Annotated in this window: 91 protein-coding genes and 1 pseudogene (2 of these 92 only partly in view); 62 read left to right on the top strand and 30 right to left on the bottom strand. The window is 67.3% G+C overall.

The features are described 5' to 3' along the window. Nucleotides 1–248 carry the 3' end of a dethiobiotin synthase gene (gene bioD / locus A9K58_RS11020; protein WP_065199400.1) on the top strand. It extends 436 nt beyond the left edge of the window, so the window shows 248 of its 684 coding nt (coding positions 437–684); its start codon lies beyond the left edge, outside the window; its stop codon occupies nt 246–248. A gap of 34 nt (nt 249–282) precedes the next feature. Here bioD and A9K58_RS11015 read toward each other — a convergent pair whose 3' ends face one another. The 4 genes from A9K58_RS11015 to msrB form a co-directional block, all read right to left on the bottom strand. Further along, nucleotides 283–1734 (bottom strand): aminotransferase-like domain-containing protein, encoded by a 1452-nt coding sequence (locus A9K58_RS11015; protein WP_065199399.1) that lies wholly within the window; start codon nt 1732–1734, stop codon nt 283–285. A gap of 206 nt (nt 1735–1940) precedes the next feature. Continuing rightward, entirely contained in the window at nt 1941–2678 is a 738-nt protein-coding gene (gene msrA / locus A9K58_RS11010) for a peptide-methionine (S)-S-oxide reductase MsrA (RefSeq protein WP_065199398.1), read from the bottom strand. A 14-nt stretch (nt 2679–2692) separates the two neighbouring features. Continuing rightward, a complete protein-coding gene (locus A9K58_RS11005) occupies nt 2693–4462 on the bottom strand; it encodes a cytochrome c biogenesis protein DipZ (protein ID WP_065199397.1) in 1770 nt (589 codons plus the stop codon). Nucleotides 4463–4464: 2 nt separating this feature from the next. Next, nucleotides 4465–5040 carry a peptide-methionine (R)-S-oxide reductase MsrB gene (gene msrB / locus A9K58_RS11000; protein WP_065199396.1) on the bottom strand — a complete coding sequence of 192 codons (576 nt, stop codon included), beginning with the start codon at nt 5038–5040 and terminating at the stop codon, nt 4465–4467. 142 nt (nt 5041–5182) lie between these two features. Here msrB and A9K58_RS10995 point away from each other — a divergent pair, with 142 nt between their 5' ends. Next, on the top strand, nt 5183–5902 hold the full coding sequence (locus A9K58_RS10995; RefSeq protein ID WP_065199395.1) for a response regulator transcription factor: 720 nt from the start codon (nt 5183–5185) through the stop codon (nt 5900–5902). Then, nucleotides 5899–7368 (top strand): sensor histidine kinase, encoded by a 1470-nt coding sequence (locus A9K58_RS10990; protein WP_065199394.1) that lies wholly within the window; start codon nt 5899–5901, stop codon nt 7366–7368. The genes A9K58_RS10995 and A9K58_RS10990 overlap by 4 nt, the downstream gene beginning before the upstream one ends. A 126-nt stretch (nt 7369–7494) precedes the next feature. Here A9K58_RS10990 and A9K58_RS10985 read toward each other — a convergent pair whose 3' ends face one another. Together A9K58_RS10985 and queD are read right to left on the bottom strand one after the other, a co-directional pair. Then, a complete protein-coding gene (locus A9K58_RS10985) occupies nt 7495–7848 on the bottom strand; it encodes a phasin family protein (protein WP_065199393.1) in 354 nt (117 codons plus the stop codon). Nucleotides 7849–7965: 117 nt separating this feature from the next. After that, nucleotides 7966–8328, bottom strand: a complete 363-nt coding sequence (gene queD, locus A9K58_RS10980) for a 6-carboxytetrahydropterin synthase QueD (protein WP_065199392.1) — start codon at nt 8326–8328, stop codon at nt 7966–7968. Nucleotides 8329–8518: 190 nt separating this feature from the next. Between queD and A9K58_RS10975 the strand changes: the two genes are divergently transcribed. Together A9K58_RS10975 and A9K58_RS10970 are read left to right on the top strand one after the other, a co-directional pair. Further along, nucleotides 8519–11158, top strand: coding sequence for a TonB-dependent receptor plug domain-containing protein (locus A9K58_RS10975; protein ID WP_065199391.1), 2640 nt, complete (start codon nt 8519–8521; stop codon nt 11156–11158). Nucleotides 11159–11232: 74 nt separating this feature from the next. After that, nucleotides 11233–13827, top strand: coding sequence for a M14 metallopeptidase family protein (locus A9K58_RS10970; RefSeq protein WP_065199390.1), 2595 nt, complete (start codon nt 11233–11235; stop codon nt 13825–13827). Nucleotides 13828–14366: 539 nt separating this feature from the next. Here A9K58_RS10970 and A9K58_RS10965 read toward each other — a convergent pair. Continuing rightward, nucleotides 14367–15785, bottom strand: coding sequence for a DEAD/DEAH box helicase (locus tag A9K58_RS10965; protein ID WP_065199389.1), 1419 nt, complete (start codon nt 15783–15785; stop codon nt 14367–14369). Between the two features lie 640 nt (nt 15786–16425). On the opposite strand from A9K58_RS10965, the gene A9K58_RS10960 reads away from it, so the two are divergent. Together A9K58_RS10960 and maiA are read left to right on the top strand one after the other, a co-directional pair. After that, entirely contained in the window at nt 16426–17415 is a 990-nt protein-coding gene (locus A9K58_RS10960) for a fumarylacetoacetate hydrolase family protein (protein ID WP_065199388.1), read from the top strand. A 14-nt stretch (nt 17416–17429) separates the two neighbouring features. Then, complete coding sequence (maiA, locus tag A9K58_RS10955) at nt 17430–18098, top strand: maleylacetoacetate isomerase (protein WP_065199387.1); 669 nt, start codon at nt 17430–17432, stop codon at nt 18096–18098. A gap of 42 nt (nt 18099–18140) precedes the next feature. Here the strand turns inward: maiA and A9K58_RS10950 are convergent, their stop codons facing one another. Then, nucleotides 18141–19268: a PilT/PilU family type 4a pilus ATPase gene (locus tag A9K58_RS10950; protein ID WP_065199386.1), complete on the bottom strand. Its 1128-nt coding sequence runs from the start codon at nt 19266–19268 to the stop codon at nt 18141–18143. Nucleotides 19269–19389: 121 nt separating this feature from the next. Between A9K58_RS10950 and A9K58_RS10945 the strand changes: the two genes are divergently transcribed. The 11 genes from A9K58_RS10945 to A9K58_RS10895 all read left to right on the top strand — a co-directional run bounded on the left by A9K58_RS10945 (nt 19390) and on the right by A9K58_RS10895 (nt 30602). Then, nucleotides 19390–19755, top strand: coding sequence for a DUF4398 domain-containing protein (locus A9K58_RS10945; RefSeq protein ID WP_065199385.1), 366 nt, complete (start codon nt 19390–19392; stop codon nt 19753–19755). Next, complete coding sequence (locus A9K58_RS10940; RefSeq protein ID WP_081284033.1) at nt 19752–20636, top strand: OmpA family protein; 885 nt, start codon at nt 19752–19754, stop codon at nt 20634–20636. Before A9K58_RS10945 ends, A9K58_RS10940 begins: the two co-directional genes overlap by 4 nt. Before the next feature lie 323 nt (nt 20637–20959). Next, nucleotides 20960–21196: an HP1242/YdcH family protein gene (locus A9K58_RS10935; RefSeq protein ID WP_005407964.1), complete on the top strand. Its 237-nt coding sequence runs from the start codon at nt 20960–20962 to the stop codon at nt 21194–21196. Nucleotides 21197–21494: 298 nt separating this feature from the next. Next, nucleotides 21495–22865 carry a pyridoxal-phosphate dependent enzyme gene (locus A9K58_RS10930; protein ID WP_065199384.1) on the top strand — a complete coding sequence of 457 codons (1371 nt, stop codon included), beginning with the start codon at nt 21495–21497 and terminating at the stop codon, nt 22863–22865. Between the two features lie 124 nt (nt 22866–22989). Further along, nucleotides 22990–24171, top strand: a complete 1182-nt coding sequence (locus tag A9K58_RS10925; RefSeq protein WP_065199383.1) for a cystathionine gamma-synthase — start codon at nt 22990–22992, stop codon at nt 24169–24171. Nucleotides 24172–24221: 50 nt separating this feature from the next. Next, entirely contained in the window at nt 24222–25019 is a 798-nt protein-coding gene (locus tag A9K58_RS10920; protein ID WP_231109303.1) for an FkbM family methyltransferase, read from the top strand. Then, a complete protein-coding gene (locus tag A9K58_RS10915; RefSeq protein WP_231109302.1) occupies nt 25019–26131 on the top strand; it encodes an NAD-dependent epimerase/dehydratase family protein in 1113 nt (370 codons plus the stop codon). Before A9K58_RS10920 ends, A9K58_RS10915 begins: the two co-directional genes overlap by 1 nt. Further along, nucleotides 26128–28068, top strand: coding sequence for a glycosyltransferase (locus A9K58_RS19905; protein WP_231109301.1), 1941 nt, complete (start codon nt 26128–26130; stop codon nt 28066–28068). Before A9K58_RS10915 ends, A9K58_RS19905 begins: the two co-directional genes overlap by 4 nt. A 19-nt stretch (nt 28069–28087) precedes the next feature. After that, nucleotides 28088–28378 (top strand): hypothetical protein, encoded by a 291-nt coding sequence (locus A9K58_RS10905; protein WP_065199381.1) that lies wholly within the window; start codon nt 28088–28090, stop codon nt 28376–28378. After that, entirely contained in the window at nt 28378–29532 is a 1155-nt protein-coding gene (locus A9K58_RS10900; protein WP_231109300.1) for a glycosyltransferase family 2 protein, read from the top strand. The genes A9K58_RS10905 and A9K58_RS10900 overlap by 1 nt, the downstream gene beginning before the upstream one ends. 5 nt (nt 29533–29537) lie before the next feature. After that, nucleotides 29538–30602 carry an acyltransferase family protein gene (locus tag A9K58_RS10895; RefSeq protein ID WP_065199379.1) on the top strand — a complete coding sequence of 355 codons (1065 nt, stop codon included), beginning with the start codon at nt 29538–29540 and terminating at the stop codon, nt 30600–30602. Nucleotides 30603–30661: 59 nt separating this feature from the next. Here the strand turns inward: A9K58_RS10895 and A9K58_RS10890 are convergent, their stop codons facing one another. From A9K58_RS10890 to A9K58_RS10870, 5 genes are all read right to left on the bottom strand, one after another. Further along, the gene (locus A9K58_RS10890) at nt 30662–33574 is read right to left on the bottom strand and encodes an FkbM family methyltransferase (protein ID WP_065199378.1); all 2913 of its coding nucleotides are present in this window, start codon (nt 33572–33574) and stop codon (nt 30662–30664) included. Next, a complete protein-coding gene (locus tag A9K58_RS10885; RefSeq protein WP_065199377.1) occupies nt 33571–34884 on the bottom strand; it encodes an ABC transporter ATP-binding protein in 1314 nt (437 codons plus the stop codon). Before A9K58_RS10885 ends, A9K58_RS10890 begins: the two co-directional genes overlap by 4 nt. Continuing rightward, on the bottom strand, nt 34874–35692 hold the full coding sequence (locus A9K58_RS10880) for an ABC transporter permease (protein ID WP_065199376.1): 819 nt from the start codon (nt 35690–35692) through the stop codon (nt 34874–34876). Before A9K58_RS10880 ends, A9K58_RS10885 begins: the two co-directional genes overlap by 11 nt. 218 nt (nt 35693–35910) lie before the next feature. Continuing rightward, entirely contained in the window at nt 35911–36849 is a 939-nt protein-coding gene (locus tag A9K58_RS10875) for an electron transfer flavoprotein subunit alpha/FixB family protein (RefSeq protein WP_065199375.1), read from the bottom strand. Then, nucleotides 36849–37595 (bottom strand): electron transfer flavoprotein subunit beta/FixA family protein, encoded by a 747-nt coding sequence (locus A9K58_RS10870; protein WP_065199374.1) that lies wholly within the window; start codon nt 37593–37595, stop codon nt 36849–36851. Before A9K58_RS10870 ends, A9K58_RS10875 begins: the two co-directional genes overlap by 1 nt. A gap of 261 nt (nt 37596–37856) precedes the next feature. Between A9K58_RS10870 and rfbB the strand changes: the two genes are divergently transcribed. Genes rfbB through rfbD form a run of 4 tightly spaced genes read left to right on the top strand, consistent with a single transcriptional unit; the run spans nt 37857 to nt 41258 of the window. Beyond that, nucleotides 37857–38912 (top strand): dTDP-glucose 4,6-dehydratase, encoded by a 1056-nt coding sequence (rfbB, locus tag A9K58_RS10865; RefSeq protein ID WP_065199373.1) that lies wholly within the window; start codon nt 37857–37859, stop codon nt 38910–38912. A 14-nt stretch (nt 38913–38926) separates the two neighbouring features. Then, complete coding sequence (rfbA, locus tag A9K58_RS10860) at nt 38927–39814, top strand: glucose-1-phosphate thymidylyltransferase RfbA (protein ID WP_065199372.1); 888 nt, start codon at nt 38927–38929, stop codon at nt 39812–39814. Beyond that, nucleotides 39811–40368: a dTDP-4-dehydrorhamnose 3,5-epimerase gene (gene rfbC / locus A9K58_RS10855; RefSeq protein ID WP_065199371.1), complete on the top strand. Its 558-nt coding sequence runs from the start codon at nt 39811–39813 to the stop codon at nt 40366–40368. The genes rfbA and rfbC overlap by 4 nt, the downstream gene beginning before the upstream one ends. After that, nucleotides 40365–41258 carry a dTDP-4-dehydrorhamnose reductase gene (gene rfbD / locus A9K58_RS10850; RefSeq protein WP_065199370.1) on the top strand — a complete coding sequence of 298 codons (894 nt, stop codon included), beginning with the start codon at nt 40365–40367 and terminating at the stop codon, nt 41256–41258. Before rfbC ends, rfbD begins: the two co-directional genes overlap by 4 nt. Before the next feature lie 118 nt (nt 41259–41376). Here the strand turns inward: rfbD and A9K58_RS10845 are convergent, their stop codons facing one another. The 3 genes from A9K58_RS10845 to A9K58_RS10835 form a co-directional block, all read right to left on the bottom strand. Continuing rightward, nucleotides 41377–42780 (bottom strand): mannose-1-phosphate guanylyltransferase/mannose-6-phosphate isomerase, encoded by a 1404-nt coding sequence (locus tag A9K58_RS10845; RefSeq protein ID WP_065199369.1) that lies wholly within the window; start codon nt 42778–42780, stop codon nt 41377–41379. Between the two features lie 12 nt (nt 42781–42792). Beyond that, entirely contained in the window at nt 42793–44139 is a 1347-nt protein-coding gene (locus tag A9K58_RS10840) for a phosphohexomutase domain-containing protein (protein WP_065199368.1), read from the bottom strand. Between the two features lie 96 nt (nt 44140–44235). Beyond that, entirely contained in the window at nt 44236–46524 is a 2289-nt protein-coding gene (locus tag A9K58_RS10835) for a DEAD/DEAH box helicase (protein WP_231109299.1), read from the bottom strand. 370 nt (nt 46525–46894) lie between these two features. On the opposite strand from A9K58_RS10835, the gene A9K58_RS10830 reads away from it, so the two are divergent. After that, the gene (locus A9K58_RS10830; RefSeq protein ID WP_065199367.1) at nt 46895–47626 is read left to right on the top strand and encodes a CoA transferase subunit A; all 732 of its coding nucleotides are present in this window, start codon (nt 46895–46897) and stop codon (nt 47624–47626) included. A gap of 1 nt (nt 47627) precedes the next feature. Beyond that, nucleotides 47628–48260, top strand: a complete 633-nt coding sequence (locus A9K58_RS10825) for a CoA transferase subunit B (protein WP_065199366.1) — start codon at nt 47628–47630, stop codon at nt 48258–48260. A 37-nt stretch (nt 48261–48297) separates the two neighbouring features. Here A9K58_RS10825 and A9K58_RS10820 read toward each other — a convergent pair whose 3' ends face one another. Then, nucleotides 48298–50355, bottom strand: a complete 2058-nt coding sequence (locus tag A9K58_RS10820) for a glycoside hydrolase family 99-like domain-containing protein (protein WP_065199365.1) — start codon at nt 50353–50355, stop codon at nt 48298–48300. Nucleotides 50356–50473: 118 nt separating this feature from the next. Between A9K58_RS10820 and A9K58_RS10815 the strand changes: the two genes are divergently transcribed. Continuing rightward, a complete protein-coding gene (locus A9K58_RS10815) occupies nt 50474–51064 on the top strand; it encodes an alpha-ketoglutarate-dependent dioxygenase AlkB family protein (protein ID WP_065199364.1) in 591 nt (196 codons plus the stop codon). Between the two features lie 54 nt (nt 51065–51118). Here A9K58_RS10815 and A9K58_RS10810 read toward each other — a convergent pair whose 3' ends face one another. The 4 genes from A9K58_RS10810 to A9K58_RS10795 are packed head-to-tail and all read right to left on the bottom strand — an operon-like array spanning nt 51119 to nt 54637. Beyond that, on the bottom strand, nt 51119–51760 hold the full coding sequence (locus A9K58_RS10810; RefSeq protein ID WP_065199363.1) for an ABC-type transport auxiliary lipoprotein family protein: 642 nt from the start codon (nt 51758–51760) through the stop codon (nt 51119–51121). Continuing rightward, nucleotides 51757–52683 carry an MlaD family protein gene (locus tag A9K58_RS10805; RefSeq protein ID WP_065199362.1) on the bottom strand — a complete coding sequence of 309 codons (927 nt, stop codon included), beginning with the start codon at nt 52681–52683 and terminating at the stop codon, nt 51757–51759. Before A9K58_RS10805 ends, A9K58_RS10810 begins: the two co-directional genes overlap by 4 nt. 3 nt (nt 52684–52686) lie before the next feature. Continuing rightward, nucleotides 52687–53514 carry an ABC transporter ATP-binding protein gene (locus A9K58_RS10800; protein WP_065199361.1) on the bottom strand — a complete coding sequence of 276 codons (828 nt, stop codon included), beginning with the start codon at nt 53512–53514 and terminating at the stop codon, nt 52687–52689. A gap of 1 nt (nt 53515) precedes the next feature. Next, a complete protein-coding gene (locus A9K58_RS10795; RefSeq protein ID WP_065199360.1) occupies nt 53516–54637 on the bottom strand; it encodes an MlaE family ABC transporter permease in 1122 nt (373 codons plus the stop codon). Nucleotides 54638–54729: 92 nt separating this feature from the next. Here A9K58_RS10795 and A9K58_RS10790 point away from each other — a divergent pair, with 92 nt between their 5' ends. Next, a complete protein-coding gene (locus tag A9K58_RS10790; protein ID WP_065199359.1) occupies nt 54730–55989 on the top strand; it encodes a threonine/serine exporter family protein in 1260 nt (419 codons plus the stop codon). A gap of 97 nt (nt 55990–56086) precedes the next feature. Here A9K58_RS10790 and A9K58_RS10785 read toward each other — a convergent pair whose 3' ends face one another. From A9K58_RS10785 to A9K58_RS10775, 3 genes are all read right to left on the bottom strand, one after another. Further along, a complete protein-coding gene (locus A9K58_RS10785) occupies nt 56087–56470 on the bottom strand; it encodes an H-NS histone family protein (RefSeq protein WP_065199358.1) in 384 nt (127 codons plus the stop codon). Between the two features lie 221 nt (nt 56471–56691). Next, nucleotides 56692–58383 carry a proline--tRNA ligase gene (locus A9K58_RS10780; RefSeq protein ID WP_065199357.1) on the bottom strand — a complete coding sequence of 564 codons (1692 nt, stop codon included), beginning with the start codon at nt 58381–58383 and terminating at the stop codon, nt 56692–56694. A gap of 587 nt (nt 58384–58970) precedes the next feature. After that, nucleotides 58971–59345, bottom strand: a complete 375-nt coding sequence (locus tag A9K58_RS10775; protein WP_065199450.1) for a DUF4124 domain-containing protein — start codon at nt 59343–59345, stop codon at nt 58971–58973. A gap of 80 nt (nt 59346–59425) precedes the next feature. Between A9K58_RS10775 and pssA the strand changes: the two genes are divergently transcribed. From pssA to rimI, 3 genes are read left to right on the top strand one after another with little or no spacing between them, the layout of a single operon-like run. Continuing rightward, nucleotides 59426–60202 (top strand): CDP-diacylglycerol--serine O-phosphatidyltransferase, encoded by a 777-nt coding sequence (gene pssA / locus A9K58_RS10770; protein WP_065199356.1) that lies wholly within the window; start codon nt 59426–59428, stop codon nt 60200–60202. After that, nucleotides 60199–60681 (top strand): hypothetical protein, encoded by a 483-nt coding sequence (locus A9K58_RS10765; protein ID WP_065199355.1) that lies wholly within the window; start codon nt 60199–60201, stop codon nt 60679–60681. The genes pssA and A9K58_RS10765 overlap by 4 nt, the downstream gene beginning before the upstream one ends. Then, a complete protein-coding gene (rimI, locus tag A9K58_RS10760) occupies nt 60678–61175 on the top strand; it encodes a ribosomal protein S18-alanine N-acetyltransferase (protein ID WP_065199354.1) in 498 nt (165 codons plus the stop codon). The genes A9K58_RS10765 and rimI overlap by 4 nt, the downstream gene beginning before the upstream one ends. Nucleotides 61176–61192: 17 nt before the next feature. Here rimI and A9K58_RS10755 read toward each other — a convergent pair whose 3' ends face one another. The 4 genes from A9K58_RS10755 to A9K58_RS10740 all read right to left on the bottom strand — a co-directional run bounded on the left by A9K58_RS10755 (nt 61193) and on the right by A9K58_RS10740 (nt 67023). Further along, entirely contained in the window at nt 61193–62014 is an 822-nt protein-coding gene (locus A9K58_RS10755; protein WP_065199353.1) for an EamA family transporter, read from the bottom strand. Nucleotides 62015–62135: 121 nt separating this feature from the next. Then, nucleotides 62136–64964 carry a valine--tRNA ligase gene (locus A9K58_RS10750; protein WP_065199352.1) on the bottom strand — a complete coding sequence of 943 codons (2829 nt, stop codon included), beginning with the start codon at nt 64962–64964 and terminating at the stop codon, nt 62136–62138. A 72-nt stretch (nt 64965–65036) separates the two neighbouring features. Continuing rightward, nucleotides 65037–65462 (bottom strand): DNA polymerase III subunit chi, encoded by a 426-nt coding sequence (locus A9K58_RS10745; RefSeq protein ID WP_065199351.1) that lies wholly within the window; start codon nt 65460–65462, stop codon nt 65037–65039. Between the two features lie 82 nt (nt 65463–65544). Beyond that, the gene (locus A9K58_RS10740) at nt 65545–67023 is read right to left on the bottom strand and encodes a leucyl aminopeptidase (protein WP_065199350.1); all 1479 of its coding nucleotides are present in this window, start codon (nt 67021–67023) and stop codon (nt 65545–65547) included. A gap of 104 nt (nt 67024–67127) precedes the next feature. On the opposite strand from A9K58_RS10740, the gene lptF reads away from it, so the two are divergent. Both lptF and lptG read left to right on the top strand, forming a co-directional pair. After that, complete coding sequence (gene lptF / locus A9K58_RS10735; RefSeq protein ID WP_065199349.1) at nt 67128–68210, top strand: LPS export ABC transporter permease LptF; 1083 nt, start codon at nt 67128–67130, stop codon at nt 68208–68210. After that, nucleotides 68207–69313 (top strand): LPS export ABC transporter permease LptG, encoded by a 1107-nt coding sequence (gene lptG, locus A9K58_RS10730; protein ID WP_065199348.1) that lies wholly within the window; start codon nt 68207–68209, stop codon nt 69311–69313. The genes lptF and lptG overlap by 4 nt, the downstream gene beginning before the upstream one ends. A 189-nt stretch (nt 69314–69502) precedes the next feature. On the opposite strand, the gene A9K58_RS10725 is transcribed toward lptG, so the two are convergent. Beyond that, nucleotides 69503–69994, bottom strand: a complete 492-nt coding sequence (locus A9K58_RS10725; protein ID WP_065199347.1) for an RDD family protein — start codon at nt 69992–69994, stop codon at nt 69503–69505. A gap of 56 nt (nt 69995–70050) precedes the next feature. On the opposite strand from A9K58_RS10725, the gene xerD reads away from it, so the two are divergent. Next, nucleotides 70051–71028, top strand: a complete 978-nt coding sequence (gene xerD, locus A9K58_RS10720) for a site-specific tyrosine recombinase XerD (protein ID WP_065199346.1) — start codon at nt 70051–70053, stop codon at nt 71026–71028. Nucleotides 71029–71116: 88 nt separating this feature from the next. Beyond that, complete coding sequence (locus A9K58_RS10715; RefSeq protein WP_065199345.1) at nt 71117–71893, top strand: DsbC family protein; 777 nt, start codon at nt 71117–71119, stop codon at nt 71891–71893. Nucleotides 71894–72014: 121 nt separating this feature from the next. Here the strand turns inward: A9K58_RS10715 and A9K58_RS10710 are convergent, their stop codons facing one another. Then, nucleotides 72015–74111: a glycosyl hydrolase family 18 protein gene (locus A9K58_RS10710; RefSeq protein ID WP_065199344.1), complete on the bottom strand. Its 2097-nt coding sequence runs from the start codon at nt 74109–74111 to the stop codon at nt 72015–72017. Between the two features lie 895 nt (nt 74112–75006). On the opposite strand from A9K58_RS10710, the gene purL reads away from it, so the two are divergent. The 29 genes and pseudogenes from purL to bcsC all read left to right on the top strand — a co-directional run. Further along, nucleotides 75007–78891 carry a phosphoribosylformylglycinamidine synthase gene (gene purL, locus A9K58_RS10705; RefSeq protein ID WP_155760477.1) on the top strand — a complete coding sequence of 1295 codons (3885 nt, stop codon included), beginning with the start codon at nt 75007–75009 and terminating at the stop codon, nt 78889–78891. Between the two features lie 438 nt (nt 78892–79329). Continuing rightward, nucleotides 79330–86865 carry an ESPR-type extended signal peptide-containing protein gene (locus A9K58_RS10700; RefSeq protein ID WP_065199342.1) on the top strand — a complete coding sequence of 2512 codons (7536 nt, stop codon included), beginning with the start codon at nt 79330–79332 and terminating at the stop codon, nt 86863–86865. 157 nt (nt 86866–87022) lie between these two features. Continuing rightward, the gene (locus tag A9K58_RS10695; RefSeq protein WP_065199341.1) at nt 87023–88876 is read left to right on the top strand and encodes a S8 family peptidase; all 1854 of its coding nucleotides are present in this window, start codon (nt 87023–87025) and stop codon (nt 88874–88876) included. Between the two features lie 136 nt (nt 88877–89012). Next, nucleotides 89013–90734 carry a type II secretion system ATPase GspE gene (gene gspE, locus A9K58_RS10690; protein ID WP_065199340.1) on the top strand — a complete coding sequence of 574 codons (1722 nt, stop codon included), beginning with the start codon at nt 89013–89015 and terminating at the stop codon, nt 90732–90734. Between the two features lie 27 nt (nt 90735–90761). Beyond that, nucleotides 90762–91982, top strand: coding sequence for a type II secretion system protein XpsF (xpsF, locus tag A9K58_RS10685; RefSeq protein ID WP_065199339.1), 1221 nt, complete (start codon nt 90762–90764; stop codon nt 91980–91982). Nucleotides 91983–92031: 49 nt separating this feature from the next. Then, on the top strand, nt 92032–92475 hold the full coding sequence (gspG, locus tag A9K58_RS10680) for a type II secretion system major pseudopilin GspG (RefSeq protein ID WP_004154150.1): 444 nt from the start codon (nt 92032–92034) through the stop codon (nt 92473–92475). A 6-nt stretch (nt 92476–92481) separates the two neighbouring features. Further along, complete coding sequence (gene xpsH, locus A9K58_RS10675; protein ID WP_065199338.1) at nt 92482–92976, top strand: type II secretion system protein XpsH; 495 nt, start codon at nt 92482–92484, stop codon at nt 92974–92976. Continuing rightward, on the top strand, nt 92973–93392 hold the full coding sequence (gene xpsI / locus A9K58_RS10670) for a type II secretion system protein XpsI (protein ID WP_065199337.1): 420 nt from the start codon (nt 92973–92975) through the stop codon (nt 93390–93392). Before xpsH ends, xpsI begins: the two co-directional genes overlap by 4 nt. After that, complete coding sequence (locus tag A9K58_RS10665) at nt 93389–94021, top strand: type II secretion system protein J (protein WP_065199336.1); 633 nt, start codon at nt 93389–93391, stop codon at nt 94019–94021. The genes xpsI and A9K58_RS10665 overlap by 4 nt, the downstream gene beginning before the upstream one ends. Next, nucleotides 94018–94881 (top strand): type II secretion system minor pseudopilin, encoded by an 864-nt coding sequence (locus A9K58_RS10660; RefSeq protein ID WP_065199335.1) that lies wholly within the window; start codon nt 94018–94020, stop codon nt 94879–94881. The genes A9K58_RS10665 and A9K58_RS10660 overlap by 4 nt, the downstream gene beginning before the upstream one ends. Further along, complete coding sequence (locus A9K58_RS10655; protein ID WP_065199334.1) at nt 94878–96017, top strand: PilN domain-containing protein; 1140 nt, start codon at nt 94878–94880, stop codon at nt 96015–96017. The genes A9K58_RS10660 and A9K58_RS10655 overlap by 4 nt, the downstream gene beginning before the upstream one ends. Beyond that, complete coding sequence (gene gspM / locus A9K58_RS10650; RefSeq protein WP_065199333.1) at nt 95998–96699, top strand: type II secretion system protein GspM; 702 nt, start codon at nt 95998–96000, stop codon at nt 96697–96699. The genes A9K58_RS10655 and gspM overlap by 20 nt, the downstream gene beginning before the upstream one ends. Beyond that, nucleotides 96689–97471, top strand: a complete 783-nt coding sequence (locus A9K58_RS10645; protein WP_065199332.1) for a general secretion pathway protein GspN — start codon at nt 96689–96691, stop codon at nt 97469–97471. The genes gspM and A9K58_RS10645 overlap by 11 nt, the downstream gene beginning before the upstream one ends. A gap of 9 nt (nt 97472–97480) precedes the next feature. After that, nucleotides 97481–99681 (top strand): annotated as a pseudogene (gene gspD, locus A9K58_RS10640) (type II secretion system secretin GspD). 100 nt (nt 99682–99781) lie between these two features. Next, nucleotides 99782–100633: a glycosyltransferase family 2 protein gene (locus A9K58_RS10635; RefSeq protein ID WP_065199331.1), complete on the top strand. Its 852-nt coding sequence runs from the start codon at nt 99782–99784 to the stop codon at nt 100631–100633. Continuing rightward, nucleotides 100630–101469 carry a glycosyltransferase family 2 protein gene (locus A9K58_RS10630; RefSeq protein WP_065199330.1) on the top strand — a complete coding sequence of 280 codons (840 nt, stop codon included), beginning with the start codon at nt 100630–100632 and terminating at the stop codon, nt 101467–101469. The genes A9K58_RS10635 and A9K58_RS10630 overlap by 4 nt, the downstream gene beginning before the upstream one ends. A 138-nt stretch (nt 101470–101607) precedes the next feature. Further along, entirely contained in the window at nt 101608–102789 is a 1182-nt protein-coding gene (gene pncB, locus A9K58_RS10625) for a nicotinate phosphoribosyltransferase (RefSeq protein ID WP_065199329.1), read from the top strand. A 233-nt stretch (nt 102790–103022) separates the two neighbouring features. Continuing rightward, nucleotides 103023–103205 carry a hypothetical protein gene (locus A9K58_RS10620; RefSeq protein ID WP_065199328.1) on the top strand — a complete coding sequence of 61 codons (183 nt, stop codon included), beginning with the start codon at nt 103023–103025 and terminating at the stop codon, nt 103203–103205. Nucleotides 103206–103222: 17 nt separating this feature from the next. Continuing rightward, entirely contained in the window at nt 103223–103396 is a 174-nt protein-coding gene (locus A9K58_RS19500; protein ID WP_155760476.1) for a hypothetical protein, read from the top strand. Between the two features lie 124 nt (nt 103397–103520). Further along, nucleotides 103521–104927: a cellulose biosynthesis protein BcsE gene (bcsE, locus tag A9K58_RS10615; RefSeq protein ID WP_155760475.1), complete on the top strand. Its 1407-nt coding sequence runs from the start codon at nt 103521–103523 to the stop codon at nt 104925–104927. Beyond that, a complete protein-coding gene (locus A9K58_RS20080; protein ID WP_269194771.1) occupies nt 104924–105058 on the top strand; it encodes a hypothetical protein in 135 nt (44 codons plus the stop codon). The genes bcsE and A9K58_RS20080 overlap by 4 nt, the downstream gene beginning before the upstream one ends. Further along, on the top strand, nt 105055–105234 hold the full coding sequence (bcsF, locus tag A9K58_RS19715; RefSeq protein WP_065199326.1) for a cellulose biosynthesis protein BcsF: 180 nt from the start codon (nt 105055–105057) through the stop codon (nt 105232–105234). The genes A9K58_RS20080 and bcsF overlap by 4 nt, the downstream gene beginning before the upstream one ends. Further along, on the top strand, nt 105231–106862 hold the full coding sequence (gene bcsG, locus A9K58_RS10605; RefSeq protein WP_065199325.1) for a cellulose biosynthesis protein BcsG: 1632 nt from the start codon (nt 105231–105233) through the stop codon (nt 106860–106862). Before bcsF ends, bcsG begins: the two co-directional genes overlap by 4 nt. 37 nt (nt 106863–106899) lie before the next feature. Further along, nucleotides 106900–107040: a cellulose biosynthesis protein BcsR gene (gene bcsR, locus A9K58_RS19125; protein WP_081284030.1), complete on the top strand. Its 141-nt coding sequence runs from the start codon at nt 106900–106902 to the stop codon at nt 107038–107040. Continuing rightward, a complete protein-coding gene (gene bcsQ, locus A9K58_RS10600) occupies nt 107037–107795 on the top strand; it encodes a cellulose biosynthesis protein BcsQ (RefSeq protein ID WP_081284029.1) in 759 nt (252 codons plus the stop codon). Before bcsR ends, bcsQ begins: the two co-directional genes overlap by 4 nt. Then, nucleotides 107792–109420, top strand: coding sequence for a glycosyltransferase (locus A9K58_RS19900; RefSeq protein ID WP_231109298.1), 1629 nt, complete (start codon nt 107792–107794; stop codon nt 109418–109420). The genes bcsQ and A9K58_RS19900 overlap by 4 nt, the downstream gene beginning before the upstream one ends. Further along, complete coding sequence (locus tag A9K58_RS19895; RefSeq protein WP_231109297.1) at nt 109411–110415, top strand: PilZ domain-containing protein; 1005 nt, start codon at nt 109411–109413, stop codon at nt 110413–110415. The genes A9K58_RS19900 and A9K58_RS19895 overlap by 10 nt, the downstream gene beginning before the upstream one ends. Continuing rightward, nucleotides 110412–112769, top strand: a complete 2358-nt coding sequence (gene bcsB / locus A9K58_RS10590; protein WP_065199324.1) for a cellulose biosynthesis cyclic di-GMP-binding regulatory protein BcsB — start codon at nt 110412–110414, stop codon at nt 112767–112769. The genes A9K58_RS19895 and bcsB overlap by 4 nt, the downstream gene beginning before the upstream one ends. Next, nucleotides 112769–115343: the 5' portion of a cellulose synthase complex outer membrane protein BcsC gene (bcsC, locus tag A9K58_RS10585; RefSeq protein WP_065199323.1), read on the top strand. It continues 1007 nt past the right edge of the window; only the first 2575 of its 3582 coding nucleotides appear in the window; the start codon lies at nt 112769–112771; its stop codon lies beyond the right edge, outside the window. The genes bcsB and bcsC overlap by 1 nt, the downstream gene beginning before the upstream one ends.

Below are 115343 nucleotides of genomic sequence, written 5' to 3'. Positions count from 1 at the left end.
TGCCGGTGGTGCTGGTGGTGGGGATGCGGCTGGGCTGCGTCAACCATGCGCGCTTGACCGCACAATCGCTGCATGCCAGCGGCGTGGAGTGCCTGGGCTGGATCGGCAACCACATCGACCCGGGGATGCTGCGCCAGGACGAGAACATCGCCACGCTGCAGCAGCGCCTGCCGATGCCGTGCTTGGGACGACTGCCCCACCTTCCGGGAGCGGAGGGCGAGGGGCTGGCGGCGCACCTGTGCGATTGATCTGCTGCCTGTAGAGCCGAGTCCATGCCCGGCTCTACAGACGCGAGCGCGCCACCAGTTCCCGCGCGATGGCACCCAACCGCTCCACCGCACCGATGAAGCGGGCATCCAGCGTCTGGCAGCAGGACAGCCGCAGGCAGTGGCGATAGCGCGCGCCACGCGAATACACCTGGCCGGGCATGAACACGATGTCCTCCAGCAGTGCACGCTCGAACAGCTCGCGGGTATCCACGCCCGGCAGTTCCAGCCACAGCAGGAATCCGCCCTGTGGTTCAGTGGCGCGGGTGCCAGCCGGGAAGTGCTCGGCCACCAGCTGGCGCAGCCGCCCCACCTGTTCGCGATACAACCGGCGCATGCGATGCAGGTGGTGCTCGTAGCTGCCTGCTTCCAGGTAGGCCGCGACCGCGTCGCCGAGCAGTTGCGGTTCGCCACCGGTCGACTGGAACTTCAGCAGCGCGATGCGCTCGGCGAAACGGCCGCCATCCAGCCAGCCGATGCGGTAATCCGGGGCCAGCGTCTTGGAAAAACCACCGACCACCATCACCCAGCCCTCGCGATCGAAGGCTTTCAGCAGCGGCGCTGGCGGTTCGCAGTACTGCAGCTCCGCATAGACTGCATCTTCGATCAGTGGCAGCTGGCGTGCGTTGACCAGTTCGGCCAGGCGCTGCTTGGCCGTGGTCGGCATGGTGCAGCCCAGCGGATTGTGCACGGTTGGCATCACCACCAGCGCGGCCAGCGTCGTATGCTCCAGCAGCCCATCCAGCGCGTCGACATCCAGGCCGTGTTGCGGGTGGGTGGGCAGTTCGATGGCCTGCAGGCCGAGATTGGCCAGCAAGGGGTACAGATTGAAGTAGGACGGTGCCTCGATGCCGACCGCGTCGCCGGGCTGGGTCACGGCACGCAGCGCCAGCTGCAGCGCTTCCATTGCACCGTGGGTCAGCAGCAGGCGGTCGCTGCGGGTATGCAGGCCCAGGCGCGGGCCGCGCCGCACGATCTGCGCCAGCAGCCGCGCCGAGCCATTCGGGCGCGCGTACGTCTCCACCGTCTGCTGGCCATGGCGCAGGACCTGCGCGGTGTGCCTGGCCAGCTGCGCGCCGGGATAGAACTGGCGGCCACGCGGGCCGGCGAAGGCCAGGTCGACCACGCCGGGACGGCGCTGCGCCTCCAGCACCCGCGCCATCAGCACCTGCTGCAGCGGTGCGGTCGGCGCCGAGGGCACATCACGCAGCGAACGTTCCGGCACGGACAGCCGCGGTGCCACCTCGAAGCCGGCCTTGGGCCGCGGAATGACCAGGCCGGCGTCTTCCAGCTGGCGGTAGGCGGCAATCACGGTGTTCAGGCTGAGCCGGCGCTGTGAGGCCATCTGCCGCAGCGAGGGCAGGCGGCTGCCGACCGGAAGGCGCCCGCCATGGATCGCTTCGGCCAGTTCATCGGACAGCCGCTGGTAGCGGGGAGGGATCATCGTGCCGTGGTCATCTGTATCCATCGAACATCCCGTCATCTGGTTCTGTACCCGTGATGACGGTGAGCCTAGCATGTCATTGTCGGCCAGGCCTGATCGGAGCGTGGCCGGTAATTTCCAAACGCACGGCTGGATGGCCGTGCGTCTTTTTTTGTGTAGAGCCGAGCCCATGCTCGGCTGCTGTTGGCGGAAGAGCAGCCGAGCGTGGGCTTGGCTCTACATGAGCGTCGTTACCGCATCGGCACCAGCACTGCATCGCGCCGGTACAGCGCCGGGAACTGCCTGCCGAGCGCGGCCAGCTTCGGTGCGTCGTAGTAGCGGATGTAGGCTGCCTGCGGGTAGTTCGTCATATAGTTCTGGTGGTAGCTCTCGGCCGGGTAGAAGCGCTGGCCGCTGACCAGCTGGGTGACGATCGGCGCGCGGTAGCTGCCGGCCTGGCCGAGCTGGGCCATATAGGCACGACTGGCCGCCTGCTGGCGGGCGTCATCAGTGAAGATCGCCGAGCGGTACTGGCTGCCGTGGTCCGGCCCCTGCCGATTGAGCTGGGTCGGGTCGTGCACCACCGAGAAGAACACCTGCATCAGCTGCCCATAGCTGACCTGGCGTGGGTCGTAATCGATCTTCACCGCCTCGGCATGGCCGGTGTGGCCGCCGCTGACCCGCTCATAGCGTGCATCGGCGGCGCTGCCCCCGATGTAGCCGGACACCGCGTTGCTTACACCTTTGACGTGCTGGAACACGCCCTGCACGCCCCAGAAGCAACCGCCGGCGAACACCACGCTGGCGTGGGGCGCGTCATCGCGGAAGGCCGCGTCGCCTGTGGGTACCGGCAGTGGCTGGGCCTGCGCGCTGGCCTCGACCGGTGCCGCGACCGCGCTGTGGTCGGCCAGCAGCACGCCGGCGATCAATGCCGTGGCCACCAGGCCGGCCACACCGGCGGCGATGCCCTGTTCAAAAGAGAGTTTCATCAGGTCCTCCCGGTTCAACCGAAGGTGAAGGCATAGGCCTGCACGCCCGCATCGAGGAATTCGATCTCGAAACGATGCGGGCCGACCGCGCCGCGCTGGCGTACCAGCTGGTACAGGCGGTGTTCGTCGACCACGCCGCTGCCATCGGCACCGACATCGCTGCCGGCATCGGCGGCGGGCAGCGGCCTGCCGTCCAGCCACACGCGGAAGCGCACCGGCTTTCCTTCCTGGCCCGGCGCCAGCACCAGATGCAGGTCGCGTGCGTGGAACTGGAACGCGATGCGGCCCCTCGCCCGCTGCAGCTGCGCGGCTTCATCGGTGACGGTCCAGCGCCCGGACAGTCCCCATTGGTTCAACGCCAGGGACGCCGGCAACGTGTAGTCGAACGCAATGTCATGGCGTTGCCCGCCGGGCGAGGCGAACTGCTCGGCGCGGGCGTGGCCCAGGTAGGTTTCCGGCGAGCGCAGGTTGCCCATGTCGGCCTGCACCGCCACGCCTTTGAGGTCGGCGGCAGCGGGATCGGCCGGCGGCGGCAGGTGCGTCTGGCCGGCTTCGGCCAGCAGGCGGCGGATCACCTGTTCCGAGCGCGCGTAGTTGCCTTCGCCAAACTGGTGGCCGCGGATGTTGCCCTGTGCATCGACGAAGTACTGCGCCGGCCAGTAGCGATTGTTGAACGCGCGCCAGATCGTGTACTGGCTGTCCAGCGCCACCGGATACTCGACCTCCAGCTGCTGCACCGCTTTCATCACGTTGCGCGGGTCACGCTCGAAGGCGAACTCCGGCGTGTGCACGCCGACCACCACCAGGCCGTAGTCGCGGTAGCGGCGCTCCCATTCGTGCACGAATGGCATCGCGCGCAGGCAGTTGATGCAGGAGTAGGTCCAGAAATCGACCAGCACCACCTTGCCGCGCAACTGCTGGGCAGTCAGTGGCGGGCTGTTGAGCCAGCCGGTGGCGCCATCCAGCGCGGGCAGAGTGCCTTCCACCGGCAGCGGCGCATCGGCCCCGGCATTGGCACCGGCCATCATCATCATCGGCGGTGCTGCCGGCTGCGCGCCGGGAACCGCATCCAGCAGGCCCTGCTCGATGCGCGCGGTGCTGACCGTCGAAAGACGGGTCAGCAGGCCGGTATCCCAGCCCAGGCCGATCGCCGCCACCGCCAGCAAGGCGGCCACGCCCAGCACCTTGCGCAGCACATCGCCGAGGCCAAGCCGGGCCTGCAGTGCACGGAACACGCGGCCGCCGACCCATACCGCCAGCGCCAGCGCGGTGATCGCGCCCAGCGCATAGGCCAGCAGCAGTGCGCTGGTGCCGGCGCTGGCGCCATTCAATGCCGCGCCGGTCAGCACCAGGCCGAGGATCGGTCCGGCGCAGGGCGCCCACAGCAGGCCGGTGGCAACGCCGATCAACAGTGACGTCCAGGCACCGCCACGTCCGGCTGCATCAGCGGCATCGGCGCGTGCGCTCAGGCGCGCGCCCATGCGCTGGAACGGTGCCAGCAGGTGATCGGCCAGTCGTGGCCACAGCAGTGCCAATGCGAACAACGCGATCAGCACCAGCGCGATCCAGCGGCCGACCTGGTTGGCCTGCGCGACCCATTGGCTGCCCACCGCGGCCAGGCTGGCGACCACGGTGAAGGTGAGTGCCATGCCCAGCAGCAGCGGCGCCGTGCTGCGCAGGAACGGACGGTCGGCGCGTGCGAACACGAACGGCAGCACCGGCAGGATGCAGGGGCTGAGCAGGGTCAGCGCACCGCCGAGGTAGGCAAGCAGCAGCAACAGCATCATCAGGCTCCGGGAACAGGGGAAGAATCGATGGGCACGCGCCAACCGCCCGCCGTGCCGCCATCGCCGGCACCGGGAATGAACACCAGGGCGACGCCGTTCATGCAGTAGCGCAGCCCGGTCGGGCGCGGACCATCGTTGAACACATGGCCGAGGTGGCCACCGCAGCGACGGCAGTGCACCTCCACCCGCAGCATCCCGAAGGTGACGTCACGGTCCTCGCCGACCGCATCGTGCAACGGTGCCCAGAAGCTGGGCCAGCCGGTGCCGCTCTCGAATTTGGTGGACGAGGAGAACAGCGGCAGCGCACAGCCGGCGCAGGCGAAGGTGCCCTGCCGGTGTTCCTTGTTGAGCGGGCTGCTCCACGGCCGTTCGGTGCCCTGCCGACGCAGCACCTCGTACTGCGCGGGGCTCAATCGCTGGCGCCATTGCGCATCGCTGTACATCACCTCGAACTGTCGCGGGCGACGCGCTTGGGCAGCGGCCGGGGCAGCACGGCTGCATGCCCCCAGGCCAAACAGGCCGGCGGCAGTGGCGACACCGCCCAGGCCCAGCAGGTGGCGGCGGGTGAGGGGCATGGGCGACTCCGGGAAGGGACGACGCGGCCATGCTGCGCCCGCCCCGGTCAACGAATCCTCACGCAGGATTCAATTTTTCGTGAGGTATCGGCGGCCATCCCGCGCCACAATGCAGGCAGCCCCCTGGCCCTCCGAACCGCCGATGTCGACCAAACGCGTCCTGATCGTTGAAGACGATGCCCATATCGCCGACCTGCTGCGCATGCACCTGGGCGACGAGGGCTACGATGTCGCCCACGCAGCCAGCGGCGACGGCGGCCTGCGCCTGCTGGAACAGGACGGTCCATGGGATGCCCTGGTGCTCGACGTGATGCTGCCCGGCGTCGACGGCCTGCAGGTATGCCAGCGTGCGCGTGCGATGGCGCGCTACGTGCCCATCATCATCATCAGTGCGCGTGGCAGCGAGACCCAGCGCATCGTCGGGCTGGAACTGGGCGCGGACGACTACCTGGCAAAACCCTTCTCGATGCCCGAGCTGGTGGCACGTGTGCGTGCCCTGCTGCGCCGTGCGGAGGCGATGGCCCAGAGCGCGCGCATCGATGCCGGCGCGATCGAGCTGGGCGGACTGCGGCTGGACCCGATCGCGCGCACCGCCTCGGTGGACGGCAACGCGCTGGAACTGACGCCCCGCGAATTCGACCTGCTGTTGTTCTTTGCCCGCCATCCCGGCCAGGTATTCGCGCGCATGGAGCTGCTCAACCAGGTCTGGGGCTACCAGCACGACGGCTACGAACACACGGTCAACACCCACATCAACCGCCTGCGCAGCAAGATCGAAGCCGACCCGGCCAACCCGCGGCGACTGCTGACGGTGTGGGGACGTGGCTACAAGCTGGTGGATCCCGCTGGGGCGGCATCGTGACCCGGCCGAACCTGTGGCAGAAGCTGGCAGCGGTGATCGCTGCGCTGATGCTGATGTGCTGCATGGCGCTTCTGGCGCTGCAGATGCGCGCCAACACGCGCCACGAGCAGGAGGTGGTGCAGCGGCTGTCGTTGGGTCTGGCCGAGCATATCGCGCAGCGCAGCGAACTGATGGATACCAGTGGCATGCGCGACGCGGCGGTACGCGCGTTGTTCGGCCAGTTGATGGCAGTCAATCCCAGCGTCGAGGTCTACCTGCTGGATGATCAGGGACGCATCCTCGGCCACGATGCGCCCAGTGGCCACCTGGTGCGCAACCGCGTTGACGTGGCGCCGCTGCGCGAACTGCTGGCCGGTGCACCGCTGCCAATCCTCGGCGACGACCCGCGCAGCCGTGATGGCCGCAAGGTGTTCAGCGTCGCGCCGCTGGTCGTGCAGGGTCGCCAGGCGGGCTACGTGTACGTGGTACTGGTCGGCGAGCACCGGCAGATGCTGGCCGACGATCTTGCGGCCAGCAACCAGTGGGACACCACGCTGTGGTCGGTGGTGCTGGTGGGGGGCCTCGGGCTGCTGGCCGGGCTGGTGGCGTTCTACTGGGTGACGCGCCCGCTGCGGCGGCTGACCCGGCGCATCCAGGCCTTCGACATCGACGCGCCCACGCCGCTGCCACCGCCGGCGCCGCTGCGCCCGGGCGAGCGCGACGAGCTGGTGATCCTTGAACATGCGCACGCGCAGATGGCGCAACGGCTGGGCGAGCAGTGGCAGCAGCTGCGCCAGCAGGACCTGCAGCGGCGCGAACTGGTGGCCAACATTTCGCACGACCTGCGCACGCCGTTGTCGTCGCTGCATGGCTACCTGGAAACGTTGGCACTCAAGGACGCCACGCTGTCACCGGACGAGCGCCGCCGCTATCTCGGCATCGCGCTGGCACAGAGTGCCAAGGTCGGCCGGCTGGCGCGCGCGCTGTTCGAACTGGCACGGCTCGAGCACGGCGAAGTGCGTTTGGAGTGGGAGGTCTTCGCGCTGCCGGAACTGCTGCAGGATGTCCTGCAGAAGTTCGAGCTCGGAGCGCAGGCGCGCGGCCAGCATCTGCACGCGGAGTTTCCGCCTGGCCTGCCGCTGGTGCGGGCCGATCTGGGGCTGGTCGAGCGCGTGCTGACCAATCTGCTCGACAACGCGCTGCGGCATGCGCCCCAGGGTGGCCGGATCGAGGTGCACCTGCGGGCGACCCCCGACAGCGTGGAGGTGAGCGTGGCCGATGACGGCCCCGGGGTGCCGCCTGCGCTGCGCACGCAGCTGTTCCAGGCGCCCGCCGCCCTTGGCGCCCGCCGTGGCGAGAACGGAGGCCTGGGCCTGCTGATCGTGCAGCGTATCGTGCAGCTGCATGGCCGCCACATCGAGCTGCGAGACAGTGACCAGGGGGCGTTGTTCGTGTTCGGCCTGCCGCGCGCGGTACCGGCGACCTAGCAGGCTGGCCCGCCTTCGGTGCGGAAGAAGCCGGGCATCAGGCAAAAAAAGACCCGGCAGAGGGAGGGATCTGCCGGGTCCGGATTGCATGGGGGGAGGGACCCACGCAATGAGCGTTGCGCCGCGTCAGTGGCTGTGCCCGTTCGCGTCCGCAGTTGATTGGTTGCAGCCCTGTACCAGTTCGGACCAGGCCTTGCCGGCCTGCAGGCCAAGCCCGACCACATCCTGCTGCGCCTGGCCCAGCCGCTGCAGGTTGTCCTGCCACAGCTGCGCGCCCCTGGAGAGCGTCCCGGCCGTATCCTCGCCGCGGGCCAGTTCACCCAGCCAGCCGCCGGTCGCGGTCAGGTTGCGCTCCATCGCCTTCAGCTGCACCCCGAACATGCTCTCTGCGTTCTCCAATGCCAGCCGGTTCGCGCGCGTTGCCGCGGCGGCGAGCTGGCGGGTGGCATCACTGAAGCGATCGCTGAAGGCGGCGGCCATGGGGCGTCATGGGAGTGGCTTGATGCATTGCAGCATACGCCGTTGATGCGGCAATGCAACAAAAAAATCGAAGGCGCCCCAGGCGCCTTCGAAAAACCTTACAGATCAACGGGTTGATCAGGCGCCGGGGCCGCGGTAGCGGCAGCCCGAGGTACAGGTTTCGTGCACCGTGATCTCGCTCAGCGCGGGCAGGCCGGGCTTGAGTTCGTTCCAGATCCATACCGCGAGGTTTTCGCTGGTCGGATTTTCCAGGCCCGGGATGTCGTTGAGGTAGTGGTGGTCCAGCCGCTCGTAGATCGGCTGGAAGGCCGCCTTCACGTCGCCGAAATCCATGATCCAACCGGTCTGTGCGCCGGGCTCGCCCTCGACTTTCAGTTCCACCCGGAACGAGTGGCCGTGCAGGCGCGCGCACTTGTGCCCGGGCGGCACGTTGGGGAGACGATGCGCCGCCTCCAGCATGAAGACTTTGAAGATTTCCATGGCGCGATTGTACGCCGCAGGCCAGTAAGCAGCTTGCGCGGATGTGGCTCTTCCGCAGATGCACTATTTCCATCCGGATGAAGAGATGATAGTTTCTCTTATATCCGTATGAAGAGATGTTATTGGCCGGTTCCGGCCAGGCATGGATTACTGCGGAACTTCGCCGTCCCCACCACCTCCCCACATCGTCATGCCCAAGCACACCCTGCTCGTGGCGGCCCTGGCCGCCGCTCTGGCCGCGCCTTTGCCCGCCGCTGCCGAAACCTCGACCGACGCCAGCGGCGAAGCCAGCACCCTGGCGGCCGTGCGCGTCACCGGTTCCAACATCAAGCGCGTTGACACCGAGGCCTCCAACCCGGTGCAGGTGATCGCCCGCCAGCAACTGGAGCAGACCGGCAAGGCCACCGTGGCCGACGTGCTGCGGTCGATCTCGGCCAATACCGGCAATGCCAACAACGAGACCACCAACAACGGCTGGGCGTCCGGCTCGGCCGGCATCGGCCTGCGCGGGTTGTCGCAGAAGAACACGCTGGTGCTGCTCAATGGCCGTCGCCTGGCCAACTACGGCTTTCCCGCCGGTGGCCTGTCCGACACCTTCGTCGATCTCAATGCCTTGCCGCTGGTTGCGGTGGAACGCATTGAGGTGCTCAAGGACGGTGCCTCGGCGGTGTACGGTTCGGACGCTGTAGCGGGGGTGGTCAACATCATCACCCGGCAGAACTTCGAAGGCGCCGAGATCGGCGGCAGCTTCGGTGGCGCCGACCAGGGCGGCCTGCACGAGCAGAACCTGAAGTTCGTCGGCGGCCTCGGCGATCTCGATACCGATGGCTACAACATCCTCTTCAGCCTGCAGGGCTACAACCGCGAACGCCTGGACCAGGACGAACGCAACCTGACCCGCAGTGGCATCTACACCGACAAGCCCGGTGGCCGCTGGAACGGCTGGTCGGCCAAGGGCGCGCGCTACCTGGTCAACGGCGTGTCGGTACCGATGCTCGATGCCAACGGCAACTGCCCGACCGGCACCACCCGTGTCGCCAGCGCGCCGATCGATGGCATGGCCGGCGATACCTGCGGCTACAACCAGGCGCCGTTCACCACGCTGATTCCTTCGACCAAGCGCTACCAGGCCTACGCCAACGGCACCTTCCGCCTGGGCGACAACGTCGAAGCTTTCGGCGAGGTGCTGTACAGCCAGATCAAGAGCGCCGCGTGGTTCGGCAGCAGCCCGTTCTTCACCCTGGAGAGCGGCCGCTTCGCACTGAATGCAGACAGCGGCCTGGCCGAGCCTGTGTCGTCGCTGCTGCCGGCCAGCAATCCGTACAACCCCTATGGCCGCGCGATCCCGATCGAATACACCTTCTTCGACCTCGGCGGCACCATCAAGACCAACCGTTCAACCGCCTACCGCGGTGTATTCGGGCTGCGCGGCACCACTGCGAACTGGGACTGGGAAGTCGCCGCGTTCGGTGCGCGCAGCAGCGAGCGCGAAACTGTGTCCGGCGGTTTCGCCAACCGCTGGGCGTTGGCCGATGCGTTGGCTACGGGCAGCTACAACCTGCTCGACCCGGCGGCGACGCCACAATCGGTGCGTGATGCGATCAACATCGCCACGCTGCGCCCGGCCGAATCCAAGCTGCAGGGCATCGATGCGAAGATCTCCGGCAGCCTGGGCCACACCTGGGCCGGCGAGATCGGCTTCGCTGCCGGAGCCGAGTGGCGCCGCGAGAAGCTCGACTCCAACAACCCGTGGCAGATCGATGCTGGCCTGCAGGTGCGCCCGGCCATCGCTGAAGTGCACGGCGAGCGCCAGGTCAGTGCAGCCTACGCCGAAGTGAACGTGCCGCTGGCCTCGACCCTGGAACTGTCCGCCGCCGCGCGCGCGGACCATTACGACGATTTCGGTGACGCGTTCTCGCCGAAGATCGGCCTGCGCTGGCAACCGCTCGACGTCCTGCTGGTGCGCGCCTCGGCGTCCAAGGGCTTCCGCGCGCCGTCGTTGTCGGAGAACTCCAACAGCACCAGCATCGCCTATGGCAGCGTGGTCGATCCGCGGGATCCGGACGTCCCGGGCTCGCGGCAGAACCCGACCTTCTTCACCGTCGGCAACAACGCGTTGAAGCCCGAGCGCACCAAGAGCGTGAACTTCGGCGTGGTGATGTCGCCGTGGGCAAACACCAACCTGAGCGTGGACTACTACCGCATCCAGCTGGACAACCTCGTCGGTACCAACAACACCCAGACCCTGGTCAACGACAACGTGGCCGGCGCCGTGCAGCGCGATGAGCGCGGCAAGCTGCAGGCGGTCTACAACCGCTACCAGAACCTGAGCGAGCTGAAGACCTCGGGCATCGATGTCGAACTGCGCCAGCGCATCCCGACCGCTGCGCTGGGCGACTTCACCCTGTCCTCGGCCTACACCCACGTGCGTGATTACCGTCGCCCGACCGTGGTCGGGGGCCCGCTGGTCGACTACGCCGGCAGCAACCTGGGCGCGACCCTGCCCAAGGACAAGGCCACCACCACGCTGGACTGGAAACTTGGCGATTTCAATGCGGCCGTGACCTGGTACTACACCAGCAGTTACCGCCAGGAAGCCAGCACCGCCGCCAAGGCCGTGCAGCAGCGCGTCGGCAGCTACAGCCAGTACGACCTGTACCTGGCCTACACCGGCATCGACAAGCTGACGCTGTACGCCAAGGTGCAGAACCTGGCCGACAGGACGCCACCGTACGACGCCTCGTTCCCGGGCATCCGCGCGCCGTACGACTTCAGCCAGTACGACCTGCGCGGCCGCTACTTCACGCTCGGCTTCGATTACCGCTTCTGATCCATCCGTCGCGGCCGGTCACCTGAAGGGGCCGGCCGCGCGCCTGTCTGCCGTTGTGTTCCAGGGGAGTCATCGTGTCCTTGCATCGCCGTGCCGTTCTTCCGTTTCTGATCGCAGCCGCCACCGTACTGTCCTCGCCACCGCCGGCGCAGGCACAGAGCGCCTACTTCTTCCCGCAGGCCACCGGAGCAGCGGCCTTCGATGCGGCGATTCCCACGCCGGAGCAGTTCCTCGGCTATCCGATCGGCAGCCGCTACACCCGGCACGACCAACTGGTGGCGTACTTCCAGGAACTGGCCCGGCACTCGGACAAGATCAGCGTGCGCGAGATCGGCCGCAGCTATGAAGGCCGCCCGCTGCTGATCGCCACCGTCACCGCCCCAGGCAACCACGCGCGGCTGGAGCAGCTGCGCCAGCAGCACGCGACCCTGGCCGATCCGGCGCAGCCGCGAAGCGCGGCCGGTGACAGCCCGGTGGTGGTGTGGCTGGGCTACAGCGTGCATGGCAACGAGACCTCCAGCGCCGAAGCGGCGATGCTGACCGCTTACTACCTGGTGGCCAACCGCAGCGCGGAAACCCAGCAGTGGCTGCAGCAGGCGGTGGTGCTGTTCGACCCGGCGCAGAACCCGGACGGCCGCGATCGCGCCGCCAACTGGCACAACGCCTGGGCTTCCGATCCGGCTTCGGCCGACCCGGCCGACAAGGAGCACGTGGAGCCCTTCCCGCAGGGCCGCACCAACCACTACTTCACCGATCTCAACCGCGACTGGCTGGCGCTGACCCAGCAGGAGTCGCGGCCAAAGGTGGAACTGTTCCACCAGTGGTACCCGAACGTGCAGATCGATTTTCATGAGATGGGCAAGGACAGCACCTATTACTTCGAGCCCTCGCCGAAGAGCATGCACAGCCCGCTGATTCCGGCGGCGTCGTACGAATTCAACAGGACCCTGGCCAAGTACCACGCGCAGGCACTGGATGCGCTGGGCTCGCTGTACTACACCGGCGAGAACTTCGACAACTTCTCGCCGGTATACGGCTCTACCTATCCGGACTTCCATGGTGCCGTCGGCGTGACCGTCGAGCAGGCCAGTTCGCGTGGCCGCGTGCAGGAGTCGGTGAACGGCCTGCTGACTTTCCCGTTCACCATTCGCAACCAGGTCGCTACCGGCCTCGGCACGGTGCGTGGCGCGGTGGCCGAGCGCAGCGGCCTGTTCGACCTGCAGAAGCAGTTCTTCCAGAGTGCGCTGAAGCAGGCAGCGCAGCAGCCGGTGAAGAGCTTCGTGTTCGGCGATACGCATGATCCGGCGCTGACCCGTCGCCTGCTGGAACTGTTGCTGCTGCACCGCATCGAGGTGCGCGCGCTGGACCGTGCGGTCAGCGTTGATGGCCTGCGCTTCGAGGCGGGGAGCGCCTACGTGGTGCCAGTGCAGCAGGCGCAGTTCCGCCTGGTGCATTCGATCTTTGCCGAGACGCCGCCGATCAAGGGCGACGTGTTCTACGGCAGCACCAGCTACGCAATCGCACCGGCCTACGGCGTGGCCTTCGCGGGCAGCCGCAGCCGCATCGAAGGCGGCGCACGCGTGACCGCGCTCCCGGCGGAGCACGGTGCGGTGCTGGGCGGCCAGGCCGGATTCGCATACGCGATCGACTGGCGCGACTACAACGCCGGACGCGCGCTGGCCGCGCTGCAGGGCAAGGGCGTGAGCGCACGTGCGGCATTCCAGCCATTCACCACCGCGACCGCGCAGGGCGACGTCAGCTTCGCCGCCGGCGGCCTGGTGATTCCGGTTGCCGGGCAAACGCTGCAGGGCGCGGCGCTGCTTGAGGCAGTAACCTCGGCCGCGCGCGAGGCGGGTGTGCAGGTGCACGCGCTGTCCAGTGGCCGCAGCCGCGAAGGCATCGATCTGGGCAGTGACGGCGTCAAGGCGCTGCGCAAACCCTCGGTTGCGCTGGTGATGGGCGAGGGCGTGGCCGCCACCGAGATCGGCTCGGCCTGGTTCCTGCTCGACCAGCAGTTGCACTTGCCCGCCAGCAAGCTGGACCCGCAGCAGCTGGGCAAGGTGCCGCTGGACCGCTACACCACGATCGTGCTGGCCGGTGGCACCTACACGGGCATCGATGCCACGGCGGTGGCTGCATTGAAGCGCTGGGTACAGGCCGGTGGTTCACTGGTGACCTACGGCAGTGCCTCGAAGTGGGCGATCGAGCAGAAGCTGGCCGACGGCGAGAAGCTCGGCAAGGAAGAAGAGGCGGCCGGTGAAAGCCGGCGTGCGTTCGGTGACCAGCGAGACATCGCGGCAATCGAGCGGGTCAGCGGCAACATCCTCAGTGCCGACGTGGATACCAGCCATCCGCTGGCGTTCGGCGTGCCGCGCCGGCAGCTGGCAATCAACAAGGAAAGCACGGTGACGTTGCAGCCGAGCACGAACCCGTTCTCGACGGTAGTGCGCATCGACACACCACCGCGGGTGAACGGGTATCTGTCCGAGCGCAATCGCGCCCGGGTGGCCGGCAGTGCGTGGCTGCTGGTATCGCCACAGGGGCAGGGCAACGTAGTCCTGTTTGCCGATGATCCGGCGCACCGCAAGTATTGGCACGGGACGGATCGGCTGCTGATCAACGCGATCTTCTTCGGGAATCTGGTGAATCCGAGTAAGGCGCGGGGTTGAGGCGTTTGGCGCCTAGTTGTTGTTGTGCATGGGAGGCAGGGGGCCTCAGCCAGGACACGCCGTGAACCCATCCATGGGGGCTCGATGGCGCCATCCTTGGCGCCAACGGTCCTGGCTGAGGCCCCCTGCCTCCCATGACAGTTTCCTGCGGGCGCGGACGCATCAGACCCCAAGGCGGAGCAAGGGCAAAAGCAAAAGCAAAGGCAAGACCAGGAATTGCGGCTTCGGCTTTTGAATTTGAATTTGAATTTGAATTTAATCTTCTTCTCCCGGCTACCCGGCGGGACAAGTAGGTGCTGGCGATCTCCGAAGCGGCGCAGGGCGGAGTGGGGGCAAAACCGTGAGCGCCATGGATGGCGCGATCGAGCCCCCATGGATGGGTTTACGGCGTGTTTTGCCCCCACTCCGCCCTGCGCCGCCCCAAGCCGAACCATCCGCGTGCTTTCACCCACGGTAGCCGACAAAAAAAAGGACGGCGCGTCAGCGCCGTCCCCCGATAGCCCCCGCGCAGCGGGAGGCACCCCCCATGTCAGCTGGGATCAGCCGGCGCGACCGCCGCCGTTGCCACCCTGGCCGCGGCCACGGCCGCCACCATTGCCGCCACCCCCACGACGCTGGCCCTGACCGGCGCCTGCACGCTGCTGTCCATTGCCACCCCCCTCGCGACGGCCACCACCGGCCTTCTTCGGGCCGGCGTGCGCATGGCGCGGCGCATCGCCGTGCGGACGGCGTGCGTGGTTCTTGCGCGGCGCACGCTCGCCACCCGGCTGATCGGCCTTGCCCGGTGCACTGTTGCCCCAGCGGATCGGCACCTGCAGCTCGAAGCCCGGCAAATCGCGGATGTCCATGTCGCGGCCCAGCAGGCGCACGATCGCGCGCAGCAGCTTCACTTCGTCCTGCGCCACCAGCGAGATTGCCTGGCCGGTCGCGCCGTTGCGGCCGGTACGGCCGATGCGGTGCACGTAGTCCTCGGCCACCATCGGCAGGTCGAAGTTGATCACCTTCGGCAGCTCGTTGATGTCGATGCCGCGCGCGGCAATGTCGGTGGCCACCAGCACGGTCACGCGGCCGGCCTTGAAGTCGCCCAGCGCACGCAGGCGCTGGCCCTGGCTCTTGTTGCCGTGGATCGCTGCGGTCTTGATGCCCGACTTTTCCAGGAACGTGGCCAGCTTGTCGCTACCGTGCTTGGTGCGGGCAAACACCAGGGTCTGCTCGCGGCTGTCCTGTGCCAGCAGATGCAGCAGCAGATCGCGCTTGCGGCCGGCGTCGACCGGATGCACGCGGTGGGTGATGGTTTCGGCCACGGTGTTCTTCGGCGTCACCTGGATCTGTTCCGGGTTGCGCATGAACTCCAGGGCCAGCTGGCGGATGTTGTCCTCGAACGTGGCCGAGAACAGCAGGGTCTGGCGGTTCTGCTTCGGCAGCTTGGCCAGGATCCGCTTGATCGACGGCAGGAAGCCCATGTCGAGCATGCGGTCGGCCTCGTCCAGTACCAGCAGTTCGATGCCGGACAGGTCGATGCTGCGGCGCTCCAGGTGGTCGATCAGGCGGCCCGGGCAGGCGACCAGCAGGTCCACGCCGCGGCGCAGGATGTCCAGCTGGTTGCCCATGCCGACGCCGCCATAGATGCAGGCGCTGGGGATGCGCAGGTACTTGCTGTAGCCGCGCAGGCTGTCATGCACCTGGGTGGCCAGTTCGCGGGTCGGAGCCAGGATCAGCGCGCGCGGCCTGCGCGGGCCGCCGCCACGCACTTCCTGCGGGGCAGTGCCCAGATGCTGCAGCAGCGGCAGGCCGAAGGCGGCGGTCTTGCCGGTACCGGTCTGTGCCCCAGCCAGCAGGTCGCGACCGGCCAGCGCCAGCGGGATCGCCTGCTGCTGGATCGGGGTCGGGGTTTCATAGCCCTGCTCGGCGAGCGCACGCAGCAGGAAGGGCGCCAGGCCCAGCGATTCAAACGACATTGAGTTTGCTCCAGATACAAGAAACGCCTGTCCGAACGGACAGACGGGGGCAGATCAGACTGATCGGCTGACTCGGAGCGTTCCCGTGAACCGCGCTGCGAGAAGTTGGGTGCAGCCGGCACGGAGCGCAGGCTGGAATGCGTGACGAACGGCGTCGGAGTGGGGGCGGGCGACGGGGCGGACCCCGGACGCCGGCGATCCCGAAGGGAAACGGACGGCCGCTGCAGACCTGCCCAGTCTAACCGATGGCTGAGACCTCGCGCAAAAAGCCCCGTTCAGGTAAGGGTTCTCTCTGCAGGGCTGCGCCCTGCACCTGCAGAGGCCGAAACAACGGCAAAGACCGGGTTCCTGTGGGTAAGCGGGGTGGGCGGGCAGGACCGTTGGCGCCATGGATGGCGCCATCGAGCCCCAGGGATGGGTTCACGGCGTGTCCTGCCCGCCCACACCGCCCCGCCAAACCCGCAGACAACCCAGAGCCGGCTGTTGCCCTTGACGTTGCCTTGGCTTGAAGCGGGTGCAGGGTGCAACCCTGCCGAACCCCCACTGCGGTAGGGTGGGCCGATGCGGCGCTGCAGCTTGGCGTCGCCGCATATTTGATTACACTTGAAACTTGTTTGCCCACGACTCCGGACACCCACCCATGAAGCTTGGTTCTTTGAAGGAAGGCGGCCGCGATGGCACCCTGATCGTCGTCTCGCGTGACCTTCGCCACGGCGTGCGCGCCATCGGGATTGCCGCCACCCTGCAGCAGGCCCTGGAGGACTGGAGCCACGTCGCGCCGCGCCTGAACGCCCTGTACGAATCCCTCAATGCCGGCGACGCCGATGGTGTGTTCGACCTCGACCCGCAGGCCCTGGCTGCGCCGCTGCCGCGAGCCTACGAGTTCGTTGATGGCAGCGCCTACCTGCCGCACGTTGAACGCGTGCGCCGCGCGCGCGGGGCAGAGGTGCCGGAGAGCTTCTATACCGACCCGCTGATGTACCAGGCCACCAGCGCCGGCTTCTACGGACCGCGCGATGCGGTGAAGGTAGCCAGCGAGGATTACGGCATCGACCTGGAAGCGGAAATCGTGGTGATCACCGATGACGTTCCGATGGCCGCTACCCCGGAACAGGCCGCCGGCCACATCCAGCTGGTCGGCCTGGTCAACGACGTCTCGCTGCGCAACCTGATCCCGGGCGAGCTGGCCAAGGGTTTCGGCTTCCTGCAGTCCAAGCCGCGCTCGGCGCTGTCGCCGGTGTTCGTCACTCCCGATGAGCTGGGCGCTGCCTGGCAGGACAACAAGGTGCACCTGCCGCTGCTGACCCATGTCAACGGCCAGTGGTTTGGCGCGCCGGAAGCCGGCGTCGACATGCAGTTCAATTTTGCCCAACTCGTCGCGCATGCGGCCAGGACCCGTCCGCTGGGCGCCGGCACCATCGTCGGTTCGGGCACCATCGCCAACGAAGACACCAGCAAGGGCGCTTCGTGCTTCGCCGAGCAGCGCGTGGTCGAGACCCTGCGTGACGGCAAGCCGATCACGCCGTTCATGTCCTTCGGCGACGTGGTCCGCATCGAGATGCTCGATGCCGCGGGCAACAGCATCTTTGGTGCGATCGAGCAGCGCATCGAGCAGGCAGCCAAGCCCTGAGCATGGAGGCGGCAATGGAGATCCCGGTCGACGACGGCATCGTGCTGTACACCTACTGGCGCTCCAGCGCCGCCTACCGCGTGCGCATCGGCCTGGAGCTGAAGGGCCTGGCCTGGGAGGCGCGGCCGGTGCACCTGGTGCGAGAAGGCGGCGAACAGCATCGCGGCGACTATCGCGCGCTCAACCCGCAGCAACTGGTGCCGACCCTGCAGCACGATGGGCATACCCTGACCCAGTCGCTGGCGATCCTCGAATACCTGGATGAACGTTTCCCGCAGGTTCCATTGCTGCCGGCCGACGCCGCCGGCCGCGCACGGGTGCGCGCGCTGGGCCAGCTGGTCGCCTGCGATATCCACCCGATCAACAACCTGCGGGTGATGCAATACCTGGAGCGCAACCTGCAGGTACCGGCCCAAGCGCGCACGCAATGGACCCTGCACTGGATCGCCGAAGGCCTGGCGGCGATGGAAGCCCTGCTGGCCGGCAGCAGCGACACCGGCACCTTCTGCCATGGCGACCGCCCTGGCCTGGCGGATATCTGCCTGCTGCCGCAGCTGTACAACGCGCACCGCTTCGGCCTGGACCTGGCAGCCTATCCAACCCTGCGCCGCATCGAAGCGGCCTGCCAGACGCTGGACGCGTTCGAGCGGGCGCGCCCGGAAAACCAGCGCGACGCGGCCTGAGGCGGGGCGGGACCCGCGGGGCCCGGCCCCGCGGTTCCAGGTTCAGAATCCGTGGGTGATGCTGGGCTGCCCGCTCGAGAAGTCCGCGTACGGATCGTGTTCGCCGCTGCTGCCCTCGGACAGGCGGAACTTCAGGGCCAGGCCATCGCGCGAGTCGGCTGCGCGCAGTGCCTCTTCCTGCTCGATGATGCCGGCCTTGGCCAGCCGGAACAGGCACTGGTCGAAGCTCTCCATGCCTTCTTCCAGCGAGGCTTCCATCGCTGCCTTGATCTCGTGCACCTGGCCGCGGCGCAGCAGGTCGCGGATCATCGGCGTGTTGATCAGGACCTCGGTGGCCGGCAGGCGACGGCCTTCCTTGTTCTTCACCAGGCGCTGGCTGATCACCGCACGCAGGTTCAGCGCCAGGTTCATCAGCACGTTCTTGTGCGCGCTTTCCGGGAAGAAGTTGAGGATGCGCTCGATGGTCTGGTCGGCGTTGTTGGAGTGCAGCGTGGCCAGGCACAGATGGCCGGTCTCGGCGAAGGCGATTGCCGCCTCCATCGTTTCCGCATCCAGGATCTCGCCGATCAGGATCACGTCCGGCGCCTCGCGCATCGCGTTCTTCAGCGCGTTGTGGAAGGCATGGGTATCCAGGCCGACCTCGCGCTGGTTGACGATCGACATCTTGTGCTTGTGCAGGTACTCGATCGGATCCTCGATGGTGAGGATGTGACCGGTGGTGGTGCTGTTGCGGTGGTCGATCATCGACGCCAGCGAGGTGGACTTGCCGGAACCGGTGGACCCCACCACCAGCACCAGCCCGCGCGGGGTCATGATGACGTCCTTGAGCACCTGCGGGAGGTTCAGTTCTTCGATGCTCGGGATGCGGCTGCGGATGGCGCGGATGACCATGCCGACCTCGCCGCGCTGCTTGAATACGTTGACGCGGAAGCGTCCTGCATCGGGCAGGGCGATGGCCATGTTGAGCTCCAGCTCACGCTCGAACTGTGGCACCTGGCCCTCGTCCATCAGCGAGTAGGCGATCTTCTTGACCATGCCCGGCGGCAGGCCGGTGTTGCCCAGCGGATAGAGCTTCCCCTCGATCTTGATATAGACCGGTGCCCCGGTGGTCAGGAACATGTCCGAAGCGTTCTTTTCGGTCATCAGCTTCAGGAAGTAGCCGATATCCATCGCGAATTTTCCCCAACGAAACGGCCGACGCCCGTTGCCAGCACGGTGTCGGCTTGACGACAATGGCCGTGAACCGACAACCGGTACGGCCTCCCCAATGAAACGACTTAGCTTCGCACGAATGCGCCATGGCCTGTATGTGATGGCGTTTGCATTCGCACTGTCTGCCCCCGCCGGGGCGCAGGACGCTGCGCTGGAACTGGCGCAGGCCCGGCAGGCGGTGGACAAGGCCACCCAAGCCGATGCCGACCAGTACGCCCCGGACCTGATCGGGCTGGCCCGGCAGGGACTGGAGCAGGCCCAGCGCGCCGCTGGGGATCGCCGCGAGCGCAAGAATGCTCCGGCGATGGCCCTGCGCGCCGCCGCCGATGCCGACCTGGCCCGCGTCCGCAGCGAGGAAGCCACCGTCACCGCGCAGCTGCAGCTGCGCCGCAACGAGGTCAACCAGCTGCAGCGCCAGCTGTCGACCGGGGAGGACCGCCGGTGAAGCCGATGACCGCCGCAACCCTGGCCGCGCTGTTGGCGCTGCCGACCCTGGCCGTGGCCGCCGACAACCCGATGGTGGCCCAGCTGAGCCAGCGCCTGATGGCGATCCAGGCCAATCCTGACACGGCCGAGCTGGGCGCGTTCGAGCGCATGCAGGCCCAGCAGGCCATCGCCACGCTGGACAAGGCCAAGCGCCGCGACCAGGAGCTGGCCACCTACCTGGCCGAGCGCCGGGTCGAGATCGCCGAGACCGCGGTGCGCACCGCACTGGCCGCGCGCGAGGTGGACCGCCTGGAGCGGACCCGCAGCGACCTGTTGATCGAGGCCAGCCGCCGCGATGCGGCCCGTGCCCGCCAGGAAGCCGAGCAGCTGCGCATGCAGGCGCAGATGCAGGCCGAGGAGGCCGAACGCCTGCGCCAGGCCGCCGAGGCCGAGACCCTGGCCCGCCAGGACGCCGAGAACGCCCTGAGCAGCGTGGCCGGCAAGCAGCAGCAACGCCTCAGCGCCGCGCAGCAGAACGCCGCCCGGCTCGCCCGCGAGGAGGCCGAGCTGGTGTCCGGACAGAAGCTGCCGGGTTCGAAGTTCGATGGCCGTGGCGAAGTCTTCACCTTCGCTGGCGACGCGTTCGCCGCAGGCGCGTCCAGCCTGTCCGGCGGGGCCCGCAACCAGGCCAGGGCACTGGCTGAATACCTGAACATCGGCAAGAAGGGTGGCCTGCGCATCGAGGCCTACGACAGTGCCAACGGTGTCGGCCAGAAGCGGGCCGAAGCGCTGCGCGATGCGCTGGTGGCGGCCGGTGTCGCGAGCAACCGGATCCAGGTCAGCGGCAAGAAGGCCGCCTCCACCCGGGCGCGCTCGGCCGAGGTCATCATCGCCCCGTAATTGCTTGAAATTGTTTGCTTTTCGTTGCGATGAGCATTCAGCCTGAACCCCGCCCCGGCGGGGTTCGGTCTTTTTGACGCAGGGGCTTGAACCCCGCCTGGAGCAGGCGTAGGGTCAATCGTCCGGGACGCAATGCCGCGGACCGGACGATGGGAGGGCCGGGCCGATGCAAACAGGGCGCCAACCGCAGCAGATCGACGTGCGCAGGCCAGTGCCGCAGGTCAATGCAGGCGTCCAGGTAGCCATCGACCGGCACTCCTCCATGAACAACGCCCCGTGCCCTGTGGCCGGGGCGTTCGTGTATCTGTCGAAGGAGGTCCATCATGTTTGAAGATCAGCCCCAGAGCGAGATCGACGCACGTCGCGCGCGTGATCCGGAGTTCAGGGCACTCCATGACCAGCACCGCAAGTTGAACAAGAAGTGCATGGACGCGGAGTTGGGTGTACTCCCGATCGATGATGTCACCCTGGGTCGCATGAAGCGCGAAAAGCTGCTGGCCAAGCAACGTCTTCTGCGAATGTACGAAACACCGCTCCCAACGACGTCCCCCACGCTTTGACGCATCCCGTCGCGCCCGGACCGGCGCGACCTGGCCATCGATGGCCCTGCCGGGCGCTCCTGCCCCGGCATCGCGGCACCGCCGATGAGGCGGCCGCGCCAAGGCACCACAGGCGGTGGTGCCTTGGCCTGCAGGCACAACTCACCGATGCGGGCGGTACCGGTCTCCTCGTCGACCGGGGCCGCCCGCATCCCTTTCGGGCGCGCGCCCGGCATGGCCGGGCCGACCTGACATTCGGCGCCATCCGTCGGATAATCACCGGTCCGGCCCTGCGTGGCGCGAATCGACAGTCCTCCGAATGCCCATCCATTCTTCCGTCCTCGAACTCATCGGCCAGACCCCGATCGTCAAGGCCCAGCGCCTGGATACCGGCGTCTGCGAGCTCTACCTGAAGCTCGAGAGCGCGAACCCGGGCGGGTCGATCAAGGACCGCATCGGCCTGTCGATGATCGAGGCGGCGGAAAAGCGTGGCGACCTGAAGCCCGGTGCGACCCTGGTGGAAGGCACCGCTGGCAACACCGGCCTCGGCCTGGCCCTGGTCGCGCAGCAGAAGGGCTACAAGCTGATCCTGGTCGTCCCGGACAAGATGAGCCGGGAAAAAATCTTCAACCTGAAGGCGATGGGCGCCGAAGTGCGCCTGACCCGTTCGGATGTGGCCAAGGGTCACCCCGAGTACTACCAGGACCTGGCCAGGACCATCGCCGAGCAGACCCCGGGCGCCTACTTCATCAACCAGTTCGGCAACCCGGACAACCCGGCCGCGCATGAATTCGGTACCGGCCCGGAGATCCTCGAGCAGATGGGGGGGGATCTGGACGCCATCGTGTTCGGCTGCGGCAGCTCCGGCACCATGACCGGCCTGTCGCGCGCGTTCGCCACGCTGTCGCCGAAGACCGAGCTGGTGCTGGCTGACCCGGTCGGCTCGATCCTGGCCGAGTACATCAACGACGGCGTGCTCAACGACAAGTCGGGCAGCTGGCTGGTGGAGGGCATCGGCGAGGACTTCCTGCCGTCGATTTCCGACTTCAGCCGTGTCAAGAAGGCTTATGCCATCAGCGATGCCGAGAGCTTCCATACCGCGCGCGAGCTGCTGGGCAAGGAGGGCATCCTCGGGGGCTCGTCCACCGGCACCCTGCTGGCCGCGGCGCTGAAGTACTGCAAGGAGCAGACCACGCCGAAGAAGGTGCTGGTGCTGGTCTGCGATACCGGCAACAAGTACCTGTCTAAGATGTACAACGACTACTGGATGCTGGACAACGGCTTCCTGGAGCGCCCGCAGCACGGCGACCTGCGCGACCTGATCCTGCGCCCGTACGGCCAGCGCGACACCGTGGTGATCGGCCCGAACGACCTGCTGACCACCGCATACCAGCGCATGAAGCTGTATGACGTATCACAGCTGCCGGTGATGGATGGCGACCAGCTGGTGGGCATCGTCGATGAAAGCGACGTGCTGCTTCATGTCTATGGCGACGAAGCGCGCTTCCGCGACCCGGTGGCCACCGCGATGGTCAGCAAGCTGGACCGGCTGGACGTAAAGTCGCCGATCGAGGCGCTGCTGCCGGTATTCGACCGCGGCCAGGTCGCCATCGTGATGGACGGTGACAGTTTCCTCGGCCTGATCACCCGCATCGATCTGCTGAACTACCTGCGCCGCCGCGTGCAGTAAGCCCGCTGATCGCTGCAGATCACCGCTGAATTCCGGTTTATTTGCGTCAAAGCTCGTTAAGGCGGCGCTGATAGACTCCTGATCCTTTGACGGCGCCGCACGTCGGCGTCATTCAGGAAACGATATGTCCAACTCCTCTTCGCCTGACCGCGCGCTGGCCCTGGCCACTCTGGCCATCCACGGTGGCCAGACGCCTGACCCGAGCACCGGCGCGGTGATGCCGCCGATCTACGCGACCTCGACCTACGCCCAGTCCAGCCCGGGCGAGCACCAGGGCTTCGAATATTCGCGTACCCACAACCCGACCCGCTTCGCCTACGAGCGCTGCGTGGCGTCGCTGGAAGGCGGCACCCGTGGCTTCGCCTTTGCCTCGGGCATGGCGGCCAGCTCGACCGTGATCGAGCTGCTGGACGCCGGCAGCCACGTGGTGGCGATGGACGACATCTACGGTGGCAGCTTCCGCCTGTTCGAGCGCGTGCGCCGCCGCACCGCCGGGCTGGATTTCAGCTTCGTCGACCTGACCGATCTGGCGGCATTTGAAGCCGCCATCACGCCGAAGACGAGGATGGTGTGGGTCGAGACCCCGACCAACCCGATGCTGAAGATCGTCGACATCGCCGCGGTCGCCGCCATCGCCAAGCGCCACGGCCTGATCGTGGTGGTCGACAACACCTTCGCCTCGCCGATGCTGCAGCGTCCGCTGGAGCTGGGCGCGGACCTGGTGCTGCATTCGGCCACCAAGTACCTCAATGGCCACTCGGACATGGTCGGGGGCATGGTGGTGGTTGGGGACAATGCCGAACTGGCCGAGCAGATGGCGTTCCTGCAGAACTCGGTCGGTGGCGTGCAGGGCCCGTTCGACAGCTTCCTGGCCCTGCGCGGCCTGAAGACCCTGCCGTTGCGCATGAAGGCACACTGCGCCAACGCGCTGGCGCTGGCCCAATGGCTGGAAAAGCACCCCGCGGTGGAAAAAGTGATCTACCCGGGCCTGCCGTCGCACCCGCAGCATGCGCTGGCGACCCGCCAAATGAACGGCTATGGCGGTATCGTCTCGATCGTGCTCAAGGGTGGTTTCGAGGCGGCCAAGCGCTTCTGCGAAAAGACTGAACTGTTCACCCTGGCCGAGTCGCTGGGCGGCGTGGAAAGCCTGGTCAACCATCCGGCGGTGATGACGCATGCCTCGATCCCGGTGGCGCGGCGCGAGCAGCTGGGGATCAGCGATGCGCTGGTGCGGCTGAGCGTGGGCGTGGAGGAGCTGGGGGATCTGCAGGTGGATCTGGAAGGAGCATTGGGCGCCGGGAGATGACGCAGAAGTTACTCATGGCGCGGGGATGAATTCGCTGACTGGAGGCGTGGGTGCGACAGATTTCTTCGATGGCAAGACCGCTTGTTCCCCGCGGGATCAGCAATTGGCCGCTTGAACGCGTGAGTACCGATGCCGGAGATCTCTGGTTTCCACTGGCGGACCGCGTGATGCGTGAGTACGCACGGAGCAGCGGCTGTTGGGATCCTGATGTCGGCAAGGTGCTGATCGAGTCCTGCGCGGCGCACGCGGACGGCATATTCGTCGACGTGGGTGCCAACGTCGGCTACTTCTCGTGCCTGATCTCCAGGCATTTCCCGGAAATGCGGACGTTGGCGTTCGAGCCGCATCCCCTCATCCACGATGTACTCGCACTCAACGCCTGGGCGCACGGGGAACGCATCCAGGTGCACTCCTGTGCATTGGGCGGGCATCGCGGAACGGTTGCACTGGAAACCTCCGACAACAACCTCGGCGACACCCGGGGAGTGGAGGAGAGTGCCGCCGATACGGTGGCGCCGATCATCAGCCTGGACGAGCTGTATCCGGAGTTGAAGGCCGGTGTCGTGAAGATCGACGTCCAAGGCGCGGAGCTGGAGGTCATCCGTGGGATGGTCGGCCTGATCCACAGGTCTCCGGACATCCGCATCGTGGTGGAGTTCAGTCCCGAACTGGCAGCTGCCGACCATCTGGATCCCGAAGCGGTACTGGATGCCTATCGCTCGCTTGGCATGCGTGTGCTGCTCATCCGTAATAGGCAATTGAACGAAGCAAGCAATACGGAGATCCTGCGCCACTGTGCGTCTGCTGGCCCGAGGGCCCAGGCAGACCTGCTGCTGGTACGCGGGTAATGTCCGTTGAAACTCCAAATACAGGAATCAGGAAGATGCAAAATGCAGTGATCGTCACGGGTGGAGCTGGTTTCATCGGGTGCGCGTTGTCCAGTCAGCTCAGCAAGTTCGGCTTGCCGGTAGTGGCCGTCGACAACCTTCATCCGCAGATCCATGCCGATTCGAAGCGTCCCGATGCGCTTGACCAAGCGGTCCATCTGCACGTCGGGGATGTCACCGAGGCAGAGACCTGGGACCAGGTGCTTGCAAGGTGGCGGCCCACCATCGTGATCCACCTCGCTGCTGAAACCGGCACCGGCCAATCGCTGACCGAAGCCACGCGCCATGCGCATGTGAACGTGGTGGGCACCACTGCAATGCTGGACGCATTCTCCGCGCGCGGCCTGGTCCCCGAGCACGTCCTGCTGGCCTCCAGCCGGGCCGTGTACGGTGAAGGCGCCTGGCGTGACGCCGACGGCACAACCTTCTATCCGCCGCCGCGGTCGCACGAAGTGCTGGCACGCTCGCAGTGGAATCCTGCTTCGCCCTCGGGAACTGGCGCAGCCTCGCCGTTGCCGCATCGTGCCGCGTCGGTCTTCCCCAACCCAACCAGCGTTTACGGGGCGACCAAGCTGGCGCAGGAACACATCCTGGCGGCGTGGTGCGGTGCCATGCAAGTGCCACTGTCGGTGTTCCGCCTGCAGAACGTCTACGGTCCCGGGCAGTCTCCGTTCAACGCCTATACCGGCATCATCACTTTGTTCCATCGGATTGCCCGCAAGGGCCAGGCGCTGGACATCTATGAAGACGGCGCGATTGGCCGAGACTTCGTATTCATCGACGATGTCGTCGCTGCGCTGGCCGCGGGGTTGCGCGCGCCGCCGGTCGGCGTACGCACTCTCGACGTGGGCAGCGGTGTAGTGACTACCATCGCGGACGCGGCCCGCGCGATCGCGGCCATGCACGATGCTCCGGAGCCGCAGGTCAGTGGCAAGTTCCGTGATGGCGATGTGCGCTGGGCAGTAGCCGATGCCGCTCCGCTCGCCGAATCCCTTGATGTCCGTGCCAAGGTCGATTTCCAGGAGGGAGCCCGACGTGTCGGCGAATGGCTGATCTCCCGGGGCTATGCATGAGCACGCCGGAGGCAAGTACCGCCGCGCTGGCGGCAATCACTGAGTCGCCGCGGGACTGGCTCGACTCGGTGCGCTCGTTGCTGGAGCTGCGTGGCAGCGCAGGCTGCGAGATCGCCGCATGGGACAACGTGAGTGCCAGCCGGGAGTTCAGTGGAAGCAAGGCGCACTTGAGTCCGGCCTGGACGTTGTCATCTGCCCTTGCCGGGCTCATCGGCCGGCACAGCGCACTTGAAGCGGTCCTGATCGCGGTATCGCCTGCAGTGGTACCGCCCGAACTCCTGCAGCGCGGCATTGAATGGATGCGGAGGGATCCCCGGATCGCTACTGTGTCGTTCCTTTCCAACGCGGCAGGCGCCCTGAGCTTCCCGCATCGCAATTCGCCCACGCCTTACGGAATCGCCGGAATGGATGAGGCGGGGGTGTGCCGCGTGCTTCGCGACGTGTCGCCAGACAGTGGCCCGGTTTCGCTCCAGGTGCCGATGGGCCCCGTCGTGCTGGTCAATGTGCGGGTAATCCGTGCGATTGGAGGATTCGATCCGGATCGCGATTCGAATCCTTCAGAAGCGCTCGCGGAGTTCGCGCTGCGAACCGGTCGTCGAGGCTTCCGCCATGTGCTGGATGCCGCTTCCTACGTTACTGCGCAGTGGGCCAGCAGTGGTGCCCCGGTCGAGGCATCCGACGATCCTCGCTCGCGGCAGCGCCTGCATGCCACGGATAGCTGTTTCCCCGCGCTGCATGACCACCTCCGCACGTCCCAGGCCAGCGCCCTGGCCATTGCACTGGACGTTGCACGCAGCAAGGTCCAGGGCCTTCGTGTGCTGATCGATGGCTCCTGCCTGGGGCCGATGGAAATGGGCACCCAGGTGCAGACGCTCGCGCTGGTACGGTCGCTGCTCAAGCGGGACGATGTCAGCCGCGTGGTTCTTGCCGTACCTGGTGCCGCGCTGCCCGTCTACGCGCGTGACCTGCTGCTGCAATCGAAGCTGGCCATCTGTGATGCGACCGACCTGATGTTCCGCGGTGCCGAACAGGTGGATATCCTGCATCGGCCGTTCCAGCCGGATCGACCGATTCCCTGGGACAGGTGGCGGCAGTTGTCCAAGCGTATCATCGTGACGCTGCAGGACCTGATCGCCTACCGGGTCGGCAGTTATCATGAGACCGGCCAGCATTGGCTTGAATATCGCAACAACATCGAGGCTGCTTCCAGATACGCGGACGCCATCGTGGCCATTTCGGACGATACGCGTGAGTCGATCATCGACGAACGCCTGGCCGTCGAGCTGCAGCGTATCCACGTGGTCAAGAACGGCGGTGACCACCTGACCGATACCGATGTCGAGCAGGTGCCGCAGGCCCTCGTAGAGAAGGGGCTGGCGGCGGCACAGTTCCTGCTGGTACTCGGTGCCAGCTACAGCCACAAGAATCGTGACCTGGCTATCCACACCTGGAAGGAGCTCCGCCGCCGGGGGCATAACGTTGCCCTGGTCATGGCCGGCGCCGTGGTCGCCAAGGGCGCCTCGCGCCAGGAGGAGGCTGTCGCTCGCAGGGATGCCGACGAAGACCACCTGGTTGTCATGCCCGATGTCAGCAGCGCGGTCAGGAACTGGCTCCTGCGCCACGCAAGCATCGTGTTGTACCCGACCTCTGCCGAGGGTTTTGGCCTGGTTCCGTTCGAGGCGGCCTCGATGGGGACGCCGACGGCGCATGTGAGTTTCGGGCCGCTCCGGGAACTGATCGATTCGCCAGAGCTCCCGCAGGATTGGAATCCTGTTCACATGGCAGACTATTGCCAGCAATTGCTGCAGGACCCGGCCCTGGCCGAGAAGAACATCAAGCATGTGCTTGCCAGTGGCAGTCGGCTGGTGTGGGCTGCCACCGCAGCCGACCTGACCCAGGCTTACCGCCAAACGCTTGCGACCGCACCGCGCGCCTAATACCCAGAGGTTGAAAATCATGAACACCACCAATCTTGACGATATCTCGCTTGAGCAGGCACTTATCGATTTCGAAGTAGCCAACGCTCGCGTGATGGATCTCACTTCGCGCCTCACCTCGATGAGCCGTGAACTGATCCAGGCGCGCACGGAACTGGAGCGCCTGCGGATCGGCGGGGCGCAGGTGCAGTACTCGCCGAGCTATGGCGCTGACCAGGATGACGTGCGCATCCGTTACGAGCGGATCCGCAATTCGCGTCTGGTGAAGCTGGCGGCCATCTTCAGCAGCAAGTTGCGTCGGTGCCTGTGATGGGACGTCCTCGTATCCTCCACTGCATCACGGTCTACAACGGGCGCGCCTTCGTGCCTGCAGCGATTGAAAGCGCGCTGCGCATGGACCAGCAGGATGCGGAAATCGACGTGCTGATTCTCGACGATGCCAGTCCGGAGCCGGGCTGGAGCGAGGAGCTTTCCGCATTCTGCAGGGAGCGCGGCGTCATGTATTACCGTACGCCGCGCAATCTCGGCATTCCGCGCAACGTCAACCTGGGAATGTTGACGGCCGTCAAGCGTGGCTATGACTACGTGGTCATCAGCAATTCCGACGTCCTCTATCCGCGTGACCTGATGGGGCAGATGCTGCGTGCGTCCCGGCAGAAGAACGTGGGCTCGGTGACGGCCTGGTCGAACAATGTGTCCCTGTATTCATTGCCGAACGAAGATCCCAACCGTTTCCTCCACGACCAGAATGTCGTGGACTGGCTGCATGCGAGCCTGGCGGGCCATTTCGGCGACGCGGTCATGGATATCCCTGCAGGAATCTCGTTCTGCATCCTCATTTCGACCGAGGTCGTCCGTAAGGTCGGCATCATGGATCCCTGCTTCGGCCGTGGCTACTGCGAGGAAACCGACTGGAGCCTGCGCAGCCTTGCGGCGGGTTACCGCATCGTCCTGGCGCCCGGCACATACGTTTTCCACCATGGGCGTGGCTCGAACCTCGATGCAGGACTGGTTTCCTCCGATGCAACGACGGTGCCGGCCAACGAGGCCATCATCGATCTGCGCTATCCGCAGTTCCGGACCCAGGTTGGTGCGTTCGTTCACTCCGGTGTTCTTGCCAAAGCACACGAGGACGCGATCTCGCACGTCGTGCGCAGCGCAGGCAAACAGTTCGGGTATTCGATCGATGTCGGCTGGATCGCTCGTGACCGCAGGAACGAGGATGAAGTGAACATCCTGTTGTCGCCCGATGCTGCCAACGATCATATCCAGGCGACGTTCCGGGGATTCCGGCTTGACCTCAAACTGGGACGCAAGAACCTGGGGCAGGAAATCCGGAAGTTCTTCGACAAGGAGCCGAACATCGTGAACCTGTATGACACGGGAGCGTTGGCCAGCGCCCTCAAAGCGGAATTCTCCGGTGTCGCCACCACCCGGACGACCAACTATCCAGAGAAGGTTTAACGCCGATGGCCCAAGCCGAGCTGACGCACAGGACCAACAATTTCGACTTCATTCGAGTCATTGCGGCAACAAGTGTCCTGATCAGCCACCATTTCGCACTGTCCGGGATGCCAGAACCCCTCGTTCTGAAGTTCCAGACACTGGGCGGGTATGGTGTCTTCATTTTCTTCGCGATCAGTGGCTTCCTGGTCGCGCAGAGCTGGCAGCGTGATCCGAATGTGATCCGTTTTGCGCATCGCCGGTTACTGCGCATCTGGCCGGGCATGCTCTGCGTGCTGCTGCTCTGCGCGCTGGTGCTGGGGCCCGCCGTCACGACCCTGTCATTGAAGGAATACTTCAGCAATGGCCTCACCTGGACCTACTTCAAGACCCTGCTGTTCCAGGTCCAGCCTTTCCTGCCCGGCGTGTTCCCGGACAGTCCGGTAGCGAACATTCCCAACGGCGTTCTGTGGACGATTCCCATCGAGGTGCACTGCTACGGGTATCTGGCGATCCTGGGCGTGGTCGGCGTGCTGCGCTGGCGGTGGTTGCTGTTGGCGATGACTGCGGCATTGGCGGGCTACTACTACGTCTACCACAACGCTGAGGGAGTCTTCCTTGCGGGTGGCGGCAGGATGCCGGAGGTGGAATTCGCCACATTCTTCTTCTCCGGTGTGCTGCTGCACTATTTCCGGGAGGTGTGGTCGAACTGGACCCGCATCGCGATCAGCTTCGGGATCATCCTGCTGGCCTCGCTGCTGCTCATCAGGAACGACCACCAGTTGATTGCAGCATTCCTGCTGACACCGTTCTTCTTTGTGGTGCTGGGCAGCGCGTCGTTCCCGATCCTCAACCGCTTCGGCCGGTTCGGTGACATGTCCTACGGTATCTATATCTATGCATTTCCGGTGCAGCAGACCCTGATCTGGCTTTGGGGCAAGAGCATCTCGTTCGGTGCAAGCCTGGCACTGGCGTTGGCGATCACCGGGGTGCTTGCTTGGATTTCCTGGCATGTGATCGAGCAGCCTGCTTTGAGGCTGAAGCCACGCGCCCCCAAGCCAGTACCGGCCGCAGTTCCCGCTTCAGCCTGACGCGGCGCGGCCGCTCTGTCGTCGCCCCCCGCCCGCAGGCGGGGGGCGGCCAGCAGGCGTCAGGGGATGTGCCTGCGCACGAAGCGCTGTGTCTTTCGGACCAGGGGAATCGAGAGCGCCTTATCAAGAAGGTCCGCAATGGGTTCGGCCAACCGTTCGCCTGAACTGCGCTCGCTCACCCGTAGGTCCCGTAGCGCGGAGGCAACCTGGTCGCTTCGGATTCCCTGCATTGCGCGAGAAAGCGCCGAAAAAACCTCTCCTGCGGAGCGCTCCCAGCCGTTGCGTTCGCCCGCGCGTTCTTCGGGCGACCATGAGGGTGGCTGCGCCAGCGCCGCGACCAGTTCCCGGGTCGTCTGGTAGCTGTGAATATTGGCCGATTCACGTATGTGTGAGGCCAGCTCATTGTTCAGCAATGAGTCGCGCACGAAAATCGGGCGCTTCCAGGCCAGGGAGTGCAGCACCGGGAAGCCAAAACCTTCGTAGTGGCTGGGGAAAACCACCACCTTGGCGTCACGATAGAAAGCAGCGAAGGTGTTCTCGTCAATGCCCCCAGCCTGCACAGCCTCGATGTTCGGCGCGTGCGGCGCGTCCAGGGCGTACCCTACTGCCACGATCTTCTGCCCTGGCAATGCAGCCGCAAGTGCATCGGCGGTCTCGGTGACGAACTTGTGCGGGTAGCGGTTGCCAATGATCAGGATGTGCCTGGAAACCCCTTCCGCGTTCGTCTCGGCGTCAGCTTCCAGCAGGTACTCGGTGACGTCCAGCGAATGACGTGAAACCACCGGCAGCACATGCTCGCCCAACGGATAGCGGTTGCGGATCTGCGTCAACGTGAATTCGGAGTTGCAGAACAGGATGCTGGTATTGAGCAGCGCTTGGCGCCAGACCCGATCATCGAACTCAAGTGACAGCCGGCCACAGTCGACGGCGATGGTGTCGAGCATGAAAATCCCAACGACGGGCGCGACGTTGAAGAGCCGGTAGAGTGTTCCGTCGTCGAATGGCTGCCCCATGCGGATGACGGCGGCGGCGCGCGCCTGGCGATCTTCAGGCGCGATCCGTCGGACCCGCGGCAGTTGATCCAGTCCATGGAAGTGCCAGGCATCGGGGCCGATGATGACCGCAAGATCAATATCGGCAGGCCAGCTGGATACCGCAGCAGCAAGCAGCTTGACGCCGGATTCGAAGGTGCCGTTGTGGGCGGCGCCGAACGAAGAGAAGTCGAAGGCGATCAAGCGCCTGCCGGAATCGGGATGGAGCGCTTCAAGCAACGCTTCGGCACGGTATTCCGGTGAAGCATGATAGCGCTGGAGCAGAGGTTCATACTCGGGATAGCGCTCGCGAAGCAGAACGCCATTGCGCTCCTCGCGCTCGCTTCGCTGCTGGCCGGTCATGGCAAATGATTGTTCTCCCGCATGCCAGACGAAAGCGTGGTTGGCGAGCACCGCGCGGTAACCCGCTCGATTGGCACGCATCACGAGGTCGTTCTCTTCGTTGTATCCCTGCCCGTAGGCCGGATCGAATCCCCCGAACTCGGCCAGCACGCTTCCGCGGATCCACATCGCGAAGCCCACTGCGGTTGGCACCAGCGAATACCGTGGTAGTCGCGGCGCAATGTTGCGGAAGCGCCCGAGCGCAGTATCCACGTCAGCATCTGCGCACGGCGAATGAGGGAGTGATGCCAGGGTTGCATTGTTGCTGCGAGGACTGATGAACGCGAACATCGGGTCGATGGCCGCTACGGACAGTACCTCGGACAACGCGCCGGGCGTCAGCTGGGTGTCCGAATTCAGCACGAACACATCGGCTCCCTCTTCCACCGCGCGCGCGAATGCCTGGTTGCAGGTGCCGATGAAGCCCAGGTTGGACGGGTTGTCGACGATGCGAAGTGGCAGTGGGCCGACACCCGCTGACCCGGCAGAGGCCAGTGCGGACGCAAGGTCTGCGTCGTCAGGGCTGTCGTTGTAGAGCCAGACCTGGACATCGAGGCCGGCAAGTTCCGGCTCGGCGGCGCGCAACCCCGCCATGAACGTCGTCACCAGCTGTGGGTTGCGGAAGAACGGCACGACGATATGGAGCGGGTGACGGCGGATGCCGGATGCGACCTGGCGCGATGATTGCTGTCGACGCAGCGGTGGTGTCGATGGGGCTGCCGGCAGGATCTCGGGCAGGTACTGCGGCTTTTCCAGCAGCAGTGCGACAACGTCTTCCAGGTCATTGATCGGCCGCATGCCCTCCAGCAACCGGGGGGTGCACTTTTCCTCCGGGACCAGGAAGATCGCGCACTCGGCACTTTCGCCGTAGAAATTGACTGTCGCGCGCTTGAAATTGTTCTCGTTGAACGCGGGATAGATCGTTCCGTAGGCAACGTAGTCCAGGCCCCTGATCGCTTCCAGCGTGGCGGCCGCGCCGGTTACGGTGTTGCACTCGGCAAACACTACGGGCCTGCAGCGCGCAAGTGTCTCCCGCGCGCCAGCAATGACACTGGCTTCCATTCCTTCCACGTCGACCTTCATCAGGTCCAGGCGCGGCAAGGCCAGCATGTCGAGGGTGATGACTTCCACCTCGTAGCCCTCTCCCTGGTCAATCAGGCTCAGGCCTCCGAGATTCCGGGTCTGCGGATCCTGCGTCATCAGGTGGATGGTCGCTGGGTGGTCGGAAACGCCGACATTGTGCGCCGTGACGCGTCCGGCCACGTTATTGTCGATGTTCCGCTTCAGGATCTCGAAGGTCTCCCGCCGGGGCTCGAAAGCATGCACCTGTCCCATCCCGCCCACAGCATGAGCCAGCGCGACCGCATGCGTTCCGATGAACGAGCCTACGTCTGCGACAACGCTGCCGGGTGCCACGAAGCGGCGCAGCAGGTCGAGTTCGTTCTCGGCCCATTCGCCGTACCAGAGCAGCGACTCCGATACGATTGAATCGCCGGAAAGCAGCTCGAAGTTGCCGTGGCGGCAGGGAACAGTATTCATTTGATATGCGAGGAGCGGACGGATACAGAGAGGGGCTGGGCACCGGAGATGCCGTGGACAAGCTGCGGGTTGATTGCAGTCAGCACGATCACATCATGGAGCCAGTGATGCTGCACATGGTCATCGCCCGGTCCCTCCGCCAGCGCCACGTCAAGGCTGTATTCGCCACGCACCAGGCGCGGCAGGCGCATCTGGAAGGTGACGGTCAGGTGTGCTCCTTCCTGGATGCTGATGGCTTCCTCGCGTAGATAGCTGTCCGAGCTTTCGGCAACGACAAACTGGCCCTTGCGGTCCTTGAGCATGAAACCGACCGCCGGGTAACTGAGCGACTTGTGCAGGCTGGCGACCACGGACAGGCAGACATCCTGGGAGGAATCGAACTCGGTCAAAGGCTCGCCGTGGATGTCGGTGAAGCCGACGGATTCGATACGCGCACCGCCTGCGCCGAAACCGTCGGCATCGGCACGAAACGCACTGACATGGAAACGCGTCGGCTCGACGTTGCTGCTGTCATAGGAGGCTTCCCCAGTGGTCTCTGCACGTGCAGCGATCGAGAGTGTACGGTCGGCGTAGAGATCACGAAGATAGATCGCGGAAATGTCACGCGCGCTGCCTACGTCGCAAAGGTACTGTTCTCCCTGCCGGCGGAGCAGTACGGCCGATTCGCACAGCGCGTTGACCGCGCCCATGTCGTGGCTGACGAACAACAGGGTGCCGCCGTCACGCTGGAATCCGGCAAGGAAGCGCATGCATTTCTGCTGGAAGTACGCATCGCCAACGCTCAGCGCCTCGTCGATCACCAGGATATCGGCGTCGACATGGGCGATCACCGCGAACGCCAGGCGTACGTACATGCCGCTGGAATACGTCTTTACCGGCTGATTGATGAACTCGCCTATATCGGCAAAGGCGGCGATGGAATCGACGCGGGCAGAAACGGTTTCCCTGTCCAGCCCGTATAGTGAGGCGGCGAGGTACACGTTCTCGATCCCCGAGAATTCCGGATTGAAGCCCGCGCCCAGCTCAAGCAGGGCCGCAACCCGGCCGTTGACATTGATCTCGCCTTCAGTGGGCGTCAGGGTTCCGCAGATCATCTGCAGCAACGTCGATTTGCCGGCGCCGTTGCGGCCAATGATCCCAACCGTCTGTCCACGGCGAATGGTGAAGGCAACCTCGCGCAGTGCCCAGAATTCGCGGTAATAGCGGCGGCGGCTGCGCCAGAGCATCTGCATCAGGCGGTGGGCAGGCTTGTCATAGACATTGAAGCACTTGCCCAGGCCCTTCACTTCGATGGCGATGTCAGAGCACATCGGCAAACCCCTTGCGAGTCTTCTGGAAGAAGGCGAATCCGGAGATGAAGACCAGCGCGGATACTGCCAGGCAGATCGGATAGACGACCGGGTCCAGACCCTTGCCCCAGATCAACACATCGCGGATCTGCGCGACGACCGGTGCCAAGGGGTTGATGTTCAGGATGGGGCGGAAGGACGGGGGAATTGCGTCAATCGGGTAGAAGATGGGCGTCAGGAACATCACCGCAGTCGTGATGATGGCGGTGATCTGGGCGGTATCGCGCAGGAACACACCGAGGGCGGAAAGCAGCCATGCCAATCCCGTCATGAACAACACCATCGGCAGGAGCGCGAGAGGGAGCAGCAGGGCCGTTACGGGTGGCATGCCATAGCTGACGATGTAGAAAACGAACCAGACAAGCAGATTCACGGCAAGGCTGAACATCGCGGTCAGCACACTGACGACCGGGAGTATCTCAAGCGGGAAAACGACCTTCTTGACGTAGTTGGCGTTGCCGACGATCAGCTGCGGAGATCGGTTGAAGACCTCGGAAAAGAGGTTGAACACCAACAGGCCGCTGAACAGTACCAATGCGAACTCGGTACGCGTGCCGCTGCCACCGGGCCAGCGGGCCTTGAACACTTCGCTGAACACGAAGGTGTAGATGGCCAGCATGAAGATCGGCTGGACCAATGCCCACGCCAGGCCCAGCAGCGATCCACGGTAGCGCGCTGCAATCTCGCGTGCCGCGAGTGCACGGATGAGTTTCCGGTTGGAGAGCAGGCTTCGGAGCAGATGGATCGGGGAGCCGGAGTTGGGTTCCATTCAATAGGACTGGAGTGAGCGACACATAAGTTTACTGCGCTCATTCCACGCCTGCTCGCCACGATCCTGACCGCCTGCATCGAGGACAGGCCGGGGATCAGCCGATGTTCATGCCAATGTGGCAGGGCGTCACAGGGCGTGACGGGCGGGCCCCTGGCCAGCTGCCACGGGCACCGCCAGTGTGGTGGAACGCCCCGCTGCAGCGCAGGGCGTCCTGATTACAGCGCCTTCTCCAACTCCGGCAGGATCGTGAACAGATCCCCCACCAGCCCGATGTCGGCGATCTCGAAGATCGGCGCATCGCCGTCCTTGTTGATCGCGACGATCGTGCCGGCATCCTTGATGCCGGTCAGATGCTGGATGGCACCACTGATGCCCACGGCCACATACAGTTCCGGTGCGATGATCTTGCCGGTCTGGCCGACCTGCAGGTCGCTGGGCACGTAGCCGGCATCGACCGCGGCACGCGAGGCACCGACGGCGGCACCGAGCTTGTCGGCCAGCTGGAAGATGACCTTGAAGTTTTCTTCCGAGCCGACGCCACGGCCACCGGAGACCACGCGCTTGGCGCTCTGCAGGTCCGGGCGGTCGCTGGCACCAGCGGCGAGGCCGACGAAGCGGGTGTGGGTCGGCAGGGCAGCATCGGCGCTGGCCGCTTCGATGGCAGCGCTGCCACCCTGGGCGGCTTCCGGCCACGACGCGGCACGCACGGTGGCGACCACGATCTGGTCGGCCGGTGCTTCCACGGTGATGATCGCGTTGCCGGCGTAGATCGGGCGCTTGAAGGTGTGGCTGCCTTCGACAGTCATCAGGTCGGAGACCTGGTTGACGCCGAGCAGCGCGGCCACGCACGGCATCAGGTCCTTGCCGAAGGTGGTCGACGGGCCGAACACGTGGGTGTAGCCCTGGGCCAGCTGCGCGATCTGCGGTGCCAGCACCTGGGCGATGGCCTGCGCGTTGGCAGCGTTGGCCACGGTCAGGACCTTGGCGACGCCGGTGATCTTCGCGGCCTCGGCGGCAACGGGGGCCGGGTCGGCGGCCAGCACCAGCACGTCGATGCTGGCACCGCCGATCGCGGCGGCGGCGCTGACGGTCTTGGCGGTGGCGGCGTTGAGCTTGCCGTCGTGGTGCTCGGCGATGACGAGAATCCTGCTCATTACAGCAACCCCTTCTGCTTGAGTGCGGCAACCAGTTCGGCCGCGTCCTTGACCATCACACCCTTGCTGCGCTTGGACGGCGCGGCGTACTGGGTGGTCTTGAAGGTGTCGGCGGCTTCAACGCCGAGATCGGCCAGCTGCAGGGTCTCCAGCGGCTTGGCCTTGGCCTTCATGATGTCCGGCAGCTTGATGAAGCGCGGCTCGTTCAGGCGCAGGTCGGTGGTGACCACGGCCGGCAGATCCACTTCCACCGTTTCCAGGCCGGCGTCGACCTCGCGGGTGACCGTGGCCTTGCCGTTGGCGATCTCAAGCTTGCTGGCGAAGGTCGCCTGCGGGCGGCCCCACAGCGTGGCCAGCATCTGGCCGGTCTGGTTGGCGTCGTCGTCGATGGCCTGCTTGCCCAGGATCACCAGGTCCGGCTGTTCCTTCTCGATCAGCTTGAGCAGGGTGCGTGCGGCCGTCAGCGGCTGGATGGCCTGGTCGGTGACCACATGGACGGCGCGGTTGGCGCCCATGGCCAGGCCGTTGCGCAGGTGCGCTTGGGCGTCGGCCGGTGCGATGGTGGCGACCACCACTTCGCTGGCGATGCCCTTGTCACGCAGGCGCAGGGCTTCTTCCAGTGCGATTTCATCGAAGGGGTTGGGGGACAGCTTGACGCCGTCGGTGACCACGCCGGAACCGTCCGGCTTGACCTGAATGCGGACGTTGTAGTCCACCACGCGCTTGTACGCGACGAGGATTTTCATCTGGTACGGGGTCCTTCAGTAACAGGGAGAACGTCCGGTCCTGCAACAGCAACCGGTTCGGGGGTGGGACCCTGATTCTAGCTGGCTTGAGTGAACCATGCGAATGCGTATGGTTATGCTGCGATGCCGCAAACGGATGCTGAGCCGGAAGGCGCCGTTCACGTCGTGCAGGCAGTAGTGAAGGTCGTCGGCATGTATCCTGTGCCGCTGTACGGGCGCCCCAGGTGCCCCTTGGATGAATTTCGATCAGGAGAACAGGTAGTGCCCACTTGGCTTGTCACCGGCGGCGCCGGATTCATTGGCGGTAACTTTGTTCTCGAAGCCGTCGCACGCGGCATCAAGGTCGTCAATCTTGATGCGCTCACTTACGCCGGCAACCTGAAGACCCTGTCCAGCCTGGAAGGCAATCCCAACCACGTGTTCGTGGAGGGCGACATTGGCGACAGTGCCCTGGTCGCTCGCCTGCTCGCCGGACATCAGCCGGACGCGGTGCTGAACTTTGCCGCCGAAAGCCACGTCGACCGCTCCATCGACGGCCCGGGCGCCTTCATCCAGACCAATGTGGTGGGTACCCTGGGCCTGCTGGAGGCCGTGCGTGACTACTGGAAGGCGCTGCCGGCCGGGCAGGGCGCGGCTTTCCGCTTCCTGCACGTATCCACCGACGAGGTGTACGGCACGCTGGGTGAGACAGGCAAGTTCAGCGAGACCACGCCGTATGCCCCGAATTCGCCGTACTCGGCGTCCAAGGCTGCCTCCGACCACCTGGTCCGCGCCTTCCACCACACCTACGGGCTGCCGGTGCTCACCACCAACTGCTCGAACAACTACGGTCCGTACCACTTCCCGGAGAAGCTGATCCCGCTGGTGATCGCCAAGGCGCTGGCCGGCGAGCCGCTGCCGGTGTACGGCGATGGCAAGCAGGTGCGCGATTGGCTGTTCGTATCCGACCACTGCGAGGCGATCCGCACGGTGTTGGCCAAGGGCCGGGTCGGCGAAACCTACAACGTCGGTGGCAATTCGGAAAAGCAGAACATCGAAGTGGTGCAGGCGATCTGCGCACTGCTGGACCAGCGCCGCCCGCGCGAGGACGGCAAGCCGCGCAGCAGCCAGATCACCTACGTTACCGATCGCCCCGGCCATGACCGCCGCTATGCGATCGATGCGTCCAAGCTGAAGAACGAGCTGGGCTGGGAACCGGCCTACACCTTCGAGCAGGGCATCGCCTTTACCGTCGACTGGTACCTGGACAACCAGGAGTGGGTCAACGGCGTGCTGGACGGCAGCTATCGCCTGCAGCGCATCGGCACCGCCGCCTGAACCCAGGAGATCACATGACCCAGCGCAAGGGCATCATCCTCGCCGGTGGCTCCGGCACCCGCCTGTACCCGATCACCAAGGGCGTCAGCAAGCAGCTGCTGCCGGTGTACGACAAGCCGATGATCTACTACCCGCTCAGCGTGCTGATGCTGGCGGGCATCCGCGAAGTACTCATCATCAATACGCCACACGAACAAGCGCTGTTCCAGCAACTGCTGGGCGATGGCTCGCAGTGGGGCATGGACATCCAGTACGCGGTGCAACCGAGCCCGGATGGCCTGGCCCAGGCCTACCTGATCGGTCGCGATTTCGTGGCTGGCAAGCCGAGCTGCCTGGTGCTGGGCGACAACATCTTCCACGGCCATGGCCTGCGCGACGTACTGCGCCGTGCGGATGCGCGTGACGACGGTGCGACCGTTTTCGGTTACTGGGTGAATGATCCGGAGCGGTACGGCGTGGCCGAGTTCAACCAGGACGGCAAGGTGGTCGGCCTGGAAGAGAAACCGGACGACCCACGCTCGAACTATGCGGTAACCGGCCTGTACTTCTATGACGGCAACGCCAGCGACTACGCTGCGGAACTGAAGCCTTCCCCGCGTGGGGAACTGGAGATCACTGATCTCAATCGCCGCTATCTGGCAGAGGGCAGCCTGCACCTGGAGCCGCTGGGCCGTGGCTACGCGTGGCTGGACACGGGTACCCACCAGTCGCTGCTGGAAGCGTCCAACTTCATCGAGACCATCCAGACCCGCCAGGGCCTGCAGGTCTGCTGCCCCGAGGAGATCGCATTCGGCAAGGGCTGGATCGATGCGGCGCAGCTTGAGGCGTTGGCAGCACCTCTCATCAAAAACGGGTACGGCCAGTACCTGCACAAACTTGCATTGCGTGGAGTCGTTCCGTGAAAGTAATTGAAACCAGGTTGCCGGGTTGCGTTGTGATCGAACCGGCGGTGTTTGGCGATGCCCGTGGCTATTTCTTCGAGACCTGGAATGCCGAGCGTTTCGCTGCCCAGGGCCTGCCGGATCGTTTCGTGCAGAGCAATGTGTCCACCTCCGCACAAGGCGTGCTGCGTGGCCTGCACTACCAGTGGCCACGCCCGCAGGGCAAGCTGGTCAGCGTGCTCGAAGGCGAGGTCTACGATGTAGCCGTCGACATCCGTCGTGGCTCACCGACGTTCGGCCAGTGGGAAGCGGTGGTGCTGAGCGCGGAAAACAAGAAGCAGTTCTGGATTCCGGAGGGTTTCGCCCATGGTTTCGCGGTGCTGTCCGAACGCGCTGTGTTCAGCTACCTGTGCACCGAGGTCTACCTCAAGGACTTCGATGCCGGCGTGCGCTGGAACGATGCTGGCATCGCGGTGGACTGGCCGATCAGTGCGCCGACGCTTTCGGCCAAGGACGAGAATGCGCCGTTCCTGAAGGACATTGCCGAAGACCGCCTGCCGGTGTACGTGCCATGACTGTGCTGGTATTCGGCGGCAACGGCCAGGTCGGCCAGGAACTGCTGCGCGCGCTGGCGCCGCTGGGCAAGGTGGTCGCAACCACCCGCAGCGGGCAGCTGCCCGACGGCAGTGACTGCGAAACGGCCGACTTCGGCCAGCCCGACAGCCTGCCGGCACTGCTGGATCGCTTGCAGCCATCCGTGGTGGTCAACGCGGCGGCCTACACGGCGGTGGATCGTGCTGAACAGGAGGTCGAGGCCGCCTTCGCGGCCAACGCGCTGGCACCGGGCGTGATCGCGCGCTGGTGTGCGGCGCAGGGCGTGCCGTTCGTGCATTACTCCACCGACTATGTGTTCGATGGCCAAGGCAGCACACCCTACCGGGAAGACGAACCGACCGCGCCGCTGGGTGTGTATGGCACCAGCAAGCGCGATGGCGAGGACGCGGTGCGTGCGGCCGGTGGTCGCCACCTGATCTTCCGTACCGCCTGGGTGTATGCCTCGCACGGTGCGAATTTCCTGCGCACGATGCTGCGCGTGGGTGCTGAGCGTGATCAGTTGCGGGTGGTGGCCGACCAGGTCGGTACGCCCACTCCGGCGGCGCTGATCGCTGATGTCACCGCGCAGGCGCTGCAGCATCCGGGCCAGTTGTCCGGTACCTGGCACCTGACTGCCCGTGGCCAGACCAGCTGGCATGGGTTCGCCGAGGCCATCTTCGCCGAAGCGTTGGCTGGCGGCGCGCTGAGCAAGGTGCCGACGGTCGAGGCCATTCCCAGTTCCGAGTATCCGACCCCGGCCAAGCGCCCGGCCTGGTCGGTACTCGACAACCGCAAGCTGCAGCAGGATTTCGGCATCGTGCTGCCGACCTGGCAGGATGGCCTGAAGCGGGTGATGGCGGAGATTGCCTGAGCCGGTAGGTGACGTGCCGACCAACGGTCGGCACCCACCCGACCAATGGCTGGCACCCACCCGACCAATGGCCGGCACCCACCCGACCAATGGCCGGCAGCCTCCAGCGGGCGCCGGGTCAACTGCGCCCGTAAGTGTCCTCGAAGCGCACGATGTCATCCTCGCCAAGGTAGCTGCCCGACTGCACTTCGATCAGTTCCAGCGGCAGCTTGCCCGGATTGCGCAGGCGATGGGTGACACCCAGCGGGATGTAAGTGCTCTGGTTCTCACTGAGCAGGATCACTTCGTCTCCGCGGGTGACTTCGGCGGTGCCGCTGACCACGATCCAGTGCTCGGCGCGGTGATGGTGCATCTGCAGGCTGAGCGTGCCGCCGGGCTTGACCGTGATGCGCTTGACCTGGAAACGCTCGCCATTGTCGATCGAATCGTAGGCGCCCCAAGGGCGATAGACCTTGCGGTGCCAGGTCGCTTCGCTGCGGCCTTCAGCCTTCAGCTGTGCGACCACGGCCTTGACCTCCTGCATGCGGTCGGCCCTGCCCACCAGCACCGCATCATCGGTCTCCACTACGATCACGTCGTCGAGGCCGACCAGGGCCACCAGGCGCTGGGCGTAGGCATAGGTGTTGCGGCAGTCGATGGCGATCACATCGCCCTGGTGGGCATTGCCATCGCCGTCCTGCTGCGACACATCGCGCAGCGCCGTCCAGGAGCCCACGTCATTCCAGCCCGCATCCAGCGGAATCACCACCGCGTCGGCGGTCTTCTCCATCACCGCATAGTCGATCGAGTCCGACGGCACGGCGGCGAAGGCATCCTTGGCGAGGCGGGTGAAATCGGCGTCGCGGCGGGCCTGCTGCCAGGCCGTGCGGCTGGCGGCCAGCATGGTGGGCTGGAGGCGCTCCAGTTCCTGCAGATAGCGCGACGCCTTGAACAGGAACATGCCGCTGTTCCAGTAGTACTGGCCGCTGCTGACGTAGCCGGTGGCCGTCTCCAGATCGGGCTTCTCGACGAAACGCTCGACCGCGCGCAGGCCTTGGCCATCGGCCGCCTTGATGTAGCCGTAGCCGGTTTCCGGGCCGGTCGGCACGATGCCGAAAGTGACCAGTTTGCCGGCCTCGGCCGCAGCGGCAGCAGCCTGCACAGCATTGCGGAACGCAGCCTCGTCGGTAATCACGTGGTCGGAGGGCAGTACCAGCAGCAGCGCATCCGCACCTTCGCGGGTAGCCTCCAGCGCCGCTACGGCGATGGCCGGTGCAGTATTGCGGCCCATGGGCTCGAGAATGATCGCGGCGGGCGCCGCCCCGATCTGTTGCAGCTGCTCGGCGGCCACGAAACGATGTTCTTCATTGGCGACCACGAGCGGGCCATGGGTAGCGATCGATTCGACCCGCTTCCAGGTGGCCTGCAGCATGGTCAGTTCACCTGCCAATGGCAGGAACTGCTTGGGATAGGCTTCCCGCGAGAGCGGCCACAGGCGGGTACCGGAGCCCCCGGAGAGAATGACTGGCTGAATAGTGCTCATGGTCGTCCTTGCTTACTGCTGGAGAAGGGCTGAGATTTCGTCGGTGCGCGCCTGCATCAGCGCCGCATCGCCGCGCGCCTCGACGTTCAGGCGCAGCAGCGGCTCGGTGTTGGAACTGCGCAGGTTGAAGCGCCAGTTGCCGAAGTCGGCGCTGATGCCGTCGGTGTGGTCCAACGCAGGTGCCTGGGCGGCGAAATGCGCCATCACGCGGGCCACAGCGGCCTTGGCGTCGGCCACCTTGAAGTTGATCTCGCCGCTGCAGGGATAGGCCGCCATGCGGTCTTCGACCCAGTCGGCCAGCGAGCGTCCGCTTTCGGAGACCAGTTGGGCGATCAGCAGCCACGGGATCATGCCGGAGTCGGCATAGGCGAATTCGCGGAAGTAGTGATGGGCGCTCATCTCGCCGCCATACACTGCATCCTCGGCGCGCATCTTTTCCTTGATGAAGGCGTGGCCGCTCTTGCACAGCACCGGCACGCCGCCGGCCGCTTGAACCATTTCCACGGTATTCCAGACCAGGCGTGGATCATGCACCACCTTGCCGCCCGGCTGACGGGCGAGGATCGCCTTGGCCAGCAGGCCGACCAGGTAGTAGCCCTCGATGAAACGGCCGGTGTGGTCGAAGAAGAAGCAGCGGTCGAAGTCGCCATCCCATGCGATGCCGAAGTCCGCACCATGGTCGCGCACTGCATCGGCGGTGGCCGCGCGGTTTTCCGGCAGGAGCGGGTTGGGAATGCCATTGGGGAAGTTGCCGTCCGGTTCGTGGCAGATGCGGATGAACTCGAACGGCAGGTGCGGCGCCAGCAGGTCGACGATGGCGCCCGCGCCGCCGTTGCCGGCGTTGACGACCAGCTTCAGTGGCTTGAGCTTGCGGGTGTCGATGTAGCTCAGCAGGTGCTGGATGTAGGCGCTCTTGTCATGCCGGGCCACCTGGCCGGCGCGCGGCGGCTCGGCCTCGGACGCATCGGCGGAGACCGCATCGGAGATCGCGAACAGGCCGGTATCGGAACTGATCGGCCGGGCGTTCTCCTTGACCAGCTTCATGCCGTTGTAGTCCATCGGGTTATGGCTGGCAGTGACCATCACGCCGCCCGCCGCTCCCAGGTGGTCGGTCTGGAAATAGACTTCCTCGGTACCGCACAGGCCGATGTCGATCACTTCGCGACCTGTGCCACGCAGGCCCGCAGCCAGCGCATCCTGCAGCGCCGGGCTGGTCAGGCGCACATCGTGGCCCAGCACCACAGGGCCGGGAGCGAGCTGTGCATCCAGGGCCGTGCCGATCCGGCGTGCCAGGTCTTCGTTCAGTTCTTCCGGCACGCGGCCGCGGATGTCATAGGCCTTGAAGGCGGGCAGGGGCATCGGTCAGATCCAATGTGAGCTCAGCCAGCGATTGTAGCCTCTGTCCTGTATGGGAATCGTTTCCATCCCGCAACGCCACATGACCGGCGGTTGGCGTCAGGCACGTGATGCCCGCCGTCCTCTTCGCCCGGTGCCTCGGACGGGCAGGCCCGGCAGCGGCGCCAACAGGGCCTGCAGGTCCTCCTCGCTGAAACGCGGCCCGGTACTGCCATTGCCCTCGAGAATCGATTCGGCCAGCGTAGCCTTGCGTTCCTGCAGCTCGGCGATCCGCTCTTCGATGCTGCCTGCGGCGATCAGCCGGTAGACGAACACCGGCTGTTGCTGGCCGATCCGGTGGGCGCGGTCACTGGCCTGGTTCTCGGCGGCGGGGTTCCACCAGGGATCGAAATGGATGACGGTGTCGGCGGCCGTCAGGTTCAGCCCTACGCCACCCGCCTTCAGGCTGATCAGGAACACCGGCACTTCACCCTGCATGAAGCGCTGCACGGGCGTGGCCCGGTCCTGGGTGTCGCCGGTCAGGGTCACATAGGCCAGGCCCAGATCATCCAGCGCCTGCGCGATCAACGCCAGCATGCCGGTGAACTGCGAGAACAACAGGATGCGCCGGCCCTCCTCGACCATCGACGGCAGCATCTCGCGCAGCAGGTCCAGCTTGGCTGAGCCCGCATTGCGCGCCGGGGCATCACCAGGCAGCAGGCGCGGATCGCAGCAGACCTGGCGCAACTTCAGGAGTGCATCCAGCACCACGATATGGCTGCGCGCCAGTCCGCTGCCACTGATCGCTTCGCGGACCTGCTTTTCCATTGCGGCACGCACGGTTTCGTACAGATCTCGCTGGCCCCCTTCCATCGCGACCGAGCGCGTGATGACGGTCTTGCGCGGCAGCTCCGAGGCCACCTGGTCCTTGCGCCGGCGCAGGATGAACGGGCGCAGGCGCTGTGCCAGCAGCTGTGCACGACGGCGGTCGTTGCCGCGTTCGATCGGGCGGCGCCAATGCTGGTTGAACTGCTTTTCGCTGCCGAGCAGTCCGGGCAGGAGGAAATCGAACTGCGTCCACAGTTCGCCCAGGTGGTTTTCCAGCGGCGTGCCGGTCAGGCACAACCGGTGCCGGGCCTGCAGTGTGCGCAGGGTGATGGCCGCACGCGCCCTTGGGTTCTTCACCTGCTGGGCTTCGTCGAGGATCAGCAGGTGATAGGCCTGTGCCTTCAGGGCTTCCTCGTCGCGCCAGAGCAGCGGATAGGTGGTGATCACCAGATCGTGCTCGGGAATGGCCGAAAATGATGCTTCGCGCGACGGCCCGTGCAGGGCCAGCACGCGCAGTCCTGGGGTGAAGCGCGCGGCTTCGCTCTGCCAGTTGTGCAGCAGCGAGGTCGGCACCACCAGCAGCGCCGGCCGATCCAGCCGGCCGCTTTCCTTCTCGATCAGCAGATGGGCCAAGGTCTGCAGTGTCTTGCCCAGCCCCATGTCATCGGCCAGCACCCCGCCAAGCCGCTGTTGCCGCAGGTACTGCAACCAGGACAGGCCGTCGCGCTGGTAGCCGCGCAGGGTCGCCTGCAATCCTTCAGGCGGCGCCACCTCTGCAGGGGCAGGTGCCTGCAGCAGCTGTTGCACCAGCGCTTCCGTGTCCTGGCGGGTGCGGAACTGCAGGCGCGCATCATCCTGGAGTGCCTGCAGGCGACCCCGGTCATGGGCGGGCAGTCGCAACGCCGCGCCGCGCTGGGTGAACAGGTCGGCCAGCAGCGCGATGATGGGCTTCAGTCGCGACGCCCGCAGTGCCAGGCGCGTGTTGCCATTGGCGGTGAGCAGGATGTTCTCGTCGTCGCCAATCGCGTCCAGCTGGCCGCGCGACCAGCGCGGATCGGCGTGCAGCACCTGCTGCAACAGCGGGACCATGGATACCGTGTGGCCATCCACCTGGACCTCCAGGCCCAGATTGAACCAGCCTGCATCGTCCGGATCGGCCTGGATGTCCAGATCGATCTCGTCCAGGCGCGTGACGCGATGTCGGAAATCGTCGTCTGCCTCCACCCTCCAGCCCAAGGCCTCCAGCCGCGGCACGTCGTCCAGCAGGAACGCAGTCCAGTCATGGGTACGCAGCTGGAACGGTGGGCCCGCGCCGTCCAGAGACGCCCGCGGGTCCCTGTCGAGATGCAGCCCCACCTCGCGCAGCTCCGCCTCGCGCCGTGATTCCTCAGCCAGGTCGCGTGGCGGCAGGGCGGGCTGCCCTTCCGGATCAGGCGCGAGCAGGGTGGGATCACCCGGGAACCACACGTGATCCTCGTATTCAAAGGCCACGGTCGCAATGTCGGCCCATTGCGAAGGATCGCGGCGGCCGAGCCAGGGTGGCCGGAACTCGACCGTATGCAGGCGCAACACGGGAGTCATTGTGCCGGTCTGCTGCAGCAGCTGCGCCGCCCGGGGTTCTCCACCAGGGAGCAGGGGCGGACGGGCGAGCAACGCGTCCGCGTCCTCCGGCCGGCGATCAGCATGTCATGGGGCCGATGCCTGTTGCGGGCACCCGGCAGGCAACGTTCGCTCTCTTCCAGCGTCCATTCGTCGATCCAGCGAAACAAATGTACTTCGGTGCAGGTCTGGGGCATCAGTGCGGGCGGGCCGGGCGCAGCGCCGGCCATCGGCGGGGGAATTCCCCATTCTACGGAACCCCAGGCAATGCCTCCGCAATGCTGCGGCGCATCCAGCCCTTTGCTTGCCTGCGGCTAGAATGCGTTCATCCTTAACGTTCAGGGCAGTAGCAATGCAGCAATCGACTTCCAGCGGCAAGCGCAGCAAGCGCTACGCCAGTGCAGCGGAGGCCTTGCAGGGCGTGGTCGCCGACGGCCAGACCCTGGCCGTCGGCGGCTTCGGCCTGTGCGGCATTCCCGAGGCATTGATCGCCGCCTTGCGCGACAGCGGGGCCAAGGGCCTGACCGTGATCTCCAACAACGCCGGCGTCGATGGCTTCGGCCTGGGCCAGCTGCTGGAAACCCGGCAGATCAAGAAGATGATCTCGTCCTACGTGGGCGAGAACAAGGAGTTCGAGCGGCAGTTCCTGGCCGGCGAACTGGAGCTGGAATTCAACCCGCAGGGTACCCTGGCCGAGCGCCTGCGGGCCGGAGGCGCGGGCATTCCGGCGTTCTTCACCGCCACCGGCTATGGCACGGTGGTGGCCGAGGGCAAGGAAACCCGGGAATTCGACGGCAAGCACTATGTGATGGAGACCGCGCTGCGCGCCGACGTCGCGCTGGTCAAGGCCTGGAAGGCCGACGAGGCCGGTAACCTGGTGTTCTGCAAGACGGCGCGCAACTTCAATCCTGCATGTGCGATGGCCGGAAAGGTCTGCGTCGCGGAAGTGGAGGAAGTAGTGCCGGTCGGCGCGATCGATCCGGACCAGGTGCATCTGCCGGGCATCTATGTGCACCGCATCGTGCACAACCCGCATCCTGAAAAGCGTATCGAACAGCGCACCATCCGCGCGGAGGGCAACTGACATGGCGTGGACCCGTGATGAAATGGCCGCGCGCGCGGCACGTGAGCTGACCGACGGCGCCTACGTGAACCTGGGCATCGGCCTGCCGACATTGGTCGCCAACCACATTCCCGACGGCGTGGACGTGTGGCTGCAATCGGAGAACGGCCTCCTCGGCATCGGCCCGTTCCCGACCGACGCCGAAGTCGACGCCGACCTGATCAATGCCGGCAAGCAGACCGTTACCGCACGCGCCGGTGCCAGTTACTTCGGCAGCCATGACAGCTTCGCGATGATCCGCGGTGGCCATGTCAACCTGGCCATCCTCGGCGCGATGCAGGTCACCGACAAGGGCGACCTGGCCAACTGGATGGTGCCCGGCAAGATGGTCAAGGGCATGGGCGGGGCGATGGACCTGGTGGCCGGCGTGCAGCGCGTGGTGGTGCTGATGGAGCACACCGCCAAGAACGGCGAGCACAAGATCCTGGCCGAATGCACGCTGCCGCTGACCGGCGTGGGCGTGGTCGATCGCATCATTACCGACCTGGCGGTATTCGATGTCACTGATGCTGGCCTGCAGCTGGTGGAAGCCGCGCCGGGTGTCAGCGATGACGAGTTGAAGGAAAAGACCGGCGTGGCGTTCCTGCGCGGCTGATCAACGTGCGGGTGGGGGCGTACCGCCCCCTTTGCGCTCAGCTGCGCCGGGCGTAGGCGTAAGGCGTGTCCTCTTGATGGGGGATGCCCAGCAGGTCCGCCGCATCTCGCTGGCGATACCCTGCGTAGCGCGCGACCAAGGTAAAGGTTCGTTCGATGGCATGGGCAAGCGTGCCATCAACCTGACCGGCCTCTTCATCGAACAGCGAAGGCTGCAGGTGCGCGTCGAACATTGGTCGCAACGCTTCAAGGCGAACCCAGAACATGCTGCCGGCGATGAAGGTGTCGTTGTCAGTATCGGCCTGCGGAAGCCCGAAACGGCTGAGCAGGCCTTGCACGTTGCGTTCGTTGGCACCCCAGAAGTAGTCCAGCCGCTGCACATGCCCTTCGGGGGGGACAAGGCCCAGGCCAGGATCTGCATCGAACGCTTCGACGATGAGTGCCGCGCGTTCGGGCGCCAGCAGGCGATCAACCAGTTCGTTGCGCCATTGGTCGCCGTCGTTGCGATGCGTGGAGCGCTTGGTATGCAGCTTCAGCACGATGTCCTCGCCGTCTTCCAGCAGCGCTTCGGCGAGCTGCAGGAACGGAAGGATGTCGCGGCCATGGTTGGCGAAGGAATGGATTTCGGCCTCGACCCCGCTGGCTGCCAGCACCTGCTGGATTTCCGCATGCCGCTCGTGGGGGGTGGTGACCACGACCCGCCACTGCAGGCCGGTGGCCTGCACCTTGCGGAGCAACTCAGCGAATACGTCCGGGTACCAGGCATGGATCACCACGCAGGGCCGGGCTGGGCGCTGCCGCGCCGGAGCCGGTACCAACGCGTCCCGCGTGGCCTGCAGCCAGGCGTGGCCGAGTCGCGCATCCGGTTCCAGGACCGCGCCTTCGGCCCATTCGTTCCAGGCGTTGATGAACACCATCCGCTGGCCCGTCGGCACGGCGGCGAGGCGCTCATGGATCGTGGCACGCAGCCAGTCGCGGTAGCCGCGTGGGGAGGCGTGCAGGTAAACGCGACCGCAGCCGGAACGACGTGCTTCGTTGTCCCATCCCGGGTTCACGCCCGGGTAAAGGGGATAGGCCGGCAGCGACCGGGTGGCGATCTCGGCTGCCAGTTCGCGCCAGTCGCGCACATCCCCGCTGAAGGCGGGATTGAGCAGCCACTGCTGCGCCGACAACGAGCGTGGATTGCTCATGTTCGGCGGGAATTCGACGGCGGCATCGAAGCCGATATCGCGGGGATCCGGCCGCTCGAAGCCCTGTACGTAGGCCAGGTGGATTTCGCCCACTCCGTTGTCGCGGCACCAGCGGCGCCAGCGCTCGGCGGTGGCGCGTGCATCGGGCAGCAGGTTCGGGCGGTAGACCAGCAGCATGGGCCGGCCATCGACCTTGAGCGCGCGGCGGTCACGCAGGTATGGCGCCACGTGAGCGATGAATGCCAGATCATCTTCCGCGCTGTGTTGCTGGCCGATCAGGATGTCGTCGTCGCGGCCGTCCCAGCGCCGTGCCCAGTTCTCATTCGCCCAGCACAGGCAGAACGGCAGCTCGATGCTGTCGTCGGCCAGCCACTGGCGCAGCGGGTCTTCCATCAGCGTGCGGCCGCTGAACCAGTAGAAGTAGAAGCAGAACGCGCCGATGCCGTGCTCGGCGGCAAGCTGCGCCTGGTCACGCATCACCTGCGGGTTGCGCAGGTCATAGAAACCCAGATCGGCCGGAAGCCGCGGCTGGATGTGGCCTTCGAACTGCGGCAGCGCACGGGTGACGTTGCGCCATTCGGTGAAGCCCTTGCCCCACCATGCGTCGTTTTCTGCAAAGGTGTGGAACTGTGGCAGGTAGAAAGCGACCAGCGTAGCGGGCATGGGGTCGGGCAGCGCGGCCTTCCGGTGCGGGCGGTAGCCGATCGCGGCCTCGTCGGCGCGCCAGCGCAGTTGCGCGCTGGCCCGTGACCCGCCCGTGTCCTGCTGTCCCTTCGGTGGCGGGGGCACCCAGTCGCCGTGCCGGGCCAGCCAGCGGGTGCGCAGGCGATCGCGCTGTGCCTGTGACAGCGGCAAGGCCCGGAACACGGCGCGCAGCAACGGGAACAACGACTGGCGCAGGCTCATCGGGCGTGGCCCCGATAAGTCAGGCAATCGGAGGATATCGGCATATGGGCAACGGTCATGGAGCCATTTTCAGTGCTGGCGGCCATGACGGCAAACGCAGCCGTGCTAGCGTGTGTCCATGCTGTTCCCACATGACCTGCCCGACGCCGACGTCCAGCACCTGCCGAGCTGGTTGGCTGTGGCCGATGCCGACCGGCTCCTGTCTGCGCTGCAGGCCGAAGTACCCTGGGAAATCCACCGCATCCGCATGTTCGGCAACTGGGTGGATTCACCGCGGTTGAGCTGCTGGATCGGCGACCCGCAGGCCCGTTACCGCTATTCGGGCGCCGAGTTTGTGCCGCACCCGTGGCCGCCTGTACTGGAGGCCATGCGCAGGCGCCTCCAGGCCGAGGGCCACGGCCGCTTCAACAGCGTGCTGCTGAACCGCTATCGCGGTGGCGGCGACTACATGGGCTGGCACAGCGACGACGAACCCGAGCTGGGTCCGGCACCGGTAATCGCCTCGGTCAGCCTGGGTGCCACGCGCCGCTTCCTGCTGCGCCGTCGGGACGACCCCGCGCGCAAGGCTGAATTCGTGCTGGGCCACGGTGACCTGCTGCTGATGGCCGGGAAGACCCAGCGCTTCTACCAGCATGCGCTGCCGAGGATGGCGCGGGCAGCGGGCGAGCGGATCAACCTGACGTTCCGCTGGATCACCCCGCGCGGGTAAGGGCGGGGTCAGAGCCCTTTCGCAGCGCGAAAGGGATCCGACCCCTGCGACGCTTCAGCGCCTGGCCGCCAGGCTGTCGTTCTGGCCGCTGGTCAACGTCCAGCCCACCACCTCGTACGCCAACTGCTGCAGGCCACGCTCGAATGCCGAGGCCACGGCCGGCACGTCGGTGCTGCCGACCGGCTGTGCCTGGCGGAAGGTGCGGTCGGCGACCACGCGCTGGTCGGTGGCGTGGATCAGCTTGGCGTTGACTTCGATCACCACGGTCGGCGTCGCCTGGCCCTGGTAATCCGACTCAAATCGACGCACGTCGGTGACCAGCTTGTAGTCGGCGCGGATGCCGGCGCTGCTGCGCGCCACGCCGTGGATGCGCCCGGAATCCTCGAAACCGCGCAGCAGGGTGTCCTCGATCATGTCGGTGGCCGGCTGCGCCCAGCTGGCGCCCTTGTAGATCTCCAGCTGCGACGGCGTCGGCCGCACGTTGATGCGCGGGCTGTCGACCAGGCGCGCGGCACTGGGCTTGGCCAGCACCAGCTGCCAGCTGGCCTGCGGCCATGAGGGGTCGGCCTTGACCTGCACGGCGGGCGAATACAGCGTCACCGCGGTCTTCTCGTTGCTGCCGAGGAGCGAGCAACCACCCAGCAGGGAGATCATCGCAGCGGCCAGCAGCAGGCGCGGAAGGGGGATCGGGTTCATTGGGGTTCGAACTCCTTCGGTGCGTCGCGGCCCAGCAGGTAGCGCGCGGGGTTGTTCTCAAGGCGGTCGCTGACCCGGCGCAGGTCGCGGATCAACCCGCGCAGTTCGGTCAGCGTCGGGCCCAGCTGGCCCAGGCCGTCATTGGCAAAGCTGTTGATCGCAGCGCGGTTCTCGCCAAGGATCGAATCGGCGTTGCCTGCGGCCGAATCAAGCTTGGCCAGGGTGGCGTCGAGCTTGTTGATGATACCGGGCAGCTGCTGCACCAGGTTCCTGTCCAGGCGCTCGATGGTGCCGTTGGTGGTCTTCAGCGTGGTATCCAGGCTGCGTGCGGCGTCGCGCGCGCTGAGCAGCAGCGCCTGGGTGCCCTGGTCGGGGTCGGCCAGGCCGCCGCTGATGGTTTCCAGGTTGGCCAGCGTCGCATTGATCGAGGCGACGTTGCGGTCGCTGAGGATCTGGTCCATGCGCTCGACGATGCGGTTGGCCACGTCGGTGATGTTCTGCAGGGCAGACGGCGTGGTGGGGATGATCGGAGCCGGGTCCTTGTTGACGGTGGTCAGCGCAGGTGCCTGCGGGGTGCCGCCGCTGAGCTGGATGATCGAAGGACCGGTCAGGCTGGTGATCGCCAGCTTGGCGCGGGTATCGGTCTTGACCGGCGTGGTCGAGTTCAGGCGGATGCGTGCCACGACCTGTCGCGGGTCGTCCGGTACCAGGTTCAGTTCGACGATCGAGCCGACCGCGATGCCGTTGTACTGCACCGGGCTGCCCACCGACAGGCCGGTCACCGCCTCGCGGAAGACCACGCGGTATTCCTGCCAGGTGCGGTCGGAGGAGTACTTGGCGGCCCATAGGCCGAAGGCCAGCAGGGCCAGGCCGGTGATCAGGGTGAAGGCACCGATCAGTACGTAGTTGGCTTTGGTTTCCATGGCTCAGGTGCTCTCGATCTGTTCGCCGCGCGCGGCGCGCGCGCGCGGTCCGTGGAAGTATTCCTGGATCCACGGATGATCCAGTTTCTCGATGTCTGGCAGCGGTGCGTTCGCGATCACCTTGTGGTCGGCCAGCACCGCGACGCGATCGCAGATGGCGTACAGGGTGTCCAGGTCGTGCGTGATCAGGAATACGGTCAGGCCCAGCGCTTCCTGCAGGGTCTTGATCAGGCGGTCGAATGCGGCCGCGCCGATCGGGTCCAGGCCGGCGGTGGGTTCATCCAGGAACAGCAGCGGCGGGTCCAGCGCCAGCGCGCGGGCCAGGCCGGCGCGCTTGCGCATGCCGCCGGACAGCTGTGACGGCAGCTTGCTGATCGCATCGGCGGGCAGGCCGGCCAGCTTGACCTTCAGCAGCGCCAGCTCGTAGTGCCAGCGCTCCGGCAGTTCGCGATGATGCTCCTTCAGTGGCACCTGCACGTTCTCGCCCACGGTCAGCGAGGAGAACAGGGCGCCATCCTGGAACAGTACGCCCGTATTGCGCTCGATGTGCAGGCGGCTTTCGGCGTCATCTGCGCGCGCGTCCCGGCCGAGCACGTCGATCTGCCCTGCATCGGGTGTGCGCAGGCCGAGGATCGAGCGCATCAGGACCGACTTGCCCGTGCCTGAACCACCAACCACCCCCAGGATCTCGCCGCGGCGCACGTCCAGATCCAGGTCTTCGTGCACGGTCTGGCTGCCGAAGCGATTGGCCAGCCCACGCACGCGGATGGCCAGCTCGTGGCCGTCGTCGTCGCGCATGTCGATTGCCCGGGGCGGAGAGTGTGCGCTCATGTCACCAGTCCATGTGCATGAACCACAACGCCGCGAAGGCGTCGATGATGATCACCAGCGAGATGGTCTGCACCACGCTGGAGGTGGTGCGTTCGCCGACCGATTGCGCGGTGCCGGTGACCTTCAGGCCCTCCAGGCAGCCGATCAGGCCGATCACCACGGCGAACACCGGGGCTTTGGACAGGCCGACCAGCAGGTGCCGCACTTCCATCGTCTCGTGCATGCGCGCGATGTACATCTGCGGCGGGATGTCCAGATCGAAAGCGCCGACGGTAATGCCACCGGCGAGGCCGGCGATCATGGCGATGAACGTCAACAGGGGCAGCGTAACCAGCAACGCGAACAGCCGGGGCAGCACCAGCAGATCGACCGGGTCCAGGCCCAGGGTCCGCATCGCATCGATCTCCTCGCGTGCCTTCATGGCACCGATCTGTGCGGTGAACGCGCTGGCGGTGCGGCCGGCCAGGACGATGGCCGTCAGCAGTACTGCGAACTCGCGCAGGAAGGCAATGTTGACCAGCTCGACCACGTAGATTTCCGCACCGAAGTCGCGCAGGATGGTCGAGCCGAGGAATGCAATCACCGCGCCGACCAGGTAGGACAGCAGGGCGACCAGCGGGACGGCATCGAGGCCGACCTGTTCCATCTGGTGCACGGTGGCGGTCAGCCGGAAGCGGCGGGGCTCCTTGAACAGCCGGATCGACTTGACGATGGCTTCGCCGAGGAAGCTGGCCAGCGCCACGATGTTGTGGCCGGTGCCATGCATGCTGATGCCGAGGCGCTCCAGTGCCGCCAGCACGCCGAAGTCGCGCTTGGGCCTGGGCCGGTCGTCGGCCACTTCCTCGATGGTGCAGACCAGCGCCTGGTGGTCCGGGCGGAACCGCAATGCATCCTCGCCCAGATCGGCGCGATGGGCCACGCGCAATACCTGCAGCACGCCGGCCGAATCCATCTGTTCGATGCCGGTGGCATCGATGCCGGTCAATGTGTCGGGAACACCGCGCAGGACCTCGGCCGCGGCCAGCGCGGTTTTCAGGGTCCAGATGCCGGACAGGTGGATCAGGCCCGGGTCATGGGCATCCTGTTCGAGCTGGGGGGCATGGTTCGGGGATACGTGGGCCATTCGGGTCGCAGCATAACCGTTCTGAATCGGGCGTCGCGTCGAACCCGGATGAATTTTTCCGGTGCGGCCCGGCGTAGGTAATACTACGGCGCATGTCTGCAGACGCTCACACGATCCCCACGCCCCAGGCCACCTACGCGCAGCGCGTGGCGTTTGTTTCCGAGATCGCCGGCCGCCTGCACAGCTACGGGACCACGGCCCAGCGCCTGGAAACGGCGGTGGTGGCACTGGCGCGCCAGCTCGATCTGGATTGTGAACCGTGGTCCAATCCCACCGGCATCATCCTCAGCTTCAGCGACCCGGCACAGGCGATCGGCTCCAGCGACATCACCCGCGTGATCCGCCTGGCTCCGGGCGAGAACGACCTGCACAAGCTCAGCGTGGCCGACCACATTGCCGAGGAAGTGGCCAACGGGCGGATGAGCATCGCCCAGGGTCACACCGCACTGCGCCAGCTGGACAAGGACCCGGGCCGGCGCGGCCAGCTCCGCACCATCCTTTCGTTCACATTGGGCGCGGCCGGCGTGGCCGGCATGTGGAAACTGCCGTGGCTGGACATCGCCACGGCGGGGGCCATCGGCCTGATGATCGGCCTGCTCGGCATGGTCACCGACCGCCGCCCGGCCACCCGCGAAGCGGCCGAGGCACTGGCCGCGCTGCTGGCCGGCATGGTTGCCACCCTGGTCGCGTCCTTCGTCGGCGCACTCAACCTCAACACAGTGATCATCGCCTCGCTGGTGGTGCTGTTGCCGGGCATGTCACTGACCAATGCCGTCAACGAACTGGCCAGCCAGCACTGGGTCTCGGGGACCGCGCGTTTTGCCGGTGCGTTGACCACCATCATGAAGCTCAGCGTCGGCGCGATGATCGCGGTGACGCTGGCCGACGTGCTCGGGCTGGATCCGGTGATCCGCGCGGCGCGGCCGCAGGGCCCGTGGGTGGAGTGGGGATCGCTGCTGACGGCGGCGTTTGCCTTTGCGATGTTGTTCAAGGCCAACCGCCGCGATTATCCCTGGGTGATCGCCGCCTCGGTGGCCGGCTACGCGATCTCCAAGTTCGGTGGCCATGCCTGGGGCGCGCCGGCCGGCATCTTCCTGTCGGCGATGCTGTTGACGGCCGGGGGCAATCTGTTCGGACGCCTGGTCGGACGACCGGGCGCGATCATCCGCCTGCCGGGCATCATCATGATGGTGCCCGGCAGCACCAGCCTGCGCGGCGTGCTGACCCTGGTCCAGCAACAGGATGTGGGCGCCGGCCAGAGCGTGTTCCTGACCGTGCTCAATGTCGTGATGGCATTGGTCGCCGGCCTGCTGTTCGGCAACCTGCTGATGCCGGCACGCAAGACCCTGTAATGGCCCTTGTGGGTATGGGCGGTTGGTCCACACACCTTGCCGAAGAATGAAAAACGCCGGCTTGCGCCGGCGTCTTTCATTGCCTCCAGATCCGGCCTCAGGCCTTCTTGATCAGGAAATCTTCCGGCTTCTTGTTGCCCTTGGCAGTCAGCTCGGCCATCCAGCGCGGCTGCTTGCCGCGGCCGGTCCAGGTTTCCTTGGGGTTGGCCGGATTGCGGTACTTCGGGGCAACCTTGCCCAGCTTGCGGCCGGCGGTCTTCGACGGTGCCTTGGCGGCCTTGGTGGCCTTGCGCGCACGCGGGGCTGGGGCGCCGCCGAACAGTTCTTCGATGGTGTAACCCTCGGTCCTGGCCAGCTTGGTCAGCTGGGCACGAACCTTGGTGATCGGCCGACGCTTGGCGACGAGGGTCTGCTGTTTCTTCGCGGTACGGATCAGGGCGCCCAGCTCGCGTGCCGACAGGCCGGTCAGGTCAATGCTCATTTGCGGTTACTCCGGAAACTAATATGTGGACGGGACGAGCCGGTCCATGGCGTCGGCGGACAGAATAGAGATGAATTAATCCGAGCACAAACACAGGCGGGAACGGATGCAGCGGTACGCCGGCCGGATTGCGTCGATTTTGGCCGGATTATGTCCGCCGCACTCCCATCACGCAGGCCGCAGCCAAAAGAAAACCGGGGCGTGCCCCGGTCTTTCTCCCATCAGCCCAGCAGGCGCTGCAGCAGGGCGGCCTTGTCCAGGCTTTCCGCCTCGCTGGCGCGGCGCGAGCGGTATTCGTAGGTGCCGGCGGCCAGGCCGCGTTCGCTGACCACCACGCGGTGCGGGATACCGATCAGTTCCATGTCGGCGAACATCGCGCCCGGACGCAGACCGCGGTCGTCGAGTGCCGCGTCCAGGCCGGCGTCGCGCAGCTCCTGCAGCAGGCCGGCAGCGGCGTCGGCCACGGCAGCATCACCCTTCGGGTTGATCACGCACACCACCACCTGCCACGGTGCCATCGCGTCCGGCCAGATGATGCCGGCATCATCATGGTTCTGTTCGATCGCGGCTGCGACCACGCGCGAGATACCGATGCCGTAGCAGCCCATCGCCATCACCGCCGCCTTGCCGTTTTCGTCCAGCACGGTGGCATCCAGCGCTTCGGCGTACTTGCGACCGAGCTGGAACACATGGCCGACTTCGATGCCGCGGGCAATCTTCAGTTCGCCACCGTCCAGTGCGCGGTCACCGGCGCGCACGTTGCGGACGTCGGCCACTTCCGGTTCCGGCAAATCACGGCCCCAGTTGACGCCGGCCAGATGGAAGCCGGCTTCGTTGGCGCCGACGACGAAGTCGGACATCGCGGCCACCTCGCGATCGGCGACCACACGGATGGGCTTGGCCGGGCCGACCGGGCCGAGGAACCCCGGCGCGCTGCCCAGGTACTCGGCGATCTCCGCCTCGCTGGCGAAGCGCTGCTCGGCCAGGCCGGCGACCTTGGCCAGCTTGATCTCGTTGACCTCGTGGTCGCCACGCACCAGCACCAGCACGAAGCCGTCATCGGTCATCAGCGCCACTGACTTCACCGTCCGCTGCAGATCGATGCCGAGCAGGGCCGCCACGTCCTCGCAGGTCTTCTGGGTAGGCGTGTCGACCTTGCGCATCGCTTCGGTGGCCGCGGCGCGCGGTGCCGGATCGGCAGCGACCGCCGCTTCCATGTTGGCCGCGTAATCCGAGCCGGTTGAGAACACGAGGGCGTCCTCGCCGGAATCGGCGATCACGTGGAACTCCTGCGAAGCGTCACCGCCGATCGCACCGGAGTCGGCCTGCACCATGCGGAAGTCCAGGCCGAGACGGGTGAAAATGCGGCTGTAGGCCGACTTCATGTTCTCGTATTCGCGCACCAGGCAGTCATCATGCAGGTGGAACGAATAGGCGTCCTTCATCAGGAACTCGCGCGCGCGCATCACGCCGAAACGCGGGCGGATTTCGTCGCGGAACTTGGTCTGGATCTGGTAGAAGTTCACCGGCAGCTGCTTGTAGCTGGACAGTTCGCTGCGCGCGAAGTCGCAGGCCGCTTCTTCGGCGGTCGGGCTGTAGCAGAACACCTGGTCCTTGCGATCCTTGATCTTCAGCAGCTGCGGGCCGAATTTCTGCCAGCGCCCGGTCTGCTCCCACAGTTCCTTCGGCTGGATGGTCGGAATCTGGAATTCCACCGCACCGGCGCGGTCCATCTCCTCGCGGACGATGCGCTCGACCTTGCGCAGCACGCGCAGGCCCAGCGGCGACCAGGTGTACAGGCCGGATGCGAGCTTGCGGATCATGCCCGCACGAAGCATCAGCCGATGGCTGGTCAGCTCGGCGTCGCTGGGAGTTTCCTTGGTGGTGTGCAGGTGGAACTGGGAGAGGCGCATCGTCGGCTTCGGTGAACGGCAGAGACCCCTATTCTGCCAGCCCGGCCGGGGTGGGGGTACTGGCAGGGCTGCGCCCTGCACCCGCCACAAGCAACGTCAACAGCAACAGCTACAGCAACAGCAACAGCGGGTTTCCCGTGGTAGGGCGGGTTGGGTCCGGTTGCGGGAGACGCCGTAAACCCGTCCATGGGGGCTTGGCCGCGGCATCCATGCCGCGGACACTCCCGCAACCGGACCCACCCCGCTTCGACAGTTTCCTGCGGTCTGTTGGTACGGTTCTTGGGGCCAGATCCGTTTTCCGCAGGAAAACGGATCCGACCCCGGATCAATTCGAGACCTGACAGATTTCATCCACGCATGGCGTGGATCTACCACCGTCACCAGGAACCTGTCGGGGGTGGGGCGGTGTGGGTTGGCAGGACCGTTGGCGCCATGGATGGCGCCATCGAGCCCCCAGGGATGGGTTTACGGCGTGTCCTGCCAGCCCACACCGCCCCGCCAAACCAGTAGAAAACCAGAGCCGCTTTGGCATTTGACGTTGCCGTTGCTTGAAGCAGGTGCAGGGCTGCAAGCCCTGCCGATAACCCTCACTCTGCCGGGCAGTAAGCCTTGATGGCCGCCTCGGCCAACCCCTTCTGCGCGGTGCGCTGCTCCGGCGTCAGCGCGGTATCGACCTTGCCGTCGCCATCGGTGTCCTGCATCACCTGGCCACCACCGTCGAGCAGGACCAGATTGGCGCGGGCCGTGCTGCACTGCTCGGGCACCGGCGCGGCCGGGGCTCCGGTACTGGCTGCGGCCTGCGGGGGGCGGGCCTGCTCGCGGGTCTCATACTTCTTGCCTGCCGGTGGGGTTTCCGAATACTGGGTCACGCCATTGGCGTCCTTCCATTTATAGACCGGGCCGGCCGCGGCATTGGCACTGGCCAACAGCAGCAGGCATCCAAGGAAGGTCAGGGCACGCATGGCAGGCTCCGCAGAATGGGCGTAGAACACCGATTGCAGCATTGGCGCCGAGCACTGGCAAGTCGATTAAACTGGATTCCATGGACCCGATCACACCGCCGCCGCGTTCGCGCACGATTTACCTGCTGCCCAACCTGTTCACCACCGCCGGCCTGTTCGCCGGCTTCTACGCGATCATCGCCGCGGCCAACGGGGATTTCGTCAACGCCGCCATCGCCGTGTTCGTGGCGGCCGTGATGGATGGCCTGGATGGACGCGTGGCCCGCCTGACCGGCACCAGCAGCGAGTTCGGCGTGCAGTACGACTCGCTGGCCGACCTGGTCAGCTTCGGCATGGCGCCGGCGCTGGTGATGTACCACTGGTCGCTGTCGTGGCTGAAGTTCGACGATCCGCTGCTCGGCCGTGTCGGCTGGGCCGTGGCCTTCCTGTATGCCGCCTGCGCGGCACTGCGCCTGGCCCGTTTCAATACCCAGGTGACGGTGGTCGACAAGCGCTGGTTCGTCGGCCTGGCCAGCCCGGCCGCGGCCGGCCTGATGATGTCCTTCGTCTGGGCCTTCGCCGATGGCAACCTGGGCTGGGATGGCAACCAGCTGCGCTACGTGGCGCTGGCGGTCACGATCATCGCGGCGCTGCTGATGGTCAGCCGCATCCGCTTCTGGAGCTTCAAGGGGGGCGCCGCCAAGGGCACCCGTTCCGACCGCGTGCCGTTCCTGGTGCTGGCGCTGGTGCCGGTGGCGATCGCCATCGCGGTCATCGACCTGCCGCGCGTGCTGTTCGCGGTGGGCATCCTGTATGCGCTTTCCGGCCCGGTGATGTGGGCCGCGCAGCGCCTGCGCAAGAAGCCCGAGGCGGCGTGAACCAGGACCTGCCCGTGCTGTGGTCTCCGGCCCAGCAGGCCTGGCTGCAGGCCATGGGCTACACCGTCTATCACGATGGCCAGCTGGCCGCAGGGCTGGATGCCGCCTTGCAGCTGAGCGTGGCCGACGCCGAGGCAGCGGCCGCACCTGGGGCGGAATCGCCCGCTGTGCGCGTGCGCCCGTCGTCGGAGCCCTCCGCGGCCGAGGCGGTGCCCCCGCTCCGCCAGGCGCCGGTCACGGCCCCGGAGGCCCTGGCGTCGTCCCGCCCGCTGCCTGCCGGCCAAGCCCGGCAGCCTGCGGTGCGCCTGCCGGACCGCCTGCAGATTGCACTGCTGCGCGCATCCGGCTGCGATCCCATGAACCCGGCCACGCAGGCACTGATGGACAGCTGGCCATTGGACCGGCTGCGTCGCGATCCGGCCGCCAAGCGCGCGCTGTGGCCGCAGCTGCGTGCCCTGCGCAAGCGGGGCATGCCGTGAGCGCTGTCAGCCAGCCCGGGCGGGTCACGCTTCGCGCGCTGCGTGAGAGCGACCTCAATGCGGTGATGGCGATCGAGATGCGCGGCTATCCGTTCCCCTGGACCCGCGGGATTTTCGTGGATTGCCTGCGTGCGGGTTACCCGGGGCTGGCGATGGAGCGCGACGGCCTGCTGGTCGGGTATGGCGTGCTCAGCATCGCGGCCGACGAAGCGCACGTGCTGAACATCTGCATCGATCCGCTGGCACAGTCGCGTGGGCTGGGGCGCCGGTTGCTGCGCTCACTGGTGCAGCTGGCCAGCGAGCGCGGTGCGCAGCGCGTGTTCCTCGAGGTGCGGCCTTCCAATGCGCCGGCGCTGGCGCTGTACCACAGCGAAGGCTTCAATGAGATCGGCCGGCGCCCGCGTTATTACCCCGCCGCACAGGGGCGCGAGGATGCAGTGGTGATGGCGATCGAGCTGGTCGACGGAGACCTGCAGGCGATGCCGCCGCTGTAGTTGCCGGCATCCCCGGCTTACGCCAGACGCAGCGCCAGCACGCCACCCACGATCAACGCCGCTGCCAGCCAGCGGACGTGCGGGATCCGCTCGCGCAACACGAACACCGAGATCAGCAGCGCGAACACGATCGAGGATTCGCGAAGTGCCGAGACCATCGCTACCGGCACCTGGGTCATCGCCCACAGGGCCATCGCGTAGGACGCCGTGGTGCCGATTCCGCCGGCCAGGCCCAGCGGCCAGTGCTGCCGCGCATAGTCCAGCACTGCGCCGGCGCGCGCGTGCCATGCCCACAGCGGCAGCGGAATGCCCGACAGCAGGAACAACCACAGCGTGTAGCTGAGCGCGCTTCCGGACCGGCGCGCACCCTGCGCATCGACCAGGGTGTAGGTAGCGATCATCGCCGCGGTCAGCAAAGGCAGGCGGAGCTGGCCGCCGCGCGCACCCAGCGCCATGCACAGGATGCCCGTGCTCACCAGCACTACGCCCAGCCACGCTGCGGGCGGCAGCGGCTCGCCCAGCAGGCTGGCCACCAGCGCCACCAGGATCGGTGCACTGCCACGCATCAATGGATAGGCAAGGCTCATGTCGACCTGCTGATAGCAACGTGCGACCAGCCCGTAATACGTCACCTGCAGCAGTACCGAAGCGCCCAGCCATGGCCAGCTGCGTGCGGCCGGCAATGGCAGGAAGGGCAGGGCCGCCGCAGAGATCAGCGCGGCGCTGCCGGTGACCAGTACGGTGCCGAGGAACTTGTCCGGCCCGCGCTTGACGATGGCGTTCCAGCTGGCATGCAGCGCGGCAGCGGCCAGGACCAGCAGGAAGATGGATGCAGGCATCCCGCGATGATGCCATGCGAGAGAAATGTAGAGTCGAGCCATGCGCGACTGCTGTCATGAGTCGAGCACGGCTCGACTCTACAGAAGGAAACGCCGGGCAGTGCCCGGCGTTTCCCTGCGCTTACAGCTTCGCGCGCTGCTCGCGCAGGCCGGCCAGCTGGGTATTCCAGTCGGCCAGGCGCACGCGTTCCTGCTCGACCACCGCCGGCGGTACCTTGTCGGTGAACCTGGCCAGCTTGGTCTCGCTCTTTTCCTTCTCGCCTTCCACGCGCTTGATCTCCTTGTCCAGGCGCGCACGCTCGGCGTCGAGATCGACCAGGCCTTCCAGCGGAACCAGCAGCTTCAGCTCGCCGACGATCGCAGCGGCAGCCGGAGGCGCGCTTCCGGCTTCGGCCAGCCACTGGATGCTGTCCAGCTTCAGCAGGAACGACAGCGAGGCACTGAAGCGCTCGATGCGCACGCGGTCCTGCTCCAGGCCCGCCTGCAGGCGCAGTGGCACCAGCTTGGACGGAGCGACGTTCAGTTCGCTGCGCACGCGACGCACTGCGCTGATCACCGCCTTCAGCCACTCCACATCCGCCTCGGCCTGCGCGAAGTCGCCTTCGAACTCGGCAGCGGTCGGGTACGGGCGCAGCGACAGCGTGGATTCGGCCACGCCCAGGCGCGGGGCCAGCTGCTGCCACAGCTGTTCGGTGATGAACGGCGTCAGCGGGTGCAGCAGGCGCAGCAGCGCCTCAAGCACGTAAAGCAGGGTGTGGCGGGTGCTTTCGGCGTCGGCGGCGTCGGCACCGTTCAGGGCCGGCTTGCTCAGTTCCAGGAACCAGTCGCAGAACTCGTTCCAGGCGAACTCGTACAGGCATTGTGCCAGCAGGTCGAAGCGGTAGGCGGCGAAATGGCCCTGCGCTTCGGCGGCGGTCGCGGCCAGGCGCGAGAGGATCCAGCGCTCGGCATCGGTGCGTGGCTTCGGCATGCCGGTGAAGGCGCTGCCTTCGGTGTTCATCAGCGCGAAGCGGCTGGCGTTCCACAGCTTGTTGCAGAAGTTCTTGTAGCCTTCGGCGCGGCTCATGTCGAACTTGATGTCGCGGCCGTGGGTGGCCAGCGCGGCGATGGTGAAGCGCAGCGCATCGGCGCCGTGCGCGGCGATGCCATCGGGGAATTCCTTGCGGGTTGCCTTCTCGATCTTCTCCACCATCTTCGGCTGCATCAGGCCGCCGGTGCGCTTGGCGACCAGGTCGTCGATGCTGATGCCGTCGATGATGTCCAGCGGATCAAGCACGTTGCCCTTGCTCTTGGACATCTTCTGGCCCTGGCCGTCGCGGATCAGGCCGGTGAAATAGACGTCCTTGAACGGGATCTTCCCGACCAGGTTGTCGGTGGCCATGATCATGCGCGCCACCCAGAAGAAGATGATGTCGAAGCCGGTGATCAACACCGACGACGGCAGGTAACGGTCAAAGCCCCGCTCGGCCATGGCCTGCTCGTTGGGCCAGCCCAGGGTGGAGAACGGCCACAGCTGCGAGGAGAACCAGGTCTCCAGCACGTCGCTTTCCTGGTTCAGCACCACGTCGCTGCCCAGGTTGTTCTTGGCGCGCACTTCCTCTTCGCTGCGACCGACATAGCAGCTGCCGGTGGCGGCATCGAACCACGCCGGGATCCGGTGGCCCCACCACAGCTGGCGGCTGATGCACCAGTCCTGGATGTTGTTCATCCAGTGGCGGTAGGTGTTGATCCAGTTCGGTGGCACGAAGGCAATCGAACCGTCCTCCACCAGTTCCAGGCCGCGCTTGGCCAGGCCGTCCATTTTCACGAACCACTGGTCGGTCAGGTACGGCTCGATCACCTGGCCGGTGCGGTCGCCGCGTGGCACCTGCAGCTTGTGCGCCTTGGTCTCGACCAGGATGCCCAGGTCTTCCAGCTCGGCCAGCACGGCCTTGCGCGCCTCGTAGCGGTCCAGGCCGCGGAAGCGTTCCGGCGCGTTCTCGTTCAACGCCGCCACCGGGGTGAACAGGTTGATCATCGGCAGGCTGTGGCGCACGCCGACGTCGTAGTCGTTGAAATCGTGCGCCGGGGTGACCTTGACCACGCCGGTGCCGAATGCACGGTCGACGTAATCGTCGGCGATCACCGGTACGCGGCGGCCGGTCAGCGGCAGCACCACGTGCTTGCCGATCAGGTGCGCATAACGCTCGTCTTCCGGGTGAACCATCACCGCGGTGTCGCCCAGCAGGGTCTCCGGACGGGTGGTGGCGACGACCAGGTAGTCGCGGGTTTCGCGCAGGGTTTCCACGCCATCGGCATCGCGCTCGACGTGCTCGTAGCTCAGGCCGTCATCGAGCTGATAGGCGATCGACCACAGGAAGCCGTCTTCCTCGGCGCTCTCCACTTCCAGGTCGGAGATGGCGGTCTTCAGCACCGGATCCCAGTTGACCAGGCGCTGGCCGCGGTAGATCAGGCCCTGTTCGTACCAGCGCACGAAGGCCTCGTTCACCGCCGCCGACGGCTGCGGATCCATGGTGAACGTGCTGCGCGACCAGTCGGCGGAGGTGCCGAGACGGCGCATCTGGCGCTCGATGGTGTCGCCGGACTGCTGCTTCCATTCCCAGACCTTGCTGATGAAGCCTTCGCGGCCCAGCGAATCGCGGGTCTCGCCCTTGCCTTCCAGCGCAAGGTTGCGGCTGACCACCATTTCGGTGGCGATGCCGGCGTGGTCGGTGCCGACCTGCCACAGCGTGTCGTAGCCGCGCATGCGGTGGTAGCGCACCAGCGCGTCCATCAGGGTCTGCTGGAACGCGTGGCCCATGTGCAAAGTGCCGGTCACGTTCGGTGGCGGCAGCAGGAGGGTGTACGGCTCGCCCCTGCCGGACGGCTTGAAGTGGCCGGCCTTCTCCCAGGCCTCGTAGAGGTCGGTCTCGAAGGACTTCGGGTCGTAGCTGGAGGCGAGTTGGGTCATGCGGGGGAACCAGGAGGTAATCGTTGAAGGATCAGGGCGCGGCGGCGGCCCATCAAGGGGGCCGGGGCGCGCTTACATGTCGTGCTTGTTCAGGTCGTAGCCGGCGGCCTTGTACTGGCGCCAGCGTTCGCGCAGCGGTTCGCGCGCGTCCGGATCGGCCGGGACCACTTCCAGCACGCGCTCGCACTGGCCCAGCCAGGGCTCGTCGCGCAGGTTGATCACCAGCGGGCGCGCCGGCGCTTCGGTGCCTGGCACCGCGATCAGCACCAGCGCCTCTTCCTCGTCCACATCCTCGCCTGCGATCTGGTGCGGGATGTAGGCGTCGTCGTCGAATGCCCACAGCAGTTCGTCCAGTTCCTCGGCCTGCGCCTGGTCGCGGGCCAGCACCAGGGTGAACAACCCGGCGTCATTGGCCTTGCGCGCCAGCTCGCAGACCAGGCGCAACGGCTCGGTCAGGAAGCGGGGCTTGGCGATCAGGTAGAAGTCGGCGCGGGGCATGGCGGGATCCAGGTGTGGCAGGGGCCCGGCGCTGCCGGGCAGGGCCCTGGCCGGCGGTGGCCGGCCAGGGTCGGGTGCGGCATCAGGCGCGGGCGACCTGGTCCAGCAGCCACTGGCTCAGCAGGCCGACCGGGCGGCCGGTGGCCATGCCACGCTTGCCTTCGTCGCTGGCCACGCCGGCGATGTCCAGATGGGCCCAGCGCTGGCCTTCGGTGAAGCGCGACAGGAAGCAACCGGCGGTGATCGCACCGGCCCAGCGGCCGCCGATGTTGTAGACGTCGGCGAAGGTCGAATCCAGCATCGGCTGGTACTCGTCCCACAGCGGCAGGCGCCAGGCGCGATCGAACACGTGCTCGCCGGCGGCGAGCAGTTCATTGGCCAGGTCGTCGTGCTTGCTCATCAGGCCGGCGGTCTGGTGGCCCAGGGCCACCATGCACGCACCGGTCAGGGTGGCGACGTCAACCAGCGCGGCCGGCTCGAAGCGCTGCGCGTAGGTGAGTGCATCGCACAGGATCAGGCGGCCTTCGGCGTCGGTGTTGCCGACTTCGATGGTCTTGCCCGACATCGAGGTGATCACGTCGGACGGACGGTAGGCATTGCCGTCGATGGCGTTCTCCACCGCCGGCACCACCACCACCAGGTTCAACGGCAGCCGGGCCTTGACGGCGGCGACGAAAGTGCCGATGACGTTGGCGCCACCGCACATGTCGTACTTCATTTCTTCGATGCCGCCCTGGGTCTTCAGGTTGACGCCACCGGTATCGAAGGTGATGCCCTTGCCGACCAGCACGTACGGCTTGGCGTCGCCACCGTTGTTCCACTTCAGCACGACCAGCCGCGGGCGGTTGGCCGAACCCCGGGCGACGGCGAGCAGCGAGCCCATGCCCAGCGCCTCCATCTGTGCTTCGTCGAGGATCTCGGCTTCGGCACCGTCATGCGCGGCGGCGAATTTCACGCCCACTTCGGCCAGATGGGCCGGGGTGCAGTAATTCGGCGGCAGGTTGCCCAGTTCGCGGGCGAATTCGACGCCGGCCGCAATGGCCTGGCCCTGGGCCAGGGCCTGTGCGTCGTCACCGGCGATGGACAGCTGGGCCAGGCCGGCATCGTCGGCCTTCTTCTTGCCCAGGGTGGCGGTATAGCGATAGGCCGCGTGATCGGCGGCAATGACCGCCTGGCGGATCGCCCAGGCGGCATCGCGGTCCTTCACTGCCAGCTCGGACAGGGTGAACAGCGCACTGCGGGCGGCGCCGGACTTCAGCGCGCGCACGGCATCGCCGACGGCCTTCAGATACTGCGGAACGCCGAAGCGGGCGGCGTCGCCGAGCCCGACCACCAGCACGCGCGGGGCGGCCACGCCCGGCACGTCATGCAGCAGGGTGGTGGCGCCGGTCTTGCCGGACAGGTCGCCACGCTGGGCCAGGGCGGCCAGGCGGCCGCCACTGGCCGCATCCAGTGCCTGCGCCGACGGGGTCAGCGAATGGTCGGCATAGGCACCTACCACCAGACAGTCGACAGTGGCAGCAGCGGGAGCGAGGTGGTTCAGGGTGAATTCGAGGGCCATTGAGCAGATTCCATTGGCAAGTCCGTACAATCGCGGACCGTTTACGCCCAGACAGTAGACTGGGCGGCACCGCGAACGAACCCAAGAGTTTAAACCACCGCCCCATGTTGAAGCTCGACCGCTACCTGCTGGGCGATTTCGTCCAGAGTTTCCTGGCTACCCTGATCGTCCTGTTGGTGGTCAGCGTGGGCGGCGTGCTGGTGGACATTCTGGGCAATATCGCCGACGGGCGCCTGCCGGCCAAGCTGCTGTTCTCGCAGCTGGGCCTGCAGTTCATCGCCTACCTGCCGCTGATCCTGCCGCTGGCGCTGATGCTGGGCCTGCTGCTGGCCGTGGCCCGGCTGTACCGCGATTCGGAAATGGCGGTGATCACCGCCATTGGTGTCGGCCCCCGGCGCCTGCTGCGGCCCCTGCTGATGCTGGTGGTGCCGGTGGTGCTGCTGGTCGGGGCCTGTTCGCTGTGGCTGGGCCCCTGGGCCGGCCGGGTCGCCGAGCAGATGATCATCGAGGCCAACCGCAGCGTGCTGATGGCAGGGCTGGAACCCGGCCGCTTCACTCCGCTCCCCAACGGCGGCGTGGTCTATGTTTCCTCGATCTCGCCCGATGGCAGCCGCCTGGGCAGGGTATTCCTGCAGCGGCAGAAGGATGATCGGCTTGAAGTTGTTTCGGCCGCCGGTGGCCGCATGTTCTTCGAAGGTGCCCGCCAGCGCTTCCTGGAGCTGGATGACGGCCACCAGCTGGAAGGCCCGGTGGCGGGGGGGCTGGACTATCGCCTGGCGACCTTCGCCCGCAACGACGTGGCGCTGCCGGACGGAGCGCAGACCCGCACCGGCGATGACCCGGAGCTGATGCCGACCACCCGGCTGTTCGGGGATCCCCGTCCGGAAGCGCAGGCGCAGCTGCATCGCCGCCTGGCGCCGCCGCTGATTGCGCTGGCCTTCGCCCTGCTGACCGTGCCCCTGGGCCGCAGTTCGCCGCGCCAGCAGCGCTACGGCCGCATGATGCTGGCGCTGTTGGCCTACATGGTGGGCACCAACCTGATGTTCATCGGCAGTGGCTGGATCGCCAACGGCAGGATCCCGCCGGCGGCGGGCCTGTGGTGGCTGACCTTGCCGCTGTTGGCGTTCGCGATCTGGATGTACGTGCGGGATGGCCGGCTGGGCCGCCCGAAGGGAGCCCGCGCATGAGGCTGCGCCCGATGCGTTTCGACCTGTACCTGGGCCGGTCGGTGTTCACCACGGTGCTGTTGACCTGGGCCGTGCTGGTGGGCCTGGACGTGGTGATGGCCTTCTCCGGCGAGTTCAAGGACATCGGCAAGAACGGGTATTCGCTGGGGCACGCCGCTGCGTGGGTGTTGTACACGGTGCCGCGCCGCGCCTACACGATGTTCCCGACCGCAGCCGTCATCGGTGCGTTGATGGGCCTGGGCCAGCTGGCGGCCACTTCGGAACTGACCGCGCTGCGTGCGCTGGGCCTGTCACGCAAGCGCCTGAGCGTATCGGTGGCGATCGCGCTGTCGCTGCTGACCGCGGTGATGGTGCTCAGCGCGGAAACGCTGGGCCCGTGGGGCCAGGATCGCGCCGATGCATTGAAGGCCAGCGCGAAGTGGGGCCGCGACATCGCCAGTGCGCGCTACTCCGGCTTGTGGGCGCGCGAAGGCGACACCTTCCTCAGCGCAGCCGGCGGCGAAGAGCAGCTGGTGGGTGACAAGGGTACGCGGCTGATCCTGCGCGACGTACGCCTGTACCGGATCGCCGAGGACGGGCGTATTGCCTCGCTGACCCACGCGGCCACCGCAGAGCACGACCGGGACGGCTGGGTACTCACCGGGGTGCGCCGCGATACCTTCGGCGAGCGCTCGGCAACCCGCCAGGAAGCCGCGCGCGAGCCGTGGAATTCGAAGCTGGATGCTGGCGCCCTGGCCAACGGCATCGCCAAGCCGCGCAACCTGAGTGTCGCCGAGTTGCGGACCAGCATCGAATACCGCGAACGCAATGGCCTGGACGCGCGTGATTACGAGGACGTGTACTGGAGCCGCTGGTTCTATCCGGTGAATGTACTGGCGCTGTGCCTGGCCGCGGTGCCGTTCGCGTTCGGTTCGCTGCGCAGCGGTGGCATGGGCAAGCGCCTGTTCCTGGGCATCCTGTTCGCGCTCGGTTTCTGGTTGCTGCAGCTGTTCTTCGGGCGCATGGCCGGCGCACTGAAGTTCGATTACCGCATTGCCTATGCGCTGCCGCCGATCGTGATGCTGGCAGTGTCCGGGTTGCTGTTCCGGCGAAAATCGGGCTGATCCTGATTGTTGCAGAGCCGAAGGTAGCGGCAGGAGCCGCTGCCAACGTCGCTGGCGACGGCCTGAAGGGTGCCGGCCAGGACGGCCGGCATAGCCCACGCTCGGCTGCTTTGCGCGCACCGCCCGCCAGCCGGGCATCGGCTCGGCTCTACACAAGCGCCGCGCAGGATCGGATTGAAAGGTGATGCGTCACCGCTTGGGCATGCGCACCAGGCGGGTGCCGCTGGCGCGGTCGTGCCAGGTCAGCCGTTGGCGGTCGATCCAGGCCCACCAGAATCCCAGTCCGCCCAGCAGCAGTGACAGCGTGCCTACCGCAAAGCGCAGCCACAGCTGGCCGCGCCGTACCGGCGTGCCATCGATTGATTGCACTTTCAGCCGCCACGGCCGCATGCCCAGTGTCTGCCCGCCGCGGCGCCAGCTGGCCGTGGCGTACCACCCGGTGATTACCCAGCACGCCGCCCACAGCAGCCACTGCCAGGCACTGAACGGCGCGATGTTCTCGCGCTGTGCGTGGCCGCTGAAGGTGTAGGCAAGGGTGAACAGCGTACCGGCCAGCATCCACAGCGCCAGCACCGGCAGCGCGTCGTAGACCATCGCCAGCACGCGCCAGGGCAGGAGTGCGCGCGGGCCGGGCATTTCGTTGGCGGCCGCAGGGGCCGTGTCGGTGGCGGGGCGGGACATGCGCCGAGCATACGCAAAGCTGGCCGTGCCCGCAGCGGCCCTCGTATCCTGCACGCATGGCCCTTGTTTCCACCCCCGCCGAGCGTCGCCAGCTGGTCCAGCAACTGCCCGAGCTGCGTGCCGACGACAGTGCACGTATCCAGCGCTTTCTCGACGCGATCTGGGCCGAGAACGGCCTGGCCCGTGCCACCCTGGACAGTTACCGGCGCGACCTGGAGGGGCTGGCGCGCTGGATGGATGGACGCGACGGTGGCCTGGCCGGCATCGAGCGCCCCGGGCTGTTCGACTATCTGGCCTGGCGCACCCGGCACGGCTGGTCGCCGCGCAGCAATGCGCGACTGCTGTCGGCACTGCGCGCGTTCTTTGCCGACAGCGTGCGCCGGGGCGAACGCAGTGAGGACCCCAGTGCGCTGCTGGATCCGCCGAAGCTGCCACGGCTGCTGCCCAAGGCTCTGGCGGAAAGCCAGATCGATGCACTGCTGGCGGCGCCGGACATCGACAGCCCGTTGGGGCTGCGTGATCGCGCCATGCTGGAGCTGATGTATGCCGCCGGCCTGCGCGTCAGCGAGCTGGTGCTGTTGCCAGCGACGGCGGTCAACCTGCGCCAGGGCGTGCTGCGCGTCACCGGCAAGGGCAGCAAGGAACGGCTGGTGCCGCTGGGCGAGGAATCGCAGCACTGGCTGGAGCGCTACCTGCAGCAGTCGCGCCCATTGCTGGTGGGCAAGCGCAAGGTCCAGGTACTGGCGGACGGGCAGGCCCCCCTGTTCGTCGAGCCGACGCTGCATGCACTGACCCGGCAGGCCTTCTGGCACCTGGTCAAGCGCCACGCGCAGGTGGCAGGCATCGATCCAGCGCGTATCAGCCCGCATGGCCTGCGCCACAGCTTCGCCACCCACCTGCTGAACCGGGGTGCCGACCTGCGCGCGCTGCAGATGCTGCTCGGCCACAGCTCGCTGTCGACCACCCAGATCTATACCCTGGTCGCCCGCGAGCACCTGCAGAAGCTGCACGCGCGTCATCATCCGCGCGGCTGAATCCGCGCGCGGTGCCCGACGCGGCTTGGGCCTGCGGCGGGTAGTGCTGTGTCAGAATCCGCAATCTCCTTCTGTCGCGGACCGTTCCATGCTCCGATTCGCCATCGCCGCCCTCTTCGGTGCGCTCAGCCTGACCGCCTGCGCCCAGCCAACGCCTCCGGCTGCCCAGGCACCCGCAGCCAAGCCGGCTCCTGCGGCCAACGGCCCCGCCGAACAAGCCGTACGCGCCGCGCTCAACGAGCTGAACCCGGGCTTCCATGTCGATTACATCGGCGCCGCGCCGTTTCCGGGGTTCCGTGAAGTAGTGGTCTCTGGCCAGCTGCTCTACGTTTCCGATGATGGGCGGTACCTGTTCCAGTCCCAGCCCTACGACACCCATGCCAAGAGCCCGGCCAACAGTGAAGGCCTGCTCGGCTATCGGCGGGGGCTGCTGGCCACGGCCAATCATGGCGATCGCATCGTGTTCGCCGCACCCAACGCCAAGTACACCATCAGCGTGTTCACCGACATCGAGTGCGGCTATTGCCGCAAGCTGCACCAGGACATCGCCGAGCTCAACCGCAATGGCATCACCGTGGAGTACCTGGCATTCCCGCGCATGGGCCTGGGCAGCAAGGACTACACTGACATGATTTCGGTCTGGTGCGCGGCCGATCGCCGCCAGGCGCTGACCACGGCCAAGCGTGGCGGCAGCGTGCCGGCCAAGACCTGCACCAATCCGGTGGCGATGCAGTACGCGCTGGGCCAGCAGCTGGGTGTGAACGGGACGCCGGCGATCTTCGCGCCGGATGGTACCCAGGTGGGGGGTTACCTGCCACCGGCGCAGCTGCGCGCGGCGCTGGACAAGTTGTCCGGGAAGCGCTGATCGCCGCCGACCTTTTCCTGTAGAGCCGAGCCCATGCTCGGCTGCGCAGCCATCAGCCGAGCATGGGCTCGGCTCTACAGGCACGAAGCCGGGGATGCGCGTTGCATCCCCGGCTTTTTCCTTATTTCAGGCCATCACTGACCGCCTTGGTCAGCGTGCCCTGCGCATCGTCACCACTGAATTCCCAGACGAACGCGCCGCCCAGGCCCTGGGTCTTCACGTAGCCCATCTTGCGGGTGATGTTGGCCGGCGTGTCGAAGCTCCACAGCGTGTTGCCGTTGTAGATCCAGGTGGCACCGGCGGTGTTGTCGGTGTAGCCCGGCCACGCCAGGTTCTTCAGCACCTTCCAGTCTTCGATGCCGGCCTCGTAGGTACCCGGTGCGGCGCCGGTGGCGGTCTGGTACAGGCCGTTGTTGGCGCTGCCCACGCCGGTCCAGCCACGCCCGTAGTAGCCGATGCCCAGGTTGAGCTTGGCAGCGGGCACGCCGCGGCTGATGAAGGCCTCGATGGCGTCGTTGCTGTTGTACAGCTTCTGGTCGCCGGTGGACGGATCATTCGGCGAATCGAACAGCGCCGACTGGTGATTGGTCTTCGCATCCCACGCGCCGTGGAAGTCGTAGGTCATCACGTTGATGTAGTCCAGGTAGGGGTGGTACGCGGCCGGATCGGTGACGCGGATCTTGTCGATGCCGGCACCCACCGCCACCGTCAGCAGCAGGCCCGGACGCACCGCATCGAGCTGGCGGCGGAACTCGGCCATCAGCGCGGTGAAGTTCGCGTTGTCTTCCGGCTTGCCGCATTCGATGCCGCAGGCCACCGGGTATTCCCAGTCGATGTCGATGCCGTCGAACACGCCCAGGGCGGCACCGGCGCCGCCGGCACCGTCGGTCACCGGCAGGTTGCCCTTGATGTAGGCATCGATGCACGAGGCGACGAAGGCCTGGCGGTTCTCCGGGCGCGCCGCGCTGGAGAAGCCGCGCGACCAGGTCCAGCCACCCAGCGAGATCAGCACCTTCAGGTTCGGGTACTTGGCCTTGAGCTGCTTGAGCTGGTTCCAGTTGCCGCGCAACGGCTGGTCCCACGTATCGGCGCTGCCGCTGACACTCTCGGCGGCACTGAAGGCCTTGGTGTAGTCGGCGAACGCGTCGCCACCGGCACCGGTGTTCGGATCCGACGGCTGGGTGATGCCCACTTCGCAGCGGTTGTTGCGCACGTTGCCGAACGCGTAGTTGATGTGGGTCAGGCGCGCGGCCGAACCGCTGCTGTCGATGTTCTTGACCCGGTAGTTGCGGCCGTAGATGCCCCACTGGGTGAAGTAACCGATGACCCGCTTGCCGGTGCCGCCCCCGTCCCCGGCCAGCGTAGTGGCGCTGATCTCGGTGCCCTGGGCCGATGCGTTGCCGGCGTTGTCGCGGGCACGCACGCGGTAGCGGTAAGTGGTCGACGCGGTCAGCCCGCCATCCACGTAGCTTGCGCTGGAGGGCGACCCGACCAGGCTGCCGTTGCGGTACACGTCATAGCCGGCCATGCCGCTGCCACCGGTGTTGTCGGTGGACGGGCTCCAGCTGAGCGCGATGCTGCTGGCGGTGCGGGTGCCGACCGCCAGCCCGCCCGGCACGCTCGGCGCGGTGGTGTCGCCGCTGGCGGCGTTGACGGTGATGATGATGGTCGCCGTGCTGGTGGTGGCGTTGTTGTTGTCGGTGGCCACCGCGCGCAGGGTGTGGCTGCCGGTGCTGGCATTGGCCCAACTGGCGCTGTAGGGCGCGCTGGTATCCACGCCGATCGAACTGCCATTGCGGAAGAACTCGACCTTGGTGACGCTGCCGTCGGGGTCGCTGGCATTGGCCGTCACGCTGATCGTGCTGCCGGCGGCAAACGTGGCGCCGTTGGCGGGTGACGTCAGGCTGACCACCGGCGGTTGGTTGGCGCCGCTGCCATCGCAGGCGCCGAGGTTGGTGTAGTAGGGCGCACCGGCCGGATGGTCCGGGGGCGCGTTCCAGATGTCCTGGTTCGCCCGGTAGAGGATGCCTCCCTTCTGGAGGGTGTCGCCGGCCCGGTAGATCTTCGCCTGGTCCCATTCGGCCACGCCGGCACAGCTGGCGGCCTGCGCCAGGCCGGGCAGGGCGGCACCGGCGGCCAGGACAAGCAGCCAGGCCAGGCGGCGGGGACGACAGCTTCGGGTCGAACGTTCGGCACTGCGCACAATCGGGTCGTACATGGGTAAGTCTCCGATCAAAGGGCGCGCGGGCCCCGATGGCGCCGCGCGTGACGCAGGTCCGGGCATCGCCGGGGAAGGCGACGGAGGGGCCGGACGGAGGCACCTGGGAGGCCGGGGAGAGAGTCCGGCGCCAGGTAGGGACAACGTTGTCATCAATCGCGTGGTCAATCCGTGAGCAAGCGCATGGTTCGGGGATTTGGGCGGAGGGCGGCGCTGGCGCGCGGTCGGCGGCCATCGGCGGAGCCCCTCGTGGCTGGTCGGGCGCGAATTCATGGGTTTGGCCGGGTGGGTGGGGGCAGGCGGGGACGCCGTGAACCCGTCCCTGGGGGCTTGGCCGCGGCATCCATGCCGCGGACACCCCGCCTGACCCCACCCACCCGGCCTCTGACAGGTTCCTGCGCAGCCAGCCACGAAAGACAGAACAAAAAATCAAAATCAAAAGCAGAAGCCGGTCGCTTCGCTCTCCAATCCTGATTCCTGAGATTTCCCTGGTTGCCGGCCAGCGGCCGGCACTACCGGGGAGCGTCCACGCATGGCGGCAGATCGCGGAAATCTGTCGGGGGCGGGGCGGTGGGGGCCAGCAGGACCGTTGGCGCCATGGATGGCGCCATCGAGCCCCCATGGGTGAGGGCGCTTTGTTTGCGAAGCACTGCTTCGCAAGCGCCCGAACGCCCAGCCGCCAGCGGCTGGGCCGGACCGCGGAGCGGGGTTTACGGCGTGTCCTGCTGGCCCCCACCACCCCGCCATCCCACGGGAACCCAGCTTTTGCTTGGGCCGTTGACGTTGCCGTTGCTTCGGCTGTTGCCTCGGCGGGTGCCGGGCGCCGCCCGGCCAGAGCCCTTCCCCCGCTTCCGGTACAATGTCGGGCCCGTTTCCCAACTACGGTTCCCCGGACATGATGGTCCTCGAGGGCGCGCCCGCCCTGTCGCCGTTCCGCCGCGAACGTCTTGAATCCCGCCTGCAGTCCATCGCTCCCTCCCTGCGCATCAGTGGTGCCTGGCACGTCTACTTCGTGCAGCCCGAAGGCAGTACCGCCCCCGACCTCACCACCCTGTGCCGCATCCTCGAGGCTGCGCCGCAGGCCGCGGCCGTGGCCGATGGCGCGGTCAGCCGTATCGTGGTGCCGCGCCTGGGCACGCTGTCACCGTGGTCGAGCAAGGCCACCGAACTGGTCCGCGGTGCCGGACAGCCGGTGAGCCGGGTCGAACGCGGCCTGCGCATCGACGCACTGGGCTGGCCGGCGGATGCGGAGGCGCAGCAGGCGCTGGTCAAGGCGCTGCACGACCCGATGACGCAGTCGGTGCTGGAAACCGTGGAGCAGGGCCAGGCGCTGTTCTCGGCGCCGGCGCGGGGTGAACTGGAACGCGTGCCGGTGGACCAGCTGGAGGCCGCCAACCAGCGCCTTGGCCTGGCGATGGCCCAGGACGAGATCGATTACCTGCGCGAACGCTTCACTGCGCTGGGCCGCTCGCCGTCCGACGTCGAGCTGATGATGTTCGCCCAGGCCAATTCCGAGCACTGCCGGCACAAGATCTTCAACGCCAGCTGGACCATTGACGGCCAGGAGCAGGACCGCTCGCTGTTCCGGATGATCAAGAACACCCACCAGCAGACCCCGCAGCACACGCTCAGCGCGTACAGCGACAATGCCGCGGTGATCGAAGGCCATCCGGCCTCGCGCTATCGTCCGGACCCGGCCAGTGGCGAGTATCGCCGTGAGCCGCAGGTGCCCAGCGCGTTCCAGATCAAAGTGGAAACGCACAACCATCCGACCGCGATCGCGCCGTTCCCGGGCGCCTCGACCGGCGCCGGTGGCGAGATCCGCGACGAAGGCGCGACCGGCCGTGGCGGCAAGCCGAAGGCCGGCCTGACCGGCTTCTCGGTCTCGCACCTGCGCATCCCCGAGCTGCCGCAGCCGTGGGAAGCGCCGCGCGCGCTGAACCCGCGCATGGCACCGGCACTGGAAATCATGACCGACGGTCCGCTCGGCGGGGCCGCGTTCAACAACGAATTCGGCCGCCCGAACCTGCTCGGCTACTTCCGCAGCTTCGAGCTGCCGGAAGGCGCCGATCTGGTGCGCGCGTACGACAAGCCGATCATGCTGGCTGGTGGCCTGGGTGCGATCGACCGCATCCAGGTCGACAAGATCCCGCTGCAGGCCGGTGATGCGGTGATCGTGCTCGGTGGCCCGGCGATGCTGATCGGCCTGGGCGGTGGCGCCGCCAGTTCGGTGGCCTCCGGCGAGAGCGCCGAGGACCTGGACTTCGCCAGCGTGCAGCGCGACAACCCGGAAATGGAGCGCCGCTGCCAGGAGGTCATCGACCGCTGCGTGGCGATGGGCGCCGACAATCCGATCAAGTTCTTCCACGATGTCGGCGCTGGTGGCCTGTCCAACGCGATCCCCGAACTGCTGCACGACTCCAATGTCGGCGGCGTGATCGACCTGGGCAAGGTGCCCAGCGATGATCCGTCGCTGTCGCCGATGCAGCTGTGGTGCAACGAATCGCAGGAGCGCTATGTGCTCGGCGTCGCCCAGGAGCGCTTGGCCGAGTTCGCCGCGCTGTGCGCCCGCGAGCGCTGCCCGTTTGCTGCGGTTGGCGTGGCCACCGCCGAGGAACACCTGGTGGTGGCCTATGGCGCCGCGCCGGGCCACACCCCGGCCGACGCGCCGATCGACCTGCCGATGGACGTGCTGTTCGGCAAGCCGCCGAAGATGCACCGCGATACCGCGCATCCGCCGGCGCCGCGCTGGCCGGCGCTGAAGACCGGTGGCCTGGACCTGCATGAGGCGGGCCTGCGCGTGCTCGCGCACCCGACCGTGGCTTCGAAGAACTTCCTGGTCACCATCGGTGACCGCAGCGTCGGCGGCCTGACCGCGCGCGAGCAGATGGTCGGCCCGTGGCAACTGCCGGTGGCCGACGTGGCAATCACCCTGGCCGACTTCGATGGCGTGGCCGGCGAGGCGATGTCGATCGGCGAGCGCACGCCGCTGGCGCTGCTCGACGCCGCAGCCTCTGCGCGCATGGCGGTGGGTGAAGCGCTGACCAACCTGTGCGCGGCCCCGGTCGATGCGCTGGATGAGATCAAGCTGTCGGCGAACTGGATGGCCGCGGCCGGCCATCCGGGCGAAGACGCACTGCTGTATGACGCGGTGAAGGCGGTGGGCATGGAACTGTGCCCGCAGCTGGACATCAGCATTCCGGTGGGCAAGGACTCGCTGTCGATGCAGGCGCAATGGCATGACCAAGGCGAAGCGCACAAGAGCGTGTCGCCGGTGTCGCTGGTGATCTCGGCATTCGCGCCGGTCGCCGACGCACGCCAGCAGTTGACCCCACTGCTCGACCGCGAGGTCGACAGCGAGCTGTGGCTGATCGGCCTGGGTGCCGGCAAGCAGCGCCTGGGCGGTTCGATCCTGGCCCAGGTACACGCCGACCACGGCGATCTTCCGGCCTTTGCCGGCGCCGCCCCGGACCTGGATGACCCGCAGCGCCTGCGTGGCTTCTTCGAGCTGATCCGCGATGCGCGCCAGGCCGGCCTGCTGTTGGCCTACCACGACCGCAGCGACGGCGGTGCCTTTGCCGCGTTGTGCGAAATGGCCTTCACCTCGCGCCTGGGCCTGGATATCGCCCTCGATGCCTGGGGCGATGATCCGTTCCGCAGCCTGTTCAATGAAGAGCTGGGGGCAGTGGTGCAGATCGCGCGCGAAGACCGTGCCGCCTTCGCCGACCTGGTCGAGCGCCATGCACTGACCGAATGCGCGCAGCGCATCGCCAGGCCGACCACCGCACCGGTGGTGCGGGTATCGCTGGGCGGCGAGAACCTGGCCGAATGGCGCTGGGAAGCGCTGTTCGACGCCTGGTGGTCGGTCACCCATGCGATGCAGAAGCGCCGCGACAACCCGGCCAGCGCCGACGCCGAGCGCGAGGTTGCCCGGGCCTTCAATGCCCCGGGCCTGAAGCCCAGGCTCAGTTTCGACCTCAACGAAGACGTGGCGGCGCCGTTCATCAGCACCGGTGCGCGTCCGCGCGTGGCCGTGCTGCGCGAGCAGGGCGTCAATGGCCAGATCGAAATGGCCAATGCCTTCGAACGTGCCGGCTTCCGCGCCTTCGACGTCCACATGAGCGACCTGATCGAAGGCCGCGTGGCCCTGCAGGACTTCACCGGCCTGGTGGCCTGTGGTGGCTTCAGCTATGGCGACGTGCTCGGTGCCGGCCGTGGCTGGGCAACGTCGATCCTGGAGCGCAGCGCGTTGCGTGATGCCTTCGCCGCGTTCTTCGCGCGCGAGGACAGTTTCGCGCTGGGCGTGTGCAACGGTTGCCAGATGATGAGCCAGCTGAAGAACATCATTCCTGGTGCCGAGCACTGGCCGCAGTTCCGCCGCAACGCCAGCGAGCAGTTCGAAGCCCGCACCGCGCTGCTGGAAGTGGTGGAATCGCCGTCGATCCTGCTGCGTGGCATGGCCGGCTCGCGGCTGCAGGTGGCCGTGGCGCACGGTGAAGGCCAGGCGGTGTTCGACAATGCCGTCGACCAGGCCGCCGCCCGCGTTTCGCTGCGCTACATCGATGGCAACGGCAACGTGGCCAGCCAGTACCCGCTGAACCCGAACGGTTCGCCGGACGGCATCACCGGCCTGACCAGCAGCGACGGTCGCGTCACCATCATGATGCCGCACCCGGAGCGCACCCCGCGCGCGCTCAACCTGAGCTGGGCGCCGGCCGAATGGCAGGGTGACTCGCCGTGGATGCGCATGTTCCGCAATGCGCGGGTGTGGTGCGGCTGACCGCATCGCGCCGCGCAGGTGTCAGTGCCATCGCGTATGGAAAACCCGCCGCTGCGTCGGCGGGTTTTTCTTTGCGCGAATGAAATGCGTGCCAGGCCCGCTAGTTACATCCATTTTCATGCGTCGGCACTTCGTCACGCATGCATAACAAAAATCCCTATTAAACAGGCGAAAGGGTGAACTGCTTCACGGCGCTGTCATTTGCCGCGTCAAAGTCTTGACGATCTGCAAAGTTGCCGTTAACACTTGGGGCCCGTTTCAGAAACATTCATTTCGCAGTAACCGGTTGACGCATGCGCTCGGTTGTCTGTCGCTGCGCGCCGCTCGGCATCACCCCGCAGTAAATCACGCGAACAAGCGCCCCCAGGGGACGCTGGGCTGGAAAGCCCAGCGGTGGCGTTGCTTTGCCTAAAACCAGTCCACTCAGGAGCCGTACCGATGAATCGGATTTATCGCAAGGTCTGGAACAAAGCATTGGGTCAGTTGGTGGTGGCCTCGGAACTGGCCTCCTCCGACAGCAGCAATGGTCCGGTCATCGACCAGCGCCGTGCTGGGACCCGGGTGACGCCCGCGACATTGGCGGTGGCACTGGGCTTCGCATTGGGATGGGGCATGGCCGGCAGCGCCGCCGCCCAGTCGGTGCAGATCGGCGGCAATGCCACCTGCCTGACACTCAGTGGGAAGTTGCTCGACAAGTGCCTGGTGGAAGGGACAGCCAGCGCAAAGGGCAGCAACGCAGTTGCGATCGGAGGCAACAGCAGCGCGAGCGCAGCCAACAGCGTGGCGCTCGGCGCCGGCTCGAAGGCGACGCGTGCCAACACGGTGTCTGTCGGTGATGCCGGCAAGGAACGGCAGATCACCCATGTCGCTGCCGGCACCCAGGCCACCGACGCGGTAAACAAGGCGCAGCTGGATGCGCAGGCGCGTGCGACACAGGCCGCGCTGGCCGACGTGGCCGCAGACGGCAGCCGCTATTTCAAGGCCGACGGGGCAGGTGACGACAGCGACGCGGCGAAGATTGACGGGCAGGGCGCCGTAGCCGCCGGCGCCGGCGCACAATCGTTGGCCAATGCCACGACCGCCATCGGTACGCAGGCCATTGCCGCAGGCCTCGGCGCCAGCGCGTTCGGCCAGGGCGCCTTGGCGATGGGCGATGCCAGCGTGGTGGTTGGCCAGAGCGCGGCAGCGTTTGGCCTCGGTGACACCGCCGTCGGCGCCAGCGCGTACGCCGCCAGCGAGAACGGCGCGGCCACCGCACTGGGCGCCTTGTCCGAAGCCTCGGCCGATGGCGCGACTGCGGTCGGCGGCGGTGCGGTCGCGATGGGCCCGGGCAGCACCGCGCTGGGCCGGGGGGCCATCGCCGCCAACGAAGCTTCGATCGCGGTCGGTGCGTTCAGCACCGCCGTGGGCGAGTACAGCGCCGCGCTGGGTTCGAACTCCGCAGCGGTTGCCACCGGCAGCGTCGCGCTGGGTGCCGGCTCACTGGCCGATCGTGTCGATACTGTCTCCGTCGGTGCCGCCGGATACGGCCTGACCCGGCAGGTCACCAGCGTCGCTGCCGGCACCGAAGACACGGATGCGGTCAACGTCGGCCAGTTGAAGGACGTCAAGGCCGTGGCCGACGCCACCGCCAAGCGTTTCCAGGCCAATGGCAGCAGTGATGATGCCGGCGCGCTGGCCGAAGGCGATGAGGCGCTGGCGGCGGGCGAGGCGGCCAATGCGATCGGCAACGGCGCAACCGCCGTGGGCGCCGGCGCCAATGCCGTTGCACAGAACGCCACCGCCGTAGGCAGCGACGCACTGGCATCGGGCCAGAACAGCGCGGCGTTCGGCCATAACGCGCAGGCCAATGGCCCGGGCAGTGTCGCCGTGGGCGGGGCCGCCGTGGACGCGGATGGCAATCCGCTGATCACCAGCGGCGGCGTGCCGGTGGAAACCGGCGCCACCAGTGCCGGTGTCGGCGGTACCGCGGTGGGCGCGAGCGCAGATGCCGGTGGCTTCGCTGCATCGGCCTATGGTGTCGGTGCCTATGCGGGCGGCGCGCAGTCGTCCGCGTTCGGTGCGGTGGCCAATGCGATCGGTGATTACTCCACCGCGCTGGGTACGCAGAGCAATGCCACCGGCACCAGCAGCGTGGCCATCGGCGGCCCGGCCGACCTGATCCCGGGCCTGGGCTTCTTCGTGCAGACCCAGGCCAGCGGCGAAGCGGCTACCGCCGTCGGCGCCGGCGCCATCGCCAGCGGTGACCGTGCGGTGGCCAACGGCAGCCTGACCGAAGCCTCCGGTGCAGAGGCCACCGCCGTCGGCTACTTCGCCTATGCCCCGGGCGAAAACGCCAGCGCGCTCGGCGCGCAGACCTGGGCCAGCGGCGCACAGAGCACTGCCGTGGGCTACTACGCCACCGCACGCGGGGCCAACAGCGTCGCGCTTGGCGCGAATTCCGAAGCGGTGCGCGCCAACAGCGTGGCCGTGGGCAGTGCCGGCAACGAACGGCAGATCACCAGTGTGGCCGCGGGCAGTGAAGCCACCGATGCGGTGAACAAGGCCCAGTTGGATGCAGTGGCCAGCACCGCTGACAGCACTGCGCGTTTCTTCCAGGCCCAGCCGGAAGCAGGCAGCGATGCCGGTGCACTGGCCGAGGGTGAGGGCGCCATCGCCGCCGGTTCGTCGAGCAATGCGATCGGCGCCGGCGCGGTTGCGCATGGCGCAGCGGCCTCGGCCATCGGCGATGACGCCGTGGCGGTGGGGCGCAACAGCAACGCCACCGGCAATGGCGGCGTCGCCGTCGGCGGCCTCGGCCAGGCCTACGACGAGTACAACCAGCCGATCATCGGTGCAGACGGCAAGGCACAGCAGGTGGGCACCACCGCCGTCGCCGATGCAACGGCGGTCGGCAGCGGTGCGCAGGCCACCGGTGCTGCCAGCAGCGCGCTCGGCAACGCGGCCAAGGCCAGCGGAGACAACAGCTTCGCTGCCGGCGGCAAGGCCCGCGCGACCGGCAGCTACGCGGTCGCAGTCGGTGACAGCGCTTTCGCCAGCAGCGACGACAGCACCGCCGTCGGTGGCTACAGCTGGGCCACCGCCAGTGGCGCCAGCGCGTTCGGTTCCGGTGCGTGGGCGACGGCCACCAACGCCTCGGCGTTCGGCAATGCGGCATGGGCCAGCGGCAGCGGCGCGACCTCCATCGGCTACAACAGCTGGGCCAACGGTGCCAGCTCCACTGCGGTCGGCCGGGGTGCCTTCGGTTATGGCGACAACAGCGTGGCGCTCGGCTTCCAGGCGCTGGGCAACAGCATCAACAGCATCGCCATCGGCACCAACACAGTGGCTGGCGGTGAGAGCGCGATCGCACTGGGCGCGGGCAGCGCTGCCAGCGGCAACAACGCCGTGGCGCTCGGCGCCGGTTCGGTGGCCAGCCGCGATCGCAGTGTGTCGGTCGGCAGCGCTGGCAACGAGCGCCAGGTGACTCATGTCGCCGCCGGTACCCAGGCCACCGATGCGGTGAACAAGGCGCAGCTGGATGCCGTGGCAAGCACGGCCGAAACCACCGGCCGCTTCTTCCAGGCCAGCGGTAACGGCGGGACCGAGGTCGGTGCACTGGTTGAAGGAGACAACGCGCTGGCCGCCGGTGACGCGGCCAACGCCGTCGGCAACGGTGCCACCGCACTGGGCAGCGGTGCCAACGCGCTGGCCGACAATGCGCAGGCGCTGGGCGTCAATGCCCTGGCCAGCGCCGCCAACGCCAGCGCGGTAGGCGCCAACGCGCAGGCGACCGGTGAATACGCCACCGCCCAGGGTGCGGAAAGCGAGGCCAGCGGCGAACAGAGTGCAGCGTTCGGTGCCGCCAGCATCGCCAGCGGTGCCGGCAGCACTGCCAGTGGTGTGCTGTCCGAAGCGTCCGGTGAAGAGGCCGTGGCAGTGGGCTACTTCAGTAACGCCAGTGGCAGCGCCGCCACTGCGGTCGGCAGCGAGAGCGTGGCCAGCGGTACCGCGTCGGCTGCCTTTGGCATCGGTGCCGAGGCGACCGGTGGCTACAGCACCGCCATCGGTGGCTATGCGCAGGCATCGGCCTTCAACGCTACCGCCTTCGGCAACTTCGCCAACGCTTCCGGGTCCAACAGCGTGGCGCTGGGCGGCGACTCCGAAGCGTCCGGTGCCTACAGCACGGCCACCGGCCAGGGCAGCCTGGCCACCGGCACCAACAGCGTTGCCGTCGGCGGTTCGCTGTTCGGCGTGCTGGCCACCGAAGCATCGGGCAACTACTCCACCGCCGTCGGTGGCGGCGCATGGTCCGGTGGCATCAACAGCACCGCACTGGGCAACGCGGCCGAATCGCGCGCTGCCAACAGCGTGGCGCTGGGCGCCGATTCGATCGCGGACCGTGACAACACCGTATCTGTGGGCGGGGGTGGCAACACCCGCCAGATCACCAACGTGGCCGATGGCACGCAGGGCAATGATGCGGTCAACAAGAACCAGCTCGATGCCGTAGCCGCAGCAGCGGAAAAGACCGGCAGGCAGTTCCAGGCCAGTGGCAATGCCGACGGTGAGACCGGTGCGCTGGTCGAGGGCGACAGTGCGCTGGCGGCAGGTGACGCCGCCAACGCGATCGGCAACGGTGCCACCGCACTCGGCAGCGGCGCCAATGCGCTGGCCGCCAATGCCACCGCCGTCGGCATCGATGCGGTGGCCACCGGCAGCAACGCGGCGGCACTGGGCAGCACGGCCCAGGCCACGGGCGAAGACAGCCTCGCGCTGGGAACCGGCGCCAGCGCCAGCGAACTGGGCGCGAGCGCCGTGGGGGCCCGTGCACAGGCCAGTGGTGCGTACAGCACCGCAACCGGCACCGAATCCAACGCCAGCGGCACGCAGGCATTGGCCAGCGGCTTCCGCAGTGCCGCTTCCGCCGATGGCACCACCGCCGTCGGTGGCTATGCCGAAGCCAGCGGTCGCCTCGGCACCGCATTGGGCTACGGCTCGGCAGCCAGTGGCGCCAACACCACCGCGGTCGGCTTCGGTGCCGCTGCCGCCGGTACCGGCGCGGTGGCGGTGGGCCAGTCCAGCGAGGCCAGCGGCGCCGAGAGCGTCGCCATCGGTGGCAGCACCTTCTTCGGCCTGATCCCGTCGCGCGCCAGCGGCACCGGCGCGGCGGCATTCGGTGCGGGTGCGTGGGCGACCGAGGACTACGCCACCGCGATCGGCTGGAATTCGTGGGCGGATGCAGCCGACGCCACCGCACTGGGTGCCAGTGCGACCGCCAGCGGGTTGAACAGCGTGGCGCTCGGCGCCGGCTCCAAGGCCGAGCGCGACAATACCGTGGCGGTGGGCACGACTGGCGCCGAGCGCCAGGTGACCCATGTGGCGGCGGGTACCGAGGCCACCGACGCAGTAAACAAGGGCCAGCTCGATGCCGTGGCCAGCGTCGCCGACCAGACCAGCCGGCAGTTCCAGGCCAGCGGCAACGGCGATGGCGAAGCCGGTGCGCTGGTGGACGGTGACAACGCGCTGGCGGCTGGCAACGCGGCCAACGCCATCGGCAACGGTGCCACCGCGCTGGGCAGTGGTGCCACCGTGGTGGCCGCCAACGCTACCGCAGTGGGCATCGACGCCCTGGCCAGCGGCGAACAGGGCGTGGCCATCGGCAGCGGGGCCAGCAGCACCGCAAGCGGCGCGGTCGCGCTGGGTGCCCAAAGCAGCAGCGAGGGGGGCGCCAGCGTTGCGATCGGCGCGCAGTCGCAGTCGCAGGGAATCGGAGCCACCGCAGTCGGCGGCATTGCCCAGGCCGCCGGCCTGGCGGCCACTGCGGTGGGTTATGGCGCGATCGCTGACGGTCGCGAGACCACGGCGGTCGGCAACTTCGCCCAGGCCAGTGGCTGGCGCGCGACCGCTTTCGGTGCAGGCGCCAGTGCCGGCTTCTTCGGCACCGCGCTGGGCAGCGCCGCGCAGGCCGCCGATGTCTCCACTGCCGTGGGCCAGGGCACCATCGCGCAGATCGCCGGTGCTGGTTTCGGTGTACAGGCCAAGGCCGGTGAGTACGGCACCGCGCTCGGCAACAATGCCGCCACCGGGTTGAACGGCGTGGCGGTCGGCTTCAATGCGCTGGCCGGCCAGGATGCAGCCAGCATCAGCGGCGGCCAGTTCACCACGGCCATCGGCAGCGAAGCGTGGGCGACCGAGGACGGGGCCACCGTGGTCGGCTACAACAGCTACGCCCAGGCCGCCAACGCAACGGTGGTGGGCAGCAACACCTGGACCACCAAGGACGCCAGCAACAGTGTTGCGCTGGGTGCAGGCACCCTGGCCGACCGCGCGAACACGGTATCGGTGGGTGCGGCCCAGGACTGGGTCGACGCGGCCGGCGTCACCCATCGCGCGATGGATCGGCAGATCACCAATGTGGCCGCGGGTACCGAGATCACCGATGCGGTGAACAAGGGCCAGCTGGATGCAGTGGCGGCCACCGCCGATGCGGTCGGGCAGCGCTTCAAGGCCAACGGCCCGGGTGCTGCCAGTGCCACAGGCACCGATGCCGTGGCGATGGGCGGCAATGCCAACGCCAGTGGCAGCCGCAGCAATGCACTGGGCAGTGGTGCCGTTGCCATCGGCAATGCCGCCGTGGCGCTGGGTGCCAACAGCGGCGCTACCGGCAACAACTCGGTGGCGCTGGGTGCGGGTTCGCGCGCACTGGAGGCCAACGTGGTCTCGGTGGGCGGCGGCAACGGCACGGCTGGTCCTGCCACGCGCCGTATCGTCAACGTGGCCGACGGCCGCATTGCGGCCGGCAGCACCGATGCGGTCACCGGGTCGCAGTTGAACGTCACCAACCAGCGCGTGGGGGCGGTGGAAACCCGCGTCGGTGACTTCGACTCGCGCATCGCCAGCGTGGAAACCACCACGGCCAGCGCGGTCGGCTATGACGATGCCAGCCGTGACCGGCTGACCCTCGCTGGCGTCCAGGGCACCACCATCGACAACGTGGGCGCGGGCAGTATTGCAGCCGGCAGCCGCCAGGCCATCAACGGCGGCCAGTTGTTCCAGACGCTCAGTGATGCCGCCAGCTTCCTCGGTGGCGGTGCCAGCGTCGGCATGCAGGGCGTGTTCGTGGCCCCGAACTATGTGATCCAGGGCGCGACGTACAGCAATGTGGGTGATGCACTCGGTGCACTGGACCGCAAGGTCAGCGAGATCGACCAGCGTACGGCGGGTGCATCCCGTTCCCGCACCGCCGGCCTGCGCGCGATGGCGGCATCGCCGGACGATAGCGGCGCCAGCCAGGCTGCTGCAATGGCCAGTGCCGATGCCGCACCCAGCCTGGCAGCCACCGGCGGCACGCAGGTGCAGGGAGTGCCGACCATCGCCGCGGCCAGCGGTGCGGGCATTCCAGTGGGCACGCCTGCGTCGGGTCTCAACGCGGTCGCCATGGGCGAAGGCGCGGTCGCCAGCGGTGCCTCGTCCACCGCCATTGGACAGGGCGCGACGGCCAGCGCTGCCAACGCCGTCGCGCTGGGCCAGGGCTCGGTTGCCGACCGGGCCAACACGGTATCGGTCGGCAGCGAAGGCAACGAACGCCAGGTCACCAACGTCGCCGCCGGCACCACTGCCACCGACGCCGTCAACAAGGGCCAGCTGGACCGTGGCGTGGCGACGGCGAACAGCTATACCGACAGTCGCGTGCAGGCCGTCGCCGACAGCTTCGACGTGTTCAAGGGGGAGATCGACGGGCGCCTGCGCCACATGGACCGTCGCATCGACCGCCAGGGCGCGATGAGCGCGGCCATGCTCAACATGGCCACCAGTGCCGCCGGCATCCGCACCCAGAACCGGGTCGGCGTCGGTATCGGTTTCCAGGGCGGTGAATCGGCGCTGTCGCTGGGCTACCAGCGTGCGATCAGCGATCGCGCCACGGTCACCTTCGGCGGCGCATTCAGCAGTGACGACAGTTCGGTCGGCGTCGGTGCCGGCTTCGGCTGGTAATCCGCTCGATCGCGCCGGCGGCCACCCACGCCGGCGCAGCACCTGCAACGAGGGCCTGGGGGGAGGTCACGGCAATCCCGGCTGGGCCGGCCGGGAGTCGTCAAGGAATGATGGCCGCAGTGTTGGTTCGATCCATGACCCAGATGAGGAATTCGACGTGATCAAGAAGCAGAACCTTCGCATCAATGTGCTTGCCGCCGCCGTGCTGTCACTGACCGCCGCCGGTGCTGTCCACGCCGCCGGGCTGCCAACCCATGAGCCGGTGCGCCAAGCCAGCACCGCAGAGCCGGGCACCCAGCGCATCATCGTCAAGTACCGTGCCGGTACCGCTGCCGCCGTGGACCGCTCGGCGAAGCTGTCCACCGTGCAGTCGGCGCTGACCCGCGCCAGCCTGTCCGGTGGCGCCAGCCGTGCCAGCACGCTCGGCCCGCAGGTCGTGCGCCGGCTTGGCGTCGGTGCCGACCTGATCCGCCTGCAGGGCCGTCTGGCGCCGGCCGAACTGCAGCGTGTGCTGAAGGAACTGAAGGCCGATCCGGCGGTGCAGTACGCCGAAGCGGACGTGAAGCTGCGGCGCACGGAACTGCGTGCGGGTGATGTGCAGCCGGCGCTGGCACCGAATGATCCGTACTACCAGCAGTACCAGTGGCACCTGCACAACGCCACCGGCGGCATCAACGCACCGGCGGCGTGGGACGTGTCGCAGGGCGAGGGCGTGGTGGTCGCGGTGCTCGATACCGGCGTCCTGCCGCAGCATCCGGACCTGGCCGGCAGCCTGCTGGAAGGCTACGACTTCATCAGCGATGCCGAGACCTCGCGCCGTGCCACCAACGATCGCGTGCCGGGCGCGCAGGACTATGGTGACTGGGTCGAGAATGACAACGAGTGCTACACCGGCTCGGTGGCCGAGGACAGTTCCTGGCACGGTACCCATGTGGCCGGCACCGTGGCCGAGCAGACCAACAACGGCGTCGGCATGGCCGGTGTCGCGCACAAGGCCAAGGTGCTGCCGGTCCGTGTGCTGGGCAAGTGCGGTGGCTACCTGTCCGATATCGCCGATGCCATTACCTGGGCGTCGGGCGGCACCGTGGCTGGCGTACCGACCAATGCCAATCCGGCCGAGATCATCAACATGAGCCTGGGTGGCAGCGGCAGCTGCGATGGTACTTACCAGGATGCGATCAACGGCGCGATCTCGCGCGGTACCACCGTCGTGGTGGCCGCCGGCAACGAGACCGACAATGCTTCCAAGTACCGTCCGGCGAGCTGCGATGGCGTGGTGACCGTGGGGGCCACCCGCATCACCGGTGGCATCACCTACTACTCCAACTATGGCACCCGCGTGGACCTGTCGGGTCCGGGCGGCGGCGGCAGCGTCGATGGCAACCCGGGCGGCTACATCTGGCAGACCGGTTCCGATGCCGCCACCACGCCGGCGTCGGGCAGCTACAGTTACATGGGCATGGGGGGCACCTCGATGGCCTCGCCGCACGTGGCTGCCGTCGCGGCACTGGTGCAGAGCGCGTTGATCGCCAAGGGCAAGGATCCGCTGGCCCCCGCCGCGATGCGCACCCTGCTGAAGGAAACCGCACGTCCGTTCCCGGTTGCGATTCCGACTGCCACCCCGATCGGCACCGGTATTGTCGATGCCAAGGCTGCGTTGGCCAAGGCGCTGGAAGAACCGTGCACGGAGAACTGCGGTCCGGTGGCCACGCCGCTGACCAACAAGGTCGCCGTGCCTGGCCTGTCGGGTGCTGCCGGCAGCACCCGCCTGTACAGCTTCGAGGCGGTGGCCGGCAAGCAGTTCAGCGTGATCACCTACGGCGGCACCGGCAATGTTTCGGTGTACGTGGCCGAGGGCCGCGAGCCCAGCGCGGGTGACAATGATGGCAAGTCGACCCGGCCGGGCACCTCGGAAACGGTCCGGGTGAACAAGCCGGCGGCGGCCACCTACTACATCAAGGTGGTGGGTGAAGCGGCCTACAGCGGCGTGAGCATCCTGGCCACGCAGTAAGCGCTCGGTGTCGTAGTTGAACGGCCGGAGCCCGTCACTGCGTGTGACGGGCTTCGTCTTTTTACGAAAGGTGGCGGCGGAGCGGCGGAAATGACGGCTTAACTGCTAAAGTCAGGCCGATTGACAGGAGAGTCATGTGAACGCGCGTGTTGCCACCGCTGCCGACGACGCCGAGCGTCGCATCCTGGATGCGCTGCTGGCACGCGGCCGCCTCAAGGAAGGGGATCTTGCGCGGGCCCGGCCGCTGCACGCGGAATCGGGTGGCAGCCTGCTGGGCCTGCTGGTGCGGCTGGGGCTGGTGTCCGAACGCGACCAGGCGCAGGCCAGCGCCGAGGTGCTGGGGCTTTCGTTGCTGGAAGGCAAGCAGGTGCCCGAAACCCCGCCGCAGGCATTGGCCGACGGCCTGCCCCTGTCGTTGCGGTTCCTCAAGCAGTTCCACGTGTGCCCGCTGGCCCTGGATGAACGGGGGGTACGGTTGTGGCTGGCCGATGCCCACGATCCGTATCCGCAGCAGGCCGTACAGTTGGCGCTGGGGGTACCGGTGACGCCGGTGCTGGGCATGCGCGCGGAGATCGATGACCTGGTCGAGCGCTGGTTCGGGCAGGGCCGCAGCGCGATGGGCGCGATCGTCGAGACCGCCGATGGCGAGGGTGGGGCGGTCGATGACATCGAGCATCTGCGTGACCTTGCGTCCGAGGCACCGGTGATCCGCCTGGTGAACCTGGTGATCCAGCGTGCGGTGGAGCTGCGCGCTTCGGATATCCATGTCGAACCGTTCGAGAGCCGGCTGAAAGTCCGTTACCGCGTCGACGGCGTGCTGGTGGAAGGCGAAAGCCCGCCGGCGAACCTGACCGCAGCGGTGATCAGCCGCATCAAGATCATGGCCCGGCTCAACATCGCCGAGCGCCGCCTGCCGCAGGACGGCCGCATCATGCTGCGCGTGCAAGGCAAGGAACTGGACCTGCGCGTGAGCACGGTACCGACCGCGCACGGCGAAAGCGTGGTGATGCGCCTGCTCGACCGCGAGACCGTGGTGTTCGATTTCCACCGGCTCGGCTTCACCGATGCGTTCCTGCCACAGTTCCGCAAGGTGCTGGAGCAGCCGCATGGCATCCTGCTGGTGACCGGCCCGACCGGTTCGGGCAAGACCACGACGCTGTATACCGCGCTGAGCCAGCTCAACACCGCCGACGTCAAGATCATCACCGTCGAGGATCCGGTCGAGTACCAGATCGAGGGCATCAACCAGATCCAGGCCAAGCCGCAGATCGGCCTGGACTTCGCCAATGCGCTGCGCAGCATCGTGCGCCAGGATCCGGACATCATCATGATCGGCGAAATGCGCGACCTGGAAACCGCGCGCATCGCCATCCAGTCGGCGCTGACCGGCCATCTGGTGCTGTCCACCCTGCATACCAACAATGCCGCCGGAGGCATCACACGCCTGCTGGACATGGGCGTGGAAGACTACCTGCTCACCTCCACCATCAACGGCATCCTGGCCCAGCGCCTGGTGCGCCGCCTGGAGCCGACCCACGCCGAGCGCTACGAAGCCTCGCCGGAGGAGATCGAGCGGTTCGAGCTGCGCCGCCTGCAGCCGGAAGGGCCGATCCACCTGTACCGTCCGAAGCCCTCGGCGCTGGCACCAACCGGTTACCTGGGCCGCACCACCATCATGGAATTCCTGGTGATGAACGATGCGCTGCGGCGTGCGGTGATGCGTCGCGACGGCATGGGCGAGATCGAACGCATCGCGCGCGAGGCCGGCATGCGCACCATGTACGAAGATGGGTTGGCCAAGGCCTTGAGCGGCCAGACCACGATCGGGGAAGTGCTGCGCGTGACCGAGGAAAGCTGATGCGCGCAGCAGGACGCCGGGGCTGACATGCCGACTTACCGTTACAAGGCGCTCAATCCGCACGGCGAGATCTTCGACGGGCAGATGGAAGCGGCCAGCGAGGCCGAGCTGGTCGCACGCCTGCAGGACCAGGGCCACCTGCCGATGGAAACGCAGTTGTCCGACGCCGGTGCGATGGGGGCGGGCAGCTGGCGCACGCTGCTGCGCCAGCGCCCGCTGCAGGGCGCTGCGCTGCTGCAGTTCACCCAGCAGCTGGCAACCCTGCTCGGTGCCGGCCAGCCACTGGACCGCGCGCTGTCGATCCTGCTCGGCCTGCCGGAAGACGAGCGATCACGGCGTGCGATCACCGACATCCGCGACGTGGTGCGCGGTGGTGCGCCGCTGTCCACCGCGCTGGAACGCCAGCACGGCCTGTTCTCGCGCCTGTATGTGAACATGGTGCGTGCCGGTGAAGCCGGCGGCAGCCTGCATGAAACCCTGCAGCGCCTGGCCGATTACCTCGAACGCAGCCGCGCGCTGCAGGGCAAGGTAATCAATGCACTGGTGTACCCGGCGATCCTGCTGGTGGTGGTGGGAGGTGCGCTGCTGTTCCTGCTCGGCTACGTGGTGCCGCAGTTCGCGCAGATGTACGAAAGCCTGGACGTGGCGTTGCCGTGGTTCACCAACGCAGTGCTGCAGCTGGGGTTGTTCGTACGCGACTGGTGGATCCTGCTGCTGGTGGTGCCGGCCTTGGTGGTGCTGTTCTTCGAACGCAAGGCGCGGCAGGCGGCGTTCCGGCTTGCGCTGGATGGATGGCTGCTGCAGCGGCGCGGCATCGGCCGCCTGCTCGGCGAACTGGAGACCGCACGGCTGGCGCGTACGCTGGGTACGCTGCTGCGCAACGGGGTACCACTGCTGGGTGCGCTGGGCATTGCCCGCAACGTGCTGGCCAACCACGCGCTTGCCGCCGACGTCGACGCCGCTGCCGATGAAGTCAAGAACGGCGCCGGCCTGTCGCTGGCGCTCTCGCGCGGCAAGCGCTTCCCACGCCTGGCATTGCAGATGATCCAGGTCGGCGAGGAATCGGGCGCACTCGACACCATGCTGCTGAAGGCTGCCGATACGTTCGAGCAGGACAGCGCCCGCCGCATCGACCGCCTGCTGGCGGCGATGGTGCCGGCGATCACCCTGGTGCTGGCCTCGGTGGTCGGTGCGGTGATCGTGGCCGTGCTGGTGCCGTTGTACGACCTGACCAATGCCATCGGATGACGATGGATCCCTACGCAACTCCGACACTCCGCAACCGAAAGGACCGACCATGATTGCTTCCCGTCGACCGATCCGCCTTTCCTTCACTGCCGCGCGCAACCAGTCGGGCATGAGCCTGCTGGAGATCATCATCGTCATCGTGTTGATCGGTGCCGTGCTGACGCTGGTGGCCAGCCGCGTGCTGGGCGGTGCCGACCGTGGCAAGGCCAACATCGCCAAGGCGCAGGTGCAGACCGTCGCGTCCAAGATCGACAACTACCAGATCGACACCGGCAAGCTGCCGGGCTCGCTCAACGACCTGGTGACCGCACCGGCCGGCGTCGGCGGCTGGCTGGGCCCGTACGCCAAGCCCGCCGACCTGAACGACCCGTGGGGCCACGCACTGGAGTACCGCGCGCCGGGCGAAGGCCAGCCGTACGAGCTGGTCAGCCTGGGCAAGGATGGCAAGGCCGGCGGTAGCAGCGTCGACGCTGACATCCGCTACCAGCCGTAATCCTGCATGAGGCATTTCCTGCCGCGCCGGCTGCCACGCCCGCGCCTGCACGGCAGGCGCGCACGGGGCCTGTCGTTGCTGGAAATGCTGCTGGTGATCGCGCTGATTGCCGCGATCGGGCTGATCACCGCTGCGGGCCTGTCGCGTGGCTTCGCCGGCATGCAGCTGCGCAGCGCCGGCAAGGACATTGCCAACCAGCTGCGCATGGTGCGTGCCCAGGCGATCACGCGCGGTGAAGCGCAACGCTTCGTGATCGAACCGGCGCGACGGCGCTGGGAAGGAGCCAACCAGCGCCACGGCGACGTACCGGCACAGTTGCAGGTACAGTTTGAAGGGGCCGCGCAGCTGGCCACCGCGCCCGGGCAGGGCGTGATCGAATTCCATCCCGACGGCGGTTCCAGTGGCGGCCGGATCCGGCTGCAGCGCGAGGGAGCCGAGTGGCGCATCGATGTGGGTTGGCTGACGGGCGAGGTCCGCTCAGGCCCCTGGCGGTCGCAATGAAGCGGCGCGCGCGCGGCTTTACCTTGCTGGAAGTGATCATCGCCTTCGCCCTCCTCGGGTTGGCGCTGACCCTGCTGCTGGGCAGCCTGTCCGGTGGCGCCAAGCAGGTGCGTGAGGCGGAGCTGCGCACGCGTGCGGTACTGCATGCACAGTCATTGCTGGCCGCAACAGGCATCGATGCACCACTGCAGGTGGGTAGCCAGCAGGGTGACTGGGAACAGGGGCGCTATCACTGGGAGCTGCAGGTCCAGCCGTGGGTGGAGCCGCGCGCAGGCAATGTCGCGCAGGCAACGTCACCGGGTACGCCCTGGCTGGCCGAACTGCAGCTGCAGGTGCGTTGGGGCGACGGCGAACGCGAACAGCTGCGCTGGCGCAGCCTGCGCCTGTTGCCACCGGACGTGGAGAACGCACGATGAACCGCCGCGCCGCAGGCTTCACCCTGGTCGAGGTGATGCTGGCCACCGTGCTGCTGGCCGGTGGCCTGGCGCTGGCGTTCGCCAGCGTGCGTTCGGCCATGGCGGTCAGCCAGCGTGGCGAGCAGATCGCCGCCGAGAGCGAACGCATGCGCGCGGTCGAGTCCTTGCTGCGCAGGCAGCTGGCGGGCGCACTGCGCACCCCGCTGGAGGTCCCGGACCCTACCCGCGAACCGGTGTTCTTCCAGGGGGAGGAACAACGCATGTTGTTCGCCGCCGACCTGCCCGGCTACCTCGGCCGTGGGGGGCCCTACCTGCATGCGCTGCAGGTGGACGGACGCGATGGGCAACAGCGCCTGCTGCTGGACCTGGTGCTGCTGCAGGAAGGCGAGCGCATCGCCGAGAATCCGCCACGCCCGCCGGAGGTACTGGTTGAGAACCTGAAGTCGGTGCAGCTGCGCTACCGCGGCATCGACGCCAGTACCGGCCAGGTGACCGACTGGACGACGCGCTGGGAGGACACCCGGCGATTGCCGATGCTGGTGGAGATCCGGATCGTACCGGCCAGGGGCGCTCCGTGGCCGCCGTTGGTGGTCGCCCCGCGCACGGGCGGCAGCGGAGGTGCCCGATGAACCGGCACCACGGCGCTGCACTGGTGCTGGTGCTCTGGCTGATCGCGCTGATGACCGCGCTGGTCGGTGCGTTCGCGCTGAACGCGCGGGTCGAGCATCTGCAGCAGCGGGTGCTGGACGATGACGCGCGTGGCCAGGAACGTGCGCGGGCCGGCCTGGAATATGCACTGGCGCGCCTGTCTGCCGACCCGCAGCGGGTGCCCTGGCGTGCCGATGGTCGAACCTACCGCTGGCAGTTCGATGACGCCAGCATCGAGATCAAGGTGCTGGACGAGAACGGCAAGATCAACCTGAACCTGGCCGATGCAGGCCTGCTCGCCGCCTTCCTCAAGGCACTGGGCGAGGATGAAGGTGCAGCGCAGCAGCTGGCGGGCGCAATCGTCGACTGGCGCGATGAGGACAGCCTGCTGCAGCCGGGCGGTGGTGCCGAAGCGCCGGACTATGCTGCGGCGGGGTTGCCCTATGGCCCGCGCAACCGGCGCTTCGAAACGCTGGGCGAGCTGCAGCGGGTGCTCGGCATGCGCGGGCCGCTGTACCAGGCGATGCTTCCCCACCTGACGCTGTACAGCCGCCAGGCGCGCCCCGACCCACAGTTCGCCAGCGCGTTGGTACTGACCGCACTGGGGCTGGATGCGGATGCCGTGCTGGCCCAGCGCGCCCAGCAGGAGCGTGACGCCGATTCCGCTGCCGGCGCGCCGGCGCTTGCCAGCAGCAGTGGCACCTATAGTATCGAGTCCCGTGCCATCGACGGCAGTGGACGCCGGTCGGTGTTGCGGGCAGTGGTACGCAATGGCTCGGGCGGGGTCCCCGGGCGGACCTATACAGTGCTTCGCTGGGAGCAGGGAATGGCAGCAAGATGACGGCTTGGCAGGACAGTCTGCGGCGGGTGCAGGGCCGGATCGGCCCCGGCGCCGGCCGCTTCCTGCGCTGGTGGCGGCAATCGCTGCTGGCGTGGGTGCCGGCACGCTGGCAATGGGCGCTGGGCTGGGCGCAGGCGCGCCTGCTGCTGCAGCGCGAGGAAGACCAGCTGCAGGTCTGGCGCGAGGTGGGCGAACGCCGCGAACCGGTGGTCCGGTTGCCGTGGCCGGTGTCACCGGCCGAACTGGACCGTGTGCTGGAACCGCGCGTGCGCAACTTGCCACGGGTGTGGCTGCTGCCGGCCGACGAGGTGCTGCGCCGCCCACTGCGCTTGCCGGCGGCTGCCGCTGACCGCCTGCGCGCCGTGGTCGGTTTCGAGATCGATCGGCAGACCCCCTTCGATGCGAGCCAGGTCAGCTATGACGTGCGTGAACTCGGCGTCGCTGGAGAGGGCCAACTGCAGGTCGAGCTGGTCGCCTGGCCGCTGCGCCAGCTGGATGCATGGCGTGGCGTCGTGGGCGAATGGAGCGGTGCACTGGCCGGTGTGGACGCCATCGCCGCGCAGGGCGACGTGCTGCAGGTGAATCTGCTGCCGCCCGCGCAGCGCCAGCGCCGCACCGATCCGATGCGGCGCTGGAACCTGCTGCTGGCCATCGCGACCCTGGTGATGCTGGTGCTGGCGGGCCTGCAACTGCTGGACAACCGTCGTGCCGCCGCCGACGAGCTGCGCGCGCAGGTCGAGCGCAGTGCACGCAGTGCCCGTGGCGTGGCCAGCGAGCGCGCGCAGCTGCAGGCGCTGATCGACGGCGCCGCATTCCTGGAAAAGGAGCGCAGCCGGCGCGCGGGCGTGGTAGAGATCTGGAACGAATTGACCCGGCGCCTGCCGGAAGGTACCTACCTGGAAAAGCTGGCCATCGAGAACAACAACCTGCAGCTGATCGGGCTCAGCCGCGAAGCCTCGCAACTGGTGCAGCTGCTGCAGGACGCGCCGCAGTGGCGCAAGGTCAACCTGACCGGCGTGCTGCAGGCCGATGGTGCCGCCAGTGGCCGCGACCGCTTCACCATGACCGCTGAGCTGCAACCGCTGCCGTCCGCGGCCCCGACCCGGGAGGCGGCCGATGCCAAGCGTACGCCGTGACCGCTGGCTGGCGCTGGGACTGCTGCTGGCCGTGCTGGCGTTGGCTTACCTGTTGCTGGTGCACCCTTGGTTCACCCAGCCGCTGCGCGCGATCGATGCCGATATCGCCGCCCTGCGCGAACGCGAATCGCGCGTGCAGGCGCAGCTGCAGCAACGGCCGCAGATCGAGCAGCGCCTGCGTGCTACCCGCGAAGCATTGCAGCAGCGGCCCGGCTTCCTGCGCGAAGCCACCGCCGAAGCCGCTGCCGCGGCACTCGGCGCGAAGCTGCAGGATGCGGTGGCGACGGCCAGCCCGGGCAATCGCAGCTGTACCATCAGCAACCGCACGCCGTTGACCGACAATCGCCGTGATGCCGAATTCGTGCGTGTCGCCATGCAGGTGCGCCTGCGTTGCGGCGTGGCCGAACTGGCCACCGTGCTGCACAACCTGGAAACCGGCAGCCCGCGCCTGTTCGTCGACAACCTCAACCTGATCGCGCAGCGCTTCCAGCAGTCGCCGAACGAATCCGGGCTGGGCCTGGATGTGTCCTTCGAACTGGCGGGCTACCTGTTGCCGGGTGCCGCTGCCGCCGGCGTTGCGCCGGCACCCGCGGCCGGGCCGCTCCCCGCGCAGGAACCGGCGCCTGCGCCGACGCCTGAGCCACCCGCACAGGGCGATGCGGAGGTGGCGGATGAAGCTTGAGCAGATCAGCCTGCGCACCGGCTTCCTGGTGGCGCTGGCCGGATGGGCGGCAGCGGTATGGCTGGCGACCGGCTTCGGTCTCGGCAGCCGGCTGCCCGGTGCCGACGGTGGCACCGATGCGGCGGCATCGCTACCGGCCCTGCCACCACTGGCCGCCGAGCGCATGGCCGACGCTGGCAGCTACAGCGCGATCGGCGAGCGCCCGCTGTTCGCCGAAGACCGCAGGCCGCGGCCCTATCTGCTCGGTGGTGGCGAACCGGCGGCCAGCGCGGCGCTGCGCCTGACCGGCGTCCTGCTGGCCGGCGATTTCGGCCTGGCGACGTTCAACACGGAACAGAACCGGTCGCTGCGCCTGCGGCTCAACGGCGAGGCGGTCGATGGCTGGCAGCTGGTGGCGCTGCAGCCCCGCCAGGCCACGGTGATCGGGCCCGGTGGCAGCCAGGTGCTGGAGCTGGCGGTGTTCAACGGCCAGGGCGGTGAACCACCGACCGCGCTGGGTAGCGTCACTGCAACGCCGCCCGCGGCGGGCGCAGGGGCGCCACCGCTGCCACCTGTGCCGGCGCAGCAGCCTGGCGCGGCCGTGCCGCGCCCGCCCGTCCAGGCCGCCCCGGCGACGGCAGCGGCGAACGTGCCACCCACCAACAGCAACGGTCCCAGCGAAGCGCAGATGCAGGCCATCCGCGAACGCATCCAGGCCCGTCGCCGCCAGCTGCAGCAACAACAACAGCAGCAACAACCGTCGCCGCCCCCGGGCGATGGCACCAACCGATAGAGTGAATGCATGAGCCTGCGCTTTCTTCCCTGGTCCTTTGCCCTGGCGCTGCTGGTCGGCTGCAGCACCGTGTCGCGCCGCATGTACAGCGCAACGGCAACCTGTCGCCCACTGCCGGCGCCGGGCAGGCTGCCGAGGCTGCCACCGACGCAGCGCAGGGCAGCCAGGGCGCTCCCCAGGCAGTGATCCGCCGCGGCACCGGCACCATGATCAATCGCGAAGCGGCACGCGCGCCCGTACCCGCACTGCACGGGGCCAGCACCGGCGAGGCGACCTTCAACTTCGAAGGAGAGTCGGTGCATGCGGTGGTCAAGGCCATCCTCGGCGACATGCTCGGCCAGAACTACGTGATCGCACCGGGGGTGCAGGGCACGGTTACCCTGGCCACGCCCAAGCCGGTCTCGCCGGCGCAGGCGTTGAACCTGCTGGAGATGGTGCTGGGCTGGAACAACGCGCGCATGGTCTACAGCGGTGGCCGTTACAACATCGTCGCTGCCGACCAGGCGCTGGCGGGCACGGTCGCGCCGAGCACGGCGCCCGCGGCCAGCGCGCGCGGCTTCGAGGTACGGGTGGTGCCGCTGCAGTTCATCTCCGCCACCGAGATGAAGAAGGTGCTGGAGCCGTATGCGCGGCCCAATGCCATCGTCAACGTCGACAGCGGGCGCAACGTGATCACCCTCGGTGGCACCCGCGCCGAACTGGAAAACTACATGCGCACCGTCGAGATCTTCGACGTCGACTGGCTGTCGGGCATGTCGGTGGGGGTGTTCCCGATCCAGTCGGGCAAGGCCGAGCAGGTCGCGGCCGACCTGGAGAAAGTATTTGGCGAGGAGAGCAAGACGCCCAGCGCCGGCATGTTCCGCTTCCTGCCGCTGGAAAACGCCAACGCGGTGCTGGTGATCACCCCGCAGGCGCGCTATCTGGACCAGATCCAGCAATGGTTGGATCGTATCGACACCGCCGGCGGCAGCGCACGGCTGTTCTCCTACGAGCTGCGCTACATCAAGGCGCGGGACCTGGCCGAGCGCCTCAGCGAAGCGTTTGCCAGCAGTGGCAACCGGAGCAGCTCCAGCCCGGCATCGCTGGCACCTGGAGCCATTCCGTCGCAGCTGGACAGCGAGGGCGACCGTGGCAGGGACAGCAGCACCAGCAACTTTGGTGCGGCGGCGGGCAGTACCTCGGCCGGCAGCGGCGGCAACGGCAGCATGAACCTGCCGCAGCGCCAGTCCGGCAATGTCAGCATCAGCCTGGAAGTGGAGGGTGACCGCGTCGGCGTATCGGCGGTGGAAGAAACCAATACGCTGCTCGTGCGCTCGACGCCGCAGGCCTGGCGTTCGATCCGTGAGGTGATCGAGAAGCTGGACGTGATGCCGCTGCAGGTGCATATCGAGGCGCAGGTCGCCGAAGTCGCGCTGACCGGCGACCTGAAGTACGGCGTCAACTGGTTCTTCGACAACGCGGTGGCGGGCCGCGCGCTGACCGGTGCGCTGGCGGGCCTGACCCTGCCGGCGGCCACGGGCGGTTCCTGGAATACCTTCGCTGGCGCGGCCACGGGTGCCGATGGGGCTGGCTGGGCATTCACCGGCCACAACGCCGCGGCCGTGGTCAGCGCACTGGACAAGGTGACCGACCTGCGCCTGCTGCAGACGCCTTCGGTGTTCGTTCGCAACAACGCCGAAGCCACGCTCAACGTGGGCGACAAGGTGCCGATCAATACCACGACGGTGAACACCGGGATCGGAACCGGTACCTACAGTTCAGTGCAGTACATCGACACCGGCGTCATCCTGAAGGTGCGCCCGCGCGTTACCCGCGACGGCACGGTGTTCCTGGACATCGTGCAGGAAGTGAGCAGCGCCTCGGACGTGCCGGAAAACTGCAACCCGACCGAGCGCAACTGCAACCCGCGCATCTCCACCAAGAAGCTGTCGACCGAAGCCGCGGTGCAGAGCGGCGACACCATCATGCTGGCGGGCCTGATCACCGACTCGGCGACAGACGGCAGCAGCGGGATTCCGGGGTTGAGCCGGATTCCCGTGATCGGCGCGTTGTTCGGGCAGAAGTCCCGCACCAGCCGCCGCTCGGAGGTGATCGTGCTGCTGACCCCGAGCATCGTCCGCAACGGGCAGGAGGCACGCAGCCTGACCGACGAGTACAGCCAGCGCTTCCGCGCGATGGAACCACTGAACCAGCCGCGCGCAAAGAAGTAAGGGGTTTGCGGCCGGGCTTCGGCCTCTGCGGGCGCCGGGTGCAACCCGACCGGTACCCACCCGGTGCTACGCTGTGGCCACCAACAACCACGGAGGCGGGATGGGGGCGATCGTGTTGCTGCCATTGTGCGTGGACGATGCTGCACTTGACCGTTGCCTGGCCGCGCTCGATGCCGGTACCGCGCCGGGCACAGCGGTGTGGCTGGCCGATGACGCACAGGCCGGGCCGCGCGCACAGGCCGTGGTCGAGCACTGGCTGGCACACACGCCGCTGCAGGCCGAGTACACCCGCCGCGCTCGGCCACTGGGCGAAGTCGCCCACCTTGATGAAATGCTGCGTGCCTGTGACGGCCTGGATGTGGCCGTGCTGGCGCCCGACAGCGTGCCGGCACCGGGCTGGCTGCAGCAGCTGCAGGATGCCTTTGCGCGCGACGCCGCCATCGCGACCGCCACCCCGTGGTGCAATGCCGGCGAAACTGCCGCCTGGCCGCGCCTGGGCGAGATCAATCCCGAACCGGGCGATCCGGTACTGCTGGCGCAGACCTGTGCGGCGCTGCCCACGCTGCACCCGGAACTGCCTTCGGCCGTCACGCACGCGGTGCTGGTGCGAGGCAATGCGCGCCGTCGTGCGGGTGGCCTCGACGTGGAAAGCTATGCCGGCTGGAATACAGCGTTGATCGATCTGAGCCTGCGCATGGCGGGACTGGGCTGGCGCAACGTCCTGTGCGAGACCGCCTTCGTCAGCCGGGCCAGGGAAGCGGCCAGCCTGGATGGCGACCTCGAAGCCCTGGCCGCGCGCTGGCCGGGCTGGGTACCGCGGTTGGCGGATTTCCTGATGCGCGATCCACTGCATGGGCTGCGCGCCGACCTGCAGCAACGCATGCGGCAGGTGATAATGCCGGGAGAGCAGGGCGACCTGTTCGTCCCGCCCGTGCCGGAGCCCACCGCTTGAATGTTGCCATTGCCGCCGTCGTCGTCACCTACCAGAGCGGCAGCACCATCGATGCCTGCCTTTCGCGCCTGCGCCAGGCACGCGATGTCGCCGAGATCCGGGTGATCGACAATGGTTCAGTGGATGGCACGCTGGAAATCGTGCAGCGCCATGCCAGCCACGATCCGCGTGTGCGCTTCATCGGCAATCCGGACAACCCCGGATTTGCGGCGGCCAACAACCAGGGCGCCGCCGCTTCGAGCAGCCCGTGGCTGGCCTTCATCAATCCGGACCTGATGGTCGAGCCGGACACCCTGGCGGAACTGCGCCGGCGTGCCGAAGCCATGGGCGAGTGCCTGCTGGGTGTCGAACAGGTGGACGAGCACGGCCATGCCGACGACGCGGTGCGCCGGCGTGATCCCGACTTCCTGTTGATGCTGCGCTCGCCCGGCCAGGGCTCGAAGCTGGCGGTTCCCCGCGATCCACACCAGGCATTGCAACGGGTGCCGGCACTGTCCGGTGCACTCTTGATGATGTCGCGCGCGCTGTTTGATCGCATCGGTGGTTGGGACGCAGGCTACCGCCTGCACGCGGAGGACCTGGACCTGTGCCGGCGCGTGCGCGATGCGGGCGCGGTGGTGGCGATCGCCAATGACCTGCAGGTTACCCATGTGCGGGGTGTCTCCAGCCGCTCGCGTCCGTTCTTCGTGGAATGGCACAAGCACCGGGGCCTGTGGCGCTATTTCCTGAAGTTCGAGGCCAGGCAACGTTCCTTGCCGGTACGCGCCGCGGTGTGGGCCGCGATCTGGGCACACGCGCTGATGCTGGTGCCACGGCTGCTGCGCAGGTCCCTGTAGGGCCGAAAGGGCATCCACGCATGGCGTGGATCCACCACCGCCGTTTCCGTAGAGCCGAGCCCGCGCTCGGCCCAGGCCAGGCAGCCGGGCGTGGCCGCGGACACCCCGGTTCACCCTGCCGGGCGCATAATCCGCCCCATGCCTATCATCCAGTCCCTGCTCGACACCGACCTCTACAAGTTCACCATGATGCAGGCGGTGCTGCATCAGTATCCCGGCGCCCAGGTGCAGTACCGGTTCAAATGCCGCAATCCCGGCATCGACCTGGCCCGCTACATCGACCAGATCGACGAAGAGATCGATCACCTGTGCAGCCTGCGTTTCAATGATGCGGAGCTGGACTACATGCGTGGCCTGCGCTTCGTGAAGCCCGATTTCGCCGACTTCCTCGGCCTGTTCCACCTCGACCGCAAGTACATCCAGCTGCGTGCATCGAAGGCGGTGCCGGGCGAGATCGAACTGGACATCACCGGTCCCTGGCTGCACACCATCCTGTTCGAAGTGCCGCTGCTGGCCATCATCAACGAGGTCTGGTTCCGCAACACCACCACCGCCGACTTCGCTGAAGGCGAACGCCGCCTGCAGGCCAAGGCCGCGCTGTTGCGCGATACGCCCGGGTTCGAGCAGTGCCGCATCGCCGACTACGGCAGTCGCCGCCGCTATTCGCGCGATTGGCATGCACGCCTGCTGCCCCTGCTCCGCGATGCGCTGGGCCCGCAACTGGTGGGCACCAGCAATGTCCACTTCGCCCGCCTGTATGGCATGACACCGCATGGCACCATGGCCCATGAGTACCTGCAGGCCTTCCAGGCCCTGGGGCCGCGCCTGCGTGATTCGCAGGTGGCGGCGCTGGAATCGTGGGCGCGCGAGTACCGTGGCGACCTCGGCATCGCGCTGTCCGACGTGGTCGGTCTGGACGCGTTCCTGCGCGACTTCGACATGTACTTCTGCAAGCTGTTCGATGGCGTGCGCCACGACTCCGGCGATCCGTTCGACTGGGGCGACCGCATGCTGGCGCATTTCCAGCAGCGCCGGGTCGATCCACGCAGCAAGGTGCTGGTGTTCAGCGATGGGCTCGACATCGCCAAGGTGATGCGCCTGTACGACTACTTCCGCGGCCGCTGCCAGGTCGCCTTCGGCGTCGGCACCCACCTGACCAATGACCTAGGTCCCACGCCGCTCAACATCGTCATCAAGATGGTCCGCTGCAATGGCCAGCCGGTGGCCAAGCTCAGCGATTCGCCGGGCAAGAGCATGTGCGACGACCCGGGCTACCTGGCCTATCTGCGCCAGGTTTTCGAACTGAAGCAGCCGGCGTAGCAACGCCGGCCTACAGGTACTCGACCACCACCAGGTCGTCGACACGCGGTGTGCCTATCACGGCATGGCGATGGCGTCAATAAACGGACGCCCTGAAATAAATGCGACACAAATCACATTTTTGAATATACTTGTGTCACGGTAAGACGCAAGGATGGGTCTTGTTTGGCACTGGCAGTGCTCCTTGCTTCCTCCTCTACTTCCATCTCCTCAGTAGGGCCAGGTAAAAGCGAATGCATAAGGTGAACGTCATGGCCGCGCTGGTGCTGGCCGGCAGCGCCGCCAGCGGCAACATTGCCTTCGATGGCAAAGTGACCGGCAGGACCCGCATTGTCCCGACCCCGGACGGCAGGGATTTCGCTGTTGCCCGGTCGGCTCTGTCCAGGAACACCCTGGACTCTTCGAGATCCGTCTGAATTGCCAGGTCAGCAACGTGGCCGCTTACCAGACCCGGATCGGCTTTGGCCGGATCATCATCGTCGGCACGCGAATGGGCGGGCGGCGTTCGCCAGCCAGCACCGATGGCGCGGGCAACGGCCGCCTCTTCGGACGCTGCTTCTCCGGCAGCGCAGGCAGCATTGACTGCGCCTTGATCCCGCAAGCGTGAAGATCAGAGCCATCATGGCCATACAGAAGTACGAGTGTGATATGCGTCATGAAATGGTGCATTCTTCGCGACAGTACCAGCGCCGGGCTCGTCGTCCGGTCCAGACCCGCTGAAAGGACCCGGCGTGACAGACCCTCGCCTTGCCATTGAAGGATTGCCTTCCGAACACGTCGAGATGCGCAGTGGCGGCCTGTACTGGGTCGTCGCTGCCGGCAGCGCGCCGGCCGACCTGCTGGGGGCGCGCGTATTGGCCAGCGCCGGTGGCCTGCAGGAGGCGGTGCTGGTCACCCTGGGGCGTGGTGTTGAACCGATGCTGTCGTTGCTGCCGGAGGAGCAGGGGCCGGTGCGGCTGCGCCTGTTCCAGCGCTCCCACCACGGCATGCAGCAGGCCCTGCGCGGTCTCGCCGCCGACCTGCCACGCACCGCGTCCGGGCAGACCCGCCTGAGCCTGGTGCAGTTCCCGGCGGCGGCGCTGGAAGGATGGGACGATGCCCGCCTGGCGCGCTGGTGCGGACAGCTGCAGGCATGGGCCGAGCAGGCACGGCAGGTGCTGCTGCTGTTGTGCCACGGCGAAGTGGCTGCCCTGGCGCCGCGCCTGCTGCCGTTGAACCGTGCCTGTGCCGGCGTGGCCCAGCTGCATCCGCATCGTGGCGCACTGCAGCTGCTGCTGCATTACTGGGCCAACAGCCACGGTGTGGTTGCGCAGCAATCGTTCGGCGTCGTGCAGGAGGGCAACGGGTTGCGCCACCAGCACGAGCCCGATGCCGCCGCAACGCCCGCCGATGGTGCCAGCGGAAGCGACCGCGACGTGTTCCTGGCGCAGTCCGACGTACTCGAAGGCGCACCGCCGCTGTCGGCGGCCTGGCGGTTGTATGACGGCTGGGACGACCTGCTTCCGGCAGCGCTGCGGGCCCGCGAGGCCACTGTGGTGCTGGCCATCGGCGAGAATGCCCACGTCGACGCATTGGCCAGGCTGTTGCATCGGCTGCGCCGCGAGCGTGGCCGCGCGCTGAAGCTGGTGGTGCGCGAACGGCAGCCGTGCCTGCGCTATGCCGATGAGCGCCTGCTGATGCAGTGCGGTGGCAGCCTGGTGGTTCCGGCCGATACGCCCCTGCCGCGCTTGCTGACCTTGCTGGAAACCGTCCAGCGGCAGCGCTGGCCGGGCCAGCTTGCAGAGGACCCGGAGCCGCTGATCCGCGCCCATCGGCCGCCTCCGCTCAGTGGCCTGGTCGATGCCGAACGCTTCCGCCGGATCGCCGGCGAGCGCATCGACCAGGATGGCAGCGCAGTGGAGAGTGCGGTGCTGGCGCTGCAACCGGTGGCCGGCCTGCGGGCCGAGCAGACCCTGCAGCAGCTGCGCATCCGCCGCCAGGGAGACCTGGCCTGCGTGTACCGCGGACAGGTACGCCTGTTCCTGTTCGGATGCCGGCGTGATGCGGTCGAGCAGGCGCTGGGCAATCTGTTCCGCCTGCCTTGGCGCGAACTCTTCGACGGTTACCACGTTTGGCCGAGTACGACATCGCATCCATGAACGCCCGCGGCAGCGACCCGGATGCCGAACTGCTGCCGCCCGCGCCATCGGCACTGCCCGTGGTGGCCCCGGCGGCGGAAGAGCCGCCATTCACCGCGCCAACGCCCCTGCGGCTGGGAGATCCTGCATGACCACCGACACGCAGCTGTGGACCCTGATCGTCGCCTGTGCGGTGCTGATGATTCCGTTCGGCATGATGCTGGGCAGCCTGTGGCGCGCGCTGCGCCGAAGCACGGGGCGATGGTTGCCGCCCCGCCACCTGCGCCGCGCCGGCGTGCGCCAGCGTGCGCCGCGAGGCACTGCATGAGTCAGCAGTCGCTTCCCGCATCGCCCTTCGCGTGGGCCGACCTGCGCGGCTGGAACCTGTACTTCCTGTCCAAGGTAGTGCTGGCCTGGATGGGCGCGCTCAATCTGAAGATCCTGCCCAACCTGGTGTTCCTGGGCGCGCTGCTGGTGCCGCTGCGCTGGCGCTGGGCGCGCATCGCGCGCACGGTGGTGGCGGTGCCGGTTGGCGTTGCCCTGTATTACCAGGACACCTGGTGGCCGCCGTTCCAGCGCCTGCTGGTGCAGCCCGGGGTGCTGGATTTCTCGGCAGAGTACTGGCTTGAACTGGCCCAGCGCTTCATCAACTGGCAGATGGTGGTGGTGCTGGCCCTGCTGCTGCTGGGCTATTTCCTGCTCAAGCCATGGCTGCGCATCACCACCCTGAGCGTGCTGGGCATGCTCGGCATGGCGATGGTAGCGCTGCCGTTGCCGTCGGGGCTGGTGCTCGGGCCGGGCACCGCCACCGCAGCCGCCAGCCCAGGTGGCGCAACCACCGGGGCCGGGCTGCCACCGGCCAGCAACGAGACCCTCAACACCTGGCTGGCAGGCTTCTACCAGCAGCAGGCGAGCCTGAAGACCACGTTCCCGGCGCCCGCCAGCGGCGCACCGTTCGACGTCATCATCCTCAACATCTGCTCACTGGCCTGGAGCGACCTGGACGAAGTCGGGTTGCGCCGCAACAACCTGCTCGACCACATGGACGTGGTATTCGACGAGTTCAATTCGGCCACCGCCTACAGTGGCCCGGCGGCGATCCGCCTGCTGCGTGCGAGCTGCGGCCAGACCTCGCACACCGCGCTGTTCGACCCGGTGCCGGCGGAGTGCCAGCTGTTCTCGAACCTGCAGCAGCTGGGCTTCCAGAGCGAGCTGGCCATGAATCATGACGGCCATTTCGACGACTTCATCGGTGAACTGCGCCAGTATGGCGGCCTGCAGGCGCGTCCCATGGACATCAGTGCCTTCCCCAAGGCCCTGGTGGCTTTCGACAAGTCGCCCCTGCGCCGCGATGGCGACGTGCTGGCTGCCTGGTGGAAGCAGCGGCAGGCCGGGGCCTCGCAGCAGGTGGCACTGTTCTACAACACGATCTCGCTGCACGACGGCAACCGGATCGTCGGCGCTGACGGCCGCTCCAATGCCGCCGATTACAAGGCGCGTGCGGAAATGGTGCTTGGCGACCTGGCGGGCTTTGTCGACGCCGTGGAAAAGAGCGGGCGCCGCGCGATGATCGTGGTCGTGCCCGAGCACGGTGCCGCGCTGCACGGTGATCGCATGCAGATCCCGGGCATGCGCGAGATTCCCAGCCCGTCGATCACGCACGTGCCGGTGGGCATCAAGCTGGTGGGCATGGGCGTGCCAGCCGCCGGCGGTCCCCGACACGTTCCCGAGCCCAGCAGCTACCTGGCGGTTTCCGAGCTGGTTGCACGCGTCTACGCGCTCAATGCGCAGTCGGCACCGAGCGAACGCAACTGGGATGCCCTGCTCAAGGGCCTGCCGCAGACGCCCTCGGTGTCGGAGAACGAGGGCGCCAAGGTCATCGATTACGGCGGCACGCCCTGGCTGCAGTTGCAGGGAAGCCAGGCGTGGAGCCCCTACCCGGAGGACGCGCGCTGATGCCAGCCGACATTCTTGCCGTGCCGAGCTCCCTGTCGTGGAGGAGGATGACATCGACCTGCTGCGGCGCAGCCTGGACATGCCTGCGTTCCCCTATGTTGATTTCTCGGCCGAGCACGAGCGCGCACAGGCACTGGCGCGCTGGCCACTGCTGGCCGAACTGGAGCTGCGCCGATGAGCGTCATGCTGTCGTTGCAGGGGGTCCACGGCGGTACCGGCGTAACCACGGTGCTGGCGGCGCTGGGCCAGGGACTGCATGCCCAAGGCCAACGCGTGCTGCTGGTCGAGTGCAGCCCTGACCAGATGCTGGGACTGCACCTGGGCCTGCCCGCCGACGTAGAGGGCGGCTGGGCGCGCGCATTGCTGGATGGCGGTGACTGGCGGGAAACCGCCTTCGCCTGCGCAACCGGACTGGCGGTGCTGCCCTACGGCCGCGTCGACGCCGAAGGCGCACTGCGGGTGGAGCAGTGGCTGCGTGAGCAGCCCGGTACCTGGGCCGAGCGCCTGCCGCTGCTGGCCACCCAGTTCGACTGGCTGCTGTTCGACCTGCCGCAGCGGCTGCCGGCCCATGTGGCGGCGGTCAACCAGCATGCGCCGTGCACGCTGCCCCTGCGCCTGGCCTGCGTCGATCCGGTCAGCCACGTGTTCCTGCAGCGCCAGGCCGATGATGGGCGGCTGCTGCTTGCCAATCGCTACGATCCGGCCATCACCGTGCAGCGCGATCTCATGCAGCTGTGGCTGCATGACCCCGCACGGCGCCTGGTTCCGCAGTCCCTGCATGAAGATGCCCAGGTGCCGGCGGCGCTGGCCAGCAAGCAGCCCCTCGGCCGTTACGCAGCCACCGCCCTGGCCGCGGCCGACGTCGATGGCCTGGTGCTGTGGTGCTTGGCCGAGGCCGCGCGGCGGCAGGCCGGTGCAGGGGCGCACGGATGAGCAGCCGCGTCTACTACCTGGGCTGGCGCCGGATGCGCGAGCGCGTGCATGCCGGTTGGCCGACGCGCAGTGCGCTGTGGCTGCTGCAGCTGCTGGGCTGGGCACTGCTGCGCCTGGAAGGGCCCGCCTGGCAGTCGCTGGCGCCACGCCTGCGCAGCGCGTTTCCGCAGATCCAGGGCGACCGCCGTTGGCGGCCGGGCGACCCGCTGCGGTTGCTGATCCAGGCAGCCTGGTGGTCAGTGGTGCGGCAAGCGCCGAAGGCCTCGAAGCGGCGGTTGCGCCTGGCCGAGGCGCACCGCCAACGCATTGCCGAACTGCGGGGGGCCGCCGGCCGGGGCCACCTGCGCTACCTGCGGGCGATGCAGGATGCACCCAGCAACGTCTGGAACAGCCGTGTCGCGAAGTGGTTCGGCGAGCACGCGCGTGCCCTGTCGCCGCGTTCGCGGCAGCTGCTTACGCTGTTGGCCGGGCTGGCCACGCTGGGACTGGCGGTGCTGTGCGTCACCCAGCCGTTCACTTATCTCGCCCAGTTCGTATTCGTGGTGCTGCTGTGGATCATCGCGCTGCTGGTGGGGCGCATGCAGGGCCGCTATGCCACGCTGGTGCTGGTGGTGCTGTCGATCACGGTGTCCTGCCGCTACCTGTGGTGGCGCTACACGGCCACGCTGAACTGGAACAGCACCTTCGACCTGGTCTGCGGCGTGGTGCTGCTGGCAGCCGAAACCTATTCGTGGCTGGTGCTGATGCTGGGCTACGTGCAGGTGGCCTGGCCCCTCCGTCGGCGTCCCGCGCCGCTGCCGGCCGATACCCGGCAATGGCCGACGGTGGACGTGCTCATCCCCACCTACAACGAAGACCTGTCGCTGGTGCGGCACACGGTATATGCCGCAATGGGCCTGGACTGGCCGGCCGACAAGCTGCGCATCCACATCCTGGATGACGGCCGGCGAGAGGCCTTCCGCGAGTTCGCCGCACAGACCGGGGTCAACTACATCACCCGCAGCGACAACCGTCACGCCAAGGCCGGCAACCTCAACCATGCGCTGACCCTGATCGATGGCGAGCTGGTGGCGATCTTCGACAGCGACCACCTGCCGGTGCGATCGTTCCTGCAGATCACCTGCGGCTGGTTCCTGCGCGACCGGAAGCTGGCCCTGGTACAGACCCCGCATCACTTCTTCTCGGCTGATCCGTTCGAGCGCAACCTGCAGGTGTTCCGCAGCGACCCGAACGAAGGCGAGCTGTTCTACGGGCTGGTCCAGGACGGCAACGACCTGTGGAATGCCGCGTTCTTCTGCGGATCGTGCGCGGTGCTGCGGCGCGAGGCGATCGATGCGATCGGCGGGTTTGCCACCGAGACCGTTACCGAGGACGCGCATACCGCGTTGCGCCTGCACCGTGGCGGCTGGAACTCGGCCTATCTGCGCATTCCGCAGGCGGCCGGCCTGGCCACCGACAGCCTCGGCGCGCACGTCAACCAGCGCATCCGCTGGGCGCGCGGCATGGTCCAGATCTTCCGCATCGACAACCCGCTGCTGGGCAAGGGGCTGAGCCTGTTCCAGCGTTTCTGCTACGCCAACGCGATGCTGCATTTCCTGGCCGCATCCCGCGGCTGGTGTTCCTGACCGCGCCGTTGGCATTCCTGCTGCTGCACGTCTACATCATCTATGCGCCGGCGCTGGCCATCGTGTTGTTCGTGGTGCCGCACATGGCCCATGCCAGCCTCACCAATGCGCGTATCCAGGGCAAGTACCGGCGCCCGTTCTGGGGCGAGGTCTACGAAACGGTACTGGCCTGGTATATCGCGCGGCCGACTACCGTGGCGTTGTTCAGCCCGGGCCGGGGCAAGTTCAACGTGACCGACAAGGGCGGCACCCAGGCCGGCGACCGCTTTGACTGGCGCGTGGCGCGACCGTATCTGGTGCTGGCGCTGCTGAACGTGCTGGGCCTGTGCTTCGCCGTGTGGCGCTTCATGCATGGGCCGGTCGACGAGCGTGGCACGGTGGTCGTCAGTTCGCTGTGGGTGCTGTACAACCTGCTCATCGTTGGCGGCGCGCTGGCCGTGGCCGCCGAGGTGCAGCAGGTGCGGCGCACCCACCGCGTGACCACGCGCCTGCCGATGGCACTGCAGGTTCCCGATGGCCGTCGCCTGCGCGGTGTCCTGCAGGATTACTCCAACGACGGTGTCGGCGTCGAGCTGGGCGAGAACGCCGCCCTGGCCGAGGGCCAGCGGGTGCAGGTGCTGCTCGGGCGTGGTCGCCGCGAATTCGCGTTCCCGGCGCGCGTGCAACGCACTGTCGGGCATCGTCTGGGCCTGCTGTTGCTGTTCGAGAACGAACGCCAGCGGGTGGAATTCGCCCAATGCACCTTCGCCCGTGCCGACGCCTGGCTGGACTGGCACGCCGGCTACCAGCCCAAGAGCCTGCCGCGCAGCCTGTGGAGCGTGCTGGTGCTGGGCTGGCGCGGTTACCGCCGGATGGGTGACTTCACGCCGTTCGATCTCGACCGTCCGGTGCACTGGAGCCGCCGCTTGCTGCGTTGGATGGCCAGTTTCGCCCCGCAACGTCCACTTCCTTCCTACCCGGCTGACCCAGCCGCTGACCCAGGGCTTCGTCCATGAGCATTCCGTCCTCCTTGCGCTGGTTGTTGCTGCCCTTGCTGGCACTGCCAGTGGCGTCCGGCAACAGCGCTCCTGCTCCGGTACCCGTACCGGTACCGGCGGCTGCCCCGCCGGCGGCATCGCCCGCGGGCGCCGCAGCGCCACAGGCTGCTGCGGCCGATCCGGCGCCAGCATTGGCCCAGACCTGGGCCGGAAGCGCGTGGCCCTGGCAGCGACAGAGCACGTTCGCTCAGTTGGGGCGGCGCCAGGACACCCTGCTGTCCGGCATCCGCAATGCCACTACCCTGGAGTTCCAGGTGCGCCGTGACCGCCTGGTGCGTGACGCCGAACTGGACCTCAGTTTCACCCCGTCGCCTTCGTTGCTGCCGACCCTGTCGCACCTGCGGGTCTATCTCAACGACGCAATGATGGGGGTGGTGCCGATCAGCAACGATCAGCTCGGGCGCCCGGTGCAGGCCAAGCTGCCGCTCGATGCGCGCCTGATCGCCGACTTCAACCAGGTCCGGTTGGAGTTCGTCGGTCACTACACCGACATCTGCGAGGAGCCGACCCACAGTTCGCTGTGGGTCAACCTGTCCAGCAACAGCACGTTGCGGCTGGGGGGCCAACCGCTGGCGGTGCAGGACGACCTGGCCAATTTCCCGCTGCCGTTCTTCGACCCGCGCGACACCGCACGACTGGAGCTGCCGGTGGTGTTTGCCGGTACACCCAGCCTGGCCCAGCAGCGCGCGGCGGCAGTGATGTCCTCCTATTTCGGCAGCCTGGCGGGCTGGTGGCGGCAGGCCCGTTTCCCGGTGAGTTTCGGCGCGCTGCCGGCCCAGGGCCATGCCGTGGTGCTGGCGGTCAACGGCCGCTTCCCGCCGGTGATCGCCAACCATGCCCCGGTCAAGGGCCCGGTGATCGAACTGATGGCGCTGCCGGAAGATCCACAGCGCAAGCTGCTGCTGGTGCTGGGTCGCAACGATGACGACCTGCAGAAGGCCGTGGCGGCGATGGCCGCGGGCAACGTGCTGTTCCGCGGCCGCCAGGTCAGCATCGACGAGATCAAGCCGCTGGCCCCGCGCAAACCGTATGACGCCCCCAACTGGGTGCGCACCGACCGCGCCGTGCGCTTCTCCGAACTGCTTGATTACCCGCAGCAGCTGCGGGCAAGTGGCGTCTCGCCGCAGCCGATCACCGTCAACCTCAACCTGCCGCCCGATCTGTTCATCTGGCGCAACCAGGGTATTCCGCTCAACCTGCGCTACCGCTACACGCCACCGTTCGCCAGCGACGAGTCGCGGCTGGGCGTGGCGATCAACGATCAGTTCATCTCCAGCTTCCCGCTGGTCCGGCACACCGGCAAGCAGGGCCTGGAAGAGATCCGTCTGCCGGTCCTGGCCGGTGATGCCGGCGCCGACGACGGGCGCCTGCTGATTCCGGCGCTGAAGCTCGGCGACCGCAACCAGCTGCGCTTCGACTTCAATTTCGCCAGCGTGATGGGCAGCGCCCAGCGCGACCACTGCCAGACCGTGCTGCCGCCGAACCTGCAGGCCGCGATCGAAGAAGATTCGACCATCGATTTCTCCGGGTTCCACCACTACATGGGCCTGCCGGACCTGTCGGCGTTCGCGCTCAGTGGCTTCCCCTTCACCCGCATGGCGGACCTGTCCGAGACCGTGGTGCTGGTTCCGCCCAAGGCCAACGAAGCCCAGGTCAGCCTGCTGCTGAACCTGATCGGTGGCCTGGGCCTGCAGAGTGGCTATCCAGCCTATGGCCTGCGCCTGTCCGACGACTGGAAGCAGGCCAGCGCGCTGGATGCGGACCTGCTGATGCTGGGCGCGCTGCCGGCAGAGCTGCGCGGCAGCCAGCAGCTTTCACTGCTGATCGATGACCAGCGGACGCGCCTGCTCAATGGCCAGTCGCCGTCGCCGCAGGCAGCGATGGAACAGGCGCGCCGCGGCAGCCGCGCCGGTGATCCGGCAGTTACCGAAGTGGCGGTCAGTGCGCAGGCACCGTTCGCGGCGATCATCGGCATGCAGTCGCCGCACCATGCGCAGCGCAGCATCGTTTCGCTGGCGGCCAGCACTGACGCCGACTACGGACTGCTTGATGATGCGCTCAGCGATACCGGCAAGCGCGAAGCGATTGCCGGTTCGGTGGCGATCCTGCGCAGTTCGGGCATCCACAGCCAGTTCGTCGGCGATCATTACTATGTCGGCGCACTGCCGTGGTGGCTGCTGCTGTGGTACCACCTGGCCGATCATCCGGCGCTGCTGGCCGTGCTGGCCACGCTGGTGGTACTGATGGTCGCCTTCCTGTTGTGGCGCACGCTGCGCTGGGTGGCCGCCAAGCGCCTGGACCAGGGCCGTTGATGACGCGCGTGCGACCTCCGCTGAAGGCAGTATCCGGCCTGGTCCTGCTCGGCTTGGCAGGTGCCGGTGCGTGCATGGCACAGGCATTGCCGGCAACGCCGGGGGGCACGGTGGCCGAGCAGCGCCAGTGGCTGCTGCAGCAGGTTCGTATCGGCGAGGCCACCGGCCGCCAGAGCCTGATCGAAGATGCGCTGGCGCGGCTGCGGATGCTCGCGCCGGACGATCGCAGCACCCTGGTGGCGATCCTGGAAGTGCAACTGTCGCAGCAGAAGCTGGACGATGCGCAGGCCACGCTGGAGCGCCTGCGCCGGATCGGCGCAGGCAGCCGCGAGCTGGCGGCCGGCGAGCGGCTGTGGCGAGCCTATCGGGGTGACCTCCAGCAGGACCTGCAGCAGGCGCGCCTGTTCGCGGCCGGTGGCCGCAGCGCAGAGGCGCTGGCGATCTACCGGCGGCTGTTCAACGATGATCCGCCGGGCCTGCAGCTGGGCCTGGAGTACTGGCGCCTTCGCGGCACCCAGGCCGACGGTCGCGCACTGGCCATCCGCGCATTGGCCGAACTGGATCGCCGCTACCCGGGCAACGTCACCCTGCTGCAGACGCTGTCGCAGCTACTGTTTGCTGCAGGGCGCGACAGCGAGGCGCTGGCGGCGCTGCAGCGCATGGGCCGCAATCCGGAAGCGCGCGGCATGGCGGCCGATGCCGAATGGGCCTACCTGAAGGAGCAGCCAGCCGACGAGCGCAACGTCCGTCGCCTGCAGGACTTCATTACCCGCAATCCCACGTTTTCCGACATCGCCCTCGTGCGCGAGCGCCATGCCGACCAGCACAGGCGGGTCAGCGATCCCGCCTGGCGCGCCGGCCTGCGTGGCGAGCAACTGCTGGCTGCGGGCCGCAACGAAGAAGCCGAGCGCGCCTTCGTGCAGGCGCTGCGCGGCTATCCCCGCGAAGCCAGCCTGCTGGGAGGGCTGGGCATGGCGTTGATGCGCCAGGGCCGCCGCGAGCAGGCAATCGATTACTTCCAGCGCGCGGTACAGGCGACCCCCGCAGGTGACAGCAACGACAAGTGGCGCGACCTGATCGCCAGCACCCGCTACTGGCTGCAGCTGGACCAGGCCGATGCAGCGCTCAAGGCCGGGCGGCTGGACGAGGCCCAGCGCCTCTATGCACAGGCACGCCGGCAGCAGCCGCGTGACGTCAATGCGGTGCTGGGCCTGGTCGACGTTGCCGTGGCACGGGGCGATGACGCCGCCGCCGAGCGCCAGTTGCAGGTGGCGCGAGGCATGGCGCCCAACGATGCGAACGTCATCCGCAAGCTGGTGCAGCTGTACGGCCGTACCGATCCGCACCGGCTGGAGGCCTTCATCACCGCGCTGCCCGCGGCGCAGCGGAAGCTGTACGCAGGCGACCTGCGCCGGCTGCAGCTGGCGCGCCTGCGGGAACGCCGCGAGCAGGCATTGGCAGCGGGCGATGCTGAATCGGCCATCGCGTTGGGGCAGCAGCTGCGCAGCGAATTGCCGGACGATGCATGGCTGGCGTACGCGCTCGGCAACGAGCTGCGTGCAGCGGGGCGGCAGGACGAAGCCGATGCGGTAGTAACTGACATGGCCACCCGCAATGGCAGTGCCGAGGCACGCTACGCGCAGGCGCTGTACCTGTCCGGATCCGATCGCCTGCCGCAGGCGCTGGCCGTGCTCGATGCACTGCCACGGGCACAATGGGATGATGACATCCGCGCATTGTCGGCGCGCCTGCAGCGGCAGCAGCTGATCGATCATCTCTGGGAGTTGCGCGCGCAAGGCCGGGAGACGGAAGCCCTTGCCCTTTTGCAGCAGCAACCGCCCAGCACCGAGAACGACCTGCTGATGGCCGAGTGGGCACGCCTGCGCGGCGACTCCGCGCAGGCCCTGCACTACTACCAGCGTGTGCTCGCCGCGCAACCCGGCAACGTGGACGCGCAGCTGGGCCGGGTGCAGGCCTGGATCGGCATCGGCGACCTGGCCAGTGCGCGCCGCCAGATGCAGGATGCGCCGCCGCAGGTGGCAGATGACGCGACCGGGCAGCAACGCCAGCTCGCCGCGATCTGGACCGACCTGGGCGAGGAGGCCAAGGCACTGTCGGTCCTGCGCGGAGTGCTGGCGCGCAGGAGCGGCCCCGACCCACAGTCCTGGCGCGACGCCGCAAGGCTGCTGCGCCGCGACGATCCGCAGCAGGCGCTGGACATGTACGCCCAGGCGATGTCCGACAACGGGCTGCTGTCGCCAGCGCAGGCCACACCGCGCGATGACCGCGCACTGACCCTGGCCAGCCGCGAGACGGAAGGTGACGACTGGCTGAGGCGCAGCCTGCGCAGCGATGTCGAAGCCCTCTACCAGCAGGAGAACCCGACGCTGACCGTGATGCAGGACACCGGCCGGCGCAGTGACGGTACGCCGGGCATCTCGCGCCTTGCACGTGACACGCGCATCGCTCACCTCGACGCGCCATTCGCAGGCGGGCTGGGCTGGGCGCGGATCGAGCAGGTGAGCTTCGATGCCGGGCGTTTCCAGACCGATGGTGATGGCACCTATGACGAAG

The sequence above is a fragment of the Stenotrophomonas maltophilia genome (assembly GCF_001676385.1).
GTDB classification, from domain to species: domain Bacteria; phylum Pseudomonadota; class Gammaproteobacteria; order Xanthomonadales; family Xanthomonadaceae; genus Stenotrophomonas; species Stenotrophomonas maltophilia_J.
Note: the sequence above shows the minus strand (reverse complement) of the source record. Positions and strands in the feature narration are given on the sequence as shown.

Coding starts and splice junctions, on each gene's coding strand:
- A9K58_RS10620 (WP_065199328.1), top strand. CDS start 103,023: ATGCATAAGGTGAACGTCATGGCCGCGCTGGTGCTGGCCGGCAGCGCC.
- xpsH (WP_065199338.1), top strand. CDS start 92,482: ATGAGGCATTTCCTGCCGCGCCGGCTGCCACGCCCGCGCCTGCACGGC.
- A9K58_RS10820 (WP_065199365.1), bottom strand. CDS start 50,355: ATGAGCCTGCGCCAGTCGTTGTTCCCGTTGCTGCGCGCCGTGTTCCGG.
- rfbA (WP_065199372.1), top strand. CDS start 38,927: ATGACCCAGCGCAAGGGCATCATCCTCGCCGGTGGCTCCGGCACCCGC.
- msrB (WP_065199396.1), bottom strand. CDS start 5,040: ATGCCCCTCACCCGCCGCCACCTGCTGGGCCTGGGCGGTGTCGCCACT.
- bcsG (WP_065199325.1), top strand. CDS start 105,231: ATGAGTCAGCAGTCGCTTCCCGCATCGCCCTTCGCGTGGGCCGACCTG.
- A9K58_RS10975 (WP_065199391.1), top strand. CDS start 8,519: ATGCCCAAGCACACCCTGCTCGTGGCGGCCCTGGCCGCCGCTCTGGCC.
- A9K58_RS10740 (WP_065199350.1), bottom strand. CDS start 67,023: ATGGCCCTCGAATTCACCCTGAACCACCTCGCTCCCGCTGCTGCCACT.
- purL (WP_155760477.1), top strand. CDS start 75,007: ATGATGGTCCTCGAGGGCGCGCCCGCCCTGTCGCCGTTCCGCCGCGAA.
- A9K58_RS10845 (WP_065199369.1), bottom strand. CDS start 42,780: ATGAGCACTATTCAGCCAGTCATTCTCTCCGGGGGCTCCGGTACCCGC.
- A9K58_RS10890 (WP_065199378.1), bottom strand. CDS start 33,574: ATGAATACTGTTCCCTGCCGCCACGGCAACTTCGAGCTGCTTTCCGGC.
- A9K58_RS10805 (WP_065199362.1), bottom strand. CDS start 52,683: ATGGAAACCAAAGCCAACTACGTACTGATCGGTGCCTTCACCCTGATC.
- A9K58_RS10840 (WP_065199368.1), bottom strand. CDS start 44,139: ATGCCCCTGCCCGCCTTCAAGGCCTATGACATCCGCGGCCGCGTGCCG.
- A9K58_RS19900 (WP_231109298.1), top strand. CDS start 107,792: ATGAGCAGCCGCGTCTACTACCTGGGCTGGCGCCGGATGCGCGAGCGC.
- gspG (WP_004154150.1), top strand. CDS start 92,032: ATGATTGCTTCCCGTCGACCGATCCGCCTTTCCTTCACTGCCGCGCGC.
- A9K58_RS10645 (WP_065199332.1), top strand. CDS start 96,689: ATGAAGCTTGAGCAGATCAGCCTGCGCACCGGCTTCCTGGTGGCGCTG.
- A9K58_RS11015 (WP_065199399.1), bottom strand. CDS start 1,734: ATGGATACAGATGACCACGGCACGATGATCCCTCCCCGCTACCAGCGG.
- pncB (WP_065199329.1), top strand. CDS start 101,608: ATGCCTATCATCCAGTCCCTGCTCGACACCGACCTCTACAAGTTCACC.
- A9K58_RS10665 (WP_065199336.1), top strand. CDS start 93,389: ATGAACCGCCGCGCCGCAGGCTTCACCCTGGTCGAGGTGATGCTGGCC.
- A9K58_RS10660 (WP_065199335.1), top strand. CDS start 94,018: ATGAACCGGCACCACGGCGCTGCACTGGTGCTGGTGCTCTGGCTGATC.
- A9K58_RS10750 (WP_065199352.1), bottom strand. CDS start 64,964: ATGACCCAACTCGCCTCCAGCTACGACCCGAAGTCCTTCGAGACCGAC.
- A9K58_RS10950 (WP_065199386.1), bottom strand. CDS start 19,268: ATGGATATCGGCTACTTCCTGAAGCTGATGACCGAAAAGAACGCTTCG.
- A9K58_RS19905 (WP_231109301.1), top strand. CDS start 26,128: ATGAGCACGCCGGAGGCAAGTACCGCCGCGCTGGCGGCAATCACTGAG.
- bcsF (WP_065199326.1), top strand. CDS start 105,055: ATGACCACCGACACGCAGCTGTGGACCCTGATCGTCGCCTGTGCGGTG.
- lptF (WP_065199349.1), top strand. CDS start 67,128: ATGTTGAAGCTCGACCGCTACCTGCTGGGCGATTTCGTCCAGAGTTTC.
- gspM (WP_065199333.1), top strand. CDS start 95,998: ATGCCAAGCGTACGCCGTGACCGCTGGCTGGCGCTGGGACTGCTGCTG.
- bcsB (WP_065199324.1), top strand. CDS start 110,412: ATGAGCATTCCGTCCTCCTTGCGCTGGTTGTTGCTGCCCTTGCTGGCA.
- A9K58_RS10945 (WP_065199385.1), top strand. CDS start 19,390: ATGCGCCATGGCCTGTATGTGATGGCGTTTGCATTCGCACTGTCTGCC.
- lptG (WP_065199348.1), top strand. CDS start 68,207: ATGAGGCTGCGCCCGATGCGTTTCGACCTGTACCTGGGCCGGTCGGTG.
- A9K58_RS10745 (WP_065199351.1), bottom strand. CDS start 65,462: ATGCCCCGCGCCGACTTCTACCTGATCGCCAAGCCCCGCTTCCTGACC.
- A9K58_RS10755 (WP_065199353.1), bottom strand. CDS start 62,014: ATGCCTGCATCCATCTTCCTGCTGGTCCTGGCCGCTGCCGCGCTGCAT.
- A9K58_RS10795 (WP_065199360.1), bottom strand. CDS start 54,637: ATGGCCCACGTATCCCCGAACCATGCCCCCCAGCTCGAACAGGATGCC.
- A9K58_RS10700 (WP_065199342.1), top strand. CDS start 79,330: ATGAATCGGATTTATCGCAAGGTCTGGAACAAAGCATTGGGTCAGTTG.
- xpsI (WP_065199337.1), top strand. CDS start 92,973: ATGAAGCGGCGCGCGCGCGGCTTTACCTTGCTGGAAGTGATCATCGCC.
- A9K58_RS10775 (WP_065199450.1), bottom strand. CDS start 59,345: ATGCGTGCCCTGACCTTCCTTGGATGCCTGCTGCTGTTGGCCAGTGCC.
- pssA (WP_065199356.1), top strand. CDS start 59,426: ATGGACCCGATCACACCGCCGCCGCGTTCGCGCACGATTTACCTGCTG.
- msrA (WP_065199398.1), bottom strand. CDS start 2,678: ATGAAACTCTCTTTTGAACAGGGCATCGCCGCCGGTGTGGCCGGCCTG.
- A9K58_RS11005 (WP_065199397.1), bottom strand. CDS start 4,462: ATGCTGTTGCTGCTGCTTGCCTACCTCGGCGGTGCGCTGACCCTGCTC.
- A9K58_RS10895 (WP_065199379.1), top strand. CDS start 29,538: ATGGCCCAAGCCGAGCTGACGCACAGGACCAACAATTTCGACTTCATT.
- A9K58_RS10925 (WP_065199383.1), top strand. CDS start 22,990: ATGTCCAACTCCTCTTCGCCTGACCGCGCGCTGGCCCTGGCCACTCTG.
- A9K58_RS10785 (WP_065199358.1), bottom strand. CDS start 56,470: ATGAGCATTGACCTGACCGGCCTGTCGGCACGCGAGCTGGGCGCCCTG.
- A9K58_RS10965 (WP_065199389.1), bottom strand. CDS start 15,785: ATGTCGTTTGAATCGCTGGGCCTGGCGCCCTTCCTGCTGCGTGCGCTC.
- A9K58_RS10915 (WP_231109302.1), top strand. CDS start 25,019: ATGTCCGTTGAAACTCCAAATACAGGAATCAGGAAGATGCAAAATGCA.
- A9K58_RS10995 (WP_065199395.1), top strand. CDS start 5,183: ATGTCGACCAAACGCGTCCTGATCGTTGAAGACGATGCCCATATCGCC.
- A9K58_RS10800 (WP_065199361.1), bottom strand. CDS start 53,514: ATGAGCGCACACTCTCCGCCCCGGGCAATCGACATGCGCGACGACGAC.
- A9K58_RS10985 (WP_065199393.1), bottom strand. CDS start 7,848: ATGGCCGCCGCCTTCAGCGATCGCTTCAGTGATGCCACCCGCCAGCTC.
- A9K58_RS10710 (WP_065199344.1), bottom strand. CDS start 74,111: ATGTACGACCCGATTGTGCGCAGTGCCGAACGTTCGACCCGAAGCTGT.
- A9K58_RS10935 (WP_005407964.1), top strand. CDS start 20,960: ATGTTTGAAGATCAGCCCCAGAGCGAGATCGACGCACGTCGCGCGCGT.
- A9K58_RS10825 (WP_065199366.1), top strand. CDS start 47,628: ATGGCGTGGACCCGTGATGAAATGGCCGCGCGCGCGGCACGTGAGCTG.
- A9K58_RS10930 (WP_065199384.1), top strand. CDS start 21,495: ATGCCCATCCATTCTTCCGTCCTCGAACTCATCGGCCAGACCCCGATC.
- xerD (WP_065199346.1), top strand. CDS start 70,051: ATGGCCCTTGTTTCCACCCCCGCCGAGCGTCGCCAGCTGGTCCAGCAA.
- A9K58_RS10835 (WP_231109299.1), bottom strand. CDS start 46,524: ATGACTCCCGTGTTGCGCCTGCATACGGTCGAGTTCCGGCCACCCTGG.
- A9K58_RS10725 (WP_065199347.1), bottom strand. CDS start 69,994: ATGTCCCGCCCCGCCACCGACACGGCCCCTGCGGCCGCCAACGAAATG.
- xpsF (WP_065199339.1), top strand. CDS start 90,762: ATGCCGACTTACCGTTACAAGGCGCTCAATCCGCACGGCGAGATCTTC.
- A9K58_RS20080 (WP_269194771.1), top strand. CDS start 104,924: ATGAACGCCCGCGGCAGCGACCCGGATGCCGAACTGCTGCCGCCCGCG.
- A9K58_RS10885 (WP_065199377.1), bottom strand. CDS start 34,884: ATGTGCTCTGACATCGCCATCGAAGTGAAGGGCCTGGGCAAGTGCTTC.
- rfbD (WP_065199370.1), top strand. CDS start 40,365: ATGACTGTGCTGGTATTCGGCGGCAACGGCCAGGTCGGCCAGGAACTG.
- maiA (WP_065199387.1), top strand. CDS start 17,430: ATGGAGATCCCGGTCGACGACGGCATCGTGCTGTACACCTACTGGCGC.
- A9K58_RS10635 (WP_065199331.1), top strand. CDS start 99,782: ATGGGGGCGATCGTGTTGCTGCCATTGTGCGTGGACGATGCTGCACTT.
- A9K58_RS10815 (WP_065199364.1), top strand. CDS start 50,474: ATGCTGTTCCCACATGACCTGCCCGACGCCGACGTCCAGCACCTGCCG.
- A9K58_RS10900 (WP_231109300.1), top strand. CDS start 28,378: ATGGGACGTCCTCGTATCCTCCACTGCATCACGGTCTACAACGGGCGC.
- A9K58_RS10870 (WP_065199374.1), bottom strand. CDS start 37,595: ATGAAAATCCTCGTCGCGTACAAGCGCGTGGTGGACTACAACGTCCGC.
- A9K58_RS10780 (WP_065199357.1), bottom strand. CDS start 58,383: ATGCGCCTCTCCCAGTTCCACCTGCACACCACCAAGGAAACTCCCAGC.
- A9K58_RS10810 (WP_065199363.1), bottom strand. CDS start 51,760: ATGAACCCGATCCCCCTTCCGCGCCTGCTGCTGGCCGCTGCGATGATC.
- A9K58_RS10830 (WP_065199367.1), top strand. CDS start 46,895: ATGCAGCAATCGACTTCCAGCGGCAAGCGCAGCAAGCGCTACGCCAGT.
- queD (WP_065199392.1), bottom strand. CDS start 8,328: ATGGAAATCTTCAAAGTCTTCATGCTGGAGGCGGCGCATCGTCTCCCC.
- A9K58_RS10655 (WP_065199334.1), top strand. CDS start 94,878: ATGACGGCTTGGCAGGACAGTCTGCGGCGGGTGCAGGGCCGGATCGGC.
- A9K58_RS10905 (WP_065199381.1), top strand. CDS start 28,088: ATGAACACCACCAATCTTGACGATATCTCGCTTGAGCAGGCACTTATC.
- A9K58_RS10790 (WP_065199359.1), top strand. CDS start 54,730: ATGTCTGCAGACGCTCACACGATCCCCACGCCCCAGGCCACCTACGCG.
- A9K58_RS10715 (WP_065199345.1), top strand. CDS start 71,117: ATGCTCCGATTCGCCATCGCCGCCCTCTTCGGTGCGCTCAGCCTGACC.
- A9K58_RS10880 (WP_065199376.1), bottom strand. CDS start 35,692: ATGGAACCCAACTCCGGCTCCCCGATCCATCTGCTCCGAAGCCTGCTC.
- A9K58_RS10960 (WP_065199388.1), top strand. CDS start 16,426: ATGAAGCTTGGTTCTTTGAAGGAAGGCGGCCGCGATGGCACCCTGATC.
- A9K58_RS10875 (WP_065199375.1), bottom strand. CDS start 36,849: ATGAGCAGGATTCTCGTCATCGCCGAGCACCACGACGGCAAGCTCAAC.
- bcsQ (WP_081284029.1), top strand. CDS start 107,037: ATGAGCGTCATGCTGTCGTTGCAGGGGGTCCACGGCGGTACCGGCGTA.